Below are 115343 nucleotides of genomic sequence, written 5' to 3' on the forward strand. Positions count from 1 at the left end.
CTCCACCGCCGACATCACGGTCGACATCGCGGCCGGCGCGGCAAATGACGCCGTGGGCAACCTCAGCGTGGCGGCGACCCAGGCGGTGCAGGCGGTGGATACCGCCAACCCCACGGTGTCGATCGCCGACGACCAGCCCGGCACGGCCAGCGACAGCGACCCGGTGGTCGGCTACACCGTGACCTTCAGCGAAGCGGTGACCGGCTTTACCGCCGCCGACCTGGTGGTGGCGGGCGGCACGGTATCGAACTTCTCCGGCAGCGGCACGACCTACACCTTCGATGTGACGGCGACGGACGGCTCCACCGCCGACATCACGGTCGACATCGCGGCCGGCGCGGCAAATGACGCCGTGGGCAACCTCAGCGTGGCGGCGACCCAGGCGGTGCAGGCGGTGGATACCGCCAACCCCACGGTGTCGATCGCCACCGATGACAGTGCCCTGAAGATCGGCGATGTCGCGCACCTGACCTTCACCTTGAGCGAGCCATCGACCACCTTCGCCAGCGGCGATGTCGCCGTCACCGGTGGCACGCTGAGCAACTTTGCCGGCAGCGGCACCAGCTACACCGCCAACTTCACGCCCACCGCTGCCAGCACCACCACCGCCACCATCAATTTGGCCGGCAGCACCTTCACCGACGCGGCGGGCAACAACAACACCGCCGCCACGCAGCTAAGCATGACGGTGGACACCGTCGCCCCCACGGTCTCCATTGGGATCAATGACACCGCGTTAACGACCGGCGATGTCGCGACGGTGACCTTTACCTTCAGTGAGGTACCGTCGAACTTCTCTGCGGCAGACGTTACCTATGACATCACCAGTGCAACCTTGGGCGCGATTACAGCTACGGCCGATACGAAGGTTTTCACCGCCACTTTGACGCCGCTGGCGTCGATCACCGACACTATTAACGTCATTACAGTGGGTGCCGCGTGGCAGGACCCGGCTGGCAACGCCCCAGCGGCTATAACCAACTCGGCCAATTATACCGTCAACACCGCCGACGCGCCGCCGACGGTGGTCATAACATCAGACAACAGCGGCTCTAAACCCACAGTTACATTTACATTTAGCGAAGCGGTTACAGGATTTGATCTCAACGACCTCCAGATTGTCGGAGCAACTGTCAATGGACCGATCGTTCATGTAGGGATCACTGGTGGCCAAGACATTTACACGTTAGCGCTTAAGGACGCGACCAGCGGGTCGGGGCCGCACAACATTCGCGTAGTCGCTAGCGGCACAGGGTCGTCGCTTTGGACAGACCTTACCGGCCATGGTGGCATAGGTAGCCCGATATTCACCTTGCCCGCAGGCATCTCCGGCGAGCCCATCAATCTCGCTCTCACCGATCCATCGCATGAAGGTGCGCTCATCACCGTCACGGTGAAGGACGTACCTTCGGGCTGGACCATCGACGGCGCGACGCATAACGCCGATGGAAGCTGGACGACACAGACCAGCGACCTGCGCGGGCTGACTGTCACCACATCGGCCAGTTTCACCGGGGCAGCCGTGCTCGACGTCCAGATGACCTGGATCAACGCCGACGGCACCTCGGGCAGCGCGTCGATCGCCGACAATGTCGAGGCCTACGCTCCGGGCTCGCCGATCTTCGCCTGGTCGGGCGACGACGTGCTGACCGGGTCCAGCGGCAACGATCTCTTCGTCTTCTCGCAGCCGATCGGTGCCGACACGGTGCATAATTTCGACGCCGCGGCTGACCAGATCGACCTCATCGGCTACAACGGACTGGCAAACTTTGCCGATCTCCAGACGCATATCGCCGACGATGCCAATGGAAACGCGGTGATCGCGCTCGGCGATGGGCAGTCGATCACGCTGGATGGCGTGCACTCGGGGGCGCTGACGGCAAGCAATTTCGTCTTCGACCAGACACCGGTGGTCAACAATCCAGGGACCATGACGATCGGCGACGGCGCCTTGCTGCCGCTGAGCGGTACGATCAACAATAGCGGCCTTATCTCGCTGGAATCGACCGGCGGCGATACGCTGCTGCAAATCATCCAGCATGGTGTGACCCTGCAGGGTGGCGGGCAGATCCTGCTGTCCGACAGCGCCGCCAACATGATCTCCGGCACGGGGCCGGACGTCACTCTGGTCAATGTCGACAACACGATATCGGGCGCTGGCCAGCTGGGCGGCGGGATGCTGAGCCTCGACAATCAGGGCACCATTATCGCCTCTGGCGCGAATGCGCTTGTCATCGATACGGGGGGCAGCGTCGTCACCAACTCCGGAACATTGGAGGCGACCGGTTCAGGTGGACTGACGATCACCGGCGGGCTGGCGAATTCCGGCATGCTGTTGGCCAATGGCGGCGACATCGTCATCCATGGCCAGGTCACCGGCGACGGCGATGCCACGATCGGCAACCTGTCGAAGCTTGAGTTCGGCAGCGCCTCGTCGACGGATGTCACCTTCGCGCACGATGCGGCCGGCACGCTGCAGCTCGACGATTCCTTCGATTTCAGCGGGCGGATCGGCGGCATCACCAATGACGACAGGCTGGAGCTAGAGGACATCCTGTTCGGCGCGGGAACGACGGCCGTCTACCAGGCAAACCAGGATGGCAGCGGCGGAACGCTGACCGTTTCGGACGGCACCCACGGTACCGCGCTGCATCTGGTCGGCAGCTACGATGCGAACGGCTTCAAGCTTGCCGATGACGGCCAAGGCCATACCGCCGTTTCGTACAATCCGGCGGAATTCACGCTGACGGGCGTTGGCAATGGAGCAATTTCAAGCGACTTCGTGGTGTGAACCAAAAGGCCGCCGCCAGCGGCGGCCCACCTGGCCTGATGCGTATCGAGTGGGGTTCTGGACGTGGATAGCAAATCTCGAATTGTGAAGGATGCGCTTCGGGCCTGCCGCCGCTATTTCCTGGTAGCGGCGGCGTTCAGCCTGGCCATCAATCTGCTCTATCTCGCGTCCCCACTCTACATGCTGCAGATCTATGACAGGGTCGTCACCAGCGGCAGCGAAACCACGCTGGTGATGCTGACCCTGGTGTTGCTGGCGGCCTTTCTTTCGCTGGCCGGCCTCGACCTGGTGCGCGCCTCCATCCTGACGCGTGCCAGTGCGCGGCTCGACCGGCTGCTGTCGGCAAAAGTCCTGGCCGCGTCGGTCGAGACCCCATCGCCCGGCTCGTCGCCGAGCCAGCCCATCCGAGACTTCGACACGTTCAGGCAGGTCATCACCGGCAGCGGCATCCACGCTTTGTTCGACCTGCCATGGTCGCCCATCTACATCGGCATCATCTTCCTGCTGCACCCCTGGCTCGGCTTCTTCGCGCTGGGCTGCTCGCTGCTTCTGGTCGCCATGGCGGTGCTAAACGAATATATCGTGCGTTCGCCGCTGAAGCAGGCCAACGACCTGGCGACGACCAACTATAATTTCACCGAGATGAGCCTCAGAAACGCCGAAGTCGTTCGCGCCATGGGGATGATCGACGGCCTCATCCGCCGCTGGGGACGCGACCGCAATTTGGCGCTGCGGCGCCAGGCGGAGGCAAGCGATCGCGCCGCACTGATGTCGGGCCTGATCCGTTTCCTGCGGCTCACCATGCAGTCGCTCATCCTCGGCCTCGGCGCCTATCTGGTGATCGAGCGGCAGATCACCGGCGGCACCATGTTCGCCGCGAGCCTCTTGCTGGGCCGGGGGCTGCAGCCGGTCGAGCAGATCGTCGGCCTTTGGCGCAGCCTGATCCTGGGGCGGGCGGCGTTGGCAAGGGTCGAGAAGCTGGTCGACGGGGGCGCGCAGAGCGAAAGATCGTTCAACCTGCCCAAGCCCACCGGCAAGATTTCGGTCGAGCAGGTCAGCTTTGCAATCGCCAGCCAGCAGAAAGTGCTTCTCCGAGACGTATCGTTCCGGCTGGAAGCAGGCGAGACGCTGGGAATCGTCGGCCCTTCCGGCGCCGGCAAGTCGACGCTGGCGCGTCATCTCGCGGGCGTCATGCAACCCAGCCGCGGTACCGTCAGGCTGGACGGGGCCGACCTGTCGCAATGGGGACACGACGCGCTCGGCGACCACATCGGCTACCTGCCGCAGGATATCGAACTCTTCTCCGATACGGTCGCCGCCAACATCGGCCGCTTCAAGACCAATGTCGACCAGGAGGTCATCGAGGCCGCGCGGCTCGCCGGCGTGCATGAGATGATCATCCGCCTGCCGCAAGGCTATGAGACGCAGATCGGCGAAGGCGGCGCAGTGCTGTCAGGAGGATATCGCCAACGGATTGCTCTTGCCCGCGCAGTGTTCGGAACGCCGAACCTGATCATTCTCGACGAGCCCAGCTCCAATCTCGATGCCGATGGCGACCGCGCGCTGAGCGACTGCGCGATCGAACTCAAGCGCCGCGGCAGTACGGTGATCATCGTCTCTCACCGGCCCTCGACCCTGGCGAATGTCGACAAGATCCTCCTGTTGCGCGATGGCGCCGTCGAGGCCTTTGGCATGAGAAACGAGATCGTGGCGCTCCTCAACCAGCGCGCGGCTCCAATGGCGGTGGCAACGCAATGAACCGTGTTTGGAGAGAGCGATGAGCGACGGCGCGCTTACCTACCGGAGCCTGCCTGGCGACGCCGGTATTCTGGCCCCGGATTCGATCCGGGTGCCGGCCTATATCGGTCTGCTGATCATCGTTGCTTTCTTTGGCATCTTTGGCGGCTGGGCGGCCTTTGCCCCGCTGAACGGCGCCGTGCTTGCCGACGCCATCGTCAAGGTGGATGGCAATCGCAAAAGCGTACAGCACTTCGACGGCGGTACGGTGAAGGAGATCCGCGTCAAGGATGGCGACGTCGTCAGGAAGGGCGACATCATGCTGAAGCTGGACGACACCAGGATTCGGTCCGAGTTCAATCTTTATGCCCAGCAATATGCGCTGTTGCGCGCAACCGATGCCAGGATCCGAGCCGAACTGGACGGCAGCGAGGTTGTTGCCTTTCCCAAGGACATTCTCAAAGAGCACGAAGACTACCTTCGGGATGCAATGGCAAACCAGATCGCCGATCTGGAAAGCCAACGCGCCTCGATGGCCGGCGCCAGGCAAATCCTCGAGCGGCGCATTGCCGAACTCGAGGAGCAGATCCAGGGCAAGCAGTCTCGGGTCGAATCTTACCATGCCCAGTTGCAATCGACGATCAACGAGAAGGCCAGCCTGTCGAAGCTGCTCAAGGCCGGATTGACGACCCGCCCACGCATCCTGGAGCTGGAAAGATCCGCCTCGGATCTGCAGGGCCTGATCGATGAGAACCTCGGCGCGATCGGCGGCAGCCGACAGAGCAAAGCCGAACTCGAAAGCCAGATCGCACAATTGACAAATGAGCGCCGAGCCAAGCTGTCGGCCATGCTGATCGATACGCAATCGAGCCTTTCCGACCTCGTGCCCAAGATGTTTGCCGCCCAGGCTGCCATGGACCGAGCCGAGGTGCGCGCGCCGTATGACGGCCAGGTGATGGATCTCAGCGTCTTCTCGATAGGCGCGATCGTTTCGCCGGGCCAGACCATCCTCGATATCGTGCCGACCGAAAATTCGCTGATCGTCCAGGCCCAGATTCGCGTCGAGGACATATCGAACCTGCGACCCGATATGGCTGCCGAAGTTCGTTTTACATCCTACAAGCAGCGCTCAATACCCATAATTCATGGCCGCGTCACCCGCATTTCGGCGGATCGCATTACCGACAGCAAGACCGGGTTTCCCTACTATCTTGCCGACGTAGCGGTCGATCCGGTGGAATTGGCAGCAGCCCCACAGATTGCGCTTTATCCGGGCATGCCAGCGTCAGTCATGATCGTCACCGAGGAACGCACCGCGCTCGACTACATTCTGGGCCCGCTGGTTGTGTCGTTCCACTCCGCCTTTCGCCAGAAATGACGGATTAGCCAAGCGACTTCGCTTTTGAGGTGATTCTGACGCAGAGCAGTCGGAGACAAGCCGACAACCAGTCGCTCATGGTCTGCATGTTCCCTGCCGACAGCCCCTCTGTTTCTTTGGTGCTGGATCTGATGATCCTAGATGTTTGATCCCGGGCTTTATGGAGCATCCTTGTCTCCCGAATGAAAGGATGCGCTATGGGCCAAGTTCTGCATGGGAGCGCCAAAACGACAGAGGCGGTCCGTCGAGCGATACAGCATAGTCAAGAGAGCCTGAGGGGGCTGGCCAAGCGCTACGGGATCAACCGGAAGACGGTTGCGAAGTGGAAGAGGCGAGCTTCGGTCGCCGATCTATCGACTGGTCCGAAGGAACCGAGATCGACGGTGCTCTCGATTGAGGACGAGGCGGACATTGTCGCTTTCCGCCGCTACACGCTGCTGCCACTCTTCCGTACGCACGGAACTGCAGGACATCATTTCCGCCCACATCTGGAAGCCGACAATTTTTCCTGAATGAGTGTGCGAAAAGAATGCATGGTTCCAAGTCGGCTGGCGGTTTGCGCGCCAAGGCTGGTTTGATCAGCTGCACACTGATCGTGACGACAACTGCAACCGTCGCGAGCTCCGGTCCTGGGCCAACCGACCACATAAGTTTATTCGTTTTTGACCAATACGCGCCGGTGAATTCCTGTAATCTTCGGAACAACACCGGGACAACCGGGTCAACCAGAAAGGTCGGGGAATGAAATACGTCGTCGATACGATCGGCGGTCCCGCAGGCGGTGATGCCTGGCAAGCCGCTGTTACCGAAGCCTATTTTCCGCTCGACACCGAGTATCGGAACCGTCGCGAATTTTCAGGCACGCTAGAAACCTTCTCGCTTGGGCTCGTCAGCGTGTCTAAAATGCGCTGCGATGCCGTAAGCTATCGTCGCCACCGCCGCCACTTCCTCAACGAGCGTGACGCCAGCCTGCTCATCACGATCCCGGAGATGTCGGAGGTGAATTTCTCGCAAGGGTCGAGAACCGTCAATTGCAGGCCGGGGGGCTTTCTCGTCGAGCGGGGAGATGCGCCTTACGAATTCTGGCACGGCAAGCCAAACGCGCTGTGGGTCCTCAAGGTACCATCATCGAGCGTTCGGGCACGGATCGGATCCGCCGAACGGCTCAGTGCGCTCAGTTTCGACGCGACCCAAGGCATCGCCGCGCTCTTCCTCGACACGGTGCGAACCACGATCGGCCATCTCGATGAGATCACTGAAGTCGCTCGTGAGATGATGGGCAGGCACATCCTGGAAATGCTGTGCCTGTCGATCGTGAGCGACGATCGCGTGCTGGACAGCAGCATCTCGTCGATCCGGGCCGGCCATTTGCATCGTGCCGAGCAGTATATTCGCGACAATCTGAAGAATTCCGACCTCGGCCCGCAGGCGGTGGCTGATGCCTGCGGCATCTCCCTGCGTTACCTGCAGGTCCTTTTTCAGGACAGCAACCAGTCGATCAACGGCTTCATCCGCGACGCCCGGCTTGAACTTTGCGCCGAGGAGCTGATGTCGGTGACCAACATCAGCAGCGTAGCCGAGATTGCTTACCGCTGGGGCTTCGCCGACCAGTCCCAGTTCTGCAAGCACTACCGGACGCGGTTCGGCTGCGCACCGACGGATACCCGTCGCGAAGCAGCGAACCGGGCGGGCGGCTCTTCGGCCTCGCGAGAGCGCCACTAGTCCCGACGAAATCCGGGCCAATTCCACCATTCATGCAACGTCTCCCCGGCAAGGGGCGACGAAGGCGGGGCTTTGCCCGCAAGACCTTGCGAAGGAACTGTCATGAGCCGAATCAGAGTTGCCGTCGACGTCGGAGGGACTTTCACCGACATCTGCATCATGGACGAAGACAGCGGAGCGATCCGCATCGAAAAAACCGCCTCCACGCCTGACGATCCCATGCAGGCCATCATGAATGGCGTGGAGCAGGGGCGCATCGATCTTTCGGAGGTAACGATGTTCTCTCATGGTACGACGGTCGCCACCAATGCGCTGATCACCCGCCGTCTGCCGCGCACCGCAATGGTCTGCAGCGAGGGTTTTCGTGACGTTGTAGAGATCCGTCGCGCCAACAAGGAAGATCTCTGGGACACCTACAAAGATGTCGCCAAGCCCTATATCCCGCGCCGCGACCGGCTGACCGTCCGGGAACGGGTCAGTGCCGAGGGCACGATCCTGGAAGCGTTGGACGAAGAGGCCGCGCGCCGTGTCGCGGAGATTCTCAAGAAGCGGCAGGTCAAGTCCATCGCCGTCTGCTTCATGAACTCCTATGTCAACGGCGCCAACGAGCGCCGCATGCGTGAGATCCTGAAGGAGGCAATGCCGGATCTGCCGGTCTCGATCTCCTCGGAGGTGATGCCGGAAATCTTCGAGCACGAACGTTTTTCCACCACCATGGCGAACGCCGTCTGCGCCCCGGTCGTCGTCGACTACGTGTCGCGTCTCGGAGAAAAGCTTGCCGACGCCGGATACAAGCGAGATCTCCTGTTGCTGCACAGCGGTGGCGGGGTCATGACGCCCGCGAGCGTCAAGGATTTCTCAGCCCGGCTCGCGGGATCCGGCATCGCCGCCGGAGCGATCGCAAGCCGCTTCATCGGAAATCTCTGTGGCTACCCGAACTCGATCGGCTTCGACATGGGCGGCACCAGCACCGACGTCTCGCTGGCCTGGAACGGGGAGTCGCGCATCACAAAGGACTGGTACATCGAATTCGGATATCCGATCCGCTTCCCCTCCATCGAGGTATTGACCATCGGTGCGGGCGGCGGGTCGTTGGCATGGCAGGACGAGGGCGGCAGCTTGCGCAACGGACCGCAGTCCGCTGGCGCCTTTCCAGGTCCGGCCTGCTACAAGAATGGCAACCGCATTGCCACCAACACCGATGCCAATGTGGTGCTCGGCCGTCTCGGCACCAGCCTTGCGGGCGGCAAGATCACGCTCGACCCCGCTCTGGCCGCCGAGGCGGTTCAGGAGACGGTGGCGGAACCCTTCGGCATGGAACTCCACCAGGCGGCCGAGGCGATCATCGCCGTCGCCAACGCCAATATGGGCAATGCCGTCCGGCTTCTCTCCATCAGCCGAGGCTACGACCCGCGCGACTTTGCGCTGGTCGCATTCGGCGGTGCTGGCGCTTTGCACGGAGCGGCTGTGGCCAAGGAGCTTTCGATTCCAACCGTGATCGTACCGCCCAATCCCGGCGTTACCTCCGCGCTCGGTTGCCTTCTCGTCGACGTGCAGCACGATTTCTCCGAAAGCTTCATGGCCGATGCTTCGACTGTCTCGCCCGCCGAGATGCAGGCAGCCTTTGTTCTGATGGAAAAACAGGCGGTTGAGCGTCTGGGCCATGAGGGCGTGGCGCAGGAAGACATGGCGCTGCAGCGCACGGTCGAGATGATGTACCAGGGCCAGTGGCGCTCGCTCGCGGTGTCAGCCCCGGCGCGCATCGAGAGCATCTGCCCGCTGATCGAGGCATTCCACAACGAACACGAACGCGAGTTCAACTACCGCCGCGAAGACGCGCCGGTATCGATCTTCCGCATCGCGGTCAAGGCGATCGGCATCGTCCCGAAAGCCGAGATACCGCGACACGGAGTCTTGCCTCATGTGCCCGAGCCGCTCGGCCGCCGCGGCGTCTGGTTCGACGGCGTATCTCATGATGCGGCTGTCTATGATCGCGATCAACTCAGCGCCGGCGCTGCCTTTGCGGGACCCGCCATCGTCGAACAGTTCGATTCCACCACCGTGGTTCCGCCGGGAATGAGCGCGACCGTCGATGGCTTCCTGAACATTCTCATCGTGACGAAAGGCTGAGACATGACAAAGCTGATTGAAACGAGCCCTGGCCTCGATCCGGTAACGTTCGAGGTGCTGAAGAACTCCTTCATCACCACCGTCGACCAGATGGCCGAACAGATGCTTCGCACCTGCTATTCCTTCGTCATCTACAACCGAGACTTTTCGAATGCCCTGCACGACGCCGATGGCAACTCCGTCGCCCAGGGCAACTACGACATCGCGGTCCATGTCGGCACATTGCACAACACGTGTAAGGAAGTGATCCGGGTCTTCGAAGGCGATATGGCACCCGGCGATGTCTACGCAATCAACGATCCTTATGCCGGCGGTACGCATTTCAGCGACGTTCGGCTCGTCCGGCCGATCTTCGATGAAGACAAACTGATCGGCTTCTCCCAGTCGAACGGACACTGGTCGGATCTCGGCGGCTCGGTGCCGGGCTCCTTCGACGTCACCGCCCGCGACATGTTCCGCGAAGGGCTGCGGATAACGCCGCTGCGCCTTTTCCAGCGCGGCCGCTTCTGCTCCGATGTTGCCAACATGATCGCGGCCAACACGCGCGATCCCGCATCGATCATTGGCGACATCCATTCCCAGGCGCAAGCGACGCAGGCGGCCGAGCGCGAACTGCTGCGGCTGGTCAAGAAGTACGGGCGCGGCCAGGTCATGCGCGGTATGGAGGAGGTTCAGGACTACGTCGAACGTGCCGTGCGAAAGCGTCTGGCGGAGCTGCCCGACGGCACCTGGGAGACGGTCGACTACATCGACCGGGATCTCGGTGCCGGCGAGGGCATGATCCCGATCCGCATCAAGATGACGATCAAGGGCGACACGATCCACTACGATTTTACGGGAAGCCACTCGACCATTGCCTCGATGTATAATTCCGCACCGGGCGCGACCTTCTCGGCCGTGGTCGCCGGCATGAAAACCTTCTTTCCGGACCTCCCGCTCAACAGCGGGTTTTACCGGATGATCGAGGTGACCGCGCCGAAGAACAGCATCGTCAGCGCGGAATGGCCGGTGGCGGTGACCGGGTTCCTGATGCCGTTTGAAAAAATCATGAACGCGATCTTCGAGATGTGGTCGAAGATCATGCCCGAACGCGCTATCGCCTGCGCCTTCAACCTCGAATATCTGCTGGCCGGGGGACGGGATGCGCGCAAACCCGAAAAGCCGATCTTCATGTTCTACGAATGGCTGCCTGGCGGCTGGGGCGGGCGCAACGGCAAGGATGGTGCCGATGTCACCACCGCCTGCTTCGGAACCGGGCTGATGTCGCAGCCGAACGAAGGCAACGAGCGGGTCAATCCCACTCGGACGCTCGAGTTCCAGATCAAGCAGGATTCAGCCGGGCCCGGCAAGTGGCGGGGCGGCGTCGGCGTGCAGAAGACCTCATTGCTGCTTGAGGCTGAAAATGCCGTCATGTCCTATATTTGCGACCGCGAGCGTGCTGTCGTCTGGGGTGTCGAAGGAGGCCTGCCGTCGATGCCCCACGGCTTGACCATGAAGCGCGCCGGAGAAGAGACCGAGATCTGGCTCGGCTCCGTATTCTCCGATTACTCCGTCCACACAGGCGACCAGTTCGCTCGTCCGACGGCCGGCGGCGGTGGTTTCGGCGATCCACTGCAGCGCGAGCCCCGCAAGGTGATGGAGGACGTGATCGACGACTACGTTTCCCTGGAGCGTGCCAGGACTGACTACGGTGTGGTGATCCGCGAAATCGACCGCGACCTGTGCCAGTACGAAATCGACGAGACGGCGACCGAAGCCTGCCGTACCGACATCCGGGCGAAACGGAAGGGCTGGGCACGCATGGATCCCGAGGAGGTCGCGCGCAAATACCGCTCCGGCGAGATCGATACGCTCGATGCGGTTCGGCACTATGCCGTGATCCTCGACTGGGAGACCGGCGAACTACTTCCCAAAACCACCGCCCAGTTCCGGGAGAGTTTTGAGAAACGGACCGTCACCCACTGGGTCTGAGCGCCAGCGAGCGCGCCGCAATCTTGCGGGCGCTCGCGGGATGCCAGAGTTATCTGTTTTTTCGATACCATATTCAAAGAATTACTATTTCACAGGAACCTAAAGCTGGAGCAACAATGTCGCAGCGCCGCGAAGGTTGGCTGCTCCGAGGGGTATGACAGATGGCACCAGGCGTGGGACGATCGTTCACCGCGGCCAGCACACTTGAAGAGGCAATGGCAGCACGCCGGCAGGGCGCGGTGGTGCTTGCAGGCGGCACCTGGATGATGCGTGATCCCCAACGCGGGGTCGACCTTCCCGACGCGGTGGTCGCACTCGACCGAATACCGGCCTTGTCCAAGGTCGAAATCGACTCGGACCATGTCGTGATCGGCGCAGCTGTTACCCACGCAGTCCTTGGCCGCGCATTGCATGGGGCAGCGGGCTTCGAAGGTCTGGTTGACGCGGCGGAGAACGCGGCCAATCCCGGTATCCGAAGGGTCGCCACCGTGGGCGGTAACCTTTGTGCCCTCGACTTTGCCGCCGCCGATCTCGCCCCTGCGCTTCTCGTCTGTGAGGCGACGGTGGAGCTGGAGACGTTCGAAGGCCCAAAACTCATCGGTATTTCGGATTTCCTCAAAGACAGGCATGCGCTGCTGGCAGAGGCGATTGTGACGAGAATTCATCTGCGCCGCGACCTTGTCGCAAGCGCGCATATCCGCCTGCCGCTTCGGAAGGCTGGCGACTATCCGGTCGCCGTCGTCTCGCTTGCGGTGGACAAGGACAAACGATGTCGCATCGCCGTCGGCTCGGTGGAGCCGGTAGCGCGGCGCTGGACGGCGCTCGAACAGGCGATGAGGGCAAGCCAGGCCTCCGCGCTCGATCCGGAGCGCGCTGCCGGGCTTGCACTAGAGCACAATGATTTTCAGGGCCGCGACGGCAGGGAAGCGGAGGGTTGGTACCGGCGCCAGGTTCTTCCGCCGCTGGTCAAGCGCGGTGTTGCCGCACTTCTCAAGACCGAGGGCCTGGCATGGTTGTGACATTCCAGCTGAATGGCGAGGACTGCAGCTTTCACGGCGATCCGATGACGCCGCTCGTCGACATCTTGCGGCGGGAACGATTCCTGACGGGGACCAAAGCCGTGTGCCGCGAAGGCTTCTGCGGCGCCTGCACGGTGCATGTCGACGACGAAGCGGTGCCGTCCTGCCTGAAGCCGATTGGCCTGGTCCAGGGGTGCGCGGTCACGACCATCGAGGGATTGAGCTCCGGAAACCAGGCGCTGCATCCGCTCCAGGCCAATCTAGAGGCCGCCGATGCCGTGCAATGCGGCATGTGTTTTCCAGGAATGGTTATGAGCCTTTCGGCGTTCGTGCGTGACAATCCGCATGCGAGCCGTCCCGACATCAAGGCCGCGATGGTCGGCAACATCTGCCGCTGCACCGGATATGAGCGGATCGTCGACGCCGTGGCCGACTGCCTTGACCAAGCGCGGAAGGCTGGCCAGCCGGTGGGAGGCATCCATGTCTGAGCTGTCCGCCACGGTGATGAATCTTCCCCGCCGCGATGCGCAGGACAAGCTGCGTGGGCGGACGAAATACACCAACGACCGGGTTCGCCCCGACATGTTGCATGCCGTGCTGCTGCGGTCGACCGTTTCCGCGGGGCGTATCCGCAAGCTCGACGTTTCGGCGGCACTTCGCTGTCCTGGCGTGCGCGCGGTGGCGACCGGCGCCGACGCGCCAGGCCTCTACGGCATCGGCATTGCCGACCATCCGCTCCTGGCCATCGACACCATCCGCTATCATGGCGAGCCAATCGCCGTCGTTGCCGCCGAAACGGAGAAGCAGGCGCGGGCGGCGCTTGCCGTCATCGTGCTTGAGATCGAGCCGCTGGCACCGGTGTCCACCATGGCCGAAGCGCTCCAGCCCGCAGCCCGTCTCGTCCACGAGGGCTGGCGCGGCTATGAGGTGATCACCGAGGGCGGCGCACGTGCCGGCAACATCGCATGGGAGGCAAAATCCAGCCGCGGCGACGTCGATGCGGCCTTCGCCCGTCCCGACATACGCATAGTCGAGAGCAGCTTTACCGTCGGCCGGCAGAGCCATGTGCCTTTCGAACCGCGCGTTGCCATCGGCTCCTGGGAGGACGGCCGGGCTCACATCCAGACCTCGACGCAGGTGCCTTGGACAGTTCGCAACGTCACCGGAAGGGTCATGCAGCTTGCGCCCGGGCGTGTGCGGGTCACCGTGCCGCCTGTCGGAGGCGGGTTCGGCCTGAAATTCGATGCGTCCATCGAGCCGATCACGGCACTTCTGGCGCGGATGACCGGGCGCACGGTGGTCCTGGAAAACACCCGGCAGGAAGAGATGGCAACCTGCCTCTGCCGCGAGAATGCGGAAATCCGCATTCGCTCCGCTGTCACCGCCGAAGGATACATCGCCGGACGCGAGGCGGTCGTGCTGATGGACTGCGGCGCGTATGGCGGCGAACAGGTTTTCCTGACAACGATGACGGCGCACACGCTGGGCGGCAATTACAGGGTTGGCGCAACGCGGCTCGTCAGCCGCGCCGTATACACCAACACACCACCCAACGGCGCTTTCCGAGCTTGCAACGGCGTCTACAACACCTTCGCGTTGGAGCGACACACCGACGAAATCTGCGATGCGCTAGGCTTCGACCCAATGGAGTTCCGGAAGAAAAATGTCCTGGGAGATGGCGATCTCGGTGCCACGGGGCAGGTTTTCGAGGCCGACGTGCTGGGTCCGATGCTCGATCGCATGGAGACACTGCGCGCCAGCACCGGTACATCAGAGGCCGAGGCCGACGGCAGGCTCTATGGAATTGCGACCACGGTCGGCACATGGTTCGTTTTCGTCGGGCCTTCGGCGGCGACGGTGAATTTGAACGCCGACGGCAGCGCAACGCTGGTCACCTCGGGTGTGGAGATCGGATCCGGCACGATGGTGCAATCCCTGCCGCAGATCGTGGCTGGGCAGCTCGGGCTTGCTCCCGACCAGGTGATCGTGCGCGAAGCCGATACGGATGCCGCCGGTCTCGATGTCGGCGTTGGCGGTGGGCGCACCACCGTGTCCCTTGGTGCCGCGAGCATCGCCGCCTGCGCGGAAGTGCGGGAGAAGCTGCTTCGGACCGCCGGCGAGATGCTCCAGACCCGACCGGAAGACCTGGTGCTGCGGGACGGTCGTGTCGAGATCACGGGACGTCCCGGTTCCGGCATGTCGATCCCCGCTGTCATCGCCCATGCACAGGCAACCACTGGCCCGATCACCGGAAGCGGGGCCTTTGCCGCCAGGAACACTCCGGCAATGTCCGGCTGCGCGATGGGGCATTTCATCGATGCGCTCGACATTCCCGTCTTCGTCGTTCACGAGGCCGAGGTGGCGGTTGATCCGGACACCGGCCATGTCGAGGTGCTGGCCTATCGCGTAGTTCAAGATGTCGGCCGCGCGCTCAACCCGCGCGCCATCCTGGGCCAGATACAGGGCGGCGTGGTACAGGGGCTCGGCTATGCGTTGCACGAGGAGGTGACGCTCACCGCCGACGGATGCATCGCGCAGGACGATTTCGAGACTTATCGCCTGCCGCTGGCGCAGGATGTGGTTCCGGTCGCCGCCGACCTTTACGAGGGCGCGCCGTCGATGGGGCCTCTAGGCACCAAGGGTGCGGGCGAGGTCCCGATCCTGGCGGTGGGCGCGGCGATCGGCTGCGCTGTGGCACGCGCCATCGGCAAGCCGGTGCGGCAGCTGCCACTGACGCCGCCGCGCGTGCTTCGACTGCTGCATGAGCGCGAACCACCGCCGGAATTCCCGCACATCGCCCCCGGCTGGGCGTTGAACACTCTGGGCTGAGGCAAGTAAACCATGGTCACCCTGAACTGCGACATGGGCGAAAGCTACGGCAACTGGCGCTTCGGTGACGATGCCGGCATCATGCCTCATATCGATTGCGCCAACATCGCCTGCGGCTTTCACGCCTCCGATCCATGGACGATGCTGAAGACCGTGCGGCTCGCCCTTTCGCATGGCAAGCGGGTCGGCGCGCATCCCTCCCTTCCCGATCGTGAGGGGTTCGGCCGGCGCGAAATGAGACTTCAGCCGGAGGAACTGACAGCTGCCTTCCTCTATCAAATCGGTGCTCTGACAGGGATGCTGGCCGCCGAGGGCGGGCAACTCAGCCATGTCAAGCCGCATGGCATCATTTACGGCATGGCCGCGCACGACGTCGACACTGCCCGGGCAATTGCCGCGGCGGTCAAGCCGTTCGGCGTCCCTCTCTTCGGCATGGCGGGAACCTGTCACGAGACGGCGGCAGCCGAACTCGGCGTTGCCTTCGTGGGCGAGTTCTTTCCCGATCTTGCCTACGCTCCCGGCGGCAGCCTGATCATCCCGCGCGTCCAGTCGGCCATCGACCTGACGCTTGCCGAGCACCGCATGATGGGGGCGCTTACTCGAGGCGAACTCGTCACGACAGACGGCACGATCCGCCCGGTCGACTTCGACACCGTCTGCATCCACTCCGATCCGCCGAATGCGCGCGACGTCGCCGCGCTGATGCGGCGGATCATCGACACTCATTCCAACGGCCTGCCATGATTCATTCTCCCGAATCGTGAAAGCTCCACGCAAGGGACTCGAGGACTATCTCGAACTCACTGCCCGAACCATTTCTCCAAGCCGCTGAGGACTTCCATGGATGCGCTTTCCAACTCTCTCGCCGCCGCCGACATCGCCACCACCATGCACCCCTACACCAACCTGCGTCAGCACGAAGAAACCGGGCCGCTGATCATCAGCCGCGGCGACGGCATCCGTGTGTATGACGAACGCGGCAAGGAATACATCGAAGGGCTGGCCGGGCTCTGGTCGGTGGGCGTCGGCTTTTCGGAAAAGCGGTTGGCCGACGCTGCCTATCAGCAAATGCTGAAGCTGCCCTACTACCACACCTTCTCCTCCAAGGCGCATGAGCCATCCATCCGGCTCGCGGAGAAACTCGTGGAGATGACGCCGGAAAACCTGACGCGTGTCTTCTTCACGTCGTCGGGCTCGGAAGCCAACGACACCATCGTCAAGATGATGTGGTTCATGAACAACGCGCTGGGCCGGCCAAAAAAGAAGAAATTCCTGGCACGGACCAAGGGCTATCACGGCATCACCGTCGCCTCCGGCAGCCTGACTGGCTTGCCGGTCAACCATCGCGACTTCGATCTGCCGGCCATTCCCGTTCGCCACCTGACCTGCCCGCACTTCTATCGCTTCGGCATGGCAGGCGAAGACGAAGCCGCCTTCACGGCGCGCCTGCTCGCCGAGCTGGAAGCGGGGATCGCCGAAGAAGGGGCTGACACCATCGCAGCCTTCATAGGAGAGCCGCTCATGGCAGCCGGCGGCGTTCTGCCACCGCCGGTCGGGTACTGGGAAGGCGTGGAGAAAATCTGCCGGGCAAATGATATCATTCTCGTAGCGGACGAGGTGATCTGTGGTTTCGGGCGGCTTGGTACGCCCTTCGGCGCTCAGAAATACGGCTTCACGCCTGATATCATGACGGTCTCCAAGCAAATCACGTCGTCTTATATGCCGCTTGCCGCCGTGATTTTCTCCGATGCGATCTATCAGGCGATCGCCGACAACACCGCCACGATCGGCAATTTCGGCCACGGCTTCACGGCGTCAGGTCATCCGGTCGCGACGGCAGTGGGTCTCGAAAACCTGGCCATCTTCGAGGAGCGGGACCTGATCGGAAACGCGGCCCGCCTCGAGACGTCGTTCCAGGCCGGCATCCGCTCATTTGCCGATCACCCGCTTGTCGGCGAAGCGCGGGGCACCGGTCTTATCGGCGCCGTTGAGCTGGTGGCAGACAAGGCGACGAAACGCCCCTTCGCCAAGGTTGGGCGCGCAGGGGGTATCGCAGCAGGGATCGGCCACGAGGAAGGCCTCATCTTCCGCGCCATCGGCGATCAGCTCGCGCTCTGCCCGCCGATGATCTCGACAGAAGACGATGTGAAAGAAATCATGACGCGCATGGGCCGGACGCTTGAGCGCCTGACCGGTGCGGTTGCCAAGGAGGGACTCGAATGACCCGCATGAAAGCCGAACCGGTCGTCCATATCGACGACGAACGCTTTCGGGTCACCGAATGGCGCTTTGCCACCGGGGCCGAGACCGGCTGGCACATCCACGGCCATGACTACGTCATCGTGCCGCTTACGGACGGCAAGCTCGGTCTCGAAGGTCCGGACGGCGCGCAGGCGCAAGCCGCTCTCACCCAAGGGGTGCCCTATTCGCGGCGGACGGCTGTGGCCCACAACGTCATCAATGCCGGCGATGCGCCGCTGGCCTTCCTGGAGGTCGAGGTCGTTGAGGCCGGCGACCTCGCAGCCAGGCGGCTCGCCGTGCTTGACCGGTTCCTCGCTGCCTGGAACGCTCGCGACGTGGGCGCGCTGATGGACTGCATGGCTGAGAATTGCGCTTTCCACGGCTCGGCTGGACCCGATGCCGAAGGGCGCAAGCATATGGGGCGTGACGCCGTGCGCGCCGCCTATGCAGCGCTGTTCGATGCTTTCCCGAAGGCCGCGTGGACCAGGGGACGGCACGTCGTGACGGGCGACACCGGGCTCTCATCATGGCGCTTCGTCGGCACCACGGCAGCGGGGCAGCAAATCGAAGTCGACGGCTGCGATATCTTCGCTTTCTCGGGGGAGCTCATAGCGCTCAAGGATTCCTACCGCAAAGCGCGAGGGTAGCGAAAATCTGAATTCATCGGGCGACGAGGGCGGTCCAAGCGGGCCGCCCTCGTTTTTTGTCCAAAGGCAAGATCCTACGAAAGGGCCGGACTTACCCGGCCCACCTTCTCACTTGAGCAAGGCTTCCATCGGTACCGGCTCGGAAATCGTCCAGTTGCCTACAACACCCGGCTTGCCGGCCTTGGTCTCGACGATCAGGTACCGCGTCTGGTTCTGGTGATGCAGTTCCGGCGTGAAGGTACGAGGCCCGAACAGCGTCGGCTCGTTCTTCATCTTCTCCAGTTCCGCGACGACGGCGTCGGCATCGGTCGTGCCTGCACGCTCCACCGCCTTGGCCCAGACGTCGACCATGACGTAACCCGGAAAGACATACTGGCTCGAGGGATCGGCGCCTGTCTTCGCCTTGTAGGTGGCATTGAACTTCAGCACTTCCGGATTGGGATCGTCGCCATAGATCGATCCCTGAACGGGGACGTAGAAGTTCGTCAGATCGGGCACAGCGGATAGCCAATAGCTACCGTCGACGCCCGAGCCATTCAGGATCATGGAGTTGATGCCCGCGGCACGAAGCTGCTTGATGGCCGAGACAGCGCCCGGCATCATCGTGCAAAGCATGATCGCATCCGGCTCCTTCGGCAGAGACTTGATGCGGGTGATCTGCGCGGCGATGGAGGCGTCCTCGTTCTTGAAGGTGTCTTCACCGACAAGCTTCGCGCCTTGGGCTTCGAGCTTCGGCATCATCCAGTCGAAGCCGTCGCAGATGCCCTTGTTGTAGGCCGTCCAGGTATCGAGCAGACGGTAGAAGTCCTTTGCGCCTTTTTCCTTGAATGCCCACTCGGCCATGGTCGCGCCCTGCACGGGCGCCAGCACCGACGCGGAGAAGCTGTGCGGGCCGACACCCTGGATACCGGCCTTGACCGATTCCGCGCACAGGAAGAAGGAGATACGGCCCGCGTCCTCGGCCGCGAGCGCAGCCGGCGATCCGAAGTCGTAGTCGCACGAGACGACCACGAGATCCGCGCCCTGGTCGAGCACGGAGAGGCCCGCCTTGGCGCCTTCGGCCCGGTCGGACTTGGTGTCGGCCTTGACGACCTTGATCTGCTTTCCAAGCAGACCGCCAGCCGCATTGATCTCGTCGATGCGGATCAAGGCCGCCTCCTGCGCAGGCTTGTCATAGGCTTCCATGAAGCCCGACTCCGCAGTGGCGAAGCCGATGACGATGGTCTTGTCATCGGCTAGGGCCGGGTATGCGATGGACATCGAGGCCAGAGCGGTTGCGACAATTCTCATTTTGTATGTCATGCACGTCTCCTTTTTGTTTTCCGGTCGGGCTTGTGCCGCCGGTCACTTGTTGCGACTGCTGCGGGGTAAGGTGATCTCGCGGTTGCCCATGAGTCCGGATGGGCGAAGCGCGAGGATCACGATCATGATGACGCCGAGGGCTATTTCCTGAACCCCTTTCGGGAGGGCGAAAGTGGACTCGCCGAGCGATACGCCTGCCTCCAGCCAGCGCAGCGCCTGGATGAGGGCGGACAGCAGGACGACACCCACCACACCCCCCGACAGGCTGCCCATGCCGCCGACGACGAGCATGGAAAGGGTGATGAAGGTGAGACCGAGATAGAATGTGTCGGGTGTGACCACGCCGATGGAATGAGCCATGAGCGCACCGCCCAGCCCCATCACCGCGCCTGATATGACGAATGCCACCAATCTTTCCCTGGGAATGTCGATACCGGAAGCCGCGGCGGCGGTGGGCTCGTCGCGGGCAGCACGAAGGGCCAGGCCGGACCGGGAGATCGCGTGCGCCCAGGCGATGAAGATCGCGACCACGGCGCCGATGAGATACGGCCAGATCACGCGTACGATCGGAATGCCGACGACCGATGAGGTCGCTCCGGTCACGCTCTCCCAGTTGGAATAAATTGTGTTGATCATGGCGAGCATCGCGAAGGTCGCGATCGAAGCCGCGATGCCCGATAATCGCATCAGCACCCGCCCGAAGATGAGAGCGGCGAGGGCGGCGAACAATGCTGCCAGCATAGCCGATTGCCAGTACGGCAATCGGGTCGCCAGCAGCCATTCGGGCAGTCCCGGCAGCGAACCGCGTTTCATCATCGGATTGATGGTGAGCCACGCGGCCGCGTAGGCGCCAAGGCAGGTGAAGCCGATATGCCCGAAGCTGAGAACGCCCGAATTCCCGATAAAGATGTATAGGCCCACGACGAGGATGACACGGACGAACACGTCGATCACCGTCTGGTTGAAGGGCCGCGATCCGGTCATCACCGTGATCAGCGCGATGGCCAGCAGCAGCAGAGAAAGCAGGACCGGTGTCAGGATTGTGCGGCGGGCAAGCGCGAAGCGGGCGGGCTTTCGCTCGGCAGCCGGGGCACCGGCAGCGGTAGAGTTGGTGAGGGAGGCGGCGACACCCATGAAATCAGATCCTTTCCTTGGTGCCGCGCGCGGCAATAAGACCCTGTGGGCGGAAGAGGAGGACGAGGATGACCGCTCCATAGACAAAGGCATCGCGGAATGGCCGGGCGTCGATGGGCAGCATGACTTGCATGATCACCGAGGCGGCACCCAGCAGGAAGCCGGCGAGCACGGCTCCCCCGAGGCTGCCGAGGCCGCCAATGACGGTGGCGATGAAGGCCATCAACATGATCGAGGCGCCCATCTGGATGTCCAGCGTGCCTGTCTGGGCGCCAAAGATCAGTGCAATGGCGGCGGCCAACGCGCCAGAGAGGGCGAACGCGCCCATGATAACCCGGTTCGCACGCACACCCAGCATTCGGGCCATCGAGAAGTTCTCGGCCGCCGCCCGCATCTCCAGGCCGAAGCGGGTTTGACGCAGGAACAGTGTCAGGCCGATCAGGATGACCATCGTGGCCACGATCGTTATGAGCTGGAGGAGGGGAAGCCTGGCACCAAGGATCTCCACCGGCTGGGACAGTTCGGGCAGCAGCGAGATCGATTTCGGCCGACTGGAGAAAAGCATGAGCAGGAAGTAGCGAATGACGAAACCGAGCGCGAAGGAGGCGATCATCATGGTTGCCGGATTTGCCTGACGGAACCGCCTGAAGACGACGATTTCGCACAGCACCGACAGCCCGGCCCCGCAGAGGAGCACGAATGGCAACAGCAGGTACCACGGCAATTGGCCGGCGAAGACGATGGCCATTGCGTCCGTAGACGGCCATAACAGGGCGAAGACGCAGAAGGCGATGACGTCGCCATGCGCGAAGTTCACGAGCCGCATGACGCCGAAGATGAGGGCAATGCCGAGCGCCCCGAGCGCGTAGAGCGAACCAAGCGAGAGTGCGTCGAACAGGATCTGAAGCATCTCAATTGTCCTCGTAGCCGAAATAGGCAGCCTGGATCGCCTCGCCATTGCCGAGCGTCCGCGCGTCGCCATCGAGCACGATCTGTCCGCCACGCATCAGGATCATCCGCCCGCCCACCATCATCGCCCGGGCCGAGCTCTGCTCAACGATCAGGAGCGTGAGCTGGCGCTGCGCACGCAGCGCGATCAGCCGCTCGTAGACTTGGTCGTTGATGTTGGGGGCGAGGCCCAGTGAAGGCTCGTCGATGGCTACAAGCCGCGGATTGGTCATCAGCGCGCGGCCGATGACCAGCATTTGCTGCTGCCCGCCGGACAGCAATCCCGCCTGCCCGTGCCGCCTCTCTTTCAGCATCGGGAAGGTTGCGTAGACGGCTTCGAGTTCGTCGGCCGCTCGGCTGCGCCAGCCGCGTTCGCGGGCATGCATGCCGGTTCCGACCAGAAGGTTCTCTTCGGTCGTCAGCGAGCCGAAGACATCGCGCCCCTCCGGCACCATGGAGAATCCGAGCCGGGCGATGTTCTCCGGCGCCTGGCCGGTGATCTCATGACCAGCAAGGTCGATCCGGCCGCCCGCCACCGGCGTAACACCGGCAATCGCGCGCAGCAGCGAAGACTTCCCGGCTCCGTTCGGGCCGGTGATGAACAGGATTTCTCCCTCGTCCATGGAGAAGGAGACATTGCGGACCGCCGTGAGACGGCTGTAGCGGATGGTGATATCGGAAAGGGCGAGCAGGCTCATTCCATCGCCTCCAGCACAGGCAGGTCGGTGTTCGCGGCCGTGCCCATATAGGCGTGGCGCACCTTCTCGCTGTCGCGGATCGCGGCAGGCGGTCCTTCCTCGATGATCGCTCCGGAATCGAGCACGACGATATGCTGGCAAAGGCCGAGCACCAGCCCGACATTGTGCTCGATGAGCAGGACACCACAGCCGAGATCGCTGGCGATGTGTCTTATCAGGGCGGAAAGCTCCCGCGCCTCCAGTGCGCTCATGCCAGCCGCGGGCTCGTCGAGCAGGATGTATGCGGGCCGTCCCATCAGGGCGCGGCCAATGGCGACGCGGCGCTCGTCCGTGTATGGCAACGTTCCGGCGATGCGGGTACCCAGCGCACCGATGCCTATCCAGTCGAGCATCGCTTCCGCTTCGGCGATGGCAGCGCGCCGGCTCATTCCCAGGCCAACGCCCGTTACCTCCAAATTGTCCAGCACAGGCAGGTCGCGGAAGAGCCGCCCACCCTGAAAGGTGCGGGCAATGCCGCGCCGCCGGACCTGATGCGGCTTGAGACCCGTGAGTGCTTCCCCGTCGAGCTTGATGGTGCCTTCCGTCGGTGCCTGGAAGCCGGTCAGCACGTTGACGAGCGTGGTCTTGCCAGCGCCATTCGGGCCGATGAGGCCACTGATGCGGCCGGGCGTAATTTGGAGGTCTACCGATGACAGGGCCTTCAGCCCCGCAAACGATACCGAGACGTTCTCCGCGCTCAGATGACTCATGACCCTTTCCTTCTTTCTACCGACGGAAAGGCGCGAAGCATCCGGCCTTGCGGCCAGCCACGTTGCAAATGTCTTCCCCTGTCGGTTCCGGCGGTCTCTAGCGGACTGCTCGGGTGCCAAATTCACGCCGTTGCCCGGCGTCGTCTTGTCGTTTCGCGCACCGGATTTTGTCTTCCGCCACGCGCGGTCGGTTTTGGCCGGCCGATCTCCTCGCCTCCGGCTCCTCCGCCGGCATTCCCGGCTGACGTCAGCCGGCCAGATGCCCTTCAGCACGCGCCAGCGCGGCGCGCTGTTCGGTTCGCGCGGCAAGCGCGTCTTCCAGCGTCACCGGAACGAAGCGCGCCGGGGTGTGCGGCTGGAGCTGGGCGATAAGGTCCATGTCGGCCGATATCACCACGCCCAGCATCATATACCCGCCACCCGAAACCGCGTCCCGGTGAAGAACGATCGGCTCCGTGCCACTCGGCACCTGGACGGATCCGTAAGGATAGCAGGCATCGACGATGTTCGAGGGGTCGGAGCCCGCACCGAAAGGCTGCTCGCGCTCGACGAATTCCAGCGGCGTCCCGCCGCGGAAGCGATAGCCGATACGGTCGGCTTCGGGCGCGACCTTCCAGGTTTCCTCAAAGAACCGATTGCCGGCAGCCTCAGTGATCCGATGCCAGTATATGCCGGGAAGCATTCTGAGTTCCGCCGGGCTATTGCGCGCGCGGCGCAGATTTGCAGGCAGTGAAAGACCGGCTTTGCCGGAACCTTCGCCGAGGGGAAGCTCATCGCCCGCCTTCAGCGTGCGGCCCTGATGGCCGCCGAGTGCGCCCAGAATGTAAGTCGAGCGCGAACCGAGAACCACGGGTACGTCGATGCCGCCGGAGACGGCCAGATAAGCGCGCGCGCCGCTCTTGAGGAAGCCGAAGGAAAGCCGGTCACCGGTCTTCACCGGAAAACTTTCCCACGTCGACCGTTCCTCGCCATTGAGTTTGGGTGGGAGCTCTCCACCTGTGACGGCGACGACCGCGGATTGGGTGAATTCGAGTTCGGGACCCATGAAAGTGGCTTCGAGCACCGCGGCACCCGGATCGTTGCCGACAAGCAGGTTTGCGATGCGTGTCGCAAAGCGGTCCATGCCGCCGCCTTCTGGAATGCCGACATGATAGTGGCCGGGTCGGCCAAGGTCCTGCACGGAAGTGGAGAGGCCGGGAGAGATTACCTTAACGGCCATTGATAAGCTCCATCAGCTTTGCATTGGTGCCGTAAATGTCGCTGTTGAAATCCTTCAGGCTGAAGGTGCACTCGCGAACCGTCGGCTGCCACCGATTGGCTTCGATTTCCTCAAGCGTGGCGTCGTAGTCATCGCGGCCAATGGCCTTGAACTTGACGATATCGCCTGGCTTGAACAGGCACATGTCATCGGCGAGGTAGCGCACCTTCCTGGTCGGGTCGTAGATCGGGGCCGGGGTTATGCCATACATCTGGTAGCCGCCAGCGCCGCGTACCGAATAGATCGCTGCAAAGCAGCCGCCATGGCCAATGGTGAGCTTGGGAGTGTCGGTGCGTGGACGCAAGTATTTCGGCGCCTGAATCTGTTTCTTGCGCTCAACCATCTGGTACAGGAAGGGCAGTCCGGCGACGAAGCCGACCATCGATACGAACCAGGGCTGGCCGGAATAGGCCTCGATAAACTCTTCCACCGTGGCGTAGCCGTTGATGCGTGCCGAATATTCAAGATCGGTGGAGGAGGGGTCCTGGTGGCGCTCGCGGAAGCGCAAGCAGGTTTCACGCGTCCATGGATCCTGGAAATAAACCGGCAGTTCGATGATCCGGGTCTTCAGCACCGGGTCCGACTTCGAGGCGGCCTCTTCCATCGACTTCAGTTCGCTGAGCAAATCCTGCGGCTTGACGATGTCGGGGTTGAAGCGAATCTGGAAGCTGGCGTTGGCTGGGCAGATCTCGGTGACGCCTCGGATGCCCGCCGTACGCACCGCGTTGGTCATCGAAAGGCCGGTAAAGAAGGAGGTGAGCGACATTTCTTCGGACACCTCGCCGAAGATATGTTCGTCACCGCCGAAGTTGAATCGTATCGACATCGGTCCTCCTTAACCCGCCAATGCTGCGGCGTTTTCGATGAGCCAGCCTTCCAGCCAGCGGGTATGCACGTCTCCCGCCCGCATCGCCGGATCGGCGGCCAGCGCAAGAAACAGCGGCTTGGTGGTCTTGAGCCCGCCGATCTTCAACTCGTTGAGCGCGCGGATCAGGCGCACTATCGCCGCCTCGCGCGTCTCTGCATGCACGATCAGCTTGGCAAGCAGCGAGTCATAAAAGGGCGGCACCTGATAGCCTTGATAGAGCATCGAATCGAACCGTACGCCCGGACCGCCGGGAATGCGAAGCTCGGCCACCCGCCCGGGGAATGGAGCGAACTCCTTCGCCGGGTCTTCGGCATTGAGCCGGACTTCGATCGCATGCCCTTTGACGGAGACATCGCTTTGCCGGATCCGCAGCTTCTCGCCGCCGGCGATGCGAAGCATCTCCGCAACGAGGTCGATGCCGGTGATCGCTTCGGTGACCGGGTGCTCGACCTGGATACGGGTGTTCATCTCGATGAAGTAAAAGCGGTCTGCTTCATCGTCGTAAAGATACTCTACCGTGCCGGCACCAGAGTATTTGACCGCCTTGGCCAAGGCGACCGCTGAAGCGCAGAGCTCTTCGCGCAGCCTGTCTGAAAGTGCGCGCGACGGCGCCTCCTCCCAAACCTTCTGGCGTCGCCGCTGCAGCGAGCACTCCCGCTCGTAGCAGTGGATGGCATCGCTTCCGTCTGCCAGCACCTGCACCTCGATATGGCGGGCCTTGCCGATCACCTTTTCCATGTAGAGACCACCATCGCCAAAGGCGGCGAGGGCTTCTGCTTCGGCCTGAGGAAAGGCTTGTTCGAACTCGGCGAACGAGTTCGCGATGCGGATGCCCCGCCCGCCGCCGCCTGCCGCCGCCTTGATCATCACCGGAAAACCGGTTGCGGTCAGCACCTCGTGGCCAGCCTCGAGGCCCTCGACCCGGCCAGCCGAGCCTGGCACGACGGGGACACCTGCAGCGGCAGCGGCCGATCGCGCCGAGACCTTGTCTCCCATCATCCGGATCGCATCTCCCGACGGGCCGACGAAGACCAATGCAGCGCCTGTGACTGCGTCGGAAAACGCGGCATTCTCGGCAAGGAACCCATAGCCTGGATGAACACTGTCGCAACCGGTGTCGCGGGCAGCCTTCAGAATTGCTTCGACATTGAGATAGGACTTCTTTGCAGCTGGTGGGCCGATGTTGACCGCTTCGTCCGCAAGCTGGACGTGGAGCGACTCGGCGTCTGCGGCCGAATGCACCGCCACGGTGGCGATCCCCAGATCTTGCGCGGCCCGGATGATCCTGACCGCTATCTCGCCCCGGTTGGCAACCAGAAGCTTTTTCAGCATCAGTCGAGATCCGCAATAGGTGCGCCGGCCATGATGGGATCCTCATTGTCGGCAATGAAGCGGATGTTCGTACCGGCCGTCTCGGCCCTCACTTCGTGGAACGACTTCATCACTTCGATGAGACCGATTACGTCTCCGGCGGACACCGCGTCGCCATCCGCCTTGTATGGCGGCTGGTCTGGCGAAGCGCTGCGATAAAAAGTGCCGGGAAGAGGTGAAAGAATCTGGGCCATAAAAAGCTCCGGAAAACTGCGGACAGACTAATCTGGAACCGCCCGCGCGGGTGGGTTCGGTCGAGTTCAGTGCCAGGGGGCGATTGCGGTGCGCACGGCCCTGGCTATTTCGATGGCGTTCGGCGTATCGGAATGCACGCAGATGGTTTCGCAGCGCACAGGGAAGAAACTGCCGTCCTCTGCCGTGCCCTCGCCCTCCCTGATGGCGCGTACGCACCGCTCGGCCATCTCTGCGGGGTCCTTGGCGTCATGAACGCGTGTCAAGATCAGCTTGCCGGAGGCATCGTAGTCGAGATCGGCATAGAACTCAGCGACAAATGGGATACCGCGCTCTTGATAGATCTTCTCATGCAGGGTGCCCGTCATGCCGAAGAGGGGTACGCCGAAAATCTCTGCCGCGTCGCACACGCCATGGGCTATTGCCTCCTGCTGCATGGCCATGAAGTAGAGGCTGCCATGCGGCTTGATGTGGTGGAGTTCCACACCCTCGGCCTTGAGGAAGCCGGCAAGCGCTCCCACCTGGTAAATGATGGTGTTCCTGACTTCTTCGCGGGTCATCCGCATCTCGCGCCGGCCGAAACCCTGAATGTCGGGCAAGCCTGGATGGGCGCCGATCTTTACGCCACTCGCCTTGGCGCTGCGGACGGCGGCGTGCATGTGATCCGGATCCGAAGCGTGAAAACCACAGGCGACATTGGCAACGTCGATGATGGGCATCATGCCCATATCGTCGCCAACCTTGTAGAGGCCAAAGCTTTCGCCCATGTCGCAGTTTAGCGTCACCGCCATCGCATTGTTACCCCTCGAAGCTGCCGTCTTTGCGGCGTTGCAGCATTTTTTGCGCATGCGAGGGCATTTGTGAAATAGTAGTTTATTGATTGTCATATCAAAAAAACAGATAATGGTTCTGGGCCAGGGCGCACCATGACCATCACCTTGAAACAGCTGGATTATTTTATCGCGACCGCCGAGAGCGGACAGGTCAGTCATGCCGCGGTGGAACTCAACATCTCGCAATCGGCGGTCACTGCGGCGATAAAGACGCTTGAGGCTGACCTGGGCGTACGGCTTTTGGAGCGTAACCACGCTGGCGTAAGACTGACGATGGAGGGCGCGCGGTTTCTTGAACATGCGCGTGTTATCACCGGGGCCGTTGCTGCCGCCGTCCGAAGCCCGTTGCGCGATAGGAAAGGCCTGGCGGGCAAGCTGCGGCTGGGCATGACCTACACGGTCGTCGGCTACTACATGTCGCGCCACTACGCGCGGTTTCGAAAGACCTATCCCGAGATCGAGGTCGAGGTGCTGGAATTGCCCCGAGACGCTCTCGAAAGCGGCTTGATGTGCGGGGACATCGACATGGCCGTGATGCTGGTGTCCAACCTGGAGCACACCAAGGAGTTGGCGCAGGAGGTCTTGATGCGGTCGAACCGCCGGCTCTGGCTTTCGGCTGATCATCACCTCCTCGCGCGGCAGGAGATCAGCCTCGCCGATGTGGCGGCGGAAGATTATGTCATGCTGACGGTTGACGAGGCACGCACGACGGCCGCCCGTTACTGGGATGCCGCGGGCCTTTCGCTCCGCGCCGTCCTTACCACCAGTTCGGTCGAGGCCGTGCGGTCGCTCGTGGCTGCCGGCATGGGGGTCACTGTCCTGTCCGACATGGTTTACCGCCCCTGGTCCTTGGAGGGGCAGCGCATCGAAGTGCGCGGGCTTGTCGAGCCCATCCCCACTATGGACGTTGGCCTTGCCTGGTCGCGTGACAGATCAATCGAACCGGCGGCTGCGGCCTTCCGGGCCTTTATGTCCGTAACCATGGGCGGCGGCGGCTAATCTCCTGCCGCCAGTCAGGCGCTATGGCTCAGGCTCGCTGGTTGAGCAGCGGAGCATGCCGCGCTCAGGATCTGATGCCTCGCATCCTCAAGGGGGATTTCACCTTTGTCGCAAATTACCTCGTCATCGTCGTCCCTCAGGTTGCTCCCGACAAACAGAAGGAATTCTTGGACAGTCTTATTGGTCACCTCGGACCGGAACCGGAGAAGTTTCTCATCGGCGGGCGGTGACTTCACGGTTGCGGGCTACGATCTGCTCGTGGCGGAGGGGAGGCGTCGCCTCCATGAAGCCCTTGATCAGCGCGTCGCGAATTCTGGGTGCGCGCGCCTTTTCCGCCGTGGACAGCGCATCCTGAAGATCAGGCAACGTCAGTTCCGTGCAGTAGGCGGGCGTGCCCGGTTGCTGGCGCCAGGAATTCGCGAGATCGCCGGCATCAAGTGCGTCGAAACCGGTCTCGTTCACCAGTTCGGCGAAGACACCCGCAACGTGCTTCGCGACATTCTGAAGAACGGGTGGATGGAACCGAAAACAGCACCGGGCGGCCGACCTTAGTCTGCCTATCCGACTGCGCAGCCTTTCGAATTTAATCACGCCCGCCGCTAGCGGGTGTGCATCAAACAAGTGCTCTCTGACAGGCGGCCGTTGGGCTTGGGAAGGAGCGGCGTGTGAGGGCGGCAATTGGTCGGCCGCCCGCAGCCGCTTGCACAACCGCGATAGCAAAACCTTGGCATGATGAGGAAGAATATTGGACGAGCGGGGGTTTTCTGTACCTCTTGACCAAGCGTGAGCACTCGTCTTGGCGCTATGCTATCATTTCTGATCCCGCTTCCTGAAAACGGGGGATCCCGCAGAGCCTGAGGCAAGTCACCATTTCGTCCAGGATGATATCCAGTGCCTTGGCCACGCCGGGCTCGCCAGCCACGGCGCCGAACAGGGCGGCCCGGCCGATCGCCGCGACGGTGGCGCCGCGTGCCTTGGCCTTGACGATGTCCGTGCCCGTGCGGATACCGGAATCGATGAGGATCGGGATTTGGGCGCCAAGTGCCTGACGGATAGCGGGCAGGGCATCGATGCTCGATACAGCACCGTCGAGCTGGCGGCCTCCATGGTTGGACACCCAGATGCCATCGGCACCAGCCGCCACCAGTCGCGACGCATCGCCCGGGTGCAGGACGCCCTTGACCAGCAGCCGGCCTTTCCACCAGTCGCGGATCTGGCGGAAATCGTCCCAGTCGAAACCTGCATGGAGGCTGCCGCCAACACGCGCGGCGATCGTCAGGCCGGCGCTGTTGTCACCGAGATAGCCGCGGACGTTCTCGAACTGGGGCAGACCGCCGCGCAGCAGGCGCAGCGACCAGCGAGGATGAAGCATGCCTTCCCAGAGATGCCGGGCCGAAGGCCGCAGTGGGATAGATATGCCGTTCCTAATATCCTTTTCGCGCTTGCCACCGGCTTGCAGATCAACGGTCACCACCAGCGTCGAATAGCCAAATTCTTCCGCTCGCCTCACCAACTGGCGATTGAAGTCGAAATCCTTGAGCACATAAAGCTGGAACCACAGCGGCCCCTGTACGGCTCGCGCCATGCCTTCGATGCTGGCCGTGGCCATGGTGGAGAGCGTGTAGGGGATGCTGCGAGCGGTTGCCGCCCTCGCGATGGCAATGTCGGCTCCGGGCCTGACCAGCGCGCAGGAGCCCATCGGGCTGATCACCAGCGGTGTTGGCAAGGTCTCGGACCAGAGCGTCGTGGAAACGTTCGGATGCGAAACATCGGTAAGCACGCGCGGCAAAATTCTGATCTTTTCGAAATCGCTTCGATTGGCTTTGAGGGTGAGTTCTTGCCCCGCCCCGCCATCGATGAATTCGAAGACGGATTTCGGCAGACGACGACGGGCAAGCGTGCGAAAGTCCTCGACCGAAACATGGCGATCGAGAGCGCCCATCTTAGGTCTGGACCCTGTGCCCGCCGGCGATGAATATCCGGCGCATGAGCGTCTGGCCGACCTTGCCAGGTCCAACAAGATTTATCCTTGGCTTGGTCATATCAGTCGCGCCCGGCCGTGAGCCGGTCGCAGACCGAACGGGTTATCTCGCTGGTCGACGCCCTGCCTTTCAGGTCGGCGCTCAGAAGCCCATTGGCCAGGCAGTCCTCGGTCACGCGACGGATGCGCGCGGCGGCCTGGTTGAGCCTCTCGTCGCCATGCTTGTGGCCGAGCCAGTCGAGCATCGAGGCTGCCGACAGGATCGTCCCATAAGGGTTGGCGATACCCTTGCCGGCAATGTCGGGTGCCGAGCCGTGCGCGGCCTGGAAGAAGCCGTTGGCCACGCCGATCTCGGCTGAAGGCGCCATGCCCATCCCGCCCACCGTCGCGGCGGCGAGGTCGGACAGGATGTCGCCGAACATGTTCTCGCTGACGATGACGTTGAAATGACCCGGTTTCACCACGAGATGCATCGCCATGGCGTCGACCAGCGCGTGCTCGGTCGCGATATCGGGATAGTCCTTCGCCACTTCGTCGAAGACGGAGCGAAAGAAGGCATAGCTGCGCAGCACGTTGGCCTTGTCGCAGCAGGTCACTCGGCGCACGCCGTCACGGGGCGCGCCGCCCGACTGGCGCGCCAGTTCGAAGGCCTTGCGTGCGATGCGCTCGATGCCGGAGCGGGTCTGCACCAGCGTGTCGACCGCCACTTCGCCGCGCAACAGCGCGCCCGATCCCCGCGCGGCGTAAAGCCCTTCGCTGTTCTCGCGCAAGATGATGTAGTCGATATCGCCGGCCTTCACTCCGCTCAACGGGCTCGGCACGCCCTCGAAGAGCCTGACGGGGCGGATATTGGCATAGAGATCGAGTTCGAAGCGCAGCCTCAGCGTGAAATCCAGGCCTGCTTCGGTCCCATCGGGATGGATGACGCCCGGCAAGCCGCCCGCACCATGCAGGATGGCGTCCGCCTCGCGGCAGGCCTGGAAGGTCGGCTCGGGAAAGCTCTGGCCGGTCTTCAGGAAATGCTCGGCTCCGGCCGGGTATTCGCTGAAGTGCAAGGGGCTGCCGGGACCGAGCGCTGCTTTCACCACTTGAACCGCTGCGGCGCAGACTTCCGGGCCGATGCCGTCGCCATGCACCACGGCGATTTCGTAGACAGGCTTCATCGCCAACTCCCAAATGGTCTAACGCTCAGATGCACTTGCCGCCATCGACGTTGAGGTCGACGCCGGTGATCATGCTGGCCTCGTCGGAGCACAGGAATGCCGCGGCGTTGCCCATGTCCGCCGGCGTAGACAGCCTGCCGATCGGAATGGTGGCGACGACGCGGGCGCGGTTCTCTTCGCCGGAGCCGATGAAAGTGGACAGAAGTGGCGTGTCGCCGGCAACCGGATTGATGGCGTTGACGCGGATGCCGAAGGGGGCGAGTTCCACGGCCATGGCCCGGGTGGCGGCAATCGCCCAGCCTTTGGAAGCATTGTACCAGGTCAAATTCGGGCGCGGCGAGACGCCGCCGGTGGAGGCGACGTTGAGGATGGCGCCCGATTTGATGGATTTGAAATGCGCAACGACCGCACGGGCGCCATTGTAGATGGATCGCATGTTGACGTTGGCGATCCGGTCGAACATCTCTTCGTCCATCGTCTCGAGCGCCAAGGGCGGCTGGGCCACGCCGGCATTGTTGACCAGTATGTCGAGACCGCCAAAGGCCGAGCGGGCCAGGTCTGCCGCCGCTTCGAAGCTTCCGAGTGTCGAGACGTCGCCAGTGATTGGCCGCACATTTTCGCCGGCTTCGGCAGCAACGCGGGCCGCGGCGGCCTCATCACGGTCCATCAAAACGACCAGCGCACCTTCGGTGACGAATTTCCTGACGATGCCTTCGCCAAATCCCGAACCGCCGCCCGTGACGATAGCGACCTTGCCAGCAAGTCTCATATCTGTTCCTCCGTTGCCGGCACCATCGGGGAAGTCGCGTGCATTGCACAGTCCGATTATCTGAACGCCCTTTTAGCTTTCCTTGTTTGAGGTCGACCGGCGTGGGAGTCATAGTCGCCACGGAATTGTGAGGAGGAAGAGATGACGCTGAATTTCGACCCGCGGGCGAAGGCCACGGCGCTCTACCATGGCGAATTCCGGCCGATGTTCGTCGGCGGCAAGTGGGTTCCGGCACAATCCGGCCAGGAGATGCAGGCGCTCAACCCGGCGACTGGCGAAGTGTTGGCCACCGTGCCGCGTGGCTCGGCGGCCGACATCGATGCGGCGGTGGCCGCTGCGCGCACGGCCTTCGAAGGGCCGTGGTCAAAATTCTCGCCCTACGAGCGGCAGTGCGTGCTTCTGCGCATCGCCGATCTCTTCGAGACCCATTGGGAAGAACTCAGCGTTTCCGACACTCTCGACATGGGACTGCCGATCACGCGCACGCTCGCCAACCGGCGGCGCGTCATCGGCATGCTGCGCTTCTATGCGGGCATGGCGACCGCGCTGCATGGCGAATCCATAGACAATTCGATCCCCGGCGAGATCGTCTCGTTCACAAGGCGCGAGCCGGTAGGCGTTGTCGGCGCGATCATCCCCTGGAACGCTCCGACTGCGGCGTCGATCTGGAAGATCGCGCCGGCGCTCGCCACCGGCTGCACCATCGTGCTGAAGCCCTCGGAGGATGCTTCGTTGACGCCGCTGCTGATCGCCAGGCTGATGCAGGAGGCCGGCGTTCCCGACGGCGTCGTCAACGTCGTCACCGGCACCGGGACAGAGGCCGGGGTGCGGCTCGCTGAACATCCCGACGTCAACAAGATCGTCTTCACCGGCTCGACGCTGACCGGCCAGGCCATCGCGCGGGCGGGCGTGACCAACCTCAAGCGCGTTTCCCTGGAGCTCGGCGGCAAATCGCCGATCATCGTCTGCCGCGATGCCGACATCGACAAGGCGGTTCCGGTCGCCGCGATGGCTGTGTTCGTGCATTCGGGCCAGATCTGCATCGCCGGTTCGCGGCTTTTCGTGGCCCGCGAAATCCATGACGAATTCGTGCGCCGGGTCGCCGAGTTTGCCGGCAGGCTTCGCATCGGCCACGGCATCGAGGCGGAAACCGAAATCGGCCCGCTCATCAATGCCAGGCAGGCCGGCAAGGTGGTGGGCTATATCAAGGCCGGCCGCGACGAAGGCGCGGAACTGATGGCGGGCGGCTCGCGACTGACCGGCGGGCCCTACGACGGCGGCAATTTCATCGCGCCGACTGTCTTTGGTGCGGTGTCGGACAAGATGACCATCGCGCGTGAAGAGATCTTTGGTCCGGTGATTTCGGCGATGCCGTTCGACACGCTCGACGAAGCCGTGGCGCGGGCCAATGCGACGCCCTATGGCCTGGCGGCCGGCATTTTCACCAGTCATCTTGGCACCGCCCACAAGCTCGCCCGCCGCATCAAGGCCGGCTCGGTATGGGTCAACATGTACCACGCCATCGACCCGGCGGTGCCGTTCGGCGGCATGAAGATGTCCGGCTACGGCCGCGAGGGCGGCATCGAACATCTGCATGAATATCTGGAGACCAAGTCGATCTGGATCCAGACCGACTGAGGGTGCGCTGATATTCAGGTGAGGCCGGGCTGCCAATGGCGGCATTCCCAGCGCACCATTCTCGGCGCTCGTGCAAGATGCCTGTCCGAAGGCGCGACGCTCAGTTTGCCAGTTCGCGCAAATTGGTGCGGATGAGGTTCATCAGCTGTTCGGAGAAGGAGTGGTGCACATAGCCCCGCGCGGTGATGATGCCGACCGAGCGGTGGGCGTCGCGATGGTCGATCGGCACCACCCGCATACGCTCGTCATTGCGCGAAATGGCGATGCCGGGCACCACGCAGACGCCAAGTCCCGAACACACCAGTGCCACCGCCGTCTGTGCGCTTTCGACCTCGTATTGCGGCTTGAACTCGATGCCTTCCGCCGCCGTCAGCCGATCGACAAGGCCGCGCACGGCGGTCTTGCGGTTGAGCAGGATGAGCGGATAGCACAGCAGGTCGGAGAGCAGCAGCTTCTTTTCGCCGCCGTATATTTCCGTGGGGATGCAGGCCATCAGCGGATCGTCGAGGATGGACTCGAACTGGAAGTCCGTCAGGTTTGGCAGTTCCGGGCCGATGTAGAACTCGACCTCCTGCTGTTGCAAAAGGCCAAGCGCGGCCTGCGGCGGGCTCTCGATGACCTCGACGATGCTGCGTGGATAGCGCAACTTGAATGTCGCCAGGATATCGCCCAGCCGGCTTGCCGCGAGCGTCGGGGCGCAGGCGATCTGCACTTTGCCCTTGCGCCGAGCGGCGACCTCCGTCAGGCGGTCGAGGCTGGTCTGCACCTGTGACATCACGTTGGCGATCTCCTCGAACAGGATCTGGCCTTCCGGCGTCAGGCTGGCACGCTGTGCGGTGCGGATGAACAGCGAGATGCCGATCTGCTCCTCAAGGTCGCGAATCTGCATCGAGACCGCCGATGGCGAACGGTTGCTCTCCTCGGCAGCACGTCGGAAGCTGCCGTTTTCGGCGGCAAGCAGGAACGTCTGCAGAAGTTTGAGGTTGACGCTGGGCATATCCGCTCGGGCAGGGTGATCTGACCCCTGACCTATTCAGACGCGGAACCGATTGCAAGGCAATAGGGTAGGCCAGACATTGGTCCTGGCTTGGCCGGCAAAAGTGTCTCTCTTGTCGAGCCGCTCAATGAACCGCGGCGAACATGACGCGTTCCTCGGTGGCCTCCGAAAGCATCATCTCCTCGACCACGCGGCCGCGCTTGACCACCAGAATGCGATCCGAAACGGCGAGAATTTCAGGCAGGTAGGACGAGATGACAACGACGGCCATGCCTTGCTCGGCGAGATCGCTGATGAGCTGGTGGATCTCGACGATGGCGCCGACGTCGACCCCGCGTGTCGGCTCGTCGAAGATCACCAGCCTCGGCTTCTGAATCAGCGATTTGGCGATCACGACCTTTTGCTGGTTACCGCCGGAGAGCTCGATCATCCGGGCTCGGTCGCTGGTCTGCCGCAGGCTCAGACGTTCGCTCCATTCGCGGGCAAGTTGCCTGGCCCGCGCCAGCGACACCATGGAGACGGGATTGGCGCCCTCGGTCAGTTCACCCATTTGCAGGTTCTCGCCCGCGGTCATGGTTTCGAAGAAACCGTCGACCTTGCGATCCTCGGTGACATAGACGATGCCGTCGCGCACCGCAGGCCTGGGCACCCGATAGCGCACCGACTTGCCGAGCAGGCGGATCTCGCCGCCGTGGAAGATGTTGCGCTTCAACAGTCCGGCGACGACCTTGGCCATTTCGGTGCGGCCGGCGCCGACAAGGCCGAACATGCCGGTGACCTGGCCCGAAAACACCGAGAAGGAAGAGTTGCGCACCAGGCCGGCGCAGGACAGATTCTCGACCGAAAGCACCTTGTCGCCGTAGGGGCGCGCCGTGCGCTTGACCTCGCCATGCAGCGTTTCGGTGAGCGTGCGGCCGACCATGGCCTGCACGATCGAGGCGCGGGTGAAGCCCTTGGCCTCGCCGGACGCGACGATCTCGCCATCGCGCATGACCGTGATGCGGTCAGCGACGGCAAGCGCCTCTTCCAGCGCATGGGTGATGAAGATGACGGCGATGCCCTCCTTCACCAGCCGCTGCAAAAGTTTGAAGAAGTGGCTCTTCTCTTCTGGCGTCAGCGTCGCGGTCGGCTCGTCGAAGATGATGACGCGGGCCTTGTGGTGGACGGCGCGCGCGATCTCCACCATCTGCTTGTGCGCCGCGCCCAGCGTGCTGACCTGCGCGGACGGGTCGACCTGGAAGCCCATGCCGGCGAGGAACTGCCGCGCCTGAATGTAGAGGCCGCGCAACCGGTTGAACATCTTCTCTTCGCCGAGATAGAGATTCTGCGCTACCGTCATGGCCGGCACCAGGTTGGTTTCCTGGAACACCATGGCGATGCCGGCGCGCAGCGCTTCGGCGGGCGTGGCGAAGGACACATCCTTGCCGTCGAAGGTCATCTTGCCCTCGGTCAGCTTGAAGACACCGGCCATGACCTTGGTCAGCGTCGACTTGCCGGCGCCGTTTTCCCCGAGCAGCGCGTGGATTTCGCCTTTGCGCAGGTCGAAATTGACATTCTTGAAGGCCGGAATGCGCGCGAATGCCTTGGCGGCATCCCTGAGTTCAATGATGTTGGCGTCCGACATCGCTTAGCCTCGCTTGCCGCTGGCGGCGCTCGCCACGCGCACGATCCTCGATCCGCCGCGCGAGGCGACCAGCAGATCATCGCCCAGCTCGCAGGCGCTCAGCGTCCCGTGCACCTTGCCGTCTGCGCGCGAATGGAAACTCGACAGCGGCTTCATGTTCTGGTCGCAAAGAACCACCAGCCCGTAGGACCTTGTCACCGCGTATGGCTTCAGCACGTTCATCTGCTTCAACTGGCTGCCTTGCATGGGCTCGCGATAGTCGCGCCATGAGCCGAGCGACGGCGCCATCCAGTAGGCCTCCGGGACTTCCGCCAGCATGCGCGTGCGGTAGGTCTCCTCGCGCAGGATGAACTCCACCAGTTGGTTGCGCACGGAATAGAAGGTCAGCCAATAGCCGGCGTTGAAGGCCGGGGCGATGCGGGCGGGGTAGGCCGGCAGATGCTCCAGCATGGGCAGCGTCGCCTTGGTGGCAAGGTCGATCGCCAGCACGCGGTGGCGCCAGGCCTCCGAAACGTAGATGCGGTTGGAGCCGGTGGTGGCGATGCCGGCCGGCCAGGCCAAGCCGTCCCTGATAAGCTCCAGCCGGCCGTTTTTTAGATCGAGCCGCCAGACCGAACCGGACACGCTCTTCTGCATCAGGTCGCGACGCCAACCGCTCGCCGGCACTGAGGCCGAACCGTTGGCCACCAGCAAGGTGTTGCTGTCGAGGAAGGTGAGAGCGGTGATGCAGGAGAGGCGCCGAGCCTCCTCACCCGTCGCCTCGCGCCCGTCATGCAGGCCGCCGTGGACGACGACGCCCTTGCCGTCGATGGCCATCGCGGTCATGCCGCGGGCATGGGCGAGTGCGGTGATCTCGCCCGGAAATTCCTGCAAGGTTTCGGCATGGCCGTCGGCGCTAAAGCGCATCAGCCGGTTGGCGCTGCTTGCCAGAATGCCCTTTTCGGTGCGTACGAGATTGTCGGCCTCGGCGAGGCCGGCGAACGGCTCGGCTTCCTCCAGTCCTTGGTTGGGCAGCAACGGCCCGTCGAGCGTCGGCACGGTCACTGCCCACTCGCCACGGCCGAGAAAGCGGTCAAAAAGCTGGCTCAAACCGCTCATGGCTTTTTGCCCCAGTATGAATCCGAGCTGAACCAGTCGGGATCGACGCCTTTCAAGGGCAAGGTGCCCATGCGGTTGTTGAAGATGCCGCAGAGATAGAGGATGCCCTTGTGCTCGCGCATCGAGGTGATCATCGGATGCTTCTCGCCGGCCTGGTCCCACAGGCTTTCGAGGATCTGGCCGTTCTCGTCGAAGCGCAGCACGCAGCCGGTGTTGAGATTGGGCATCAGCCACGCGTCTTCCGATACGCGCCGCGCCATGCGACGGCGGAAGCTCGGCATTTCAAGCGAGAGATCCAAGGCCGGCGTGCGCATGCCCATCAGGGCCAGCCAGTAGGTACCGTCGGAGGCGCGGTTGATGTTGTCGGGATAGCCGGGCAAGCCCTCGATGACGCGCTCGACTTGGCCCTTCTTCGGGCCATCGAAATAATAGCGGCTGATGCGGCAGGCCCAGCTTTCGGCGAACAGCACCGACTGGCCGTCGAAGGCCGTGCAAATGCCGTTGGGGAAGACGAGGTTCGACAGCAGTGTGCGTGTCGAACCGGATTTGGGATCATGGACGATGATGCGTCCGTTGCCGCGGCTTTCCAGCGCGTCGGCATACCAGTCATGCATTTCGAAGCGCACTGTCGCTTCCGAGAAGACGATACGGCCGTCCGGCAGGATGTCGCAGTCGTCGGCGAGCTTCATGGTCGAGTCGTCGACCACCGAGGTCAGTGAGCGGTTGGTTTCGGCGGTCAGCAGCTTTACGTCGCCGGCCGGCGAGACCTGATAGAGGCCCATGCCGGCGACGCAGATGACGAGGTTGTCGTCGCGGTCGAAAGCCATGCCGAGCGGCGAGCCGCCAATATGTGCGAACACTTCGCTATCGGTGTAATGGGGCGGCTGGAAGCGCAGGATCTCGCCCTGGCGGCTGCCGGTGTAGAGACGGTCCTGCCGGTCGAAGATCACATCCTCCGCGCCATCGAGAACGCCGAGGCCGATGACGCCGACGTCCTTCAACCGGTCATTCACCGCCATTGGCGCGCCGGGCGCGGTCGAGATCGCCTGCGGCATCTTGGCGAAGGTTGGCGAGATGTAGACGCTGCGCAGGATCTTGTGGCGGTTCTTCACCCAGCGAACGTCGAGAAGCACCGACAAAAGCAGCACGATGCCGAGGATCAGGAAATTGACCGGGCCGGGCACGGCCAGCGCAAGCAGACTGTTCGACAGGACAAGCACGAAGACGGTGCCCATCAGCGCCTTGGCGACCGAGCCGCGCCCGCCGCCTAGCGAGATGCCGCCGAGCACGGTCGCGGTCAACACCTGCAGTTCGAGACCGGTGCCGATGTCGGAAGCGGCACTGCCGATGCGGGCCGAGAAGAAGAAGCCGGAGAGCGCCACCAGTACCGAGCACAAGACATAGGCGCTGAACAAGATGAAGCGCACATTGATGCCGGCATTGTAGGCAGAGCGGCGCGCGCCGCCGACCGCGAACAGCCGCCAGCCATAGCGGGCGCGCGACAGCACGAGATGGATGATCAGCGCGATGACGACGAACACCACAAAGGATGTCGGCACGCCCCAGATTGTGCCGAAACCAAGGAAATCATAGGCCGGCGAATCCGGACCGCTGGTGACGATCCGCGTCGAGACCTGCGGGAAGACGATGTCGAAGGTCGAGCGGTAGATGATGAGCGTCACCAGCGTGGTGAGAAACGCCCGCATGCGCAGGAAGCCAACCAGGAAGCCGTTGATGGCGCCGCAGACGACGCCGAGGCCCAGGCACGCCAACAGGCCGGTACCAAAGCTCCACTGCTCGACATTCATCCCATAGAGCGTGACCAGCACGGCGAGCGCGAAGGTCGACCCGACAGACAGATCGATGCCGCCTGACACCATGACGATGGTCATGCCGAGCACCACAAGGCCAAGCTCGGCGGTCTGGCCGCTGAGATTGGTCAGCGTCGCCAGATCGAAGAAGCCCGGCACGATCGAGCCGAAGATCGCGCACAAAATGACCAGCGCCGTGAAGGGGATGACGCTGTCGATCCACTTCTTGGTCAGGATCTCCCCGACCACGTGGTCGGGGAGCAGGCGGTAGCGCCAGCGCACAAGGCTTTCAGCCATGCTCATCAAGGAAGTCCGTTACTTGAGCTCGTCCAGCTTCCAGCAATTCCTGCCGGTCGCATTGGCCTTGTCGACGCGGGTGATCGGGCCGAAGAAGATGGTCTTCTCGCTACCCGCCTGCCGGCCGGGCTGCTGCAGCAGCTCGGAAATCTGTTGTGCTGCGATCTCGGCCTGGATCGGGGCATTAAAGTTGAAGATCACGTCGAGCAGCCCGTTCTTGATGCTCTCGCAGCCCGTGGCGCTGCCCGCGCCATTGGTGACGATCGTCACCTGGTCCTGCTTGCCGGCGGCCACGACGGCGGCACCGGCGCCGACCTCGGCATTATCCCAGATGCCCATGATGCCGCACAGGTCCGGATGCTGCTGGAGGACCGTCTCGGTGATCTGGCGGGCCTTTTCGCTCATGTAATCGGCCGGCTGGTCGGAGACGAGCTGCAGCTCGGGATTGGCCTTCAGCACCTCGTCGATGCCGGTGCGCATGTAGATGTTGGCGGCACCCGTCTGGACGCCGGCGAGCCAGACCACCTTGTGCGAGACGGCATTGGGCCCGGTGCAGTGCTTGGCCAGTTCGCCCATTTCGAGACGGCCCATTTCGATCCAGTCGTTGCCGACATAACTGTCCGTCTGGGTGGCCGACTGCATGTTGACTTGCAGCACCTTGATGCCGGCCGCCTGCGCCTGTTTCAACAGGCGTGCGTAGGTCTGGACGTCGGGGTTCTGCACGATGATCAGGTCCGGCTTCTCGGCGATGGCGCCCTGCATGGCGCGAATGCCGGCATTGGTGTCGCCGGAGGGATCGCGCACTTCGAGGCTGAAGCCGTAGCGTGCCGCGTGACGTTGCCACACCACCACCCATGCCTGGTTGAGGTCCATGCCCTGCGAGATTGGCACGAAGATGACCTTCTTGCCCTTGAGCGCCTCGAGATAGGTAGAGCGGCCGACCTGATCAGTTTCCTGCGCCGTGGCGATTTTCGCCGCGCCCAGCAGCGCCAGCGCTGTCATGCCCGCGAGCAGGCAGTTCTTGAACAACTTCATGGTATCCTCCCAGATTTATGTCTCGGTTCTTGTTCAGATGTCGCCGCTTTGCGAGGTCTGCTCGTCGCGCGGATTGATGATGGCGTCGATCGCCAGCGCGCCCAGCAGGATCACGCTCTTGATCAGGTTCTGGCTGGTGTAGCTGAAGTTCAGGATCGTCATGCCGTTGGTCAGGATGCCGACCAGGATGGTGCCGACGATGACGTTGCGTACGCCGCCCTGGCCACCGGAGAGGCCGATGCCGCCCAGCACGACCACCAGCAGCACGTCATAGATCAGGCTGGAATTGTAGAGGCGCGTGTCGATGCCGGTGACCAGCCCCAGCATGATGATGCCGGCGATATAGGCAATGAGGGCGCTGATGACATATTGCGTCACGATGATCGGGCGCGTCGGCAGCCCGGTCGTGCGGGCCGCGTTCGGGTTGTCGCCAGTAGCATAGACCAGCCGGCCGAAGCGGGTCTTCCTCAGGAAAAAGCCCATGAGCGCGGCCACCGCCGCGAAGATGATCACCGACATCGGGATGCCGAGGATGGTTCCGTTGCCGACGAATTTCAGCCAGCCGATATCGGAGGGGGCATAGAGCACGTCGGACGCAAAGACGATGCGGCCAGAGCCGTAGACCGAGGACGCGATGGCAAGAGTGGCGAAGATCGGCGGAATTTCGGCCACCGCCACCATGACGCCGGTGAACAGGCCGATGGCCGCGACCAGGATGGCGCCGAAGACGACGGCCAGCGTGAAGTCGACGCCCCAGGTGGAGATCCAAATGCTGAAGGCGACGCCGACGACCATCACCGCCACCATGGTCAGGTCGATGCCGCGCCCAACGACGATGAACCCCATGCCGACGGCCAGCGTGCCGAGGATCGAGACATTCTTGAGAATGGCAAGGATGTTGCCCTGGCTCAGGAAATTGTTGAGCGTCGCCGAGAACACCAGGAAGAGGACGGCCGAGATCGCGCCGACGACGAGTTCCTGGGACATCTTGATGCCCAAGCGCGCGGTGTCGGATTTGCCCGAACCAGCCAAGTCTGTTCCTCCCTCGCTGCCGGTTTGAACCAGCGGCGTGCCAAAGCGGCCTTGCCCCAGGGGCTTTGCCGCGACGACGTTCCTCCACAGCCCTAAGCCGGCTGCTTGCGTAAAGACCATCGCGGCTCAGGGCGGCAGGGGCAATTTCGATTTTCTGATGCGCTGTGCAGTTCGTCAGTGTGGAAAAAGAGGATGAGGAATCGTCGGTTGTGTGCTCTGCCGGATTTCACCTGTCGCAAAGCTCAGCCCGATGCCGGCAGCGTGCCGCGATCCCCGTGACGGTACTTTCCTGAGTGACGGGAGTGTCAAGTAAGGCACAAGCGGGCCCTGCTCTCCCTGGGTTTCCGTCCTACAGGCCGTTTCCATCGATCATCGCCATCAGGCAATCGCCAGCTTGTGTGCCGCTGATGCCCAGATCACGCACGCTGTTCATGTGGTTTCGGTCATTCAGGCGGAGGTCGCTGACAGGGTGCCCCTGCGCGCGCAAGCGCTTTCCGAAGTCGGCGGCCTGCTGGTGAAAAGGTGACGTTTCCTGATCTCCGACGAGAATGGTCGCTGCCGTCTCCGGGTCATGCCACCGCGTCATTGGGGTGAAGGCAGCTGCCTCCTCATCGGTGATGCCGATTAACGGCTGGAGGAAGGAGGTCTGAAGGGGCTTGAGGTCGTAAAGGCCGCCTAGCAGCAGCGCCGCACGTATGCGCGACGGCATTGGCGCCTTTTCGAACAGGAATGTGGCCAGGTGCGCACCCGCCGAATGACCACTTACGCTTAGCCGGGCAGGGTCGCCGCCATGGGCGGCTATATTGTCCAGCACCCATTGTTTGGCACGCCGGATCTGGTCGACGATTGCCGCCATCCTGAATTCGGGCATCAGCGCATAGTCGACGATGACCGCGATCGCCCCAGCTTTGGTGACTGTGTTCGCTACATAAGAATAGTCGCTCCTGGAGAACATGCGCCAGTAGCCACCATGGATGAAGATGTGCACGGGAAGATCCCTGCGCACACCGGGCGGAAAGAACAGGTCCAACCTTTCGGCCTCGCCCTCGCCATAGGCGATACCCGCCGATATCGGCAGGGTCGCCCGGGTTTCGGCGCTGCGAGTCACTATGTCGGCCACGATATCGTCAAAATCGGCCACATGGTCGCGCGTGCGGAAAGGGTCCTTTGACATGACTGCCGGTTCAGAAGGTGACGGCAATATATTTAGCCTCCATGAACTCGGCGATGCCGTGGTGCTGGCCGCCTTCGCGGCCAAGGCCGCTCTGCTTGACGCCTCCGAATGGTGCGGCCGGATCCGACATCAGTCCCCGGTTGAGGCCGATCATGCCGGCCTCGATCCCCGACGCCACCCGCATGCCGCGCCCAACATCGCGTGTGTATATATAAGCGGCCAGGCCATATTCCGTGTTGTTAGCATGGGCGATGGCCTGGGCCTCGGTGTCGAAGCGTGTGATAGGTGCCACCGGGCCGAAAATCTCCTCGTGCGCCATCTCCGCATCCGGCGGCACCTCGGACAGCACTGTTGGCGGATAGAAGAATCCTTCTTCCTCCGAAATCGCCCCGCCGCAAAGCACCTTGGCTCCCCGGCCCACCGCGTCCTTGACCAGGCGATCGATCTTGTCGACAGCCTTTCTGGTGATCATCGGCCCGCACTCGGTGTCGGCATTCGGGCCCGCCCCCACCTTAAGTGCCGCCATGCGCTTGCGGAGCCCGTCGGCAAAAGCATCATAGATTCCCGATTGCACATAGAGGCGATTGGCGGCGGTGCAGGCTTCGCCGGCGTTGCGCATCTTGGCGATCATCGCGCCATCGAGGGCGGCGTCGAGATCGGCATCGTCGAAGACGACAAACGGGGCATTGCCGCCGAGTTCCATAGAACACGAAATGACATGCTTTGAAGCCTCGCCGAGCAAGGTTCGGCCGACACCCGTCGACCCCGTGAAGGACAGCTTCCTGACCCGCGGATCGGCAAGCATGGCCGAAGTCAGCGGCCCGGGACTGGTCGTGGTCAGCACGTTGACGACGCCGGCAGGCACGCCGGCTTCGCTGTAGAGTGCCGCCAGCGCATAGGCCGTCAGTGGTGTTTCGCTGGCCGGCTTTAGGACGACAGTGCAGCCTGCCGCCAGCGCCGGCGCGATCTTGCGGGTCGCCATCGCGGCCGGGAAATTCCACGGTGTGATCAGCACGCAAATTCCGATCGGCTCATAATCGACCACGATCCGGTTGGTGCCGGATGGCGCGGTGCCGAATTCACCGGTGATCCGGACCGCCTCTTCGGCATTCCAGCGGAAGAACTCGGCGGCATAAGCCACTTCGCCGCGCGCGTCGCGCAGCGCCTTGCCGTTCTCCAGCGAGATCAGCATGGCGAGCGTTTCGGAGCGTTCGACCATCAGTTCGAAACAGCGCCTGAGGATTTCCGAGCGTTTGCGCGGCGCAGTTTCCCGCCATCTCCTAGCTGCTTTGGCCGCCGCCTCGACGGCGGCGGTGGCGTCCTCGACCGTCGCATCGGGAACCGCCGCGATCACCGCCCCGGAGGAGGGATCGACGACATCGATGAGCCGACCGTCGGAGGACGACCGCCAAGTGCCGTCGATGTAGAGTCCGTGCGAAAAACCGCGCACGTCATAGCCATCCTGGTCGAGTTGCTGAGTGTTCAAATTCATCGCTTTGTTCCGTTTCTCACATAACGCAGGCGGCGAGGTCGCCGTCATGGGCGGCCTGGACGAGACGTCGCATCGTGCCGAGATCGAACGCACGCGGATTGTTCTTGATCAGGCGGTCGATGCCGAGCGCTTGCTCGGCGGTCCAGTCAAGCTTATCGGCAGGGAGGCCTAGATCAGCCAGTGTCGGCGTAATACCGATCGCCGCGAACAATCGCCTGATCTCCTCGATCGTGGCGGCTGCCATCTCGTCGGCGGTTCGCGCCTTGGCCTCCAAGCCAAGTGCCGCGCCGATCTCTGCCATCTCGTGAGCGGCGACGCGGCTGTTATAGGTCATCACGTAAGGCATCATTGTGGCCACGCCCAAACCATGGGCGGTGTGGGTGAGGGCGCCTGCCGGGTATTGCACGGCATGCGCCGCCGCCGTGCCGGCGGTGCCGAACGCGCAGCCCGCCGCCAGAGCGCCCATCATGACATCGGCACGCGCGTCGGCATCCGTGCCGTCGCTGCAGGCTTTCTCCAGACTCCGGCCAAGCAGCTTTATCGCGAGCAACGCGAAATGGTCTGTCAGCGCAGTCTTGCCGATGAAGACATGCTGTTGCGGGAGATTGGGGTCTTCACCGCGCCGCATGGCGGTGAAGGCCTCAATCGCATGGGTCAAAGCGTCGGCGCCGGCGATCGCGGTCAGGCCAGGCGGACAGGTCATTGTCAGCTCGGGATCGCACAGAGCGACCGCGGCCATAAGGTGAGGGCTCGATATGCCGACCTTGAGCGTCCGGTCCGGGTCGGAAATCACCGCGACCGGCGTCACCTCGGAGCCGGTGCCGGCCGTGGTGGGTACGGCGATCAGCGGCAGTGTCTGACCCGGCACCTTGAACTCCCCGTAATAGTCCTGGAGCTTGCCGCCATGGCTGAGCAGCAGGGTGGCGCATTTGGCGAAATCGAGACAGCTGCCGCCGCCGATGCCGATCACCATATCCGGCCCGAACCCCTTCGCTTCCTCGACGCAGACGCCGACCGTATCGCGTGGCACGTCGGGCAGAACACGATCATGCACCAGGACCTCGATCGAGGCTGACTGAAGGGACTTGATGATGTCGGCGAATACCGTTGTGCCCGCGAAACGCTCGTCGGTGCAGACCAGCGCGCGTCGGCCGAACCGGGCGGCGACCGTCGGCAGCACATGGCGTTGCCCCTTCCCGAACAGGATTTCACGCGGCAACCGCAGGGCGGCGAAGAGGGTCATGATTGGTCCTTTGACGGCTGCTGACTGGAAACGGAGGCATTGAACTCGGTCTGGATCGGACGGTTTAAGAGTGTGTCCCTCGCACTTAAAAGATATCCGCTTTAAAATCGTATAGGATATAGGATTGCATCCGCGGAACCATCGTGTTAGCAGTCCTCACTGTCAAGAGGCAAAATATGCAGACCGCAAACTTACCCGACCCAAGCGACGCCAGCATTGGAGCTGGTCGCATCCAGCGCGCCAACAGTCTCGTCGAAGATGTCTATGAAGCCATCTTCGCGCAGTTGATGGCGCTGAAGATCCCCCCCGGCTCGCGCATCACAGTCGACAGCCTGGTCAAGGAATTCAACGTCTCGCACACGCCGATCCGGGAAGCCCTCGGACGGCTCGAAGGCGAAGGCCTGGTGCTCAAGACGCATCTGATCGGTTATCGTGCCGCGCCCCAGATCACCCGGCGCCGTTTCGACGAATTATACGAGATGCGTCTGCTGCTCGAGCCGCATGGCGCCGCAAAGGCCGCCGCAACGATGGACGACGCCAAGCTCGATCTGTTGCTCGAAGCTGCCGGCGTGATGTCACGCCGCGAAGGCAAGGATGATCGCGTGCGCTATTCGAATTTCGCCAGGCAGGATGCGATCTTCCACGACAAGATCATGGAGTTTTCTCAAAACGAACTCATCCGCGAGACGTTGAGCCACCAGCACACGCACTTCCACATCTTCCGCCTGATGTTCCATGCACGCGTGACCGAGGAGGCGCTTGACGAACACGAGGCGATCCTTGCCGCGTTCGGCTCGGCCGATCCCGATGCCGCCGAAAAGGCGATGCGCATCCATATCGAGCACTCGCGCGATCGCCTGCTCCCGGCATTCGATTGAGGTCGGAACGGATGTCCATTGCCGCGAATATCGCCGGGGAGGGCGGGAGCACGTTGTCCAGCGATGCGCCTGGTTCGCTTGAACCGGTGCTGCGCGCCCAGGAATTGTCCAAGCAATACGGCCCAGTGACGGTGTTGTCGGACGTCACCCTGGACGTCCTGCCGGGAGAGATCCACGCCATCATTGGCGAGAACGGTGCCGGCAAGTCGACGTTGATGCGGCTGCTGTCCGGCTATGTCGAGCCAAGCCACGGCACGTTGTCGATGAACGGACACGCGGTGAAATTTGCCAAGCCTGCCCAAGCACAGGATGCCGGTATCGCTTTGGTTCATCAGGAGATACTGCTCGCCGAGGGGCTCACGGTCACCGACAATCTGTTTCTCGGGCGAGAGCTTTCGCGTGGCCATGTCGTGGATGACCGCACCATGCGCCGGCTGGCAACCGAGAAACTGGCGCAGATCGGCTGCGCGGTCTCGCCAAGGGCACTGGTGCGCGACGTTTCGCTGGCAGACCGGCAGATGGTGCAGATCGCTCGCGCCCTGCTTGACGACCACAAGGTGGTTATCTTCGACGAGCCGACCGCCGTTCTGACCGGTGGCGAGGTCGAGCGCCTGCTGGAGATCGTCCTGCAACTGAAGGCTCACGGCACCGCCGTGCTCTATATCAGCCACCGGTTGGATGAGGTGCAGCGGGTCGCAGACAAAGTGACCGTTCTGCGCGACGGCAAGACGGTCGGCACCTATCCCGGCAAGACGCTGAGCCAGATGGATATGGCGCGGCTGATGGTCGGGCGCGAACTGGCAGCGCTCTATCCTGAGAGAACCGCAGCGCCTTCGGATGTACCGATGCTGAGCGTGAGGAACGCCTCTGTTCCCGGCTATGTGGAGGACGTGTCGTTCACGGTCCACAAGGGCGAGATCCTGGGGTTCGCCGGTATGGTTGGCGCAGGCCGAACCGAACTCTTCGAGGGCATTATCGGCTTGCGCCCGGCAGTTGCTAAGATCGAACTTGAGGGCAAGTCGGTCCATTTCCAATCGCCGCGCGCGGCGATCGACGCCGGCGTCGGTTACCTGACCGAGGATCGCAAGGGCAAGGGACTGCTGCTGCAAGAGCACCTGGCGCCTAACCTGACGCTGTCGGCGCTCGATGTGTTTCATCCCGGCCTCTCGATGGGTCGGCGCCGCGAAGCGCAAGCCCTGGAACAGGCCGTGGAGACATATGACATCAGGCTGAAGAGCCTCGGCGCCAAAGCGGCCCAGCTTTCCGGGGGCAATCAGCAGAAGCTGCTGCTGGCGAAGGTGCTGCTGACCGATCCTTCGGTGGTCATTATCGACGAGCCCACGCGTGGCATCGACATCGCCAACAAGGCGCAGATCTATGCCTTCATCCAGGAGCTTGTGGCCAAGGGCAAGGCCTGCATCGTCATCTCTTCGGAGATGCAGGAACTGATCGGCATCTGCGACCGCATCCTGGTGATGCGCGAAGGCCGCATCAGCGGCGAGGTCAGTGGCGCCGAAATGACCGAAAGCAATGTGGCGGTACTGGCGACCAGTGGCCCCAAGCAAGGGCCAAAAGCCAAGGGAGGCACAAAATGGCTGTCATGAGCGAATCCGCACCCAGGCGTCGCCCCCTCGATCTCAACATCAGTTGGACCGATATCGGGCCTTTTCTTGCGCTGGCAGCTCTGCTGGTGGTCGGTTACCTCATCAACCCCGATTTCCTGTCCGCCACCAACCTCGCCAACGTCATCACCCGCAGCGCCTTCATTGCTATTATCGCGGTCGGCGCGACATTTGTGATCTCGTCGGGGGGGCTCGATCTTTCCGTCGGCTCGATGGCCGCCTTCATCACCGGCATCACCATCATGTTCATGAACGCGGTGGCGCCGCATGCCGGCATCTGGGCTATTCCCGCCGGTATGGCGGTTGCGATCCTGGTCGGCCTGCTGTGCGGGCTTGCCAACGGGCTCATCGTCACGGTCGGCAGGATCGAACCGTTTATCGCCACGCTGGGCACGATGGGGATTTTCCGGGCGCTGATAACCTATCTGACCGATGGCGGCACGATACCGATCGACAGGTCGTTGCGCGAGGCCTACCGGCCTGTCTATTTCGGCACGGTCGGCGGGATCCCGGTTCCAATCCTCATATCCGTCGCAGTCGCCGCGGTCGCATCCTTCATCCTTTACAAGATGAAATATGGGCGCAAATGTGCGGCGGTCGGCGCCAATGAGGATGTCGCCCGTTATTCCGGCATCTCGGTGATCAGGACACGGACCGTGGCCTATATCGTCCAGGGTGTCTGTGTGGCGATTGCCGCGATCTGCTACGTGCCGCGCCTGGGCGCCGCAACGCCGACAACCGGACAGCTTTGGGAACTGCAGGTCATCACCGCCGTGGTGATTGGCGGCACCGCATTGCGCGGCGGCAAGGGCCATGTGTGGGGGACAGTCGCCGGCGCCGTCATCCTGGAACTCATCGCCAATCTCATGGTGCTCTCGGACTTCGTCTCCGAATACCTCGTTGCCGCTGTTCAGGGCGTCATCATCATCATCGCCATGCTCATCCAGCGGTTTTCGAATTCGAAATAGCGCCGCGTCCGGACCACGCGGATTAACGTTCTTGTAGGTCCAAGGGAGAAGACAATGTTCAGTAGAAAATGGATTGCGGCAGCGACACTTGGCGCGCTGCTGCTGGCCGGCCAGGCCATGGCGCAAGACAAGAAGGTCATCGCGGTGTCGATACCGGCCGCTGACCACGGTTGGACAGCGGGCATCGTCTACCACGCACAAGCGGCGGCCAAGGAAATCAACGCCGCGTTCCCGAACGTCGAAGTGGTCGTGAAGACGTCGCCGTCCGCGGCGGAGCAGGTCAGCGCGCTTGAGGACCTGTCGGCCAGCCGCAAGCTGGATGCTCTGGTGATCCTGCCTTACAGCTCGGAAGAGCTGACCCAGCCGGTCAAGGCTATCAAGGACATGGGCACGTTCATCACCGTCGTAGATCGCGGTCTGACTGACGCCTCCGTCCAGGATCTCTACCTCGCCGGCGACAATATCGCGGTTGGCACCAACACCGCCAAGTTCATGATCGACAAGCTTGGCGGCAAGGGCGACGTCGTTGTGTTGCGCGGCATTCCGACCGTCATCGACGACGAGCGCATCAAGGGCTTCCAGGACACGATCAAAGGCACTGATCTGAAAGTCCTCGACATCCAGTACGCGCATTGGAACAGCGACGAAGCCTTCAAGCTGATGCAGGACTATCTGGCCAAGTACCCGCATATCGATGCGGTGTGGGCCAACGACGACGACATGCTGCTTGGCGTGCTCGAGGCGGTCAAGCAGTCGGGGCGGACCGACATCAAGCTTGCGCTCGGTGGCAACGGCATGAAGGACATCGTCAAGAAAGTGATCGACGGCGACGCCATGACGCCGGTCGAGACGCCATACCCGCCGTCGATGATCAAGACCGCGATCTACATGACAGTCGCCAACCTGATCGGCCAGGCACCCGTCCGTGGCACCGTCAAGCTCGACGCGCCGTTGATCACCCAGGCCAACGCCAAGGAATATTACTTTCCGGATTCGCCATTCTGACCCTATCCGATTTCACAGAAAGGCAGGCGCAGTCTGCGCCTTGCCTAGCTCAAAACACTGAGAGGAAGAGCCATGCCAGGCAAAAAGATACTGATGCTGACCGGTGAGTTCACCGAAGAATACGAAATCTTTGTCTATCAGCAAGCGATGGAAGCCGTCGGTCACACCATCCACGTGGTATGCCCGGACAAGAACGCCGGAGATCTGATCAAGACCTCGCTGCACGACTTCGAGGGCGACCAGACCTATACCGAAAAGCTCGGCCATTATGCGCTGATCAACAAGACTTTCTCGGAAGCCGAGAGGCAGCTCGATCAGTATCATGCCGTCTACTGCGCGGGCGGCCGCGGCCCGGAATACATCCGCACCGACAAGCGCGTGCAGGCGATCGTGCGCCATTTCCACGAGGCCAAGAAGCCAATCTTCACCATCTGCCACGGCGTGCAGATCCTGATCGCTGTCGACGGCGTGGTGCGCGGCAAGAAGGTCGCGGCACTCGGCGCCTGCGAGCCGGAGGTGACACTGGCGGGTGGCACCTATATCGACCTGTCGCCGACCGAGGCCTATGTGGACGGGACAATGGTTTCGGCCAAAGGTTGGACGGCGCTTGCTGCGTTCATCCGCGAATGTCTGAAGGTGCTGGGAACGGAAATCCGCCACGCATAAACTTCTGGAACCGACGCATTCGCCAAGGGATGCGTCGGTTCCCTTCAACAGCGCTTCCATATCCATCAATTCGGTCGGGATCGCGGCTCCCGAGCTACGATATAGGCGAGACACTTAAGTATTGCCGCCTGTTGCGCCCGCTTTTCTTCCTGCCTGTTCCACTGGTGCTGTTCGACAGGGTTGGCGCGTTGTTTCAGCATCCGGAAAGGCCGTGTCGTCGACCGTGCGGCCCCGTCGTCCCCCCGAGGCCACCTCGCTCCGGGCTTGCTCATTCGGATTGCAAGCTGCTGACATCAGTCAACGCCTGCAACGGCGCTACGCCACCGGAAATCGGGGTGCGCTTGAGTTCAGGCCCGCGTCAGTAAATCTGGCATCGCGGACAATCCAATAATCTCCCGGCGTCCGGGGCTGGTCGTCGGCCTGACGAAAAGAACGGCGTCCAGGAACGATTTCGGCCGGCTGTCGTTGCCTAACATTAGGTATCCCTTATGGACTTTGCGAAATGCCGCTGTGTCAGAATCTATGCCCTCTTGAAATGACGTTCAAATGTCCGCGCTGCGGATTGGCTTTGCTGAGACCCGGGCGCTGGTTCCAGGTTGCATCCAAATATCGCTGCGAGGGCTGTCACAGCGAAATCCGGATTACGTATCCCGACAAGATTGCACTTTTCCAGAAGTATGCGGATTCGCAGGGCGAGGTCCATCTCCCCCAAAGCATAGCTCAGTCCTGACCAGTCGTTCAGCGGCTAGGCCACGGTCCTGCCAGGAGGGCAGGCGATCTGAAGGCTGACTTCCGGCGGTAGGGTTGCCTGTAGCATGGAACGAAATCCGTTCCCTGCGGTTGGAGTTGTCCAGCTACACGCGATTGAACCGGCCTTGCCCCACAGTCAGGAGCAGTGATGCAAACATACCTGGTGGAACAAATGGAGGGGGATGACGTGGTCGCGGCGAGTAACGTCAATGCGTCCAGCCCGTTCACGGCGGCGACTATGTCAGCGGGACGCCAGGTTACCCTGCGGACTTGGGAAAACAATTGGGTTCGTGTAACGGATGAGCTTGGAGGGGAAGTGTTCGCATACTGCTTCGTTTCAAGCACTGGCAAAGCGGATAGCAGCGCGCAGCCCGACACCTCTGTAAGGTAAGGTAGCCCCGCAGCCCGGGCGGGCGCAGGCTGGCCTCTTCATCTTCGAATAATTCAAGCGATTAAGACCGTCTCACGCATCATCCGAATGATTGATGAAAAGATCATGCCGCGGAGCGATAAGCGGCAACAATCCTAGCGTGGGGCCCTTATGTCTCTGGCGCATTTAGAATCTTCGAGGGCGATTCAAACGGTGCAGGCTGACTACCAAACGGTGGTCCCTTGCCGATGGTTAAAAGCTCCCGATCATGCTCTTGACCATGGCGGGCCTGTTCTACGTCTGCATCAACGGATGGGAACTGGCTTCGCCGACGTTCCTGTCTTTGATCACCTGAGGGAGATCGCCGGGCGTTATTCCGAAAAACTAGCCGCCAGCGACGGCACCAATCGACTGACCTATTCCGAGCTTTTTCGGGCGGTCGAGGCATTGGCCGGCTGGATTGAAGCCGTCGTTCCCGACGGAAATGCGGTTGGAATACTTCAGGCCAACTCGGTCTGGTACACCGTTGCGATGCTGGCCAGCATGGCATCCGGTCGGCCGTCAGTGCCGCTTAACGTGCGAGATCCGGACTCGCGCATCAACGAAATCGTCGCCGACGCGAGGCTCTCCGCCATAATTGGCGACAAAGGCCTCCACGGCCTTGATCTGCCCCAGCACGTTGCCTGGATCGATATGGCGCAATCATTGCAGGCAACGCCCCATCCAGCCGCACACCGTGTGGTTTCTGTCGATGCACCGGCAATCGTGCTTTATACCTCCGGCAGCACGGGCCGCCCCAAGGGGATTGTCAACAGCCAGCGGAACTTGCTGTGCCGAGTGCAGCAATATGTCGATGCGTGCCACATCAATGCACAGGATGTATTCCTGCCTCTGACCGGCCCGGCAACCATCGCCGGCTGTCGGGAAATTCTTGCCGCTCTGCTCACGGGTGCCACGTTGCAGCTTGTGGAGGTTGAAGCCGTCGGCCTGCGCGCGGTTCGCGGCCGCATGCAATCCGAAGGCGTGACGATCACCTATCTGGTGCCGGCATTGCTTCGCGCTCTCTTGGCGGATGAACCCGCGGACGCCTTTGGTTCGCTCAGAGTTGCCCGAATTGGAGGCGAGAAGGTGTCTTCGGCCGACATCCGCCTCGTGCGCAAGGCTGTCCCGCCAAATTGCCTGGTGCAGATCGGCTATTCATCGACGGAAACGACGGGATCGCAGTGGTTCTTGCCGCACGATTGGCCGGAATTCGATTCTTCGGCTCCCGTCGGCTGGCTGCTTCCGGGAATCAGCTTCGCAGTGGTCGATGAAGAGGGTTACCCGGTTCAGCCCGGCAAGATCGGAGAACTGTTGATCAGAAGCCCGTATGTCGCGCTTGGACATTGGGAAAACGGGGCCGTTGTTCCGTTTGAAGTAGACCCCGGCGACCAGACGCTTCGCATCTTTGCGACGGGCGATCTTGTGCAAATCGGGAGTGACGGCCTGCTGCGGATCATAGGCCGCAAAGGGCGCCAGATAAAGGTCAATGGGCGGCGCGTTGAGCCGGCCGAACTCGAACGGGTTCTGCGTGGCGCGCCGTCGGTGAAGGATGCCGTGGTTATCGTCACCCCGGCGAATGAACTGGTTGCATTCGCCGTACCGCACAGCGGAGCGGGAGCCAGTTTTTGCGACGAGCTGCGCCAACTTGCCAGGACAAAATTGCCGCCGGCGCTTTGCCCGTTGCGACTCCATGCAAGCGCCGAGATACCGCGACTGCCCAGCGGAAAGATCGACATGACAACGCTGGCTGCAATTGACCTTTCGGTTCGGGAAACCACGCCCCCACCGCAAATACTCCATGCGGGACATGAAGTTCCTGCTCATCAGATCGTACGGCGTGCCTGGACCAAGGTCCTCAAGACGCGGGTCGCCCTGGGCTGTTGGGATGAAGCGGGGGGAGATTCGCTGAAGCTGCTGCACTGCGTCATGGAGATCGAAAGCGCGATCGGGCAGGAGCTCGGATTGGAAGCCTTCACGGTTGGAATGAGCTTCGATGAGATGGTTGCAGCGGTCATTTCTGCTCAAGGAGGCGGCGAGCACGCGCCCGCTTGGAAACACGAGCCTCCGCTGCTTTTCCTTTTCCCCGGGTCGGTCGGCTATGGTCCGAGCCTTGCTTCGTTCGCATCGGCAATAAGCAAGGTCGCCAGGGTGTCTCCCATCAGATATCCGGCCCTGGGCATGATCCTGCAAGGTCAGAACACCGTCGCCGCAATGGTCGAAGCTGCAATCGATCATATCAACCGCGTGCAGCCGACCGGCTGTGTTCGCCTGCTTGGTCACTCGCTCGGAGGAGCGGTTGCTTTTGAGGTTGCCGCGCGTCTGCTTGATCAAGGGCGAGCGGTAGCGTTCACGGGCATTCTGGATACCAGCCTGGTTGGCGAACGCAGCAAGCGTTGGGAGACGATTACCCGGACATTTCACCGGATCCGAACCAATCGTATATCGGCTAGTCGAGTGGCATGCCGCGCGCTTGCCAAGGTCGCGGTCAAAATGCACTGCGAATCCCGGCTTGCCAGCTTCCTCGACCGCTATGCCGAGGGTCAGTTCAACCCGACGAGCTTCAGAACCAAACTGGAACTGCAGGAAGTTCTGCGCGCGCGCGCCTTCTTCCAGTGGCTCACAGAACCCAGGCCGATACTGCCGATCACCGGCACCTTGTTCCGTTGCGCGCGGCCCGGAATGCCGCTTGCACTTGGGTGGGATCGGGCATTCGTCCATCTGGACGTCATTCCGATCGCCGGCACTCACATCGACATGGTCGTGGAGCCTCATCTGACCATCAATCGCCCGCTCATCGAAAACGCTGTGACTGAGACCTACTCTTCAATCGAGTCACAGAAACGGGAGGCAGTGTCATCGACCTGATCGGGGAATTCAGCAGCGATGTGCTGGCGCTCGATGCCCGGCTGGAGATCGATCGCATCGTCGAGACCTTGCGCGAACAGGTTCTCGGCACACAACGGCGCCGCGGAGTGGTTGTCGGGCTCTCCGGAGGCATCGACAGTTCGGTCGTCGCAACGGTCTGCGCACGCGCGTTCGGCAGGGACAAGGTACTGGGCCTGTTCATGCCGGAGCGCGATTCATCCGGCGACTCGTTGAGGCTTGGCCGCAGCGTCGCCGGGCAGCTTGGCATCGACACAATCCTTGAAGATATCCAGCCGGCGCTCGAGGGCATCGGTGCCTACGCCCGACAGATGGAGGCCATCCGAACTGCCGTCCCTGGATATGGCGAAGGCTGGAAATGCAAGCTGGTCATGGCATCGGTGCTGGAGAGCAGCGGCCTTAGTATCACGCGCCTCACCGTCGAGGATCCGGACGGAAAGATCGACACCGTGCGTCTTTCGCCGGCGGCTTACCTGCAGATCGTCGCTGCAACCAACTACAAGCAGCGGGTTCGCAAGATGACTGAATACTATCATGCGGACCGCCTCAACTATGCAGTGGCAGGCACGCCAAACCGGCTCGAATATGACCAAGGCTTCTTCGTCAAGCAGGGCGACGGCGTCGCCGACGTGATGCCGATCGTCCATCTCTACAAGACCCAGGTTTATCAGCTGGCGGAATATCTCGGGATTGACGAGGAGGTCCGAATGAGGCCGCCGACCACGGACACGTTTTCCATGGCGCAAACCCAGGAGGAGTTCTACTTCGCCTTGCCCTATCAGCTGATGGATTTGTGCCTCTACGGCATGAATCACGGAATTTCGGCCGGCGTGGTTGCCGCCGCCGCCGGCCTGACGGCCGAGCAGGTCGAGAAGGTCTATAAGGATATCGTCAGCAAACGCCGCGCCGCCCGCTACCTTCACGCACGGCCGCAGCTGTCCGCTGCGATGGACAGGGATTGACCCATGTGCGGCATCGCCGGAATTGTGGCGCTGAACGCGGCTGCGGAGCCTCCTTCACGAGCCGCGCTTCTACGAATGGCAGCCGCGCTCTCCCATCGAGGCCCGGACGAGAGCGGCGTTTACCGCGACAGGCGGGCGGGGCTGGCGCATACCCGTCTGTCGGTCATCGATCTCTCGACCGGACAGCAGCCCCTCGCGGACACCGGCGATACCACCTGGATCGTGTTCAACGGCGAGATCTTCAACTACGTCGAGCTGCGTGAACAACTCATGGCGCTGGGGCATCGTTTCCGCACCCGCAGCGATACCGAGGTCATCGTGCACGCCTACCGCGCCTGGGGCGTGGCCGCGTTCGAGAGGCTAAACGGGCAGTGGGCACTCGCCATCTGGGATTCGCTGACAGGCCGTCTCGTCCTGTCGCGCGACCGGTTCGGCATCTGCCCGCTGCATTTGTGCGAACATGCTGGCCGCCTTCACTTCGCCAGCGAAGTGAAGGCCATTTTCGCAGCCGACCCGGCGATACCGCGGGCCTTCGATCCGGCGGGGATAGACCAGACTTTCACGCTGTGGACGGTCGTACCGCCGCAAGGCGTATTTCAGGGAGTGAAGGAACTTACCCCCGGCCATGTACGCATCTACGACAATGGCAGCGTTCGTGAGCACGCTTTCTGGAAACCTTGTTATCCCGAGATCGCGGACCAGGCCCACGGCACCTTCACCGGCTCACTGGACGATGCGGTGGACGAAGTGCGTAGCGCCTTGCAGGCCGCGACGGCGCTTAGAATGGTCAAGGCGGATGTGCCGGTTGGCTGCTACCTTTCCGGCGGGCTCGACAGCTCACTTGTCGCCATGCTCGGGAGGCGCTTCGCCGGCGCGCCATTCCAGACCTTCTCGTTGCGTTTTGCTGACGCCGAATATGATGAAACCCGTTACCAGCGGCTGGTTGCAAGTGCGAGCGGCGGCGAGCACCACGAGGTGATGGTTTCGCGCGGTGATATTGCCGAGGTTTTCCCAGATGTGATCCGTCACGCCGAGCGTCCGATTCTCAGGACCGCGCCGGCGCCGTTGTTCCTTCTCTCGAGACTGGTGCGCGAACATGGCATCAAGGTCGTCCTGACCGGCGAGGGCGCCGACGAGATGTTTGCCGGCTACGACCTGTTCCGTGAAGGCAAGGTCCGCCGTTTCTGGGGGCGGCAGCCCGCATCCGCCCGACGCGCGCGACTGCTGGAACGCCTCTACCCCTATCTGAGCCGGTCGCCGGTCAAGCAGCAGGCGATGGCGCGCCAGTTCTTTGGACACGATATCCATGCATTTGGCGCGCCCGGCTTCGCGCATGACACCCGCTGGCGCACCACCAGCGCCATCAAACGGCTGTTCTCGGCCGGCATGCATGCCGAAGCGGCGCGTCACGACGTGGTGGCGGACCTGCTTGGCCGCCTGCCCGAAGAGTTTCCACGATGGGGTCCTCTCGCGCAGGACCAGTACCTTGAGATCAGGACACTGATGTCGGGCTACCTGCTCTCCTCGCAGGGTGACAGGATGCTGATGGCCCATTCTGTCGAGGGGCGCTTCCCGTTCCTGGACGACAGGCTCGTGGCGTTGGCGAATTCGCTCCCGCCCGACTACAAGCTGCGCATTCTGGATGAGAAACACGTGCTGAAGCGTGTGGCGAAATCGATCGTGCCCGTGGAAGTCGTGGCCCGCAAGAAGCAACCCTACCGGGCGCCCAACGCACTTTGCTTCACGGGCGATGGCGCACCCGCCTATGTCCGCGAAGCACTCTCCGAGACTGCTCTGCGCGCGGCGAATGTCTTTGATCCGAACTCGGTCGCGCGCCTGCTGGACAAATGCGCTGCCAAGACCGGCGATGGGGATCTGTCCAACTCGGACAACATGGCATTGGTCGGCGTGCTGTCGACGCAGCTCCTCCATCAGCAGTTTGTCGCAAGCCGCCCATCGAGCGCGCATGCGGTCGACCTCAGGATAGACGTCGATCACCTGCACAGGGAAGAGGTGCTGGTATGATGCATGGCGCCGTACCTCTGCTGGACGATTACCTCAGCCATTCGGCCGAACGGCTCGGCGACAAGATAGCGCTGGTGTGCGGCGAGCACCGGCTCACCTATGACGAGCTTGAGACACGCTCCAGCGCGGTCGCCCGTCATCTCGTCACGTCCGGGGTCGCTCCCGGTGACCGCGTTATGATCTTCGCCGACAACACCGTCGAGACCGTGGTCAGCTTCTGGGCGGTTCTCAAGGCGAGCGCCGTTGTGTGCGTCGTCAATCCGCTCACCAAGAGCGACAAGCTGGGGTATTTGCTCAACGATTGCCTTCCGGCAGCATTGATCACCGACAAACATTTGCAGCCGGTCTTTGCTGAGCCGGCGCGTAACTGTCCGTCGCTGCGGCGGCTCATCGTCTCCGGTCAGGTGGACGACGCCGAGCTCCGGGGATTGCCGCATGCCGTGCGCTGGGATGAGGCGGCTGCCGGCCACGGCAAAGCGCCGGCCCGCCGCCGCATCGATATCGATCTCGCAGCCATCATCTACACGTCGGGCTCGACCGGCGAACCCAAAGGCGTGATGCTGACACACAGGAACATGATGACAGCCTGCACGTCTATCGCCTCGTACCTTGAGCTTGGCGAAGACGACGTGATCCTCAATGTCTTGCCCCTGGCCTTCGACTACGGCCTCTATCAGATGATAATGGCATTCCGTACCGGGGCGCGGTTGGTCCTCGAGCGCTCGTTTGCCTTCCCCGCACAGATACTTGCGATCATCGAAAGGGAGAGAGTTACAGGCTTTCCCGGCGTGCCGACCATCTTTGCCGCGCTGTCGGATCTCAGGACGCTGAAGGCAAATGATTTTGCAAGCATAAGGTATGTCACGAACACGGCGGCAGCCCTGCCGCTTAAGCACATTCGCCTGCTCCAGGAACTGTTTGCCGCCGCCCGCATCTATTCGATGTACGGCCTGACCGAATGCAAACGCTGCACCTATCTTCCGCCGGACGATCTTGCCCGAAAACCGTTGAGCGTGGGGATCGCCATCCCGAACACCGAAATGTGGATTGTCGATGAGGATGACCGAAGGGTTGGTCCCAATGTCGTCGGTCAGTTGGTCATCCGCGGGGCAACGGTCATGAAGGGCTACTGGGGTAAGCCGGAGGCTACCGCGAAGAAGCTCAAACCAGGTCCTTTGCCCGGCGAGCAGGTTCTGTACACCGGCGACTACTGCCGAATGGACGAGGAAGGCTACCTCTATTTTGTCGGCCGCAGCGATGAGATCATAAAGTCGCGGGGAGAAAAGGTGGCGCCTAGGGAAGTCGAAAACGTGCTGATGGAAATCCCGGGAGTACGGGAAGCCGCGGTTGTCGGAGTACCTGACGACCTGCTGGGGCAAGCAGTGAAAGCGTTTGTCGTCATGGAGCAAGGAACGATCATGGGCGAAAAGCAGCTGCGGATGGAATGTCAAAAGCGATTGGAAAACTTCATGATTCCGAAGTCCATCCAAATTGTGTCCAGTCTGCCGATGACGGACACGGGCAAGCTCAAGAAAATGGCGCTGTCATAAAGCAATTTACGGAAATTATTTGGATCGGAGGCCAATTCAATGCTGAGCACGAACAACAGAATTGACACCTACAGCGATCAAATCCGCGCCTTTCTGGCGTCAAACTTCTACGTAGCCGACCCGCGTGCGCTGGAAGTTGAAACGTCGTTGCTCGACCAGGGCATCATAGACTCGACTGGAGTGCTTGAAGTTATCGGCTTCGTCGAGGAGACATTCGGCATCACTGTCGAGGACAGTGAACTTCTGCCGGAGAATTTCGATTCCATCCAGGGAATTGCACGTTACGTGGTCAGCAAGGAAAACTGATCGCCGGGCTACGGCTTGAGGGCGTCGTCCCAACCGAGCGCGCAAACCCATGGCGCGGCTCACGCTGACGCTTTGGCCCGTGCACAAACCACCCTGGCTTCACCGGCTTTGTTCGCAACCGTGCGAATGCTCTCATAGGCTTTGGAACGCTCAACCAAACTCATGACCTGCCGGTCCTGGCCAAGCCCGACCTCGAAAAGCAGCATGCCACCTTGCCGCAGATAGTGCTGCGCCTCCTTGATCACCCGCATATGAATGCTCAGGCCGTAAGGCCCGGCAGCGAACGCCTCACGGGGTTCAAGTTCCATCAGATGCGCGCGGTCGTTTTCGAGCCGCTTCTCCGAGATGTAAGGCGGGTTGCAGACGACCAGATCGATCGTACCTTCGAGCTCCAGACCCGAGAAGGAATTGAAGAGGTCGCCCTGTAGCACCGAAATACGTCCGGCCAGGCCAAGATGGGCAACGTTCCGGCAGGTGGTTTCGACGCAGCTGTCGGTAAGATCGCTCGCCCAGACGCGCGCGGTGGGGACCTTGTATCCAATGGCGCAGGCGAGATTGCCCGCCCCGCAGCACATGTCCACGACACGCGGTACCGGCCTTTTAAGTTCGCGAAGGACATTGAGGGCGGTGCTGCCGAGCAGTTCCGTCTCCGGGCGAGGGACTAGCACGCCGGGCGCGACAACCAACTTCAGCCCCATGAAGTCGGTGCGGCCGGTACTGTAGGCGCTGGCGACATCTATTTCACCAATCACGGCAAACCCGCTTTCTTGATTCCCCATGTTGATTTCTCAGGCGCCCGGTCTTCATGCCGTGGGCGAGCCATCAGCAACGTCGTTCCCGGCTCGGTTCACGTCCGCGCAACTACTGGATCGCCGCGCTCTGCAGTTCGCTGCTGAACCTCACCTCGATGGTGTCTCCAGGCGCAACCTCGGTGTCCTGGTCGACCGGTCGACCTCTCGACGCGTCGCCGGCCCCGCCGGTTATTGTGATCCGCGCCTGAAAGGTTTCGCCGGCGACGGGCAGTGGAAGCGCGGACGCCCCTGATGGCTGAAGCTTCTGGCTGGCTGCGTGGAGCCTTGCAGTGGTCTCGGCGAGGCGAAGGTCGGTGTCCCTCAATTCGTTCAGAAGGCCGATCCTTCTTTGATTTTCATTGCGTTCCTGCTGCCTGACGGAGTCTTCCTGCTGGCGCCGCGTTCTCATCAGTTCGACCGAGGTCTCGAGCGCCCGGCTCGACGACATCAGCACGGCACGTCTGACGTCGGCGAGCCTGCTGTTGGTCAGGTTGCCCGATTCGAACGATTTGGTGACCCGCGCAAGATCGTCTTCATCCTGTTTCACCGCGGCCGCTTCCGTCTGCTCGCGCTTGAGCAGAACCTCGACCTGAGCCTCGGCATCCTTGGCGGTCTTGTCGAGATAGCTTTGCTCCTGCTGAAAATTGTTCAGCGAAATCTTGAGGCCCTCCGCTTCCGCCTGCGCGACCGCCGATATCAATGCATTCGACAGGGGCGAGCCTTGCGGCGGTTGCATGTCAAATTCTGCCTGGTTCTGAAGTTCGGCGCGGATGCGCGCGCCATGAAAGTAGTCTCTGATGTAGTCCCCCCAGATCGACTCGTAGTCGCGTCGCAGATCAACGGGATCAGGTCCGCTTTGGCTTGCCCGAGACCGCAGGAGACTAAAACCGCCGGCGACGGCAATTGCCTGTCGGACAGTCATGAGTGGCCGGTAACTCTGCTGCCCTGGTGTCAGCACATCGCCAGTCACATAGATCGGACGGTACTCCGCGATCACGGCCGTGACGTCGCTCGGCTTGATGACGATCATTTGCTCCCGTCCATCAGGCAGGCGCTGATGGACTATCTTGGTTGGCAGCACCGCCTCCATGCGCGTCTGCAATTCGGCCGGCGTCAGCCCGCCAACCGGGATCATCCCGAACTCGGGCAGCGCGATCGAGCCATCCATCTGGACGATCGCGCGTTGCGTTCGCTCCGCTATGGAGGCTATTCCTATCTCCACCGTATCGCCGGGCGACAGCTTATAGGCCACCGGCGCTTCAGCCGCGGCTGCGATATCCAGGGCCAGGCAGCCGGCAAGGGCTGCAAAGAGAATTCGGCTAACGAAGGCCATCGATGGCAATCTCCCTTTAATTCAGGCCCGGCTGCTGCGGCCAATCGAGATGGGCGACGAATTCGTAGACCGGCCCACCAGGCACCCCCCAATTGCTCGACCAGATCACTTGCGACCCATCAGGGGAGGGTGAGGCATGTGTCTCGCTCCAATAGTCGAACGGAGCGTTTCGCGTCTGCACGATGCGTCGGACCTCCTGACGACCGTCGACACGCAGCGCGATCACTTCGCGCGTGTATGGCGCCCAGTCCGGGTGGCTCCGAACCTCATCGGGATTGCCCCCGTAACTTATAAATGCCCATTCGGGCCTGTCCAAAGCACGCAGCGACGTATGCTCGGCCTCACCGTACTTCGTGAGCGACGTGACCTTTCCATCGGACAGCCGACGCTTGATCACCTGATATTTGTCCGGAGCGGATTTGCTGGTTCCGACGTAAATTTCGCTGCCATCCGCATCGAGAGTCAAATCGCCATGGCCGGGCCGATGATGATCCTTCCACGTTTGGCGCAGGGTGCCGTCGACTGCGAAAATGGCTCGCTGTTCGGTGCCGTCGACCAGATTTTGGAAACACAGGATGTTCTCTCCGAGCGGAGAAATGGTGCAGGAACTGGTCGTTCCGGCAACCTGGGCGAGATCGATGTCCGGGTATTTCAGACGCCGGTCGATGTCGTATGCGAAGACGACAGCAGCTCCATCATTGCGGGTCGCGCGTACGGCAATGCGGTTGCCGTCACGACTAGGATTTCCCTTGGACGGGCCGAATTCGAGATCCCGATATTTCGTTGCGGCATACACTATGTCCTCACGATTGGTGCGGGGCGCCCAGGTCGATATCTTTTGACCATCGACACAGATCATCATCTCCGCGTTTCGAGGGCGCCATTCGCACTCACCCGACTTGTTGCGATGAAACAAAGGGAGGTAGGTTTTCCCGTCGAGGAAACACATGCCGTTGCAGCCGTTCATGAGGACGAGGAGGCTCTGATCCGCATTCCAGGCTTGCGCGCTCGAGTAGCGATGACTGCAATATATTTTGCCGCAGACAATTCCGCTGCCAAGCGCTCCGGGCTGAGTGATCCGAGTAAAGCGGATCCCTGTCGCCGGATCAGTTGCAGGTTTCAGATAAGCGGGCAGATCCATTGCCGGCTCCGTGCCTGCCGCACCGCTCGGCCGGTTTCCGGCTGTGTGCAGCGCCAGCAGAGCGGCCATCAACAGCAAAGCTGGTATGAGCCGCGGAAAGGTCATGTCATGTAGCTCATTTCGCGTCGGACGCGGCCTTCGCTGAGGCGCGAGCGCCACCACTCGATGGTCTTTTCCAGACCATCACGCAAGCTCGTGTGTGCCCGCCATCCGACTTTACTTTCAAGGTTCGAGGAATCGGCGAGCAACGCGCGAACCTCGGAGTTTTGCGGCCGCATCCGGCTTTCATCTCGACGAACTGGTTTCCTGGTGCTACTCAACTCGAGCACCAACTCCAAAACGTCCGAGACACTGACGGCGCGCTGGCTGCCTGCATTGTAGGCATGGCCAAATTCAAGCTCGGCCGCCCCTGCCGCCACAAATGCCGCCGCAGTGTCCTCCACAAAGGTAAGGTCGCGGATTGGGCTGGTGTCGCCGACCATGATCGCCGGACAGTTCTCGTCCAGAGCCTGCCTTATGATGGTCGGCACGATGGCCCGCTCGCTCTGGCGCGGCCCGTATGTATTGAACGGTCGCAGGATGACCACCGGCACATCGAAGGACCTGGCATAGGACGCCGCCATCATGTCTGCGCCGATCTTGGATGCAGAGTAGGGGGACTGTCCCTGCAGCGGGTGGGATTCGTCGATCGGCATGGTCAGAGCGGTGCCATAAACCTCGCTCGTGGACGTATGCACAATGCGTTCGGTTTCCCAGTGGCGTGCCGCTTCGAGGACATTCACGGTGCCCAGCACATTGGTTTCCACATAGGATTGGGCAGCCGCGTAGGAGTAGGGAATCGCAATCAGCGCAGCCAGATGAAACACCGCCGCCTGGCCGCGCACGATCCGGTTGATGAACGCGCTGTCACGAACATCCCCACGAATGCATTGCAACTGGCTTCGAACGTGGTCGGGTAAATCGTCCAGCCAGCCATGGCTGTCGAACGAGTTGTATAGGGCCAGTGCTGTGACATCGGCGCCTTCGTGCACCAGCGCTTCCGTGAGGTGGGATCCGATAAATCCATCCGCACCCGTGACCAGGACCTTCCTGCCGCGATAGCTCACGACTGTGCACTCCTTTGATCGTGTGAGCTGTCAAACTGGCGAACGAACAACAATCCATTCATGCCAAACTCTCCTCACCTTCCAACTCTACCCACTCGCCGCGGGAGGCAGGGACACGCCGAAAACCGCCCTGAAGCCTCGCATTATCCAGACGAGGTCCGATGCAATCGTGCGCCGCGGATAGTAGGCGAGGTCGATCGTTGCCTTGGCCGGGAACAGGACCTCTCGATAAAACAGGAGCGGATCAAGGGAAGGCGGGTAAAAACAGGCTTCGTGACGGAATAGAACCTGGGTCGGGCCGAGCAGGCCGGGCTTCCACTGCAGGACGGCTTCATTGCCGCCGCGGAAACAATCGGCGAAGGCAAGGCTTTCCGGCCGCGGGCCGACAATTGCCATGTCTCCCGTAAAAACGTTCCACAGTTGCGGCAACTCATCAAGTTTCGTTGCCGCGAGAAAACGGCCTAACCGCGTCATCCGGCTGTCATCGTTCATGGTCAGCGCAAGGCCGAAAGGATCGGCTGTTGTCTTGAATTTGCGGAACTTGTACATGCGAAACGGTTTTGCGCCGGCACCCAGGCGCGTCTGTGCGAAAAGCACGGGCCAACCACCCTCGACAAAGAGTGCGACAGCAATCAGTAGCATCAGCGGAGCGAGTGCCATTCCCGCTGCTGCGGCGAGGATGATATCCATCGCGCGCCTGGCAATTCCGTGGCTGGTGCCAGCTACGGCGGGCCGATGCATCGTCACGTCGAGTGCGTTCATGCCGCGGCTCCCGCGCGCCCGCTGCTTTCAATCGCGGTGGCCAACGCAACAACCACCGACTCGATCGCACTTGCCGTAATTTGCGGATGTAGTGGAATCGTCAACTCCCGCTGCGCGAAATCCTCGGTCTTCGGCAGATGGATTTCAGTGAACATTTGGCGATAGAGTGTCATCTGGTGCACGGGCGTATAGTGGATTGTGGTCTGTATTCCCTTCGTTCGCAGATGGTCGATCACCGTTTGCCGGTCGACGTCATGTGGCAGGAGGACAGGCATGATGTGATAGGCCGAGGTCCGTGGTTTGCAGAACGGAACTGTCACAGCCGAGCAATAGTCTGCGATCAGACGTCGATAGAGGACGACCAATATGCGCCGGATTTCATTCCATTCCTGCAGGTTCTGAAGCTGGACCAAGCCAATAGCGGCGCGCAATTCATCCATGCGGTAATTGAAACCGAGCATCGTCACATCGTATTGCGGCGTGCGGCTGTTCAGCCGCTGATGTGTGCCGCTGGTCATGCCATGTCCGCGCGCCTGGCGGATCGCTTCACGGAGCTGTGCATCCCGGGCGATTACGGCCCCACCTTCCGCGGTGGTCATGTTCTTGTTGCCGTAGAAGCTAAAGGCCGCGGCCGCACCGTAAGTCCCCACCTCCTTAAGGCCGGGAGCATGCGCGGCATCCTCGACGATATGCAGTCCTCGCACACGGGCAAATCTCTGCCATTCTTCCCGGTCGGCGAGGTAGCCGGCAAAGTGGACGAGAATGACGGCCTTGGTGCGTCCGGTGCACTTGGCTTCCGCGTCGCTTAGGGACATCAGTGGCACTTCGGCCGACTCTATGTCGACGAATACCGGTGTTGCTCCTACGTAGAGCACTGCATTCGCGGTCGCCACGAAGGTCAGCGAGGGAACCAGAACTTCGTCTCCGGGACCGATCCCAAGTGCATGGAGAATGAGATGCAGGGCGGCGGTGCAAGAGCTGACGGCAACGCAATCGACCGCATCATGCACGGCCGCGAAGGCCTCTTCAAAGGCTCGTACCTGGTCCCCCATCGTCAGCCAGCCACTGTCGACAACTTTGGCCAAGGCCGCCTTTTCCGGAAAGCCAAGAATAGGAGCGCTGACCAAGAGCATTACGACCTCCTCATGTTGGCGTGGTCGAGCGTTCAGCCCTCAAGCGGCCGCTGCCGAGACCTCGATCGATGCGGACTGCTCTTCCCAGGCAATGGTTTGTGCGTTTTGAAAATCTTCAACGCGTCCGATATCCAGCCAAAGCCCGTCATGTTTGTAGACGTGCACATTCGTGCCGTTTTGCATCATCTGCAGCATGAGATCGTCGAATCCGAAGGCGATACCGTCAGGTATAAAACGAAAAACGTCTGGATTCATGCAATATATCCCCATGCTTACCAAATGGGATAGCGTCGGTTTTTCACGAAATACTTGAACGGTATTGTCGACCTCGTCGATGACGCCGAAGTCCATCTTGATGACGCGGGATGCGGTGGCTATGGTGACTGGATCCGTGTGTGTGCGGTGTGATGCCACAAACCGGCTGAGACTGAGATCGGTAAGTACGTCCCCATTGAGAACAATGAACGGCTCGTCCAGTTCCTCCCTGATCAGGGAGAGCGGGCCAATGGTGCCGAGAGGTTCCAGTTCCTGGGTGTAGCGTATCCTTAGATTCCACTGGGATCCGTCCCCGCATACGGTGCGGATCAAGTGCCCCAGATAGCCGGTCGTGACGTAGACTTCCTGAATGCCGTTCCGCCGCAGCCACTTCAAAAGCAATTCAAGAACCGGTCGAGCACCGATCGGCATGAGAGGCTTGGGCAATATGGATGTGAAAGGCCGAAGGCGTGTTCCCATTCCACCGCACTGAATGACCGCTTTCATCTCGTCCTCCTATTGATACGACTGTCGCGGTGTGATGGGTCCAACCCACCCGGCCGGAAGGTACGCCAGTGTTGGTTTTGCCTCTCCGGAGTGCAGCGATGGTAAGTGGCGCTTGAGAAGGCGTCGTCGTGCATTTGAATGGCACTTTCCCGGCCTTTTGATTCAATATTCCAGTTGGCAGCGCATGGGCGCGGCAGGGCGATCAGAGCTGGGAACTGTTCACATGTCCGGCGCCGGCAACGACCTTCTCGGAAGGGCATCGCTACCGTTCGTACGAAAAAAACACTTCAACATCTGGCCCTGAAATGTGTGCGATTGTAAGCTATATTAGAAGGTTGAAATGTGCCGATGGGCGGCGGCGAGCGTCGACATACGGGGGATCAGCGGGCGGCTGATCTGTGTTGGGTCACCGTACAGTCCATCCAAAGGGAGGTTTCGGCAGCTAGGGACACATGCGGGCTGCCAAAAGGTGGGTGGTTCATGTATCGTATTATCATCGCCGATGATCACGGCTTGTATCGTCGTGGGCTGCGACTGGCTTTGATGGCCGGCATTCCAGACTTGGAAATATTCGAAGCGGCGTGTTTTGATACCGTCATAAGCTTGCTTGAAGATCAGGCGCCTGTTGATCTCGCCATCATCGACCTGAACATGCCGGGACTGTCCGGTCAGGACGACCTTCGCGACGTCTTACCGGCTCATCCCGACACACGGTTTGCAATTGTCTCAGGGACCGATTCACGCGCCGAGATTCTAACTGCCCTCTCGATTGGACTTCATGGCTATATCGTAAAGTCCCAAACGGACGAGGAGGTGGTCCTGGCGGTGAACGAAATCCTGGCTGGCCGCATTTACGTTCCGGCACTTCTTTCACAAAGGTCCAAGGAGTCGGTGCGCCTTCCATCCGAGGCTCCCACGCAAATGCCCCACAGGACCATCAGCGTCAACAATCTGGGCAGGCTTACGTCCAGACAGAAGGAAGTCCTCAGGTTGATGGCTGAAGGTTACTCGAACAAAGAGATTGCCCGCTCTCTTGAAATTGCAGAAGCGACGACGAAGATTCATGCGGCTGCCGTCCTGCGCGAACTTGGGGCACGAAATCGGACGGAAGCCGCGGTTTTGCTGAAGACATGGGCCGCCAGGGACATCAACTAGCGCCGATTGCTTTTGGCGGCAGCCGGACCGAATATTTCAGTCCGTGATCCAGCATCTCAAGCTTGGAAGAGTGGCCCACGATAGGCTCACCGTCGGCTCCGATAATCAACGACCCAAAGCCACGCCGAGCCGAGGTGGAGACCCGGCGCTCTCCCGATTCCGACCATTCAAACACTATGTCGGCGCCGGGCTCCTGGGCCACGAATTGCCACACCACCTCGATCCGTCCTGCCGGAGTGCCGAGAGCCCCATGCTTCACGGAATTGGTCGTAAGCTCGTGAACGATCATTGCGAAGCTCTCAGCCGAACCCTCAGCCATTTTTATTTCGGGTCCACTGATCGAAATGTCATGCGTCCCCATATAGGGCTGCAACTCCTGAACGATGAGGTCACGCAGGGAAGCCGACAGGCTGCCATCGCGTGAAAGAAGCAGATGCGTCGCCTGGAGTGCGCCGATCTTTTCGATCAGTGTCTGCTTATAGCTGGCGATATCATTGTCGGGGGCACCAACCATATTCACAAGCGCCGTGATCACCGGAAACAGATTGTTGAGCCTATGGCGCTGTTCAAGCATAGCCCGCTCTCGCTTCTTCGCCGCAGCCCGCAGCAGAATGGTTATGCGCCGATCGGTGAGATCCGCGGCGACTCCTATTCGCTGTGCACGACCGTCGCGCAATTCGTCCCGTCCCCGAAGAGCAATCCAGCGGATATGTCCGCCAGTTCGCCTGATGCGGATCTCAGCGTCATAGTCGGCGCCTGATGCAAGCTCTCCCGGGGCCATCAGATTAGGCAAGTCGGCCGGGTGAACGACCGCAGTCAATTCCTGCAATGGACGGCTCGGCGCGGGTGCCAGCCCCATCATTTCCCAGAACGCGGCTGAGCCCTTCACGGACCCGCTCTCGAAATCTATGCGCCATGTTCCCAACCGGCTTGACGATAGCGCCAGGTCCAACCATTCCTTCTGAGCCCGGAGTGCCTCGCGGGCGGTTCGCTCTCCCGATATGTCGTCCACCACTACAAAAATGCTTTGAGGGAGAGCATCGGCTGGCACGGCCAAAGACAGGGCCAATCTTGTCCACAAAATCGTGCCGTCTCTTCTCAGGAGACGGATCTCCGAGCCGAACGAAGTCGTGTCTTTCAGGCGAGTCAACGCTTCCGCCAAGGTGTGGTTGTCGTCGGGGTGGACGAGTGCGCTGAGCGGCAGACTTGAAAGCTCCTCCTCGACATACCCTGTCATCTCACAAAGACGCTTGTTGGACCGTTGCAACTCTCCGTTCTCATTCATGTTGGCAAAGCCAATGGCGGCACGTTCGAATGCCCAGCGATACCTGTTTTCGGTTGCTTCCAAGGCCGCGAGTCTAGCCTCCGCAACCTGCAAAAGGGTGCGGTAGTCCTGCCTCTGCCGGTGGAAAGTCAGGGCGATCATCCCCCCTGCAACCAGCAGCAGAATGGCTTGAACCCATAGGCCGACATGCATTGGATGGTGCAGGACATCCCGCGTCAACAAGCCGACGGCAACCATCACAAATGTTGCCGCAAGAGCGATCATGCGATCTTCGAGATATGAGATGGCAATAATGGCGGGAACAAACTCAAAAAAGCCGATGTCGTATGCCACAGAGGTCGGCAGCGCTGTCTCGACTGCAAGTGTCGCTATCAGGAGCGACATCGAGGCAAGGCGGGTCAGCAACTTGCCTGAGCTGTTCGGATGCAAACTGAGCGAATGCAAACGCATGTGCCAGACTATAACCTTCTGACTAGTCCGTCGAGATTAGACCGAAAAGCGTACAGACTAGTCCGACCGCAGGATTGTTCCCCGGGATTGTAGCGCGCATTTTGTCCGATGTCGGGGGCGGATCGGACCGCTACTCTCCAAGCGACCTGACTGACATGTTTAAGGCACCTCCTTTTGACTGGGAGGCGTTGCCGTTTTGCGGGAGGTAAGAAAATGGCACTGGTTGGTAGGCAAGATGATGGAATTCTTGGTCGCCAATATGGAAGTTTCGGGGGAAAGCCTGTCTCCGCCTTGAGAACGCAAGGTGACCATGCTTCCGCTTGGCATCAAGCACCACAACGGTTCGACAGCGTTGCTGTCGAGCCACGGCAGAGCAGCCTTGCATCTGTTGTGAGAATGCTTGATCGCATCGGTTGTGGCTACCTGATCCTGAACAGCGACAGGAAGGTCATGGAGTGGAATTCAGCCGCTCAAAACACCTTGGAGCGCGAAGGCGAGGCAGCCGATACGGCCAGCAAGGTATTTGCTGCGCTGAGACGGCTGATCGCAAACGTGCCGGGCAATTTTTCTCCTGGCACGCTTTCATGGGTGGTGATCCGAGGCATGGGCGACAGGCCCCTGATATTGAACGAGAAGGGCATAGCAACGCCTGACGCGACAAGCATCGTGGCGCTGCTGGATCGTGAAAACAGGTCCGGGCCAAATCCCCAGACGCTGCAAAGAATGTTTGGTCTGACGAGTGCCGAAACGCAGCTCGCACTGCGCTTGGCGCAGGGCGATGCCCCTTTGGAAATAGCCCGCAAGCGGCGCTTGAGCCGGACCACGATAAGGTCGCAGCTGGCGTCGCTGTTCGCCAAGACCGAAACACGGCGACAGGCGGAACTGGTAGCTCTTCTTGGGCGCATATGCGTTTTGCCGTGAGGCAAACGCCTTTACCATGCGCGCGCACAACAGGCTTGTGCGCGCAATCTGTCGCTGATGTGCTTGTCGGCCAGCCTCACCTTACCGCCGTCGCGTGCGCACCCGTCCCAATCTTGGGCGGATTGCAAACACGTGATTAAGCACGTGCCAGCCCGCCACCTTCATGACCGAAGGCCGGAAGATCTGTATCCCATCCAGGAATGTGGTCAACCAGGACTGCTGGTGGAACCGCATGGGAATACGAGCAACCCGCAGCGCCCGCAGCAATGTCTCGGGAGGCGGGAGATGGTTGCGGTCTTTGATGAGATTCCAGTTAAGCTGCTTGACGGCGAGGGTCACTTCGTCGACCTCGCGGAAACTCTTTGACGTGGTAATGCTTGGATGGCTCGTTGCATCATAAAAGGTAAGCGGATCGCTTATCGCCACCATGTCCCCATGGCTGGCTAGATCGACGAAGAACAGTTGATCCACTCCGGCCGGAATCTCTTTGTGCGTGCGCATCAAGCAGCCGGCACGAATGACGTCGCTGTTGATCAGCAATGTGGATGGAATGATCCCCAGGCAGCGTGTCGCGCGCACCAGATAGAGGTCCATCAGGCACTGCTGGCTGGAATAAAGGGAGATCGCTTCCTGCTCCTTGGGGACTTGGCGAAATCTCACTCGCTTGTCCTCGATTATGTTTGCGGCAGACGTCATGAAGGCGACCGACGGGTGCTGTTTGGCAACTTCGGCGAATGTCCTGAGTGCACCTGGCGCAAGCCAGTCATCGTCGTGCAGCAACTTGATCCACCGTCCAGAGCAAGCCAGCATAGCGTTGTTGGTGTTCTCCACCTGACCGCGACCTCGGCTGTTCTCGATGATGCGGATGCGAGGTTCGCTTCGTGCATAGTCGGTCACGAGAGCCCAGGTCTCGCCCTGCGCTCCCTCGTCGTCGCTCACGACCAACTCCCAGTCGGAGTAATCCTGGCCCAGGACGCTGTCGATCGCTCTGCGGATCGTATCGGGCCGGCGAAAGGTTGGTATCCCGACAGAGATAAAAGGGCGTGACCATGAGACATTGGCACGATCATGCTGGGTGACCGCAACTGCCGCTTGAAGATTGTCAACCGACGACGAATTCATGGTGTTTTTTCCTCGAGACATTCATGTTGGATGCACGTTGCAGCGCCTGCTGGTTGAGGGTCGTGGGTCAACAAATACAGCGATGCTGCCATTTTCAGAGCGAAACCCGACGCGCCGCCGGCGGCCATGAAATAGATGACGGTGACTGGCTGCCAGCCCGCCTGGGCGCCGGCGAGCAGCGGGCCAAACACGAGAACCGCTCGTGCGAGGTCGATGACCAGTCTTGTTCCTTGCCGACGTAGCAGAGCGGGAACGTCGCTAAGCGGAGTCGACAACGCTTGTGCCGCGCCCATCAGCGCCAGTGCGGTCATGATTTCCGCGGTGGGCATCCAAGGCTCGCCCAGGAGCGGAACGACCACATAGGGCGCGGCGAGTCCAAGCAGCAATATCGGCACCGCGGTAAAGCCGGCAGCCAGCAGGAGAAGCCCGCGTGCCACGCCAAGCAGGTGTCCACGATTGTTGTTCTGGTTTGCTTCGGCGACAAAAACATTGCTGAGCGGTGAAGCGATCAGCGTCACTGGACCGGTAACCAGGCGCGTTGCTACGCCCAAATATCCGGCAAATGCGGTGCCGAACAGCCCACCGACAAGAACTGCCGGAAGATTGTTGATCGCTATGCTCGCGAGTGTTGCGGGGATATCGAACAGAGGAAATTTGTATTCCCGCCGGGCCTTTTCGAACACCGCACGCCAAGGTGCCCGGGCGATGCCGCGCAAATCCTCCCAGCTCGTCACCCGATAACCGATATACCCGATAAAGACGAACTGGCTCAAAATATGGGCATGGATCATCGCTTCGCCGCCAAGGTTGGCAATGCCGAAAACCAATTGCAGTGCAGCCATGCTCGCCGGCAGGATCAGCCGCCCAAGGGCAAAGTCGCGCAAAAGCCCAGCACGCAGGCTCCAGCAGTTCATGGCTTCGACCAGACCTGCGCCTCCCATTCCGATCGGAATGAGCCAGGCAAGCGAGCCGAGGCGGTTGGGAGCAAGGTTCGACAGCATCTGTCCGGCCGAAAAGGCCAGGACGGTGGTCACGAACACAGCCAAAAGGATAAGCTTGACCGTCACATAGGCCTGGGCGCTCCCCTTAACCCCATAGAGTGACGCCTCGAAGCGCAATGCTGCGACCCCGGCGAGTATGTTCACAATCGACAGATAAATCGTAAAGATGCCGAAATCCGCAGGCGAATAGAGCCGCGCCAAGACCGGAATCGCAGCAAGAAGGGTGAGTTGGCCGACAATTGCCATCGCCGACACTTCACCAGCTGCACGAATGATCGAACCGATCGTGCTCGGCCGAACAGCGATGATGGCTGTGTCGGCCGCGGGAACCATCTTGGGTCTCAGAAGGTCGCTCAGTGCCATCGGTTCGCGCTTCCGAGGGAGGCAAATATCGGGGATTGCCGCAGCCTACGATGCACACCGAACCTTGCCATCATTCACCTGAATGACGCGCTCTGCGGACAGGCTGCACCCTGAATCGTCCGGGCCGCTCCCTGGATGAACCGCCCCCGGATGGTCCGCGGCCCAAGGACGAGCCTGTGCTTGGTCATGCTATCTGCTCGCGCAAGAGGTCGGCGCTATCCTCGAGCCGATATCCGGCATGTTTTTTCAAGTTCACTTGCGTGAGGACGCTGCCGACGGGTACCGCAAGAGAACCGTTGCCCTGAAGGAGTTCCAGCACCCCGCGAGCGAGGGTACGTGGCGTTTTCCTCCATCGGACGGCAAAAAGCACCGCATCAGCCCATCCAGCCAGAAATTTGGCTTCCGGCCGCCCGAGCGCCGACGGCAGGTTTATGATGACGATGCGATAGGTCAAGTGCAGATCCGCCATCACTTTGCCCCCATCCTCGCAGGACAACACCGCCAGCAGATCGTCCGACGGAGCAGCGGTCATCACGTCGATGCCGATTTCATGCAGACTGGCCACGGCGTTTTCCAGGTTGCTGCGATTGCAGACATAGTCAGCGAAGGAATGGCGGCTCTTGCGCTCGCTGAACTGATGCAGGAACTCGAGCGTGAGTTGAACGCCCTTGCGTTCAAGATCGATCAAGAGAACACGACCGCCCATCCGCGTGCCGGCCAGCGCCAGACTCCATGCGAGCTCGGTCCCCCCATCCTCCGGGACGCTGGAGGTGACAAGCGCCGTGTACGACGAACGAGCCCTCAGCGCATTGGGCGCCGCAGCAATCAGCAACGACGTCACGGCGCGGCTATAGGCGGAGCTGCGCTCGCCCAGGACAAGGGTTCGCAGTCGTTTGGCATGCACCCTGCCTGCTTCGGGAATCTGCCCCATACATGGAACCTTGAGCACCGCTTCCGCCTCGGTCTCACCGCGGAAAGTCCGATCGAAGTGATTGCGCATCGTGACGAAAATCGCGCCCAGTATAGCGAACACAATCATCCCGGGCGGAACAAGGAAGATGGCGGGCAAGGTCTGCGGGATGGTCGGCGGCCATGCCGCCGATAGGATGGAAATTCCAGCCGAGGGAACTCCGATACGCCGCGTCAAATCCTGTTGCCGGCCAAGAAGTTCGTTGTATCGCTGGGTCAGCAAACTGACCTGCGGCTCGAGAACCCGCAACCCGGAAAGCCGGCTGGCGGTGTCGGCCATGACCGCATCCAAAATGGCCTTCCGGCTCTCAAGAGTGGCGATCTGGGCACGGAAAATGTTTGCGTCCGCAGCAATCTTGTCGATGCCTTGTTCGACCTTGCTTTCGGTCATGTTTCTGAGTTCTTGGTCCGCAGGCGCGCGAGCCTGTCGAGCCGCGAGATCGGCAAGTTCAGGCCCGCCAATGGCTTCGGCCACGGAGACGAAAGAAGCCCCCTGCGCTCGAAGCTCCTGAACATGTCGCAGCCGAGTTTCCACAGCGGCGAGATCTGCGTTTGACATCGACAATTGCTGGCTGAGGTCGGCCCGTTCCCTGGCTGCATTGTCCGCCGAGCCTTGGTCGATGGCTCCGTGGCTCAACCGATATTTCTCAAGGCGGTCGGCCGCTGCCTGCAGATCGTTTTGCAGCCTGGGCAGGCTGGTGGTGATCGCATCGAGTTCTTGCTGGTCGGATGCCTGCCTTCTCCTTATCAGATTGTCGACATAGACCTGAGCGAATGTGTTGGCCACGAGCGCCGCCCGCGCGGGACTGTCATCGGCGAAAGCGACGGAGACTACTCTCGATCGCAGCTCCTGCCCGACCCGCATTCCTTGCCGCAAGGCTCTCAATTCGGAGGCATCCTCGGCCTGTGAATCGCTGATTGTTTTGTCCGCTCCTGGCCACAGTCGGTCCAGTAGACCACCGGCAAGCGAGCGTGTCCTCGGGGGAGGGATGGCAGACGGCTCAAGCCGGGAATTCCCGCTAGCGGAATTGTCCTGTCCGGTTTCAGCCGCACCTGTCTTGCGCAGTGCCGCCATGACGCGGCGCAGATGGTCTTGCGACGATAGCATCGTGATGTGGTCATCTATGCTTGAATCGACGAGGTCCTGCGAAGACGGGGCGCCGACGGGCAGTGAACCGCGCGATGGGGCGTCGATGATAAGCTGAGTAGTTGCTTCGTAGAGAACCGGGCGAAGACTTCCAAGCAACCCCGCCAGCAGCCCGCCCAACACAGCGAAGGCAACAATAGACCATTTTCGCCTTGCCAGAATCACGAAGAGTTGGTGCGACGCGGTGGCCGGCTCGACATATTCGCGCAATGACCGCACGTGCACTCTGCCTTCGAGAACCGGTGCTGGTGGTTGATTGATCCGTGGCAGCTGGATCGGGCTGATTGCGGAACCTACCATTTTATACTCCTGCCAGATCGGGTTCATGAATTGGGCCGGTTTGCTGTGCTTGCCGGTTGGCTCGGCTCCGCCAGGCCTGGAACATCAATGCGGACCACAATTCGCGCGAGCGGTTCTGGCCATCAATGTGATCGCGCCAGCAGGCGTCGATCTTCGCAGCGTCCAATACGTCACTGCTTTCTGCTCGCATGTCGGCGAGAAGATCGCTGGCCCAGTTGCGCAGCGGACCCCGCAGCCATGCTGCGATAGGGACATCGAAGCCCTGTTTCGGACGCTCGATCAGGTGCTGCGGGAGATAGCGGCGTAGCAATTGACGAAGAATCCATTTGCCGGCGCCATCACGAACTTTCATGTTGGATGGCAGCCGCCAGGAGAATTCGACAACGCGGTGGTCAAGCAGAGGACACCGGCCCTCAAGGCTGTTGGCCATAGTGGCACGGTCCAGCTTCACCAAGATATCGCCAGGCAAGTACCCCGCCATGTCATCGTACAGAAGACGGGAGAGCAGGTCGTCAAGCGGCGGACCGCCGTGGCCGTAGATTGGTTCGGTGGGCCGCTGACGTCCCAGGTTTTCAGCCTGTGGCCGCGCCAGCCGCTGAAACAATTCGTCTTCATTCGATGCCGTGAGCAGCCGGGCGAGACGTTCCATCCGGTCGCTCCGGATAAAATGCCTCGCGCTCGCAGAGAGTGGCAGTTTGCCGATGACATCGTCGCGTCCGGCGCGTGCGAAAAAACCTGCCCCTGCCGCCAAGGTTCGGCGCAGTTGTCGGGGCAGGCGCAGGTGTCGTTTCAACCGCTCCGCCATGAAGTGGCGACCGTATCCTGCGAAGCATTCGTCACCGCCGTCGCCCGACAGCGCTACGGTGACGTGCTGACGGGCGAGCCTGGCAACGAGCAAGGTCGGTATCTGCGATTCATCGGCGAAGGGTTCATCCCAGACCTGCGGCAACTCGGGAATGACGTCACGTGCGGCGCTGGGCGAGAGGTGAAGTTCGGAGTGGTCGGTGCCCAGATGACGGGCAACGGCCGCTGCGTATGGAGCTTCATCAAAGCCGCCCTCTGCGAACGAGATCGTGAAGCTGCGAACCGGCTTGCAGGATTGAGCCTGCATCAGGGCGATCACGGCTGAGCTGTCGATCCCGCCCGACAGGAAGCCGCCCAGAGGGACGTCGGCGATCATGCGTTCCCGCACGGCCAGCCGAAGCCGGTTGTCCAGTTCGTCAACCAGATCTTCGTCGGTGCCGGTAGCGGGGTTCCGTCGCCCATCGGCTGCAACGTCAGCCAGTGACCACCAGCGGTGAACGCGTTGGGAAAGACGGTCCGCGCTGCGGTCTTCGGCATAATTCGCCGCGGTGACGGAAAGGACGGAACCAGGCGGCAGTTTGAACACGCCTCGCCAGATACAGAGATGGTCCGGCACCCATCCCGTTGAAAGCATTGCCGCCGCGGCATCAAGATCAAGGTCGGGAGAGAAGCCCGGAAAGGTGTTGATCGCCTTCAGCTCAGAGGCGAAGACCAATGCGTCTCGGGTCGAAGCAACATAGAGGGGCTTTTTGCCCATCCTGTCACGGGCCAGATAAAGGCTTCTTGTCTTCAGATCCCACAATGCGAACACGAACATTCCGGCAAAGCGTTTGAGGGCGGTTTCAAGCCCCCAATGCTCGATTGCGCTGAGCATCACTTCGGTGTCGCTGGCGCCTTGAAAGGTTTGGCCCGCACTCTCGAGTTCGCGACGCAAATCGCGAAAATTGTATATCTCACCGTTGAAGGTGATCACGTACCGGCCGCTGGCAGAATGCATCGGCTGGTGCCCGGCGGCTGACAGGTCGACAATTGCCAATCGCCTGTGGCCCAATGCGATTCCAGCCTCGCGATCGGCCCAGAGCCCTTCGCCATCCGGGCCCCGGTGACGCAGCGATGCGGTCATCCGCCCGATCGCTTGGAGCGGCTTTATGTCTGTGGCATCGGAAGCCAATAGAATTCCGGCGATCCCACACATTTAGGGCACCCTGGGCTCGGCAAGTTGCGGCCGAAGTGCGGTCGGATTTCCGGCAACGAGGCAGAAAGCCAGCGAAAACCACACGATCGGATGGCGGATGATCAGGTGAGGCATGCTGAAGATTATCGTCGACGCACCGAGCACCAGCAGCGCGTCGAAGCCCGCTCGCCAGGCAACCGACATTGCGGCTCCCACGATCCAGACCAATGCCATCACCGCAAGCAATCCGCCCTGCAGGTAAAGGTCAAGAACGGTGTTATGGGCCTCGAAAGGGCGCTGTAGAAATTGACGGTCGGCGACGGGCGGGCGCTCGAGGTGAGGCCCAGGGCCTAATCCCAGGGACCCGGATTTCAACCCCGTTTCCACCGCATCCTGCCACAGATAGAGCCGGAGTTCGAATGTTTCGAGTGTCGCTTCCCCACCCTGGTCCTTGGTAAGGCTCTTGGCAAAATGGGCGACGCTGGCCTCTTCGGTGAGCGCGTACGGCGTCATCGCCAGCGCTAAAGGCAAGGAACCCGCCAACAGCACAATTGCTGCCAAGCGGGGCAGGCTGGCGCGACCGCTTGTTGCGATCCATGCACGAAGCCGCAATCCGAGAAAGACGAGGCAGCTCAGGATACTGGTGTAGAGATAGGTGTCGCTCTTCGTCAGCCGGCCGACATAAAAGGTCAGGATCAGGCTGGAGAATGCGAGCAAACGGCGCCATGGGTTGCGGGTGGTCGTGGCAAGGTGCAAAGCCAGGGGGCCAAAAAGCGCGCAATAGAGCGCAAGTTGGTTCGGGTTCTCGGACCAGCCACGGAATCTGTCCCAGAACCAGGGGTCGACGCCGGGCTGGTGGGCCACCCCAAATGCCAATCCCAGCTGAATTACGAAGCTTCCATTGGCGATGGCGATCACCCACCAGGCACTGCGGCGAAGGTGACGATCGGCGTCGGGCTCCGCGGCCGCCAGGCATGTGAAGCCGGCCAGCAGCATGTAGGCCATCACGTCATGTACCAGCCCGGTCAAGTAAAGGACGGTGGTCAGGTAGCCGACGATCGTGCCGATTCCCAAAGCCAGCGACAAGATCAGCCAGAAGCTCGCCAGTTGGACAAAAGCGGGTGTGACCTGGAGACGACCCCCGGCGAATATTCGTCCAATCGCCAGAGCGATCCAGATCGCGATGAACAATTCGCCATAGCCGAGCGACAATCCCGGAACGGCCAGTTGCGTCGCGTAGGACATCGCAACTCCCAGGGCGAGCAAGGCGTCCCGGATCATTGACGTGCTCCGCCCCGGTGATCTGCGAGGCTGCCCTCAAGTGCGACAGCAGGGAGCGGTCGCGGAAGCCCCGCGCGGAGTGTGTTTTCGTACAGATCGCAGTACTGATCGACCACCAACGGCAGGGCAAATCGCTCCCGCACAAGTTCAGCGGAACGGGCGCCCATTGCCTTTGCCCCAGCGCGGTCGGACAGCAAGTCTATTGTTCGCGAGGCAAGGGCATCGGCGTCATGCGGTGCAACCAGGTAGCCATTCCACCCGTCTTCGACGACGTCTCTGCAGCCTGGCATCCTGGAAGCCACGATTGGCAGTCCCGAAAGCCCCGCTTCCAGCAACACACGCGGTACTCCTTCGCGATACTGGGTGGGAAAGGCGAATACATCGGCCATGCCAAGGAGATCAGCGACATCGCGTCGTGGACCCAAGGCCAGCACATGAGATGCGTGCCGGTCGATCTCGGACTTGTCGATTGCGAATGAGCCTTCGGATTCTCGCGGGCCGACAAGCACAAATCGTGCTGCTGGTCTTTCGGCCACGACGCGAGGAACCGCCTCGAGGAGGGTTCCCACACCCTTCTGACGGGTCAAGCGGCCGACAAAGATCACCACTTCGGCGGACTGGAGGCCGAGTTCCCTACGCATCTTCGTTGCCGAGGACCCGAGGTGGCGCACCGTTGCGAACGCATCGACATCGATTCCGGAACTGCGTATCAGTCGCGAGCTTCCGCGACCGGTCAGCCGAAAGCGCTCGAAGAACAGTTGGTCATCACGATTTTGGAAAACGGTCGCCGCCGTCCACGAAGACGCGAGCCATTGCAGCGCGCAATAGACCGGACGCAGGGCCAAAGCGCGAGGCGCCAGAGATGAGAACGTCCAGCCCAGCCCGTTGATGGTGCGAATAACCGGAACTGTTCCCCGCATGGAAAGGGGCGTCAACAGATTTGGCTTGGTGTCGAAACTCTGGATGATGTCGGGCCGAAGCTCCCGCATCAATCGGCGCATCGTTCCGAGAGCACGCCATTCCCCGCCGCCAGATGCAAACCGGTCGAAGGAGAACCTGTGATGCGAAATGTCATGCCTTAAAAACGGTACGGGAGAACCGCTCGAGACCGCCGTAACGCGAAAGCCTTTCTCTCGCAGCGCGATGAGGAAGGGAACTCTCAAGGCGTGATCCTCGCCTCCCACGCAGACCAGATGTGGGTTCATCTGCCTCTCCCCAGCGCACACGGCGGGCAATCGAGTAACTGACGCTCTCGATGCTGCCACGGCCCGGTTTCATCACCTATGAGCGCATCCCGCCCGAGTGCACGCTATGGGGAGGCCGGGTTCCTGTCCTCGTCCGTTTGAATGACACCATGATGTTTGGAAAGGGGTAGGACCAGTGAGGCGAGATTCCCTCGCGGTGGGGGAGCGCTAATGTCCCTCCTGTCTTGCCGACGCAGTCTCACCGGGACGCCCCCACGGCATTGCCTGAAGTGGGCACGATGAGTGGCTGGAGTAAGGCGTGGCGGACCTGAGCTCCGCGGCTCGCTGATGGGCGCGAAGTTCGGACGCTCGGCCCAAACGACTGTCGGCGAGGCCCCAAGACCTCGCCGACCTTTTAAGGCATTCGTCGCTGGAGCGTCAGGTGACCAGGAAAGACGATGCGGTAATCGACAGATGCGGAGAGAGGCTCGCGAAATGGATCTGGTTTGCGCCTCCGACGCCGTCGCTGTCGAAAGAAAGAGCTCCGGTCGAACTGTTGTAGATAATGTGATCGGAACTGTCATGCGCCGCTTTGCCGGCAAAGAAAGCGTCCGACGAGAGGCCCCCCTGATCGAGACCGGCAAAGATGGAATGGTCGAGGTGGATCTTGTCCTGGGCTTTGTTGAAATCAGTGATCCTGTCGACGTTTCCAGAACCAAGGGCGGTACTGAACACGAAGGCATCTCTGCCCCCGTGCCCGGTCAACGTATCGGCCCCGCCGCCACCGTCGATCTTGTTGTTACCGGCATTGCCGTGAATGGTCTGTCCGAATTCGTTGCCGGTCAGATTGATGGCGGCCTTGCCGGACGTCTTGGTGGTTGCGAGTTGCTCGATGTGCGAGCCAGCCGAAAGAGCGAAGCTCACCGAGGCAAGAACCTTGTCGAGGCCGCTTCCTCTCTGCTCCACCACCTTGTCGTGGGCATTGTCGACGTAATAGGTGTCATTGCCGCCATAGCCGGTCATCTTGTCGGCGCCACCGCCGCCATTGATCTTGTTGGCACCGCCATTTCCATAGATGGCTTGACCGAATTCGTTGCCGGTCAGGTTGATGGACGCCCTGCCACCCGAATTGGCGGTGGAGAGCTGCTCGACATGTGATCCCGCCGTAAGAGCGTAACTCACCGAGGCCGCGACCTTGTCGAAGCCCCCGTTTGGCGCTTCCATGACCTTGTCATGAGCATTGTTGACGAGATATTTGTCATTGCCCCCGGTTGCGTGGAAAACGTCTGCGCCGCGCGTGCCATGGAAGACATGATCGCTGCCCGACGGGGCCGGCGCGGTGGGAGCAGGGGTGCCGACGTGAGTAGGAGGTGTGGTCGGTGTGCCGACCGGATCACTGACCGGGGGCGTGACAGGATCACTAACCGGGGGCGAGACCGGGGCATGGGTGCCCTCGAGATTGTGCTGGAGGAAAAAGGCTTTCAGTTCCGAGGCGCTTTCAAGCGCGGTGTCGCCATTCTGCGTTCCCCATTTATAGGTATAGTCAAAGGCCGGCGACGGAACCAGTGCGGCCCAACGATCAATCATGGCCTGCTCCTGGGCAGCGGTGGGCATGACAAACTTGCCGCCAGCGCTGGTTTCCCAGTTGCCACCACCGAACGCCTGGTAAAGCGGGACGATCTTGTCAATCGGGATGCCCGCTTCACCGGCAGCCGCAACCATCTTGTCGATATGGGTGTAGTCGGGAGCCGAAGTGTTGTTGATGGGGTAATAGCCGATACCGTAGAAATCGATGCCCGTATTCGCCGGATTGTAAGCGGCGTGGGCCGGGTCGTTCGGGTTCATGTAGCTCGGGGAGCCATCCGTGCCCAAGTTCATCATCGTGATGAAGGTCTTGGCGCCGGGAACATGAGAATGAATCCAGTCGGATTCCGCCTTTAGGTTTGCAGCGGTTGCGTAGCTGCCCCACTTGCCTGTCGGATCAGGCTCGTCGCTAAGGTAAAACCCGAACACATTTGGATTACCTATGAAGGGAGTGACTTTATCAATGAAAGACGAAGTTACTCCGTCGTGCTCACCGAGATAAACCAAGCCTTTCATGCCTTCCGGCAAGGCATTGACTTGCGAAACGTACTGAACATCAGCCAGATTGAATCCGGCGGTTGCGATCTCGGCGGCTGATCCACCGGACGCGTAGTGGAGTGTCATCCAAAAATCCTTTGGTTGATTCGGTTATGCCCCACGTCTGCTTAGTTGACGGCGCATATTAGGCCCAAATCAAATACGACACCCGCTGGATAGAATCTTTGATCGCCGACAGGATTGCTGCACAGCAGGAGATGTTCCTCTTCGGTCAACCGAAGTCTTTTAAAACAGTGCCGCAACAACAACATAAGCCCCTCTCATCCGGCTCATTGTTGAGCCGCGTGATTGGGAAATATCCGCCTTTCCCGACCGGGTTATCCCCAACTAGGGGAAAGCCAATTGGGGTGCCTCGGCACATGAACCGAGGCTTGCGCTGACGCCCTCGCGGCTCACCCGCCAACTTGATGGTCGAAAGATCGTGCCGCTTGCGGCGTGAAGCGGCCACCTATCGCTGCTTTAGGAGCACTTTCTGCTTTGATCCTATTTAAAAAATCGATGGCCCAACTCTCGTTTGAAATATGATCCGACCCAGCGCATGGAGAAAAAGTCATCTCTCCAAAATATATGTCACCGTTAATGCTGTACAAATCAACCCTGACAAACTCAACATCCCTAGATATCGTTTCCGCGATCTCGATCATTTTTTCGAGATTTTCCGGCCTTTCTACGTTTTCTGGCAGGTCATAACCATACATGACATCAATCTGCTTAAAATCCGGAAGAGAAAAGACAGCCCTTTTATGATCAACAAATCTACCGACGTCGACCTGAAGATAAATTGCCTTGCCGCGAACGCAAAAGAATTTGTAGTCACTTAATTCACCGCCAGTAGAAATGTTGTCTTCGACAATTAATTTCTTTTCCATTTTATAATATTGTGTCTCTCGTCCAATATTGAAGTACGACCTCTTAGAGAAATTTAAGAATTCCTCTACGGTTTTCCTATTGAGCGGTTTGTCGAGGAATATAATTTTTCCAGAGGAATGGGTCGGCTTCATCACGAAATGACGTCCGAGGAAAGGCTGGATCCAAAGTAAAATGTCATCTGGCGTCGTATTTCTATCTATCTTGAATACAGAGATCGTCTTTGGGATTTTAAGGCCTGCGATTCCACTAGCTATGTACTTAGCATAATGCTTATCAACGAAAATCTTCTCCAGGTATCCCCATCTATTTCGTATCATTCTGTCAAATATAAAATCATTTATCGTAGCCGATTGACTGGAAACCCGTCTTGGGAACCTATTGTTCCCGTTAAAGAATCCCGCTGCTGCTATGGGGTAGTTCAGAACGTAGAAATTCGGGGTTATCAAGCTGACCCTATATATCGTTTCCCAGACAGCTCTTCTTAATTTCCGATACTTCTTTTCCACGCAACACCCCACTACGCGGATAACGCACCGGCTAGCGCGGCGTCCGCTCTGATAACAACGATGGCGAAGGCGCGATCCGCCTCCTTGGGCAGGTTGGCAGCCGTCACAGATGGGGCGGGTCGAACCCGTCGGCCAGCGCCCCGAGGTGAACGAGCCCTCCAGTCGCCATCCCTGCGCATGCGTTAAACCACAATACGTCAGGCTCGATCACCGTCCTCCTCCGTTTGAATGACGATCCGGCGTGCCGGCCTGACGGTCGTCAATTTGCCGCCCCTGAAAGTCTGGGAGACTGATGGTCTGCTCGGGTGATTGGTGTATCGGGACGAGATCAAATACAGAATACAGAACGACAAAAGGTTTGATTGATCTAAGTTGTTGCTCCGCATCAGGTATTTTGTGCGAACGACCGTGGCGTCTTTGAAAGTGTGTGGAAGCAAGGACATAAGCCCCTTTTGCGTGTTCCATTCTGGACTGCGTTACTAGCGTGAATTGCCATTTTTTGGGGGAGTTATCCCCAGCCTGTGCACGCTGTGGGTCGCGTTTCGTTGGTCCTGCGCCACGAATCCGCTGCATTTTCCTCAAAGTCGACGTATGCAAGCAGAGCGTAATAAGGGGGGCGACGGATCGCGGCTGCTATGCGCACCAAGAAAGGTTTGAGCCATCACAATTTACGGAAGTAACGGCGCGGCAGTGTCGCGCGAACGACCGCTGGTCATGAAAACATCGGGGGCCGGTTCTCCCGAGCTGCGTTCCGCCATTCTCGCCTGCATGCCTGGGCTGCTTGGCGTGGCGCTGTTTTCGGCAGTGATAAACATTCTCGCCCTGACCGGTTCGGTTTATATGTTGCAGATCTACGATCGCGTTCTGCCGTCGCAGAGCGTTCCCACCCTGGTGGGGTTCACGATCGGCATGCTGGGCTTGTATGCGGTCTACGGGCTCCTGGATTTCGTGCGGCTTCGCGTGCTGGTCCGCATCGGCAGTCTTCTCTATAGAAATTTGCAGGAAAAGGTGTTCTCCATCTCCCTGTCCTTGCCGCTCAAGGCAGGACGTGATGCGGGCCGTCTGCAGCCTTTGCACGATCTTGACCGACTGCGCGGCTTTCTTTCCGGAACGGGACCGACGGTCATCTTCGACGCTCCGTGGATCCCTTTTTATCTGGTGATCATTTATTTGCTCCATCCTTTGCTCGGCTTGTTGGCAACCGTCGGCGCGATCGCCGTGGTCCTCCTGACGGCGGTTGCGGAAGTCTTTAGCCGTGGTCCGGCCGCGCGCGCCTCCGAAGGCTTGTCGTCGCAACGGGCGCTTGCCGACTCCGCCCGGCGCAACGCCGAGGTTGTTCATGCAATGGGGCTTGCTGGTCGACTGGCTCGACGCTGGAGCGACGTCAGCCGTGCATATCTTGGTCAGCAGGAGCGCCTCTCGGATGTCGTCGGTGGCGCCAGTTCCTTCTCGAAGGCGCTTCGCATGGGTCTGCAATCCGGCGTTCTGGGGCTCGGTGCCTACCTGGTCATCGGCGGTGAAGCTTCTCCTGGGGTGATTATCGCATCTTCCATATTGCTCGGCCGGGCCTTGGCCCCAGTTGACGCGGCGATTGCAAACTGGAGAGGTTTTCTATCGACCCGGCGCAGCTATAGCGAGCTGGCAGCTGTCATGGCTGCATTTGGCAGTCAGGACGATCCGATGGAATTGCCTCGTCCACAGGCACGATTTGCCGTCGAGCAACTGACAGTCGCGCCGCCCGGCCTGACAAGACCGACCGTTGTAAATGTAAGTTTCCACCTGTCGAGGGGGGCTGGAATGGCCGTCGTCGGCCCGAGCGGCTCCGGCAAGACGACGCTGGCCCGTTCGTTGGTCGGGGTGTGGAAGCCGCTCCATGGCTCGGTGAGATTGGACGGCGCCTCTCTCGATCAATGGAACTCGGAACATCTCGGCGCCCATATCGGCTACATGCCGCAGGATGTGGAGTTGTTTGACGGCACGGTAGCAGACAACATTTCGAGGTTCCGAGGCAAGACGGATCCAAAAGGCGTCCTTGCGGCGGCAAGAGCCGCCGGCGTCGAGAAAATGATCATGCAACTCCCTCAGGGATTTCAGACCCGCATCGGGGAGGGGGGAGCAGCCCTGTCGGCAGGGCAGAGGCAACTCGTGGGTCTCGCCCGAGCACTTTATGGCGAGCCGTTCCTTGTCGTGCTCGACGAACCGAACTCGAACCTCGACGTGGATGGGGACGCTGCCCTGGCCGGCGCCATACGGGCAGTGCGTCAGCGCGGGGGCATCGTCATTGTCGTTGCGCATCGTCCCTCGGCACTCGCCAACATCGATCAGGTGCTGGTTATGTCGAACGGGACGGTTCATGCCTTTGGCTCGCGCGAGGAGGTCTTGGCGAACGTGCTCCGACCTTCACCGCCTGTTTCACCTCGGCCATCTTCTTTGGCGCCGATACCGGGGGTTGCCGGGCATGCATGAGGCTCTGCTCGAAACATTCGTCACCTTCTCGTCCTATGCCCGGACCCTTCGTGGCAGCAAAGGGCCTGCCGTGAGCTCGCCAGATCTGCCGGACGGTATTCGGGCCAACCTGATATTCGGCTTGGTGATTACAGGTCTGCTGGTCCTTGGCGGCGGCCTGTGGCTGGGATTGACCAAGATCGCCGGCGCCGTGGTTGCACCGGCCACCGTGGTGGTAGAAAGCAACGTCAAGAAGGTCCAGCATCAAACCGGAGGCACAGTGGGCGGAATCTTCGCGCAGGACGGAGATCATGTACGAGCCGGCGACGTGCTGGTCAGGCTGGATGACACGCTGACACGCGCGAACCTGCAAATCATCAGCGAGGATCTCGATCGCGCGACCGTTCGCCTCGCCCGGCTGGAGGCCGAGCGCACGGGCTTGGCGGAAATGCAGCTGCCGGTCGACCTGAAGGCGCGAATGAACCAACCGGAGCTGGCGGCGCTCGTCAACGGCGAACGCGCTCTCTTTGAAACGCGCGCTTCGGCTTTGGCTGGACAGAAGGCGCAGTTGAGAAGCCAATCCCAGCAACTTGAACGTCAGATCGACGGTCTTAAAGCGCAACAGAGCGCGGTGGATGAATCGGTTGCCCTGCTGAGCAAGGATTTCGCCGACGTTGATTCCCTCTACGCCAAAAAACTCGTCTCCAAGGAGAGGGTAAGCAACATCAAGTTGGATGCCACCCGGGCCAGGGGAGAATCGGGTCGCCTCGCTGCAGCAGTAGCTGAAGCCCAGGCGCGCATCAGCGAAACGGGGTTGCAGATGCTGCAGCTGGATGACCAAAGGCGCACTGACGTGACGACCGAACTCCGCGAGACGGAAGCCAAGCAGACCGAACTCAACGAACGGAGGATTGTGGCGCAGGATGAACTGACCAAGACAACGATCCGCGCGCCACAGTCCGGAACGATACAGGAATCGGCTGTCCATACCGTCGGCGGCGTTATCGCGCCTGGCGAGATGCTTATGACCATCGTACCTGATACCGACGATCTTGTGGTGGACGCGCTGATCCCTCCGTCGCGGGTCGACGATGTCCGGCCTGGGCAGCCGGTATCAATCCGTTTTCCGGCGTTCGACGTGGGAACCACTCCGGTCTGCCAAGGGTCAGTGAAACACATCTCGGCAGATCTGATTAAAGACCCGCAACGTCAGCTTTCCTATTTTTCGGCGCGTATCAAGGTTGAAAGCAAATCAAGCTGCCTGACCGAAGCGAAGGTGCTGAGGCCAGGTATGCCCGCCGAGGTTCATATCCGCACCGACGAACGCAATGTCTGGTCTTATCTGTTGAAACCCTTTGCGGATCAGATGTCCAAAGCGTTTACGCAGTGATGGCGAGGTGGAGGAGGGCGTGACCAATAGGATATCGGGATTTCTGGCGGCCCGACGGCTTTTGGGGGCGGGCGGCCGTCGAGCCTAACCGGCGACGCGGGGATGAAGCGCCTCCGGCTGGAGGAAACATGCGCGTTGTGTGACGCTACCGCATCATTCGAATAGCGAGGCTGGTTTACCGTCCCCAGACAACGGCATTCTCATGCCGTTTGATGATGTGCTTCAGGTTTTCGAAGGCGGTCGTGACGTGGCCGGCGAAGCGCTCTGCCGCCGGTGAGCGTGGTCCGCTGACCCGGCGAAGGATACCGAGTGAGCGGCTGGGCTGCGGGATTTCATAGGGCAGCACCGTAACCCGGCTCTCCTTGCGCTGCGCGAAGACTACGGAGAATGGCAGCACGGCCAACGCATCGGTTTCGGCAAGGAAGTTGATCACGCTCATCAGCGAGCCTCCCGAATAGCGGATGTTCAGGTCCGACATGCCGATGCTCATCAGGATCATCTGCAGGTCCGACATCAGCGGAGAGCCGGGCAGGGGAGCCACCCAGGGAAAGCTGGTCAGGTCATGCGCCCTGAGGCGGCGATTTCGCAGCAGGGGATGATCGGGCCGGCAAGCCACGACATTGCGTCCGGGCAGGATTTCGGTGAATTCGAAGCCGGGACCAAGGTCGAGCACGCCGATCGGCACGATGCCGAGGTCGATCTGGTTGCTGTCCAGCGCCGCGACCATCTCGGGCAGGTTCATATAGCTCTGCTGAACGGTGACCTCGGGTTCGAGCTTCTGGAATTCTCCGATCATCCGGCTGATCATCGCGTCCATGAAGAACGGCACGCCGCCGACACGGACGACACCTTTGGTGCCTTTCATGAAGCCCTGCACCGCATCCGACGCCTTGCGCGACGCGGTGATGATCGTGCGGCCCTGCGCCGCCAGCTGGAAGCCGAGCGGCGTCGCCTGCAGCGGCCGGCGGCCCTTGAGGAACAGCGGCTCACCCACCCGCGCCTCCAGCATGGCCAGTGATCGGCTGACCGCCGGCTGGGTCAAGCCCAGCATGGCGGCTCCTTCCGACACGCCGCCGGCATCCAGCACCGCGGCGAGCTGCATGAGGTGGCGCTCGTTCAGCTTCATAGCAAAACGCTATACAAGGGACGTCACATCTCATCAAGCATCGCGTCGGGCCGTGCTATCCCGCTTGGCAAGGGGAAGGGAGGCCCCGGCGGAATGCACGGCCAGCACGACCCGAAGCGGGATGAGTCCCCCAAGGCGATATCGACGCAGGCCGAGGAATTCTCGCGGCGCCTGACGGCAATGGGCCAGTCCCGCTTGGCGGCGGCGGCGCAGGCAGCCGTGGATGGTTTGCACGCGCTGATCGTGGAGTTGCGGCCCTCCGGCGAGGAATTCCGCCAGGCGATCGATTTTCTGACCGAGGTTGGTCACTACGCCGATGCGCGGCGCCAGGAATGGGTGCTGTTCGCCGACGTCCTGGGCGTGTCTTCGCTGATCGAGGATCAGAACAGCCCGCGCCCCGCCGGAGCGACACCAAACACCCTGGCCGGGCCCTTCTACCGGGCCGACGTGCCGGAGATGCCACCCGGCGCGAACATCTCGCGCGATCACAAGGGCGAGCCGCTGGAGGTCGCGGGCCGCATCGTCGCGCTCGACGGCGCGGGGGTCAGCGATGCGACGGTCGAGATCTGGCAGGCCAATGCCGAGGGTCTCTACGAGAACCAGGAACCCGACCGGCAGCCGGAATTCAATCTGCGCGGACGCTTCCGTACCGATCCGCAGGGACGGTTCCGCTTCACGACGGTGAAGCCGAAGGGCTATACGCTGCCGTCGGACGGACCGGTCGGTCAATTGATGTCAGCGCTCGGCCTTGGCCTCGAGCGGCCGGCCCATATCCATTTTCGCGTCTCGGCGGAGGGCTTCGAGACGCTGACGACCCACATCTTCGACCGGTCGGACCCTGCGATCGGCCGGGATGCCATCTTCGGGGTCAAACCCGAACTCATGGCCGAGTTCCGCGCGCTGCCGCCCAATGGAGGAAAACGCAAGCACGCGCTCGACCTCAACCTCGTGCTCTGCCCGCAGCGGCGGAGCGATACCGAAACCTCTGGGAGGAGATGACCGATGGCACGTATCAGCGGCTACCACCATTTGACGCTCTCGACCGACAGCGCTCAGGAAGATTTTGATTTCTATACCAAGGCGCTCGGCCTGCATTCGGTGAAGCGCACCGTCTTGTTCGACGGCGTCATCCCGGTCTACCACCTCTATTACGGCTCGCCCAATGGCGATGCGTCGACGATCATCACCACCTTCCCGTTCCGCAAGCCGGGCGTCTATGGCCGCCGCGGGTCCAATCAGTCGCGCACCATCATGCAGTCGATCCCCAGGGGCGCCGCGGATTTCTGGGTCGACCGGTTGAATGCGCGCGGCATCGAGGCCATCAAGATCACCCGTTTTGGCGCCGACCGTGCGGCTTTCGCACATCCCTGCGGTATCCCGCATGAGCTGGTGGAAAGCGACAGGGATCCCCGCGCGCCCATCACCAACGAGGCGCAGGGCATCGGCAAGGCCCACGGCATCAAGGGAATCTACGGCGCCGTGGTGGCGGTGATGGACCGCACCGCCATGGACGACTTCCTGACCATCGCATTGCCGATGGAGAAAGAGGCCGACGACCACGAGGGGCTCGTGTTCCGCGTGCCGGATGCGGCCGGCGTCGCACAGCGCGTGGAGGTCATTGTCGACCGCGACAGCCCGCAGGGCACCTGGACTCTGGCGGGAGGCACGATCCACCACCTCGCCCTCAACACCGGCGACGAAGAGAACCAGTTGAAGCTGCGCGCTCATATCGAGGGCCTCGGCTTCACGGACATATCGGAGCAGAAGGACCGCAACTACTTCAAGTCCTGTTATGTCCGCTCGCCCGGCGGCGCGCTGTTCGAAATTGCCTGGACCACGCCGGAAGGCTGGGCCAAGGACGAGCCTCCGGGCCAGATCGGCAAGACGCTGGTCTTCCCGCCTTGGTTCAAGGACCGCGAGAGCGAATTGCAGGCCGGCCTGGAACAGGCGGATTTCGCGTGAGTTCAGGCAGCGGTCCGCTCCGGCTTGGGCCAAGAGGCCCGGAGGCTAAGGCGATTTGCGTCTTCGTCCACGGCCGCGGCCAATCGCCCGAAGAGATGCAGTCCCATGTGCTGTCGCGGCTTTCCGCGTCGGCCGTGGCCTTCATCCTGCCGCGCGCGCCGCACGGCATGTGGTGGGAGGCGCGTGCCGTCGACCCGTTGACGTCGGTCGCCCGCGCGCAGCTCTCTGACGCGCTCGACCACCTTGCGGCCGCAATGGTTGCGGCGCGTGCCGAACTGCCCGGACTGCCGCTGCTTCTCGCGGGCTTCTCGCAAGGGGCGTGTCTCTCGATCGAATATCTCTGTGCGGGGCTGCCGCCGCCGGACGCTTTGGCGGCCTTCACGGGCTGCCGTGTCGGCGTTCCGGCGGACGAAAGATCCGAGGCGGCGCCGGCCGGAATGCCGATTTATCTTTCCGGTGGTGATGCCGATCCGTGGATACCGGTCTCGGCGTTTGCCGATGCCGCGCAATCGCTGGGCCGGATTGGCGCGAGCCTGCGGGCCGATCTGTTCCCGGGCCGCGGCCATGAGGTCTCGGACGCCGAGATTGCCATGCTGGGCACTATCCTCGACGACCTCGCGGCCGGGCGTGGCCCGCGCATGGAGGCGGCGCGATGATGGACAGCTTCACCTTTCCGGGCCTGACGACACGGGTGGTCTTCGGTGCCGGCACCATGGCTCGCGTCGAGGAGGAAGTCCGGCGGCTCGGCCATGAAAAGGTGATGGTGCTTTCGACGCCGCATCAGAAGGGCGATGCGGAAAGGCTGGCCGCAAGCCTTGGTGGCCTCGCCGCCGGGATCTTTGCCGGCGCGGTCATGCATACCCCTGTCGAGGTCACGGAAAAGGCCATCGATACCTTCCGCGGCAGTGGCGCTTCGGCGGTCGTCAGCCTCGGCGGCGGCTCGACCACTGGGCTCGGCAAGGCCATTGCCGTGCGCACGGGCGCCGACCAGGTGGTCATTCCCACCACCTATGCCGGCTCGGAAATGACCGACATACTCGGCGAGACGGCAGCCGGCGAGAAGACCACCCGCCGCTCGCCGGACATTCGCCCAGAGACGGTGATCTACGACGTCGATCTGACACTGAGCTTGCCGGTAAATCTCACCGTAACCTCGGCGATGAACGCGATCGCTCATGCGATGGAAGCCTTGTATGCCCCCGATCGCAATCCGGTCATCGTGCTGATGTGCAGGGATGCCATGGTTGCCTTTCGGGAAGGCATTCCAAGGTTGATCGGCAATCCGCAGGATCGCGCGGCGCGGACGCAGGCGCTCTATGCGGCGTGGTGCTGCTCGACCGCACTCGGCTATGTCTCGATGGCGCTGCATCACAAGCTGGCGCACGTCTTCGGCGGCTCGTTCGACACGCCGCACGCCGAAACCCACGCCATCCTGCTGCCCTACACGACCGCCTTCAACGAAGCGGCGGTGCCCGATCTGCTGCGCCCGATCGCTGAGGCATTCGGTGGTGGTTCGGCGGGCGGCGGGCTCTGGGATTTCGCACAGTCGGTCGGCTCTCCGCTGAGCCTGAAGGCGATCGGCATCGAGGAGGCCGATCTCGACCGCGCGGCGGCAATCGCGGTGAAGAATGCCTATGCGAATCCAAGGCCGATTGATCCGGGATCGATAAGGGAACTCCTTCAGGCGGCGTGGGAGGGACGCCGTCCGGGGGACTGAGAACAAAACAAGAGGGAGGAACCAAACATGATCACAAGACGCAGCCTACTGAAAGCCTCGGCGGCGACAGGCCTGGCGCTCGCCGGTTCGCGCCTGGCGACGCCGGCCATCGCGCAAGGCGCCAAGATCCGCCTGGGCTATGTTTCGCCGCAGACGGGGCCGCTCGCCGGCTTCGCGGAAAGCGACGCCTACAACATCAAGGCCTTCCTCGCTTCCGAGGCGGGCAAGAACTTCGAGGTCATCGTCAAGGACAGCCAGTCGAACCCCAACCGCGCGGCCGAGGTAGCCAAGAGCCTGATCGTCGATGACGAGATCAACCTGATGCTCGTCGGCTCGACGCCCGAGAACACCAATCCGGTGGCCACCACCTGCGAGGCGGAGGGCGTGCCGGTGATCTCGACGATGGCGCCGTGGCAGCCCTGGTTCATCGGCCAGCAGGGCAATCCGGCCGATCCGTCCTCGTGGAAGCCTTTCAACTTCGCCTATCACTATTTCTGGGGTCTCGAGGACATCATCGCCGTCTACACCGGCATGTGGAAGCAGCTTTCCACCAACGGCAAGGTGGGAGGGCTGTTCCCCAACGATGCCGACGGCAATGCCTGGGGTGATCCGAAGAACGGCTTGAAGCCGGGCCTCGATGCCGCCGGTTTCAGCCTTGCCGATCCCGGCCGCTATCAGAACCTGTCGGACGATTTCACCGCGCAGGTCAACGCCTTCAAGGCGGCCAATGCCGAGATCGTCACCGGTGTGGTCATTCCGCCGGACTTCACCACCTTCTGGAACCAGGCCCGCCAGCAGGGCTTCAAGCCCAAGGCGATAACGGTGGCCAAAGCGATCCTCTTTCCGCAATCGGTCGAGACGCTGGGCGATGCTGGCCACAACCTCTCATCCGAGGTCTGGTGGTCGGCCTCGCATCCGTTCAAATCGTCCGTGACGGGCGAGAGCTCGGCGGAAATCGCGGCGGATTTCACCGCCAAGACCGGGCGCCCCTGGACGCAGCCGATCGGTTTTGTCCATTCGCTGTTCGAGGTGGCGGCCAATGTCATGGGGCGCGTTTCGGATCCGACCAATGCCGAGGCGATCGCGGCGGCCATAGCCGCCACCGACATGACGACGGTGGTGGGGAAAGTGGCATGGAGCGGTGCGGGACTGCCGCCTTTCGCCGCGAAGAACGTCTGCAAGACGCCGCTCGTTGGCGGCCAGTGGCGGAAGAAGGCCGGTGGCGGCTTCGATCTGGTGATCGTCGAGAACGCCGGCGCTACCGAGATTCCCACCGCTGGCAAGATGGAAGCCCTGGCCTGACGCTGCCGGGGGCGGCTGCGCCGCCCTCGTTCGGCGCGACCCAAGGATGACTGTGATGATACTCAGGCTGGAAAACGTTTCGAAGTCCTTCGGCGCCCTGAAGGTTGCGGATTCCGTGACCGTCAGCGTGCCGCGCGGCGAAGCGCTGGGCATTATAGGCCCGAACGGCGCGGGAAGATCGACGCTCTTCAACCTGATCACCGGAAACTTGTTTGCAAATGAGGGCCGCATCGAATTCCTCGGCCGCGACGTGACCCGCGCTCCGGCCATGGAGCGGGTGCGCATGGGCGTCGGCCGCAGCTTCCAGATTCCGCAGCCTTTCGAGGGGCTGACCGTGTTCGAGAATCTCTTGACCGCCGCCGCCTTCGGCCGCGGCGGACGCGAGGCCGAGATGGTCGAGGATTGCGCTGGTATCCTCGAGGCGACGGAGCTCCTCAGGAAAGCCAATTTCGTGGCCGGCTCGTTGAGCCTTCTCGACCGCAAGCGCCTGGAACTCGCCCGCGCCTTGGCGACAGGCCCCGAACTTCTGCTTCTGGACGAGATCGCGGGCGGTCTGACGGAGGGCGAATGCAAGGCCCTGGTCGCGACGATCAGAGCCATCCACGCGAGGGGGACCACCATCATCTGGATCGAGCATGTGCTGCATGCCCTGAATTCGGTGGTCGAGCGGCTCCTCGTGCTGGATTTCGGGCGCGTGATCGGGATCGGCGCGCCTGATGAGATCATGGCCTCGAAGGCGGTTCGCGAAATCTATCTGGGGCTCGAGGTCTGATGCTGGAAACGCGCGGCCTCACCGCGAATTACGGCCAGTTCCGGGCACTGTTCGGTGTGGATATCACCGTGGCCGCGGGCGAATGCGTGGCGATCATCGGCGCCAACGGCGCCGGCAAATCCACGCTGATGCGCTCGATCACCGGCGTGATCGGCAACGCGCCCGGCATGGTGCTGCACAGGGGCGAGCCGATCGGCGCGCTGTCTTCGGCCGAGATCATGAAGCGCGGCATCGCCATGGTGCCGGAGGGGCGCCGGCTGTTCCCTTCGCTCACCGTCGAGGAAAATCTGCTGGTCGGCGGGCAGGCGCGTAAGGTGCAGGGGCCGTGGAGCCTCGACGCGGTCTATGACCTTTTCCCGATCCTGGGCGAGCGGCGCAAGAGCCCCGGTACCGCGCTCTCGGGTGGCCAGCAGCAGATGGTGGCGATCGGCCGGGCGCTGATGTCGAACCCCGAATTGCTGCTTTGCGACGAGATCAGCCTCGGCCTCGCGCCCGTCGTCATCCGCGATATCTACGCAGCACTTCCCAGGATCCGCCAAGGCGGCGCCGCGATCGTGCTGGTGGAGCAGGATATCGGCAAGGCGCTGGCAGTGGCCGACCGCGTCTACTGCATGATGGAGGGTCGCGTCACGCTGGCCGCCAGGGCGGCCGAGGTCACGCGCGAAGATATCCACTCTGCCTATTTCGGAGTGGCGGCATGACGCGGGAACCAAGGCTCGGTCGTCTGCTCGCACAGCACCCTTGTGGCCTGATCGAGGTGGCGCGGCGATGATCTGGCTGGACACCCTCGTGCAAGGGATTCTGCTGGGCGGGCTCTATGCCCTGTTTGCAGCAGGGTTGAGCCTCGTCTTCGGCATCATGCGGCTGGTGAACCTAGCCCATGGCGACCTCATCATTCTTGCCGCTTATCTGGTTTTGATGGGCGTCACGCTGCTCGGCTTGTCGCCCTGGATCGCTGCCCTGATTGCCATGCCCGTGATGTTCGGGCTCGGCTGGCTGCTGCAGGCCGCCGTCCTGAACCGCGTGCTGGGCAAGGACATCCTGCCGCCGCTTCTGGTCACGTTCGGCCTGTCGGTCGCCTTGCAGAACGGCCTGCTCGAGGCCTTCTCCGCCGACAGCCGCCGCATTCCGGTGGGCGCGTTGGAAGGGGCATCGCTCGATCTAGGGCTGGTCACGGTTGGGATCATGCCGTTGATGACCTTTGCCTCGGCGATCGTGACGATCATTGCGCTCAACGCGCTCTTTTACCACACCGCCCTCGGCCGTGCCTTCCGCGCCACCTCGGACGACGCCGTGACGGCGGGGCTGATGGGGATAGAGCCGAAGCGGATTTTCGCGATCGCCACCGGGATCGCCATGGTCGTGGTGACGCTGGCGGCGCTCTATCTCGGCATGCGCGCGAACTTCGATCCTTCGATCGGACCGGCGCGGCTGATCTATGCCTTCGAGGCGGTGATCATCGGCGGCCTCGGCAGCCTGTGGGGGACGCTTGCCGGCGGGATCATCATCGGGGTGGCGCAAACGTTTGGCGCCGCGCTCAATCCGGAATGGCAGATCCTGGCCGGCCACATCGCCTTCCTGGCCGTGATGCTGCTCAGGCCGCGCGGGCTTTTTCCGCGCGCAGTGGATTGAGGGCCGGCATGTATCGACTGACAACCCGCACCCGCGCCGGAACCGTGACCGCGATCATCGTGCCGATCTTCCTCGTCGCCGCGCTCGCGCTGCCTGCCGTGGCCTCGCGTGGTGTCATACAGGATCTGTTCTTCATCCTCACCATGCTGACGCTGGCGCAGATCTGGAACCTGCTGGCGGGCTATGGCGGCCTGGTCTCGGTGGGCCAGCAGGCTTTCGTCGGCATCGGCGCCTACGCGATGTTCGCCGGCGTGATCCTGCTCGGCTGGAATCCGGTCCTGGCGATCCCGCTGGGCGCCCTTGCGGCACTGGTGCTGGCGGTTCCGACGGCCTTTTTCGCGTTCCGCTTGCAGGGCGCGTATTTCGCCATCGGCACCTGGGTGATCGCCGAAGTGACGCGCCTGCTGGTTGCGCAGTGGAAGGCACTTGGCGGCGGCACCGGCACGTCGCTGCCGCGCGAGGCGACGAGCAGCATCCTGGGCACCGATGCGGTCCGGGCGCTGTTCGGCGTCCGCGAGGCCGCGGCACGCGATGTCATGGCCTACTGGCTGGCTTTGGCGCTGGTCGTGGCCGTGACGGGCGGCATCTACTGGCTGCTGCGCAGCCGCCTCGGGCTGGCGCTGGCGGCCGTGCGCGACAATGTCGACGCGGCGCAATCGGTGGGCGTCGATACCGCCCGGCTCAGATGGGCGGTCTTTCTGATCGCCGCGGCTGCCACCGGGCTGACCGGCGCGCTGATTTTCCTGCAGACGGCCCGCATCTCGCCGAGCGCGGCCTTTGCCGTCACCGACTGGACCGCCAACGTCATCTTTATTGTCGTCATCGGCGGCATCGGCACCATCGAGGGGCCGATCCTCGGTGTGCTGGTCTTCTTTGCGCTGCGCTCGGCGCTGGCCGACTACGGCAGTTGGTACTTGATGACGCTCGGCCTCATCGCCGTTGTCGTGATGCTTTTTGCGCCAAAGGGGCTCTGGGGCCTGATCGCGTCCCGCAATGGCCTGCACCTGTTTCCGGTCCGCCGCAGGCTGACCGGTCCGAAGATCGAGGGAGGAATTTGATGGCGGATATCGAAACCGACGTGCTGATCGTCGGCACTGGCCCGGCCGGCTCGGCCACCGCCGCGCTGCTGTCGAGCTACGGCGTGGCCAACATGATCGTCAATCGCTATCGCTGGTTGTCGAACACGCCGCGTGCCCACATCACCAACCAGCGCACCATGGAAGTGCTGCGCGACCTCGGTCCGGATGTCGAGGCAGAGGCCATGATGCACGCCTCGCCGCAGGAACTGATGGGCGAGAACGTGTTCTGCGAAAGCCTGGCCGGCGAGGAGATCGGCCGCATGAAGAGCTGGGGTACAGCGCCGCTCTCCAAGGCCGAACATCTGCTGTCGTCTCCCTGTTTCATGAACGATTTGCCCCAGACCTTCATGGAGCCGATCCTGTTCAAGTCGGCCTGCACCCGCGGGACGCAGGCACGCATGAGCACGGAATATGTCAGCCATGTCCAGGATGCGGACGGCGTGACCACGACCTGCCGCGATCGGCTGTCGGGTAAGGATTTCACCGTGCGGTCGAAGTTCCTCGTCGGCGCCGACGGCGGCAACTCGCTGGTGGCCGAGCATCTGGGCCTGCCGCTCGACGGTAAGATGGGCGTCGGCGGCTCGATGAACATCCTGTTCAGGGCCGATCTGTCGAAATACGTCGCGCACCGGCCGAGCGTCCTCTACTGGGTCATGCAGCCCGGCGCCGACGTCGGCGGCATCGGCATGGGTCTGGTTCGCATGGTGCGGCCGTGGGATGAGTGGCTGATCGTCTGGGGCTACGACATCAACCAGCCGCCGCCGGAGGTAACGCCGGAACTGGCCACCGAGGTCGCGCGTCAATTGGTCGGAGATTCCGCGCTCGAGATCGAGCTCCTGGGCGCCAACACCTGGACGGTGAACAACTGCTTCGCCACGCACATGCAGAAGGGGCGGGTGTTCATCATGGGCGACGCCGCGCACCGGCATCCGCCCTCGAACGGGCTCGGCTCGAACACATCGATCCAGGATGGGTTCAATCTCGCCTGGAAGCTTGCCAAGGTCGTCAAGGGGCAGGCGGGCATCGGGCTTCTGGATAGCTACTCTGCCGAGCGCGCACCGATCGCGCGCCAGATCGTGACGCGGGCGAACCAGTCCATTGCCGAATTCGGACCGATCTTCGAGGCGCTCGGCATGGATGGCGGCGTCGATCACGACAAGATCCAGAGGAACATGGAGGCCCGCGCCGACGCGACGCCCGCGGCCGAAGCGCAGCGCGAGGCGCTCCGCAAGGCTATCGCCTTCAAGAAGTACGAGTTCGACGCCCATGGCGTCGAGATGAACCAGCGCTATGCGTCCGGCGCGGTGGTGACCGACGGCCAGCGCGAGCCGGCATTCGAGAAGGATCGCGAGCTGCACTATGCGCCAACGACGTGGCCGGGCGCGCGCTTGCCGCATGTCTGGGTGTTCGAGCGCTCGGGCAGGAAGGTCTCGACGCTCGATCTTTGCGGGCATGGCGAGTTCACGCTTTTGACCGGTATTGGCGGCGAGGCGTGGGTCGCCGCGGCGGAGACGGTGGGCGCGGAGCTCGGTCTGCCGATCCGCAGCCATGTGATCGGCCCGCGCCGCACGATCGAGGATCATGCCGGCGACTGGGCCGGCGCGCGGGAGATCCGCGACACCGGCTGCCTGATCGTCCGTCCCGACCACCACGTCGCCTGGCGTTCCGAAACGCTCGCGGCCGATCCGGCGGCCGAACTGCGCCGGGTCTTCAAATCCGTTCTGGCGCGCTGAGGAGGATCGCATGATTGACGAACACGAATCCGGCTATTTCACCGAGGCGAACTCGGTCGAGGTCGTCGTGGCGCGCAACAGGAACGCCAAAGACGAGCGGCTCAAAGAGGTGATGGAGGTCATCACCCGAAAGCTGCACGAGGCGGTGAAGGAGATCGAGCCGACGCAGGAGGAATGGTTCGGCGCGATCATGTTCCTGACGCAGACGGGCCAGATCTGCAACGAATGGCGGCAGGAGTACATCCTGCTGTCGGATGTTCTCGGCGTCTCGATGCTGGTCGATGCGATCAACAACCGCAAGCCGTCGGGTGCCTCGGAATCCACGGTGCTGGGGCCTTTCCACGTCGCCGACGCGCCCGAATTGCCAATGGGATCGAACATCTGCCTCGACCAGAAGGGCGAGCCGATGTTCGTGCATGGCCGCATCCTCAATACCGAGGGTAACCCGATCGCAGGCGCCAAGATCGACGTCTGGCAGGCCAATGACGAGGGTTTCTACGACGTGCAGCAGAAGGGCATCCAGCCCGACTTCAATCTGCGCGGGGTGTTCCGCACCGGTGCGGACGGACGTTACTGGTTCCGCGGCGTGAAGCCCAAATACTACCCGATCCCGGATGACGGTCCGGTCGGCAGGCTGCTGGGCGCGCTAGGCCGCCACCCCAATCGTCCGGCGCATCTCCACTACATCGTCGAGGCCGAGGGCTTCGACGCGCTGACCACGCACATCTTCGATCCGGACGATCCGTACATCGATTCAGATGCCGTCTTCGGCGTGAAGAAAAGCCTGCTCGCCGAATTCCGCAAGGTCGAGGACGCCGAAGCCGCGGCCAGGGTCGAGGTCGCGGCGCCGTTCTACGACGTGGAGTTCGATTTCGTGCTGTCGCGCAAGGGAGGAAACTGATGGCCGCACTTGAGAAGATGTTCGATGTCAGAGGCAAGTCGGTGATCGTCACCGGCGGCGCCAGCGGCATCGGGCAGGCCTATTCCGAGATCATGGCCGAGCACGGGGCGAAGGTCTGCATCTTCGACCTGAACCCTGCCGGGCTGGAGAAGACCGTGGCGGCGATCAGGGCGGCGGGTGGCGATGTCTGGGGCCAGGTCGTCGATGTCGGCGACCGTGCGGCCATGGCGGCCGCCTTCGACAAGGTGGCCGAGAAGGCCGGCTCGATCGACGTCGTGTTCGCCAATGCCGGGATCGACGCCGGGCCGGGCTTCAACACCCCGACGGGCGAAAGGAACCCCGAGGGCGCCATCGAGAACCTGCCCGACGAGCACTGGGACAAGGTGATCGAGATAAACCTGACCTCGGTCTACACCACGATCAAGCATGCCGTGCGGCACATGAAGCCGAATGGCGGCGGCCAGATCATCGTCACGTCGTCCATCGCCTCGCTGATCAACGAGAGCATCGTGGGTACACCCTACATGCCCGCCAAGGCCGCGGTGAACCATCTCGTTCGCCACATGGCGATGGAGCTCGGCGCCTACAACATCCGCATCAACGCAATCCTGCCCGGGCCGTTCATCACCAACATCGCCGGCGGCCGGCTGCGCAATCCGGCGGACCGCAAGGCCTTCGAGGCCCAGTCGCTCATCGGCCGGATCGGTGACCCTGAAGAGATCAAGGGCCTGGCGCTCTATCTGGCGTCGCCGGCCGCGTCCTACGTGACGGGCTCGCTGATCGTCATCGATGGCGGCTCGCTGCTGAGGATGACCTGAACAAGCTTTGAACTGAGACCGGTCCCGTGGGCCGGAGAAACTTAACCCAGGGAGGAACCGACAATGACCTACTACAACAAACTGGTGAAATCGGGCTTGCGGCCCAGCCGCCGAAGCGTCCTGAAGGGGATTGGAGCCGGCGTTGCCGCCAGCACGCTGGGCATGCCGACCTATCTGCGCGCCGCGACGGCGGGGAAGATCAAGCTCGGCTATCTCAGCCCCACGACCGGGCCGCTCGCCCTGTTTGGTGAAACGGATGGCTACACCTTGCAGAAAATCCGCGCCCTGCTCGGCGGCCAGCTGCAATGTGCCGACGGCAATACTTACGAGATCGAGATCCTCGATCGCGACAGCCAGTCCAATCCGAACAAGGCATCGGAAATCGCCGGCAACCTCATCCTGAACGACGAGGTGCATCTGCTCGTACCGGCCTCGACCACCGACACGATCCTGCCCGCGGCCGAGCAGGCCGAGCTTTATGAGACCCCCTGCATTTCCTCCGGTGCTCCCTGGCAAGCGGTGATCATGCCGCGCGGCGGCGGCAAGCAGACCTTCGGCTGGACCTATCATTTCTTCTGGGGCCTCGACGAGGCGCTGAACACCTTCGTCGGACTCTGGAGCCATCTGGAGACCAACAAGAAGGTCGGCATGCTGTTTCCGCAGAACATCGACGGCGAGACCTGGGGCAACGACGAATATGGCTTGCCAGCGCCGACCCGCAAGGCCGGCTACGAGGTCGTGGTGCCCGGCTATTTCCAGCCCCGCACCAATGATTTTTCCGCACAGATCGCCGAGTTCAAGAAGCAGGGCTGCGAGATCATCGGCGGCATTACCTATCCGGACGATCTGAAGACCTTCGTCACCCAGAGCAACCAGCAGGGCTTCAAGCCGAAGGCGGTCACGGTGGCGGCGGCACTCCTGTTCCCGGGGGGTGTCGAGGCCATGGGTCCTCTAGGCAACGGCATGTCCTTGGAGGTCTGGTGGACACCGGCGTTCCCGTTCAAGTCGTCGCTGACCGGGCAGGTCAGCAGCGACATCGCCAGCCAATGGGAAGTCGATTCGAAGCGGCAGTGGACGCAGCCGCTGGGCTATTCGCATGCCTTGCTCGAGGTCGCGCTCGACATCCTGAAGCGCTCTTCCAATCCGCTCGATCGCACAGCCAACCGAGACGCCCTGGTCGCTACCGATCTGCAGACGCTGGTCGGTCATATCAAGTTCGACGGCTCGCCCCACAAGAACATCTGCAAGACGCCGATCTTCGGCGGCCAGTGGGTGAAGGGCGAGAAATGGCCTTATGACCTGAAGATCGTCGACAACACGGTCAATCAGCTCTTCGCGCCGCAACAGGCTATTCAGCCGATCGCCTGGTGACATGAGCGGGGACGCGGGCAGAGTCATGGGTAGGGAAATCCTGCTGAAAGCGCACGGGGTGTCGAAGTCCTTCGGCGCTGTCCGCGTCCTGCATGACGTGACTTTCGACGTGCATCGGGGCGAGGTGCTGGGCATCCTCGGCCCGAATGGGGCGGGCAAAACGACGCTGTTCAACATGATCAGCGGCGACTTGAAGACGTCCGGCGGCGAGATCCAGCTCGGCGACACCGCACTCCGCGGCGAGCCGCCCTTCCGGCGCTGCCAGATGGGGATCGGGCGGACCTATCAGATCCCGCGTCCCTATTCCGGCATGACCACCTTCGAAAACCTGCTGGTCGCCGCCGCTTTCGGCGGCGGCCGGTCCGAGAAGCAGAGCTATGCTTTCTGCGCCCAGGTCCTGCGCGAGTGCGAACTCTCCGACAAGGCCAATGTCTCGGCCGGCGCTCTCACTCTGCTCGACCGCAAGCGGCTGGAGCTGGCGCGCGCGCTGGCGTCGGATCCGAAGCTGCTGCTGCTGGACGAGATCGCGGGCGGGCTGACCGACGATGAATCGAAGGCGCTGGTGGCGCTGGTGCGCCGCATCCGCGACCGCGGCATCACCATCGTGTGGATCGAGCATGTGCTGCACGCATTGCTGGCGGTAGCCGACCGGCTCTTGGTTCTGAATTTCGGCGAGAAGATCGCGGAAGGCGTGCCCGCCGACGTGATCGCGCTGCCTGAGGTCCAGCGCGTCTACATGGGGATCGAGGGATGACGGCCGTTCTTTCCACCCACGGGCTGTTGGCCCGCTATGGCGACTTCCAGGCGCTCTACGGCGTCGACATCGAGCTGCACCAGGGTGAGGCCGTGGCCTTGATCGGCGCCAACGGGGCCGGAAAATCCACCCTCCTGCGTTCGATCATGGGCCTGCTTCCGGTCGGGCGCGAGATGGTGCTGCTGCACGGTGAGCCGGTCGGCGGCACCGCCACCGACCGCATGGTGCAGAAGGGCGTCGCCATCGTGCCGGAGGGCCGCCGCCTCTTCACCGGCATGTCGGTCGAGGACAATCTGCGCGTCGCCATCGACCAGGCCGCGCGCATGGGCGCCAAGGGCGGATGGACGCTGCCGCGTCTGCACCAGCTGTTCCCGATCCTCAAGGAGAAGGCTCGCACCCAGGTGCAAAGCCTCTCGGGCGGGCAGCAGCAGATGGTGGCGATCGGCCGCGCGCTGCTCTGCCAGCCGCGCGTGCTGCTCTGCGATGAGATCAGCCTTGGTCTCGCGCCCAAGGTGATCCGCGAAATCTATGCCGCCTTGCCCGAAATCCGCGCCACCGGAACGGCGATGATCGTGGTCGAGCAGGATGTCGGCCTCGCCCGGACCGCCACGGACCGCCTCTACTGCATGCTGGAGGGCCGCGTGACCCTGACCGGCAGGTCCGCCGAAATCACGCGCGAGCAGATCGGCAAAGCCTATTTTGGAGCGGGCCATGGAGTGGTTTGACGCCTTGGTGCAGGGGGTCCTGCTGGGCGGCATGTATGCCCAGTATGCACTCGGCATGGCGCTGATGTTCGGCGTCATGCGGATCGTCAACATCAGCCATGGCGATCTGGTGATCCTTTTGTCGCTGATCGGCATCTCGATCGCCACGGCTTGGGGTCTGGGACCGCTGCCGGTGCTGATCGTGCTGGTGCCGCTCGCGGTGCTGATGGGCTGGGTGCTGCAGAAGGCCGTGCTGAACCGCGTGGTGGGCAGCGATCCGCTGCCCTCGCTGATCGCGACCTTCGGACTGTCGATCGCGCTGCAGAACCTGATGCTCCAGATATGGTCCGCGAACAGCCGATCGCTGCCCGGCCATGGGATCGAGAGCCAGTCCATCGAGATCGGCGGCATCTATGTCGGTCTCCTGCCGCTGATCGTGCTGGCCGTTGCCACGGGCCTGACAGGAGGCCTCGACCTGACGCTGAAGCGCACGCGCTTCGGTCGCGCGCTCCGCGCCGCGTCGGCCGATGTCGAGGCGGCGGCGATGACCGGCATCAACCCGCGCGCCGTCTATGCGATGGCGACAGCGGCGGCGGTCGGCATTCTCGGTTTTGCAGCCGTCTTCCAGGCGCTGCGGTCGACTGTTGCTCCGGCCGACGGACCTGCCCAGCTGATCTACGCGTTCGAAGCGGTGATCATCGGCGGCATGGGGACGGTATGGGGCGCCTTCGTCGGCTCGATGGTGCTCGGCATCTCGCAGGCCATCGGCTTCCGCATCGATCCGGGCTTCGGCGTGCTTGCCGGACATATCGTCTTCCTGGTCGTGCTGGCGACCCGCCCACAGGGCCTGTTCGGAAAGGCATTGTCATGAGTGCGATTCCCTATGTGGCAACAACCGAGGTGCCCGAGGTCGTGGTCCAGCGCCAGACCCGGTCCGGTCGCATCGCGATGACGCTGGCGGTGCTGGCCATGATCGCTGTCGCTGTCATGCCGTGGTGGGCTTCGACCGGCACGATCCGGTCGGTTCTGGTGCTGTGCTGCTATATCGCCGTCGCGCAGATGTGGAACCTGCTCGCCGGCTATGCCGGCCTCGTCTCCGTAGGCCAGCACGCCTTCATGGGCGCCGCCGGCTATGCGCTTTTCGTGCTGGCGCAGACCTACGGCATCAATCCGTTTGTGGCGGTCTTCCTGTCGCTCCTGGTGCCGGCCGCGCTGGCCGTGCCGATCTACCTGCTGCTGCATCGCCTGGATGGCCCCTATTTTTCGATCGGCACATGGGTGGTGGCCGAGGTCTTCCGGCTGACCGCCTCGAACCTGCCGCTCGTCAATTCCGGCGCGGGCATGTCGCTTCGCGTGATGAAGGACTATTCGGCCTTCGAGCGGAATGTCGCTATGTCGCTGCTCTGCGCGGGGATGCTGCTCGTCACGCTGGGCGGCAGCTATTGGCTGCTTCGCTCGCGCTTCGGCCTTGCGCTGATCGCCATACGCGACAATCCGGTTGCGGCTGCCAGCCAGGGCGTGAATGTCGTGAAGCTACGCTTCCTGATCTATGTCGCGTCAGCGGTCGGCTGCGGCCTCGCGGGCGCGATCTATTTCATGGCGCAGCTGCGCATCACCCCGGGTTCGGCCTTTGATCCGATGTGGGCGAACGTCGCGATCTTCATCGTCATGGTCGGCGGGATCGGGTCCATCGAGGGCGTTCTGATCGGATCGCTGATCTTCTTCATCGCGGACCGCTGGTTCGGCGAATATGGCGCAACCTATTTCGTCGTCCTCGGCCTGATGACGCTTCTGGTGGCGCTCTACGCCCGGACGGGCATCTGGGGCCTGATCTCGAAGCGGTGGGATGCACCATGGTTCCCGATCCGACGCAAGCTCGTCGACCCCGAACCGCTGACGAGGAGGATTTCATGAAAGCCGCCATCTTCGATAAGGTCGGCGTCCCACTGCGGATCGGCACGGTGCCGGACCCGACGCCAGCCCCGGACGAGGTCGTCTTGCGTGTCGCCGCTTGCGGCATCTGCGGCAGCGATCTGCACATCACCGAGGATCCGGTGCCTTTCGGCATCGAGGCAGGCTTTGTGCTCGGCCATGAATTCTCCGGTGACATCGTCGCGGTCGGATCGGAGGCAAAGGGCCTTCGGATCGGTGACCGGGTCGCTGTCGTGCCGATGCGCGGTTGCGGACACTGCGAGGCCTGCGAGCGCGGCGATCCGGCGCGCTGTCACGAGATGGAGCTGATCGGCGGCGGCTATGCGCAATACGCGACCGTGGCCGCACGCCAATGTCACATCCTGTCCGACGATGTAGCACTCGAGGATGGTGCGTTGGCCGAGCCACTGTCGGTCGCCCTGCATTGCATCGTCCGTTCGGGCATGAAGCCGGGGGATCGGGTCGCCATACTGGGTGCCGGGCCGATCGGACTGCTCGTCGCCTTCTGGGCGCGGCGCATGGGGGCATCGCGTGTCGTGGTGGCCGACATCCACGGCCATCAGCGCGAGCGTGCGCTTGCTCTCGGCGCGACCGGCTTCGCGCTTTCCGGCGAAAAGCTGAGCGAGAACCTCACCGATCTCTGCGGCGGAGCGCCCGACATCGTCTTCGAATGCGTTGGCAAGCGTGGCCTCATCGGCGCGGCGGTCGAGGCGGTCCGGCTGCAGGGCACGGTGGTCGGGGTCGGCCTCTGCATTGGTGGAGACCAGTGGGACCCGTTCGTTGCGCTGACGAAGGAAGTGAACCTGCTGTTTTCGGTCTTCTTCCATCAGCGCAACGAATTCGGCGTCGCCCTCGATGCGCTTCGAGGCGGACCTTTCGCACCGCAAACTCTGGTCACCGACCGGATCGACCTCTCGCCGGTTCCGCAGATATTCGAGAGCCTTCGCCGCCGCACCACGCAATGCAAAGTGCTGATCCAGCCGGACCTTGTTTGAGGAGAGTGAAAAATGGCCGTTCAATTCGAAACGCTCGAATACGATATCGATGGCACGAAAACGGTGGTGATGGCCATCGGTAGAGGCAAGCCCGTGCTGTTCCTGCACGGCGCCTCGACGCTTGAAGGCTTCGACTTTGCCGAGGGCCTCGCGGACCGTTTCCGCGTGCTCTGCCCGAGCCATCCGGGCTTCGGCTTTTCTGGCCCGGCGCCGCATGTCGCTACGATGTCCGACATGGTTTTACACTATCTGAATCTGCTCGATGTTCTCCGTCTGCCGGAGAAGCCTCATCTCATCGGCTTTTCCATGGGCGGCTGGATGGCGACCGAACTCGCTGGCCTTGCGCGCGAGCGTTTCGACAAGGTGGTGCTGATCGCGCCGGCAGGGCTCAACGACCCCGCATATCCGGCCACTGATCTCGGCGCGGTCGCGCCGCAGGAGTTGCCGGCCTATCTGGCGCAAGACGTCTCGGTGGCGCTGCGCTACTTCCCGGATGGTTCCGACGCCGCCTTTGCCGAGGCCTTCGGCGCCGATCGCGCCCGCGAAGGCGAGACGCTCGGCCGGCTGCTGGCGCCGTTCGGCATGGGTCATCCGAACCTGCGGCGCTTTCTGGCGCGCATCGCCAATCCGACACTGGTCGTCTGGGGCACCAGGGACCGTATGCTGCCGGCGGGACAGGCTCCGCTCTTCGTCGAGGCGCTGCCCGACGCACGCCTGATCCTCGTCGAGGACGCCGGCCATTTCGTCATGCAGGAGAAACCCGAAACGCTCAGGAAGATCGGCGATTTCTTCGCCGGCTGATCGCATTTGAAAAGGAGGAGGAGAACACGATGAACAAACCCATCAAGCACAGCTCGTGGGGGACGACCACCGACTATCGCGACTTGCTCAGGAAGATCGCGGAGATCGGACCGGCCCTGGAAGCCAACGCCACCGCCGATGAGGAGAATGGCGAACTGACTGCGGCCACGTTCGAGCTGCTGAAGCCGCTGCGCATGTCGCATATCTTTGCCGCGGAGATCCTCGGCGGTGCGCAGTTGCGACCCACCGAGGGTCTCGAACTGCTGGCGGCGATCACCTGGCATTCCGGGGCGGCCGGCTGGGTTTCCATGGTGCATTGCTGCATCGGCGCGATGTCGGCTGCCTTTCTGCCGGACAGCGCGGTCGAGCGGCTGTTCGCGCCGGGCTCCGACAACCGTTTCTCGGGACAGGGGGCGCCGCTCGGCATGCTGAAGAAGGTCGACGGTGGCTACCGGCTGAACGGCAAGTGGAGCTATGGCAGCGGCTTCAGCCACGCCACCTATAGCCACAGTGCCGCCTTCGTCGACGACGGCACCGGCAAGCCCGCCAAGGACGATAGGGGCAATGTGATCATCATGTGCGCCCATGCGCCGATCTCCCAGCACAAGCAGCTCGGCAATTGGGACGTTCTGGGCCTCGGAGGCACCGGCAGCATCGACTATGCGGCCGAGGACGTCTTCATCGCCGACGATCTCGTCTTCCCGATCCTGACCGCACCGCCGCTGCGCCAGAAGGAGTTCTTCAGTCTCGGTGTCGTCGGCCTCGCCGCCATCGGTCATACCGGCTGGGCACTCGGCACCGGGCGGCGGATGCTGGACGAGATCGCCAAGTTCGCCCGCAGCAAGTCAGGCCGCGCCGGGTTGATCGGCGAGAGCGAGAAATTCTGGCACGACTATGGCCGCGCCGAAGCCCGCTATCGCGCTGCCCGCGCCTTCATCTTCGAAGTCTGGCGCGACATCGAGATGACGGTCGAAGCCGGCAACAGCATGTCGACGCGTCAGATCAGCCTTGTCCATCTGGCCAAATCCGAGATTCACGAGGTTGGCGTCGACATCTGCAACTTCGCCTACCGCGCGGGCGGCGGTGCGTCGCTGCGCGCCGGTGTGATCCAGCGCACCTTCCGCGAGATGATGGTGGCGGCCAACCATTTCACGATCGCGCCATCGATCGTCACCTCGGCCGGCCGCGACATCGGCGGGGTGTGGAGCGATCGCACCTGGCAGTTCTACGATCTGATCGAGAAGAAGTAGTCGCAAGGGCCGGACGGCGGACCCATCCGGCCCCATTTCATGCTGCAGAAGAGAGACGTCGATGAGCTTCCCGCATCCGATGACCAACGCCTTCCGCGAAGCCTTTCGCCACCATCCGGCCGGTGTTGCCGTGATCACGGCCGATCCCGGCGACAGACCGGTGGCGATGACCGTGTCCTCGCTGATCTCTGTAAGTGCTGCGCCACCGGTCGTCGCCTTCTCGCTGTCGATGAAATCGACCTCGTCCGAACCCTTGCTGCGGGCGCAGACCATGGTGATCCACCTGCTGCGCTACACCGATATCGACCTGGCGCAGCTCTGCGCGTCGAGCGGCGCGGAACGCTTCCCGCCGGGAGGCGCCTGGGCTCGGCTGCCCACGGGCGAACCGCGCTATACCGGCGTCTCGACCTGGTTCCGCGCCCGCCGGCTCGGCGTCCTGCCGATCGAGGGCGCGACACTGGTGGCGGCCGAACTCCTTGACGGCGAGGTGCAGCCGGACGAGATCCCCCCTGAGGCGCATTCGCTGGTCTACCTCGACCGTCGCTGGCATCGCCTGCACAAGGAACTGGACGGCGTGGCTGAACTTCTTGAGTCGTCGCGTTTTCTTTGAACGGTGCCGGCTGTCCGGCCGCTGCGCACGGAATTCGCTAAGCCAGTCAAACGCGTTCGAGCGTCAGTCGCACCGTCCCCCTGGCCCGCCGTGCAGGGTTGAGGGCCATCCAGCCAGTTGGGCACTGGTCGGAGCTTCGTCCCGCATCGGATGCATGTCTCAGCTTACGTTAGACATTTCTACAAAATATATCACATGTTGACGTTAATTTAACAGGCTACTATGGTCTGTTTACCGCATCGGATGCGGCGCTTTGGTATCACCGTTGCTCGTTGATTGTCGTCATGTCCGTCATCCTTATCCCAACCTGCAGGATTGCCTTGCAGCGCCCTTCACCAGTTGCTGAAAACGGCGGCGCCCATGCCCAGTTTGCTCGGAATCGATAACGGTCTCACGGTCACCAAGGCGGTGATCTTCGATGCCGATGGCACGCAGTTGTCGGTGGCGCGTCGGCGGGTTCCGCAATCGATGCCCCATGCGCGCTGGGTGGAGCGCGACATGGCCGGCCTCTGGCAAGCGACCGCCGACGCAATCAAGGAGGCGATCGCGCTATGTGGCCGCCCGGCGGACGACATCAGGGCGGTGGCGGCAACCGCGCATGGCGACGGTCTCTATTTGCTCGACAAGGATCGTCGGCCGCTGGGGCCTGGAATCCTGTCGCTCGATAGCCGCGCCGGCAAGATTGTCGAGCGATGGTCGGCGGACCGGGTCTTCGAAGAGGCGCTAGCGCGAACAGGCCAGGCGCCCCACGTCTCGGCGCCGTCGGCGCTGCTCGCCTGGATCAGGGAGCACGAACCGGCCCGCTATGGGCGTATCGGGCATATACTGGCCTGCAAGGACTGGCTGCGCTTTTGCCTGACCGGCAAGATCGGCACCGACCGTACCGAGGCCAGCACCTCATTCACGGATTTCCGCACGCAAGCCTTCGCGCCGGAAGCGTTGCGAATCTTCGGATTGGACGATGTTTTCGACGCGCTGCCGCCGATGGCGCACTCCGCCGCGATCGTCGGCCATGTCACCGCCGAGGCAGCCGAAATGACCGGCCTTGCCAAGGGAACACCGGTCGCGTGCGGACTGCATGACGTGACTGCCTCCGCACTTGGCATGGGCGGCCATGAGGAGGGCGTGCTCGCCATCGTCGCCGGAACCTATTCCATCAACGAAGTCGTCTCTTCGCAACCACGCGTCGACCCGCGTTGGCTCTGTCGCAACGCCATCGACGCAGGCCGCTGGAACAACATGGCGATCTCGCCGGCCTCGACCGCGAACTACGACTGGTTTCTCGACACGTTCTGCCGCTCGGAGCAGGAAAAGGCATCGATCGATGGCGACTCGATCCACGAGCTTCTGGCAGCAGAGATCGACGCGGCGCTGAAGAAGCCCTCGACCATCCTGTTTCATCCCTATCTGTTCGGCTCTCCTTATGGCGATGTTGCCAGCGGCGGCTTTGTCGGCCTGCACGGCTGGCACAATCGCGGCGATATGCTGAAGGCGGTTCTGGAGGGCATTGCCTTCAATCACCGCACCCATGTCGAAGCCTTGCGCGACGGCTTTGCCATCAGCGAGATCCGCCTGACCGGCGGCGGTTCGCGCAATCCGGCCTTCGTTCAGATGTTTGCCGACGTGCTGAACGCCCCGGTCATCGTCACCTCGACCGACGAGGCCGCGGCCTTTGGCGCTGCCCTTTGCGCGGGGGCGGCGGTTGGCATCTTCGCGACGCCGCAACAGGGCGCCAGGCAGGTCGGGATGACGGCGCGCCAATACGAGCCTGACCAAGCCTCGAGTGCTGTGTTCAACGAGCGCTTTTCCCTCTATGGCCGCATAGCCGGTGCGCTCGAACCGCATTGGCCCGACATCGAGAAGCTGGGCCGGCCAGACACTGGGGGAACCGCATGATCAAGGCCGACGAACGACGCGAAGAGATCGCCGACTATGTGATCAAGCTCGGCCAGGTGCGCATCGACGATCTGGTCGAGCATTTCGGCGTGTCGCGCATGACCGTCCACCGGCATATCGACCGGCTGGCGCAGCAGGGCGTGCTGCGCAAGCTGCACGGTGCGGTGACGGTTCAGCCTTCCGGCCTCTACGAAAGCGCCTTCCGCTACCGTGTGACGGTCAACCGGGCCGAGAAGGATGCGCTGGCGCGGGCAGCACTCGATTATGTCGAAGCCGGCCAGGTGGTGATGCTGGACGATTCCTCGACGGCAAACGCCGTCGCGGCACTGCTGCTCGACGTCAAGCCGCTGACCGTCATCACCAACTCCGTAGCGACGGCATCACTGCTGATCAATGTCGACGAACTCGACTTCATCTGTCTCGGCGGCCAGTACCACGGCACCTACAACGCCTATATCGGTATCGTCTGCGAGAACGCCGTGGCGCAGCTGCGCGCCAATGTGCTGATCTGTTCGGCTTCGGCCATCACCGGAACCACGGCCTTCATCCAGGATCCCAATGTCGTGCGGGTCAAGCAGGCGATGATGGCCGCATCGGCCAAGCGTATCCTTCTGATCGACCATGCCAAGTTCGACAGGATCGCGCTGCATGTCTTCGACGATCTGACCAGCTTCGATGTCGTGCTGGCGACCGAAGGCCTGGGCGATGCGCGGGCGCAAGCTCTCGAACGGGCCGGCGTGAAGCTGCGCATCGTCAAGACGAGAGCGTCATGAGCTCAAGCGAAGCAACATTTACGGAAAATCCCGCCGGGCGTTTGGCCGCCATGGCCGGAACCGGCGAGGTCGACGTCGTCATTCTTGGCGCCGGCATTAACGGGGCAGGGCTGTTTCGCGACCTGTGCGCGCAAGGCGTCAGCTGTCTGATCGTCGACAAGGCGGATTTCGGCTCGGGCACCAGTGCCGCGCCGTCGCGGCTCATTCACGGTGGCCTGAAATATCTCGAAACCGGCGAGTTCGGGCTGGTCGCACAGTCGACACTTGAACGCAATCTGCTTTTGAAGAACGCGCCGCACTATGTCAGCCCGCTGCCGACCGTCATCCCGATCTTTTCCTGGAGCAAGGGCATGTTGGCGGCCTTGCGGACGCTGTTCGGCTCGACCAGCGCACCGCGCAGCCGCGGCGCCATCCTGATCAAGATCGGCCTGATGATCTATGATTTCTACGGCTCGCGAAACCAGGTCATGCCGCGCCACCGCATGGTCGGGCGGCGCCAGGCGCTCAGCGGGATGCCGGCGCTCAATCCTTCGATCGTCGCCACCGGCACCTACTACGACGCCAAGATAAGCCACCCCGAAAGGCTCGTGCTTGAACTGATCCTCGATGGGCGGCAGGCAAACGCGGCCTCGGCCAGCGCGAACTATACGGCGCTGGTCAAGTCCGCCGATGGGGTACTGACCTTCCAGCCGGAAAACGGCGCGGCCTTTTCGGTGCGGCCGAAGCTGGTGGTCAACGCCGCCGGTCCGTGGATCGACGATGTCAACGAATTGCTTGGCGCGCCGTCGAAGATGATCGGCGGCACCAAGGGCTCGCACGTCCTGCTCAAGCATGACGAACTGGTCAAAAGCCTGGCCGGGCGCATGCTCTATTTCGAAGCCGATGACGGCCGCATCTGCCTCATCTACGATTATCTCGGCCTGGCGCTGGTCGGCTCCACCGACATCAAGGCCGACAATCCCGACGCGGTGCGCTGCGAGCCCGACGAAGTCGAGTACCTGCTCGACAGCGTGCGGACTCTGCTGCCGGGAATGGCGTTCGAGCGCGACCAGATCGTCTACGCCTATAGCGGCATCAGGCCGCTGCCGGCCTCCGATGCATCGCTGCCCGGGCTGATCAGCCGTGACCACTCCGCGCCGGTCGCCGAGCCGGATCGGAACAGACCTTTCGCGGTCATCTCGCTGGTCGGCGGCAAGTGGACGACCTTTCGCGGCTTTGCCGAGGAAGTCGCCGACACCGTGCTCGGCCGCCTGCAGCACAGCCGCAAGGTGACGACGCAAGCCATGCCGATCGGCGGCGGCAGGGATTTCCCGACCAATGCCGCAGCGCGAGCAAGTTGGCTGGCTCTGGCTCGCTCGAAGACGGGCGCTGAGGAACGGCGTCTCGATGCGCTGCTGTCGCGATACGGCACCAGAGCCACGCAGATCGCCACGCATGGGTCGGGCGATGAGGGTCGGCTGCCGGATTCAGAAAGCTACAGCAAATCGGAAATCGACTACATCGTCCGCAACGAGTTCGTCGAACATCTGGCCGACATCGTCATGCGCCGCAGCACCTTGGCGATATCAGGCTCCCTGACAGGCCGCGACCTGCAGGCGATTGCGGCGATTGCCGGACAGGCGCTGGGCTGGAGCGCCGGGCGCCTTGCAAGGGAAGTCGAGGCCGCAATTGTGGAACTCGAGGACCGGAACCTGATGCGGCTGGGTTGATCAGTCCGTCACCGATGCTCTTCACAAGGCAATCCGGTTGGTTTGCCCATGGATGCGCCGCATCCGCAAATCGCCCAACTCACAGGCGGATTGGGATTTTGCCGATATTAGATATTATCCCTGAAAAACAGCTAGTTAGAAGAAAATCTGGATAGCCGATGGCCATGCAATTCTGCTGGCTTAGGCGTGAGGTAACATAGATTGACGTTAAATTAACACAACTGTATGATCGAGTAACATGCTCACCTCCTAATAGGTCGATGTTGCCCGCCGAATGCCGGCAGACCGGCGTTTCGGGAAGGGCGAGACCTGTGAATTGCCCGCATGTGCATGCGCCCAACCCGGCGGGGGATTGACAGCGATGCAGGGATGTGAAAATTTTTGCACACAAAGATAATAATATCATCTCAGGGAGGAGATGGCTTGAAATCCGGCGGAACCGCTAACCGCGATCATGAGTCCAGCCTCGCCACCCGCGCGGCCTGGCTTCACTATGCCGGGGGTCTGACGCAGGCCCAGGTGGCCAAGCGGCTCGGCCTGACCAGCCTCAAGGCGCATCGGCTCATCACGCGGGCCACCCAGGATGGCCTGGTCAGGGTGATCATCGACGGCGACGTCGGCGAATGCATCGACCTCGAGCAGCAGCTGATCAATGCTTACGGGCTCGATTACTGCGAGGTCGTTCCGGATCTCGATCAGGACGAGCTGCCGCTGAAGGCGCTTGGCATCGCCGGCGCTCAGTTTCTGAAGCGGGAGATCGATCGCGGCGAGGACATGCTGATCGGCGTCGGCCACGGCCGTACCCTTGCCGCAAGCGTCGAGTATCTGACGCGCACCGCCGCCGCCCATATCCGTTTCGTCTCGCTGCTTGGCGGTGTGACGCGCAAGTTCGCGGCCAACCCGCACGACGTCATGCATCGGCTGGCCGAGCGGACCGGCGCGCAGGCCTATGTGATGCCGGTGCCTTTTGTCGCCAACACCGCGGAGGACCGTGAGGTGCTGCTTGGGCAGCGCGGCATCAGCGATGTCTTCGACCTCGCAAGCCGGTCCGACCTGATGTTCGTCGGCATAGGGACCGCCGAGCGGGAAGCTTCGCTGGTCGCCACCGGCATGATCGAACATTCCGAAATCGATGAGGTCAAACGCGATGGCGGCGTCGGCGAGCTGCTCGCCCACTTCTTCGACGACCAGGGACGCCCAGTGGAAACGGCGCTGTCGGAAAGAATCCTGGCACTCCCGCGGGACCAGTTGAAGGGCCGCCGGATCGTCGCCGTCGCCGGCGGCAAAGTGAAAATACGCGCTATCAAAGCGGTGCTCGAAAGCCGCTATCTGAGCGGCCTGATCACCGACGAATCCACCGCTCGTGCCCTTGTCGAACAGAACAAACCCAATGGCGCGAAGCGCCATATGAACGGAGGATCGCCAAATGCGTGACAAGCGCGGATCAGCCTTGCTGGCGGTTGCGTCATGAGCGCGAAAGCCGCCACTGCATCGACCAGGCCTGCCTCGCCCGCCCTGCGTCGGGCACTTGCCAGCGCCGCGGTTGTCGTCCTGCTCGGCGCCATGGCGCTCGATACCAACGTGGTCAGGATAGGGTCGGCAGGCGACGTTCGCAGCGCCGTGTTTTCCGCCGCTGACTACGGCAAGTCGGAATTTCCCAAGGTGCAGGCCGATGTCGAGGCACGCGCCGCCGACGCGGTGACGGTGGCGACGGCGATTGCCAAGGACAGGGCAACGGCGGAAAAGGAATACGGTGTGCCTGCGGGCGTCG

93 protein-coding genes and 2 pseudogenes (1 of these 95 running past the window's edge) are annotated in these 115343 nt (G+C 62.1%); 55 read left to right on the forward strand and 40 right to left on the reverse strand.

All coding sequences use genetic code 11. The annotated features are described in order from the left end of the window. From P3C39_RS13555 to P3C39_RS13615, 13 genes and pseudogenes are all read left to right on the forward strand, one after another. Positions 1-2791 (forward strand): Ig-like domain-containing protein (locus tag P3C39_RS13555; protein WP_275953897.1); only part of this gene is annotated, 2791 nt, incomplete at its 5' end. A 63-nt stretch (positions 2792-2854) separates the two neighbouring features. Further along, positions 2855-4549 (forward strand): type I secretion system permease/ATPase, encoded by a 1695-nt coding sequence (locus tag P3C39_RS13560; protein ID WP_013533172.1) that lies wholly within the window; start codon positions 2855-2857, stop codon positions 4547-4549. 19 nt (positions 4550-4568) lie between these two features. After that, positions 4569-5906 (forward strand): HlyD family type I secretion periplasmic adaptor subunit, encoded by a 1338-nt coding sequence (locus tag P3C39_RS13565; protein ID WP_127371337.1) that lies wholly within the window; start codon positions 4569-4571, stop codon positions 5904-5906. Positions 5907-6103: 197 nt separating this feature from the next. Then, positions 6104-6349: pseudogene (locus tag P3C39_RS13570) on the forward strand (IS481 family transposase); the annotation flags it as partial. Between the two features lie 298 nt (positions 6350-6647). Then, positions 6648-7628, forward strand: coding sequence for a helix-turn-helix domain-containing protein (locus P3C39_RS13575; RefSeq protein WP_013533169.1), 981 nt, complete (start codon positions 6648-6650; stop codon positions 7626-7628). Between the two features lie 102 nt (positions 7629-7730). Next, positions 7731-9758 (forward strand): hydantoinase/oxoprolinase family protein, encoded by a 2028-nt coding sequence (locus P3C39_RS13580; RefSeq protein WP_275953896.1) that lies wholly within the window; start codon positions 7731-7733, stop codon positions 9756-9758. 3 nt (positions 9759-9761) lie between these two features. Then, positions 9762-11729, forward strand: a complete 1968-nt coding sequence (locus P3C39_RS13585) for a hydantoinase B/oxoprolinase family protein (RefSeq protein ID WP_127366645.1) — start codon at positions 9762-9764, stop codon at positions 11727-11729. Positions 11730-11890: 161 nt separating this feature from the next. Next, positions 11891-12748, forward strand: a complete 858-nt coding sequence (locus P3C39_RS13590; RefSeq protein ID WP_063167464.1) for an FAD binding domain-containing protein — start codon at positions 11891-11893, stop codon at positions 12746-12748. After that, positions 12739-13236: a (2Fe-2S)-binding protein gene (locus P3C39_RS13595; RefSeq protein ID WP_275953895.1), complete on the forward strand. Its 498-nt coding sequence runs from the start codon at positions 12739-12741 to the stop codon at positions 13234-13236. The genes P3C39_RS13590 and P3C39_RS13595 overlap by 10 nt, the downstream gene beginning before the upstream one ends. After that, positions 13229-15577, forward strand: coding sequence for a xanthine dehydrogenase family protein molybdopterin-binding subunit (locus tag P3C39_RS13600; protein ID WP_275953894.1), 2349 nt, complete (start codon positions 13229-13231; stop codon positions 15575-15577). Before P3C39_RS13595 ends, P3C39_RS13600 begins: the two co-directional genes overlap by 8 nt. A gap of 12 nt (positions 15578-15589) precedes the next feature. After that, positions 15590-16321, forward strand: coding sequence for a LamB/YcsF family protein (locus P3C39_RS13605; protein ID WP_063167467.1), 732 nt, complete (start codon positions 15590-15592; stop codon positions 16319-16321). Positions 16322-16417: 96 nt separating this feature from the next. Then, complete coding sequence (locus P3C39_RS13610; RefSeq protein ID WP_275953893.1) at positions 16418-17800, forward strand: aspartate aminotransferase family protein; 1383 nt, start codon at positions 16418-16420, stop codon at positions 17798-17800. Continuing rightward, complete coding sequence (locus P3C39_RS13615) at positions 17797-18465, forward strand: nuclear transport factor 2 family protein (RefSeq protein WP_275953892.1); 669 nt, start codon at positions 17797-17799, stop codon at positions 18463-18465. Before P3C39_RS13610 ends, P3C39_RS13615 begins: the two co-directional genes overlap by 4 nt. Before the next feature lie 108 nt (positions 18466-18573). Here P3C39_RS13615 and P3C39_RS13620 read toward each other — a convergent pair whose 3' ends face one another. The 10 genes from P3C39_RS13620 to P3C39_RS13665 all read right to left on the reverse strand — a co-directional run bounded on the left by P3C39_RS13620 (position 18574) and on the right by P3C39_RS13665 (position 27776). Further along, entirely contained in the window at positions 18574-19767 is a 1194-nt protein-coding gene (locus P3C39_RS13620) for an ABC transporter substrate-binding protein (protein WP_013533160.1), read from the reverse strand. A 42-nt stretch (positions 19768-19809) separates the two neighbouring features. Continuing rightward, positions 19810-20901, reverse strand: coding sequence for a branched-chain amino acid ABC transporter permease (locus P3C39_RS13625; RefSeq protein ID WP_024502402.1), 1092 nt, complete (start codon positions 20899-20901; stop codon positions 19810-19812). 4 nt (positions 20902-20905) lie between these two features. Continuing rightward, positions 20906-21811, reverse strand: coding sequence for a branched-chain amino acid ABC transporter permease (locus P3C39_RS13630; RefSeq protein WP_013533158.1), 906 nt, complete (start codon positions 21809-21811; stop codon positions 20906-20908). A 1-nt stretch (position 21812) separates the two neighbouring features. Continuing rightward, complete coding sequence (locus tag P3C39_RS13635; protein WP_013533157.1) at positions 21813-22547, reverse strand: ABC transporter ATP-binding protein; 735 nt, start codon at positions 22545-22547, stop codon at positions 21813-21815. After that, the gene (locus P3C39_RS13640; protein WP_013533156.1) at positions 22544-23296 is read right to left on the reverse strand and encodes an ABC transporter ATP-binding protein; all 753 of its coding nucleotides are present in this window, start codon (positions 23294-23296) and stop codon (positions 22544-22546) included. The genes P3C39_RS13635 and P3C39_RS13640 overlap by 4 nt, the downstream gene beginning before the upstream one ends. A gap of 247 nt (positions 23297-23543) precedes the next feature. Continuing rightward, positions 23544-24515 (reverse strand): biotin-dependent carboxyltransferase family protein, encoded by a 972-nt coding sequence (locus tag P3C39_RS13645; protein WP_275953891.1) that lies wholly within the window; start codon positions 24513-24515, stop codon positions 23544-23546. Then, positions 24505-25380 carry a carboxyltransferase domain-containing protein gene (locus P3C39_RS13650; RefSeq protein ID WP_013533154.1) on the reverse strand — a complete coding sequence of 292 codons (876 nt, stop codon included), beginning with the start codon at positions 25378-25380 and terminating at the stop codon, positions 24505-24507. Before P3C39_RS13650 ends, P3C39_RS13645 begins: the two co-directional genes overlap by 11 nt. A 9-nt stretch (positions 25381-25389) precedes the next feature. Further along, positions 25390-26754: an acetyl-CoA carboxylase biotin carboxylase subunit gene (locus P3C39_RS13655; RefSeq protein WP_275953890.1), complete on the reverse strand. Its 1365-nt coding sequence runs from the start codon at positions 26752-26754 to the stop codon at positions 25390-25392. Then, positions 26754-26987 (reverse strand): acetyl-CoA carboxylase, encoded by a 234-nt coding sequence (locus tag P3C39_RS13660; protein WP_013533152.1) that lies wholly within the window; start codon positions 26985-26987, stop codon positions 26754-26756. The genes P3C39_RS13655 and P3C39_RS13660 overlap by 1 nt, the downstream gene beginning before the upstream one ends. Before the next feature lie 66 nt (positions 26988-27053). Then, positions 27054-27776, reverse strand: coding sequence for a LamB/YcsF family protein (locus P3C39_RS13665; RefSeq protein WP_013533151.1), 723 nt, complete (start codon positions 27774-27776; stop codon positions 27054-27056). A gap of 135 nt (positions 27777-27911) precedes the next feature. On the opposite strand from P3C39_RS13665, the gene P3C39_RS13670 reads away from it, so the two are divergent. After that, positions 27912-28817, forward strand: coding sequence for a LysR family transcriptional regulator (locus P3C39_RS13670; RefSeq protein ID WP_013533150.1), 906 nt, complete (start codon positions 27912-27914; stop codon positions 28815-28817). 213 nt (positions 28818-29030) lie between these two features. Here the strand turns inward: P3C39_RS13670 and P3C39_RS13675 are convergent. From P3C39_RS13675 to P3C39_RS13690, 4 genes and pseudogenes are all read right to left on the reverse strand, one after another. Then, positions 29031-29285, reverse strand: a pseudogene (locus P3C39_RS13675) (3-hydroxyisobutyrate dehydrogenase); the annotation flags it as partial. Positions 29286-29619: 334 nt separating this feature from the next. After that, a complete protein-coding gene (locus tag P3C39_RS13680) occupies positions 29620-30759 on the reverse strand; it encodes an alpha-hydroxy acid oxidase (RefSeq protein WP_275953889.1) in 1140 nt (379 codons plus the stop codon). Positions 30760-30860: 101 nt separating this feature from the next. Further along, positions 30861-31961, reverse strand: a complete 1101-nt coding sequence (locus P3C39_RS13685; protein ID WP_275953888.1) for an isocitrate/isopropylmalate dehydrogenase family protein — start codon at positions 31959-31961, stop codon at positions 30861-30863. A 25-nt stretch (positions 31962-31986) separates the two neighbouring features. Next, the gene (locus P3C39_RS13690; RefSeq protein WP_013533144.1) at positions 31987-32730 is read right to left on the reverse strand and encodes a glucose 1-dehydrogenase; all 744 of its coding nucleotides are present in this window, start codon (positions 32728-32730) and stop codon (positions 31987-31989) included. Positions 32731-32871: 141 nt separating this feature from the next. On the opposite strand from P3C39_RS13690, the gene P3C39_RS13695 reads away from it, so the two are divergent. Beyond that, complete coding sequence (locus tag P3C39_RS13695) at positions 32872-34368, forward strand: aldehyde dehydrogenase family protein (protein ID WP_275953887.1); 1497 nt, start codon at positions 32872-32874, stop codon at positions 34366-34368. Positions 34369-34468: 100 nt separating this feature from the next. Here the strand turns inward: P3C39_RS13695 and P3C39_RS13700 are convergent, their stop codons facing one another. The 9 genes from P3C39_RS13700 to P3C39_RS13740 all read right to left on the reverse strand — a co-directional run bounded on the left by P3C39_RS13700 (position 34469) and on the right by P3C39_RS13740 (position 46171). Next, entirely contained in the window at positions 34469-35365 is an 897-nt protein-coding gene (locus P3C39_RS13700) for a LysR family transcriptional regulator (protein WP_275953886.1), read from the reverse strand. A 124-nt stretch (positions 35366-35489) separates the two neighbouring features. Then, on the reverse strand, positions 35490-36989 hold the full coding sequence (locus P3C39_RS13705) for a sugar ABC transporter ATP-binding protein (RefSeq protein ID WP_275953885.1): 1500 nt from the start codon (positions 36987-36989) through the stop codon (positions 35490-35492). Positions 36990-36992: 3 nt separating this feature from the next. Beyond that, positions 36993-38087, reverse strand: coding sequence for a strictosidine synthase (locus P3C39_RS13710; RefSeq protein WP_275953884.1), 1095 nt, complete (start codon positions 38085-38087; stop codon positions 36993-36995). Then, positions 38084-40201 carry an SMP-30/gluconolactonase/LRE family protein gene (locus P3C39_RS13715; protein WP_063167479.1) on the reverse strand — a complete coding sequence of 706 codons (2118 nt, stop codon included), beginning with the start codon at positions 40199-40201 and terminating at the stop codon, positions 38084-38086. The genes P3C39_RS13710 and P3C39_RS13715 overlap by 4 nt, the downstream gene beginning before the upstream one ends. A 12-nt stretch (positions 40202-40213) precedes the next feature. Then, a complete protein-coding gene (locus P3C39_RS13720) occupies positions 40214-41230 on the reverse strand; it encodes a sugar ABC transporter substrate-binding protein (protein ID WP_064994996.1) in 1017 nt (338 codons plus the stop codon). Between the two features lie 33 nt (positions 41231-41263). Then, positions 41264-42262 (reverse strand): ABC transporter permease, encoded by a 999-nt coding sequence (locus tag P3C39_RS13725; protein ID WP_224620012.1) that lies wholly within the window; start codon positions 42260-42262, stop codon positions 41264-41266. A gap of 349 nt (positions 42263-42611) precedes the next feature. Further along, positions 42612-43436, reverse strand: a complete 825-nt coding sequence (locus P3C39_RS13730) for an alpha/beta hydrolase (RefSeq protein WP_024502416.1) — start codon at positions 43434-43436, stop codon at positions 42612-42614. 10 nt (positions 43437-43446) lie between these two features. Continuing rightward, positions 43447-44928: an NAD-dependent succinate-semialdehyde dehydrogenase gene (locus tag P3C39_RS13735; protein WP_063167481.1), complete on the reverse strand. Its 1482-nt coding sequence runs from the start codon at positions 44926-44928 to the stop codon at positions 43447-43449. A 16-nt stretch (positions 44929-44944) separates the two neighbouring features. After that, positions 44945-46171, reverse strand: a complete 1227-nt coding sequence (locus P3C39_RS13740; RefSeq protein ID WP_275953883.1) for an iron-containing alcohol dehydrogenase — start codon at positions 46169-46171, stop codon at positions 44945-44947. A 176-nt stretch (positions 46172-46347) separates the two neighbouring features. Here P3C39_RS13740 and P3C39_RS13745 point away from each other — a divergent pair, with 176 nt between their 5' ends. The 10 genes from P3C39_RS13745 to P3C39_RS13790 all read left to right on the forward strand — a co-directional run bounded on the left by P3C39_RS13745 (position 46348) and on the right by P3C39_RS13790 (position 60198). Further along, positions 46348-47049 carry a GntR family transcriptional regulator gene (locus P3C39_RS13745; protein WP_013533133.1) on the forward strand — a complete coding sequence of 234 codons (702 nt, stop codon included), beginning with the start codon at positions 46348-46350 and terminating at the stop codon, positions 47047-47049. Positions 47050-47060: 11 nt separating this feature from the next. Further along, a complete protein-coding gene (locus tag P3C39_RS13750) occupies positions 47061-48653 on the forward strand; it encodes a sugar ABC transporter ATP-binding protein (RefSeq protein WP_275953882.1) in 1593 nt (530 codons plus the stop codon). Next, complete coding sequence (locus P3C39_RS13755) at positions 48641-49639, forward strand: ABC transporter permease (protein ID WP_275953881.1); 999 nt, start codon at positions 48641-48643, stop codon at positions 49637-49639. The genes P3C39_RS13750 and P3C39_RS13755 overlap by 13 nt, the downstream gene beginning before the upstream one ends. 54 nt (positions 49640-49693) lie before the next feature. Beyond that, positions 49694-50644 (forward strand): substrate-binding domain-containing protein, encoded by a 951-nt coding sequence (locus P3C39_RS13760; protein ID WP_013533130.1) that lies wholly within the window; start codon positions 49694-49696, stop codon positions 50642-50644. A 72-nt stretch (positions 50645-50716) separates the two neighbouring features. After that, complete coding sequence (locus P3C39_RS13765; protein ID WP_013533129.1) at positions 50717-51310, forward strand: DJ-1/PfpI family protein; 594 nt, start codon at positions 50717-50719, stop codon at positions 51308-51310. A gap of 1432 nt (positions 51311-52742) precedes the next feature. Continuing rightward, positions 52743-55337 (forward strand): AMP-binding protein, encoded by a 2595-nt coding sequence (locus P3C39_RS13770; RefSeq protein WP_275953880.1) that lies wholly within the window; start codon positions 52743-52745, stop codon positions 55335-55337. Next, entirely contained in the window at positions 55334-56317 is a 984-nt protein-coding gene (nadE, locus tag P3C39_RS13775) for an NAD(+) synthase (RefSeq protein ID WP_275953904.1), read from the forward strand. Before P3C39_RS13770 ends, nadE begins: the two co-directional genes overlap by 4 nt. A gap of 3 nt (positions 56318-56320) precedes the next feature. After that, positions 56321-58342: an asparagine synthase (glutamine-hydrolyzing) gene (asnB, locus tag P3C39_RS13780; protein WP_224620001.1), complete on the forward strand. Its 2022-nt coding sequence runs from the start codon at positions 56321-56323 to the stop codon at positions 58340-58342. Then, positions 58339-59892 (forward strand): class I adenylate-forming enzyme family protein, encoded by a 1554-nt coding sequence (locus P3C39_RS13785; RefSeq protein ID WP_164767669.1) that lies wholly within the window; start codon positions 58339-58341, stop codon positions 59890-59892. Before asnB (P3C39_RS13780) ends, P3C39_RS13785 begins: the two co-directional genes overlap by 4 nt. Positions 59893-59931: 39 nt before the next feature. Beyond that, positions 59932-60198, forward strand: a complete 267-nt coding sequence (locus tag P3C39_RS13790) for an acyl carrier protein (RefSeq protein WP_013533122.1) — start codon at positions 59932-59934, stop codon at positions 60196-60198. Positions 60199-60257: 59 nt separating this feature from the next. On the opposite strand, the gene P3C39_RS13795 is transcribed toward P3C39_RS13790, so the two are convergent. The 7 genes from P3C39_RS13795 to P3C39_RS13825 all read right to left on the reverse strand — a co-directional run bounded on the left by P3C39_RS13795 (position 60258) and on the right by P3C39_RS13825 (position 67226). Continuing rightward, positions 60258-60950, reverse strand: a complete 693-nt coding sequence (locus tag P3C39_RS13795) for a class I SAM-dependent methyltransferase (protein ID WP_032898951.1) — start codon at positions 60948-60950, stop codon at positions 60258-60260. Positions 60951-61059: 109 nt separating this feature from the next. Continuing rightward, a complete protein-coding gene (locus P3C39_RS13800) occupies positions 61060-62322 on the reverse strand; it encodes a polysaccharide biosynthesis/export family protein (protein ID WP_275953879.1) in 1263 nt (420 codons plus the stop codon). A 16-nt stretch (positions 62323-62338) separates the two neighbouring features. Then, complete coding sequence (locus P3C39_RS13805; RefSeq protein WP_027163967.1) at positions 62339-63568, reverse strand: hypothetical protein; 1230 nt, start codon at positions 63566-63568, stop codon at positions 62339-62341. Beyond that, the gene (locus tag P3C39_RS13810) at positions 63565-64569 is read right to left on the reverse strand and encodes an SDR family NAD(P)-dependent oxidoreductase (protein ID WP_275953878.1); all 1005 of its coding nucleotides are present in this window, start codon (positions 64567-64569) and stop codon (positions 63565-63567) included. Before P3C39_RS13810 ends, P3C39_RS13805 begins: the two co-directional genes overlap by 4 nt. A gap of 87 nt (positions 64570-64656) precedes the next feature. Continuing rightward, entirely contained in the window at positions 64657-65331 is a 675-nt protein-coding gene (locus P3C39_RS13815; protein WP_027163966.1) for a sugar transferase, read from the reverse strand. Beyond that, a complete protein-coding gene (locus P3C39_RS13820; RefSeq protein ID WP_013533116.1) occupies positions 65328-66464 on the reverse strand; it encodes a DegT/DnrJ/EryC1/StrS aminotransferase family protein in 1137 nt (378 codons plus the stop codon). The genes P3C39_RS13815 and P3C39_RS13820 overlap by 4 nt, the downstream gene beginning before the upstream one ends. A gap of 39 nt (positions 66465-66503) precedes the next feature. Beyond that, the gene (locus P3C39_RS13825; RefSeq protein WP_013533115.1) at positions 66504-67226 is read right to left on the reverse strand and encodes a sugar phosphate nucleotidyltransferase; all 723 of its coding nucleotides are present in this window, start codon (positions 67224-67226) and stop codon (positions 66504-66506) included. Between the two features lie 480 nt (positions 67227-67706). Between P3C39_RS13825 and P3C39_RS13830 the strand changes: the two genes are divergently transcribed. After that, the gene (locus P3C39_RS13830; protein WP_013533114.1) at positions 67707-68381 is read left to right on the forward strand and encodes a response regulator transcription factor; all 675 of its coding nucleotides are present in this window, start codon (positions 67707-67709) and stop codon (positions 68379-68381) included. Here the strand turns inward: P3C39_RS13830 and P3C39_RS13835 are convergent. Next, complete coding sequence (locus P3C39_RS13835) at positions 68374-70116, reverse strand: PAS domain-containing protein (RefSeq protein ID WP_275953877.1); 1743 nt, start codon at positions 70114-70116, stop codon at positions 68374-68376. The two genes, P3C39_RS13830 and P3C39_RS13835, sit on opposite strands and share 8 nt — an antisense overlap. Positions 70117-70329: 213 nt before the next feature. Between P3C39_RS13835 and P3C39_RS13840 the strand changes: the two genes are divergently transcribed. Then, a complete protein-coding gene (locus P3C39_RS13840) occupies positions 70330-71037 on the forward strand; it encodes a helix-turn-helix transcriptional regulator (RefSeq protein ID WP_024502429.1) in 708 nt (235 codons plus the stop codon). A gap of 81 nt (positions 71038-71118) precedes the next feature. On the opposite strand, the gene P3C39_RS13845 is transcribed toward P3C39_RS13840, so the two are convergent. The 8 genes from P3C39_RS13845 to P3C39_RS13880 all read right to left on the reverse strand — a co-directional run bounded on the left by P3C39_RS13845 (position 71119) and on the right by P3C39_RS13880 (position 83900). After that, positions 71119-72159, reverse strand: coding sequence for a glycosyltransferase family 2 protein (locus tag P3C39_RS13845; RefSeq protein ID WP_275953876.1), 1041 nt, complete (start codon positions 72157-72159; stop codon positions 71119-71121). Then, positions 72156-73523 (reverse strand): lipopolysaccharide biosynthesis protein, encoded by a 1368-nt coding sequence (locus P3C39_RS13850; RefSeq protein ID WP_013533110.1) that lies wholly within the window; start codon positions 73521-73523, stop codon positions 72156-72158. Before P3C39_RS13850 ends, P3C39_RS13845 begins: the two co-directional genes overlap by 4 nt. A 184-nt stretch (positions 73524-73707) precedes the next feature. After that, complete coding sequence (locus tag P3C39_RS13855; protein ID WP_024502432.1) at positions 73708-75939, reverse strand: exopolysaccharide transport family protein; 2232 nt, start codon at positions 75937-75939, stop codon at positions 73708-73710. A gap of 1 nt (position 75940) precedes the next feature. Beyond that, complete coding sequence (gene asnB, locus P3C39_RS13860; protein ID WP_275953875.1) at positions 75941-77938, reverse strand: asparagine synthase (glutamine-hydrolyzing); 1998 nt, start codon at positions 77936-77938, stop codon at positions 75941-75943. Further along, positions 77939-79198: an O-antigen ligase family protein gene (locus P3C39_RS13865; RefSeq protein ID WP_024502434.1), complete on the reverse strand. Its 1260-nt coding sequence runs from the start codon at positions 79196-79198 to the stop codon at positions 77939-77941. Beyond that, positions 79195-80403 (reverse strand): glycosyltransferase family 4 protein, encoded by a 1209-nt coding sequence (locus tag P3C39_RS13870; RefSeq protein WP_024502435.1) that lies wholly within the window; start codon positions 80401-80403, stop codon positions 79195-79197. Before P3C39_RS13870 ends, P3C39_RS13865 begins: the two co-directional genes overlap by 4 nt. A gap of 417 nt (positions 80404-80820) precedes the next feature. Then, on the reverse strand, positions 80821-82590 hold the full coding sequence (locus P3C39_RS13875; RefSeq protein ID WP_275953874.1) for a calcium-binding protein: 1770 nt from the start codon (positions 82588-82590) through the stop codon (positions 80821-80823). 326 nt (positions 82591-82916) lie between these two features. Then, a complete protein-coding gene (locus P3C39_RS13880; RefSeq protein WP_275953873.1) occupies positions 82917-83900 on the reverse strand; it encodes an ATP-grasp fold amidoligase family protein in 984 nt (327 codons plus the stop codon). A gap of 714 nt (positions 83901-84614) precedes the next feature. Here P3C39_RS13880 and P3C39_RS13885 point away from each other — a divergent pair. After that, positions 84615-86366: a type I secretion system permease/ATPase gene (locus P3C39_RS13885; protein ID WP_275953872.1), complete on the forward strand. Its 1752-nt coding sequence runs from the start codon at positions 84615-84617 to the stop codon at positions 86364-86366. Next, positions 86359-87735 carry an HlyD family type I secretion periplasmic adaptor subunit gene (locus P3C39_RS13890; protein ID WP_127367990.1) on the forward strand — a complete coding sequence of 459 codons (1377 nt, stop codon included), beginning with the start codon at positions 86359-86361 and terminating at the stop codon, positions 87733-87735. The genes P3C39_RS13885 and P3C39_RS13890 overlap by 8 nt, the downstream gene beginning before the upstream one ends. A 175-nt stretch (positions 87736-87910) precedes the next feature. On the opposite strand, the gene P3C39_RS13895 is transcribed toward P3C39_RS13890, so the two are convergent. Further along, positions 87911-88861, reverse strand: a complete 951-nt coding sequence (locus P3C39_RS13895; protein WP_013533101.1) for a LysR family transcriptional regulator — start codon at positions 88859-88861, stop codon at positions 87911-87913. A gap of 93 nt (positions 88862-88954) precedes the next feature. Between P3C39_RS13895 and P3C39_RS13900 the strand changes: the two genes are divergently transcribed. The 26 genes from P3C39_RS13900 to P3C39_RS14025 form a co-directional block, all read left to right on the forward strand. Next, a complete protein-coding gene (locus P3C39_RS13900; protein ID WP_275953871.1) occupies positions 88955-89860 on the forward strand; it encodes a dioxygenase in 906 nt (301 codons plus the stop codon). 3 nt (positions 89861-89863) lie between these two features. Beyond that, positions 89864-90823: a VOC family protein gene (locus P3C39_RS13905; protein ID WP_013533099.1), complete on the forward strand. Its 960-nt coding sequence runs from the start codon at positions 89864-89866 to the stop codon at positions 90821-90823. After that, a complete protein-coding gene (locus tag P3C39_RS13910) occupies positions 90820-91479 on the forward strand; it encodes a dienelactone hydrolase family protein (protein ID WP_013533098.1) in 660 nt (219 codons plus the stop codon). Before P3C39_RS13905 ends, P3C39_RS13910 begins: the two co-directional genes overlap by 4 nt. Then, positions 91479-92540: a maleylacetate reductase gene (locus P3C39_RS13915; RefSeq protein WP_063170176.1), complete on the forward strand. Its 1062-nt coding sequence runs from the start codon at positions 91479-91481 to the stop codon at positions 92538-92540. Before P3C39_RS13910 ends, P3C39_RS13915 begins: the two co-directional genes overlap by 1 nt. 27 nt (positions 92541-92567) lie before the next feature. Next, positions 92568-93842, forward strand: a complete 1275-nt coding sequence (locus tag P3C39_RS13920) for an ABC transporter substrate-binding protein (protein ID WP_063171517.1) — start codon at positions 92568-92570, stop codon at positions 93840-93842. Between the two features lie 55 nt (positions 93843-93897). Next, on the forward strand, positions 93898-94614 hold the full coding sequence (locus P3C39_RS13925) for an ABC transporter ATP-binding protein (RefSeq protein WP_275953870.1): 717 nt from the start codon (positions 93898-93900) through the stop codon (positions 94612-94614). Further along, entirely contained in the window at positions 94614-95315 is a 702-nt protein-coding gene (locus P3C39_RS13930) for an ABC transporter ATP-binding protein (protein ID WP_063171519.1), read from the forward strand. Before P3C39_RS13925 ends, P3C39_RS13930 begins: the two co-directional genes overlap by 1 nt. 67 nt (positions 95316-95382) lie before the next feature. Beyond that, positions 95383-96246 carry a branched-chain amino acid ABC transporter permease gene (locus P3C39_RS13935; protein ID WP_013533093.1) on the forward strand — a complete coding sequence of 288 codons (864 nt, stop codon included), beginning with the start codon at positions 95383-95385 and terminating at the stop codon, positions 96244-96246. Positions 96247-96254: 8 nt separating this feature from the next. Next, a complete protein-coding gene (locus P3C39_RS13940) occupies positions 96255-97304 on the forward strand; it encodes a branched-chain amino acid ABC transporter permease (RefSeq protein ID WP_063167501.1) in 1050 nt (349 codons plus the stop codon). Beyond that, positions 97304-99058 (forward strand): FAD-dependent monooxygenase, encoded by a 1755-nt coding sequence (locus P3C39_RS13945; protein WP_063167502.1) that lies wholly within the window; start codon positions 97304-97306, stop codon positions 99056-99058. The genes P3C39_RS13940 and P3C39_RS13945 overlap by 1 nt, the downstream gene beginning before the upstream one ends. A 10-nt stretch (positions 99059-99068) precedes the next feature. Then, positions 99069-99959, forward strand: a complete 891-nt coding sequence (locus tag P3C39_RS13950; RefSeq protein ID WP_275953869.1) for an intradiol ring-cleavage dioxygenase — start codon at positions 99069-99071, stop codon at positions 99957-99959. Beyond that, on the forward strand, positions 99959-100777 hold the full coding sequence (locus P3C39_RS13955) for an SDR family NAD(P)-dependent oxidoreductase (RefSeq protein WP_013533089.1): 819 nt from the start codon (positions 99959-99961) through the stop codon (positions 100775-100777). The genes P3C39_RS13950 and P3C39_RS13955 overlap by 1 nt, the downstream gene beginning before the upstream one ends. Positions 100778-100840: 63 nt before the next feature. Next, positions 100841-102148, forward strand: coding sequence for an ABC transporter substrate-binding protein (locus P3C39_RS13960; RefSeq protein WP_275953868.1), 1308 nt, complete (start codon positions 100841-100843; stop codon positions 102146-102148). Positions 102149-102173: 25 nt separating this feature from the next. Beyond that, positions 102174-102902, forward strand: coding sequence for an ABC transporter ATP-binding protein (locus P3C39_RS13965; protein WP_063167505.1), 729 nt, complete (start codon positions 102174-102176; stop codon positions 102900-102902). Continuing rightward, a complete protein-coding gene (locus tag P3C39_RS13970) occupies positions 102899-103627 on the forward strand; it encodes an ABC transporter ATP-binding protein (RefSeq protein WP_013533086.1) in 729 nt (242 codons plus the stop codon). Before P3C39_RS13965 ends, P3C39_RS13970 begins: the two co-directional genes overlap by 4 nt. Further along, entirely contained in the window at positions 103614-104477 is an 864-nt protein-coding gene (locus P3C39_RS13975) for a branched-chain amino acid ABC transporter permease (RefSeq protein ID WP_013533085.1), read from the forward strand. The genes P3C39_RS13970 and P3C39_RS13975 overlap by 14 nt, the downstream gene beginning before the upstream one ends. Then, on the forward strand, positions 104474-105520 hold the full coding sequence (locus P3C39_RS13980) for a branched-chain amino acid ABC transporter permease (protein WP_063167506.1): 1047 nt from the start codon (positions 104474-104476) through the stop codon (positions 105518-105520). The genes P3C39_RS13975 and P3C39_RS13980 overlap by 4 nt, the downstream gene beginning before the upstream one ends. Next, positions 105517-106533 (forward strand): alcohol dehydrogenase catalytic domain-containing protein, encoded by a 1017-nt coding sequence (locus tag P3C39_RS13985; RefSeq protein ID WP_063167507.1) that lies wholly within the window; start codon positions 105517-105519, stop codon positions 106531-106533. The genes P3C39_RS13980 and P3C39_RS13985 overlap by 4 nt, the downstream gene beginning before the upstream one ends. A 12-nt stretch (positions 106534-106545) precedes the next feature. Beyond that, on the forward strand, positions 106546-107334 hold the full coding sequence (locus tag P3C39_RS13990) for an alpha/beta hydrolase (protein ID WP_063167508.1): 789 nt from the start codon (positions 106546-106548) through the stop codon (positions 107332-107334). 29 nt (positions 107335-107363) lie between these two features. Beyond that, positions 107364-108584 (forward strand): acyl-CoA dehydrogenase, encoded by a 1221-nt coding sequence (locus tag P3C39_RS13995; protein WP_275953867.1) that lies wholly within the window; start codon positions 107364-107366, stop codon positions 108582-108584. 61 nt (positions 108585-108645) lie between these two features. Continuing rightward, positions 108646-109194, forward strand: a complete 549-nt coding sequence (locus tag P3C39_RS14000) for a flavin reductase family protein (RefSeq protein WP_013533080.1) — start codon at positions 108646-108648, stop codon at positions 109192-109194. A gap of 360 nt (positions 109195-109554) precedes the next feature. Then, the gene (locus P3C39_RS14005; RefSeq protein WP_063167510.1) at positions 109555-111090 is read left to right on the forward strand and encodes an FGGY-family carbohydrate kinase; all 1536 of its coding nucleotides are present in this window, start codon (positions 109555-109557) and stop codon (positions 111088-111090) included. Beyond that, positions 111087-111863, forward strand: coding sequence for a DeoR/GlpR family DNA-binding transcription regulator (locus P3C39_RS14010; RefSeq protein WP_063167511.1), 777 nt, complete (start codon positions 111087-111089; stop codon positions 111861-111863). The genes P3C39_RS14005 and P3C39_RS14010 overlap by 4 nt, the downstream gene beginning before the upstream one ends. Positions 111864-111913: 50 nt before the next feature. Beyond that, positions 111914-113572: a glycerol-3-phosphate dehydrogenase/oxidase gene (locus P3C39_RS14015; RefSeq protein ID WP_164747145.1), complete on the forward strand. Its 1659-nt coding sequence runs from the start codon at positions 111914-111916 to the stop codon at positions 113570-113572. A 423-nt stretch (positions 113573-113995) separates the two neighbouring features. Then, positions 113996-115006 (forward strand): sugar-binding transcriptional regulator, encoded by a 1011-nt coding sequence (locus P3C39_RS14020; protein ID WP_027163951.1) that lies wholly within the window; start codon positions 113996-113998, stop codon positions 115004-115006. Between the two features lie 33 nt (positions 115007-115039). Next, positions 115040-115343 carry the beginning of a DUF2291 domain-containing protein gene (locus P3C39_RS14025; RefSeq protein ID WP_063167513.1) on the forward strand. It continues 353 nt past the right edge of the window, so 304 of the gene's 657 nt are visible here — the first part of the coding sequence; it begins with the start codon at positions 115040-115042; the stop codon falls past the right edge of the window.

It is taken from the genome of Mesorhizobium sp. XAP4 (assembly GCF_029269325.1).
In the GTDB taxonomy this organism is placed as follows: Bacteria; Pseudomonadota; Alphaproteobacteria; order Rhizobiales; family Rhizobiaceae; genus Mesorhizobium; species Mesorhizobium ciceri.

Coding starts and splice junctions, on each gene's coding strand:
- P3C39_RS13565 (WP_127371337.1), top strand. CDS start 4,569: ATGAGCGACGGCGCGCTTACCTACCGGAGCCTGCCTGGCGACGCCGGT.
- P3C39_RS13575 (WP_013533169.1), top strand. CDS start 6,648: ATGAAATACGTCGTCGATACGATCGGCGGTCCCGCAGGCGGTGATGCC.
- P3C39_RS13580 (WP_275953896.1), top strand. CDS start 7,731: ATGAGCCGAATCAGAGTTGCCGTCGACGTCGGAGGGACTTTCACCGAC.
- P3C39_RS13585 (WP_127366645.1), top strand. CDS start 9,762: ATGACAAAGCTGATTGAAACGAGCCCTGGCCTCGATCCGGTAACGTTC.
- P3C39_RS13590 (WP_063167464.1), top strand. CDS start 11,891: ATGGCACCAGGCGTGGGACGATCGTTCACCGCGGCCAGCACACTTGAA.
- P3C39_RS13595 (WP_275953895.1), top strand. CDS start 12,739: ATGGTTGTGACATTCCAGCTGAATGGCGAGGACTGCAGCTTTCACGGC.
- P3C39_RS13600 (WP_275953894.1), top strand. CDS start 13,229: ATGTCTGAGCTGTCCGCCACGGTGATGAATCTTCCCCGCCGCGATGCG.
- P3C39_RS13605 (WP_063167467.1), top strand. CDS start 15,590: ATGGTCACCCTGAACTGCGACATGGGCGAAAGCTACGGCAACTGGCGC.
- P3C39_RS13610 (WP_275953893.1), top strand. CDS start 16,418: ATGGATGCGCTTTCCAACTCTCTCGCCGCCGCCGACATCGCCACCACC.
- P3C39_RS13615 (WP_275953892.1), top strand. CDS start 17,797: ATGACCCGCATGAAAGCCGAACCGGTCGTCCATATCGACGACGAACGC.
- P3C39_RS13620 (WP_013533160.1), bottom strand. CDS start 19,767: ATGACATACAAAATGAGAATTGTCGCAACCGCTCTGGCCTCGATGTCC.
- P3C39_RS13625 (WP_024502402.1), bottom strand. CDS start 20,901: ATGGGTGTCGCCGCCTCCCTCACCAACTCTACCGCTGCCGGTGCCCCG.
- P3C39_RS13630 (WP_013533158.1), bottom strand. CDS start 21,811: ATGCTTCAGATCCTGTTCGACGCACTCTCGCTTGGTTCGCTCTACGCG.
- P3C39_RS13635 (WP_013533157.1), bottom strand. CDS start 22,547: ATGAGCCTGCTCGCCCTTTCCGATATCACCATCCGCTACAGCCGTCTC.
- P3C39_RS13640 (WP_013533156.1), bottom strand. CDS start 23,296: ATGAGTCATCTGAGCGCGGAGAACGTCTCGGTATCGTTTGCGGGGCTG.
- P3C39_RS13645 (WP_275953891.1), bottom strand. CDS start 24,515: ATGGCCGTTAAGGTAATCTCTCCCGGCCTCTCCACTTCCGTGCAGGAC.
- P3C39_RS13650 (WP_013533154.1), bottom strand. CDS start 25,380: ATGTCGATACGATTCAACTTCGGCGGTGACGAACATATCTTCGGCGAG.
- P3C39_RS13655 (WP_275953890.1), bottom strand. CDS start 26,754: ATGCTGAAAAAGCTTCTGGTTGCCAACCGGGGCGAGATAGCGGTCAGG.
- P3C39_RS13660 (WP_013533152.1), bottom strand. CDS start 26,987: ATGGCCCAGATTCTTTCACCTCTTCCCGGCACTTTTTATCGCAGCGCT.
- P3C39_RS13665 (WP_013533151.1), bottom strand. CDS start 27,776: ATGGCGGTGACGCTAAACTGCGACATGGGCGAAAGCTTTGGCCTCTAC.
- P3C39_RS13670 (WP_013533150.1), top strand. CDS start 27,912: ATGACCATCACCTTGAAACAGCTGGATTATTTTATCGCGACCGCCGAG.
- P3C39_RS13680 (WP_275953889.1), bottom strand. CDS start 30,759: ATGGGCGCTCTCGATCGCCATGTTTCGGTCGAGGACTTTCGCACGCTT.
- P3C39_RS13685 (WP_275953888.1), bottom strand. CDS start 31,961: ATGAAGCCTGTCTACGAAATCGCCGTGGTGCATGGCGACGGCATCGGC.
- P3C39_RS13690 (WP_013533144.1), bottom strand. CDS start 32,730: ATGAGACTTGCTGGCAAGGTCGCTATCGTCACGGGCGGCGGTTCGGGA.
- P3C39_RS13695 (WP_275953887.1), top strand. CDS start 32,872: ATGACGCTGAATTTCGACCCGCGGGCGAAGGCCACGGCGCTCTACCAT.
- P3C39_RS13700 (WP_275953886.1), bottom strand. CDS start 35,365: ATGCCCAGCGTCAACCTCAAACTTCTGCAGACGTTCCTGCTTGCCGCC.
- P3C39_RS13705 (WP_275953885.1), bottom strand. CDS start 36,989: ATGTCGGACGCCAACATCATTGAACTCAGGGATGCCGCCAAGGCATTC.
- P3C39_RS13710 (WP_275953884.1), bottom strand. CDS start 38,087: ATGAGCGGTTTGAGCCAGCTTTTTGACCGCTTTCTCGGCCGTGGCGAG.
- P3C39_RS13715 (WP_063167479.1), bottom strand. CDS start 40,201: ATGAGCATGGCTGAAAGCCTTGTGCGCTGGCGCTACCGCCTGCTCCCC.
- P3C39_RS13720 (WP_064994996.1), bottom strand. CDS start 41,230: ATGAAGTTGTTCAAGAACTGCCTGCTCGCGGGCATGACAGCGCTGGCG.
- P3C39_RS13730 (WP_024502416.1), bottom strand. CDS start 43,436: ATGTCAAAGGACCCTTTCCGCACGCGCGACCATGTGGCCGATTTTGAC.
- P3C39_RS13735 (WP_063167481.1), bottom strand. CDS start 44,928: ATGAATTTGAACACTCAGCAACTCGACCAGGATGGCTATGACGTGCGC.
- P3C39_RS13740 (WP_275953883.1), bottom strand. CDS start 46,171: ATGACCCTCTTCGCCGCCCTGCGGTTGCCGCGTGAAATCCTGTTCGGG.
- P3C39_RS13745 (WP_013533133.1), top strand. CDS start 46,348: ATGCAGACCGCAAACTTACCCGACCCAAGCGACGCCAGCATTGGAGCT.
- P3C39_RS13750 (WP_275953882.1), top strand. CDS start 47,061: ATGTCCATTGCCGCGAATATCGCCGGGGAGGGCGGGAGCACGTTGTCC.
- P3C39_RS13755 (WP_275953881.1), top strand. CDS start 48,641: ATGGCTGTCATGAGCGAATCCGCACCCAGGCGTCGCCCCCTCGATCTC.
- P3C39_RS13760 (WP_013533130.1), top strand. CDS start 49,694: ATGTTCAGTAGAAAATGGATTGCGGCAGCGACACTTGGCGCGCTGCTG.
- P3C39_RS13765 (WP_013533129.1), top strand. CDS start 50,717: ATGCCAGGCAAAAAGATACTGATGCTGACCGGTGAGTTCACCGAAGAA.
- P3C39_RS13770 (WP_275953880.1), top strand. CDS start 52,743: ATGGGAACTGGCTTCGCCGACGTTCCTGTCTTTGATCACCTGAGGGAG.
- asnB (WP_224620001.1), top strand. CDS start 56,321: ATGTGCGGCATCGCCGGAATTGTGGCGCTGAACGCGGCTGCGGAGCCT.
- P3C39_RS13785 (WP_164767669.1), top strand. CDS start 58,339: ATGATGCATGGCGCCGTACCTCTGCTGGACGATTACCTCAGCCATTCG.
- P3C39_RS13790 (WP_013533122.1), top strand. CDS start 59,932: ATGCTGAGCACGAACAACAGAATTGACACCTACAGCGATCAAATCCGC.
- P3C39_RS13800 (WP_275953879.1), bottom strand. CDS start 62,322: ATGGCCTTCGTTAGCCGAATTCTCTTTGCAGCCCTTGCCGGCTGCCTG.
- P3C39_RS13805 (WP_027163967.1), bottom strand. CDS start 63,568: ATGACCTTTCCGCGGCTCATACCAGCTTTGCTGTTGATGGCCGCTCTG.
- P3C39_RS13815 (WP_027163966.1), bottom strand. CDS start 65,331: ATGAACGCACTCGACGTGACGATGCATCGGCCCGCCGTAGCTGGCACC.
- P3C39_RS13820 (WP_013533116.1), bottom strand. CDS start 66,464: ATGCTCTTGGTCAGCGCTCCTATTCTTGGCTTTCCGGAAAAGGCGGCC.
- P3C39_RS13825 (WP_013533115.1), bottom strand. CDS start 67,226: ATGAAAGCGGTCATTCAGTGCGGTGGAATGGGAACACGCCTTCGGCCT.
- P3C39_RS13830 (WP_013533114.1), top strand. CDS start 67,707: ATGTATCGTATTATCATCGCCGATGATCACGGCTTGTATCGTCGTGGG.
- P3C39_RS13835 (WP_275953877.1), bottom strand. CDS start 70,116: ATGCGTTTGCATTCGCTCAGTTTGCATCCGAACAGCTCAGGCAAGTTG.
- P3C39_RS13840 (WP_024502429.1), top strand. CDS start 70,330: ATGGCACTGGTTGGTAGGCAAGATGATGGAATTCTTGGTCGCCAATAT.
- P3C39_RS13845 (WP_275953876.1), bottom strand. CDS start 72,159: ATGAATTCGTCGTCGGTTGACAATCTTCAAGCGGCAGTTGCGGTCACC.
- P3C39_RS13850 (WP_013533110.1), bottom strand. CDS start 73,523: ATGGCACTGAGCGACCTTCTGAGACCCAAGATGGTTCCCGCGGCCGAC.
- P3C39_RS13855 (WP_024502432.1), bottom strand. CDS start 75,939: ATGGTAGGTTCCGCAATCAGCCCGATCCAGCTGCCACGGATCAATCAA.
- asnB (WP_275953875.1), bottom strand. CDS start 77,938: ATGTGTGGGATCGCCGGAATTCTATTGGCTTCCGATGCCACAGACATA.
- P3C39_RS13865 (WP_024502434.1), bottom strand. CDS start 79,198: ATGATCCGGGACGCCTTGCTCGCCCTGGGAGTTGCGATGTCCTACGCG.
- P3C39_RS13870 (WP_024502435.1), bottom strand. CDS start 80,403: ATGAACCCACATCTGGTCTGCGTGGGAGGCGAGGATCACGCCTTGAGA.
- P3C39_RS13875 (WP_275953874.1), bottom strand. CDS start 82,590: ATGACACTCCACTACGCGTCCGGTGGATCAGCCGCCGAGATCGCAACC.
- P3C39_RS13885 (WP_275953872.1), top strand. CDS start 84,615: ATGAAAACATCGGGGGCCGGTTCTCCCGAGCTGCGTTCCGCCATTCTC.
- P3C39_RS13890 (WP_127367990.1), top strand. CDS start 86,359: ATGCATGAGGCTCTGCTCGAAACATTCGTCACCTTCTCGTCCTATGCC.
- P3C39_RS13895 (WP_013533101.1), bottom strand. CDS start 88,861: ATGAAGCTGAACGAGCGCCACCTCATGCAGCTCGCCGCGGTGCTGGAT.
- P3C39_RS13900 (WP_275953871.1), top strand. CDS start 88,955: ATGCACGGCCAGCACGACCCGAAGCGGGATGAGTCCCCCAAGGCGATA.
- P3C39_RS13905 (WP_013533099.1), top strand. CDS start 89,864: ATGGCACGTATCAGCGGCTACCACCATTTGACGCTCTCGACCGACAGC.
- P3C39_RS13915 (WP_063170176.1), top strand. CDS start 91,479: ATGGACAGCTTCACCTTTCCGGGCCTGACGACACGGGTGGTCTTCGGT.
- P3C39_RS13920 (WP_063171517.1), top strand. CDS start 92,568: ATGATCACAAGACGCAGCCTACTGAAAGCCTCGGCGGCGACAGGCCTG.
- P3C39_RS13925 (WP_275953870.1), top strand. CDS start 93,898: ATGATACTCAGGCTGGAAAACGTTTCGAAGTCCTTCGGCGCCCTGAAG.
- P3C39_RS13930 (WP_063171519.1), top strand. CDS start 94,614: ATGCTGGAAACGCGCGGCCTCACCGCGAATTACGGCCAGTTCCGGGCA.
- P3C39_RS13935 (WP_013533093.1), top strand. CDS start 95,383: ATGATCTGGCTGGACACCCTCGTGCAAGGGATTCTGCTGGGCGGGCTC.
- P3C39_RS13940 (WP_063167501.1), top strand. CDS start 96,255: ATGTATCGACTGACAACCCGCACCCGCGCCGGAACCGTGACCGCGATC.
- P3C39_RS13945 (WP_063167502.1), top strand. CDS start 97,304: ATGGCGGATATCGAAACCGACGTGCTGATCGTCGGCACTGGCCCGGCC.
- P3C39_RS13950 (WP_275953869.1), top strand. CDS start 99,069: ATGATTGACGAACACGAATCCGGCTATTTCACCGAGGCGAACTCGGTC.
- P3C39_RS13955 (WP_013533089.1), top strand. CDS start 99,959: ATGGCCGCACTTGAGAAGATGTTCGATGTCAGAGGCAAGTCGGTGATC.
- P3C39_RS13960 (WP_275953868.1), top strand. CDS start 100,841: ATGACCTACTACAACAAACTGGTGAAATCGGGCTTGCGGCCCAGCCGC.
- P3C39_RS13965 (WP_063167505.1), top strand. CDS start 102,174: ATGGGTAGGGAAATCCTGCTGAAAGCGCACGGGGTGTCGAAGTCCTTC.
- P3C39_RS13970 (WP_013533086.1), top strand. CDS start 102,899: ATGACGGCCGTTCTTTCCACCCACGGGCTGTTGGCCCGCTATGGCGAC.
- P3C39_RS13975 (WP_013533085.1), top strand. CDS start 103,614: ATGGAGTGGTTTGACGCCTTGGTGCAGGGGGTCCTGCTGGGCGGCATG.
- P3C39_RS13980 (WP_063167506.1), top strand. CDS start 104,474: ATGAGTGCGATTCCCTATGTGGCAACAACCGAGGTGCCCGAGGTCGTG.
- P3C39_RS13985 (WP_063167507.1), top strand. CDS start 105,517: ATGAAAGCCGCCATCTTCGATAAGGTCGGCGTCCCACTGCGGATCGGC.
- P3C39_RS13990 (WP_063167508.1), top strand. CDS start 106,546: ATGGCCGTTCAATTCGAAACGCTCGAATACGATATCGATGGCACGAAA.
- P3C39_RS13995 (WP_275953867.1), top strand. CDS start 107,364: ATGAACAAACCCATCAAGCACAGCTCGTGGGGGACGACCACCGACTAT.
- P3C39_RS14000 (WP_013533080.1), top strand. CDS start 108,646: ATGAGCTTCCCGCATCCGATGACCAACGCCTTCCGCGAAGCCTTTCGC.
- P3C39_RS14005 (WP_063167510.1), top strand. CDS start 109,555: ATGCCCAGTTTGCTCGGAATCGATAACGGTCTCACGGTCACCAAGGCG.
- P3C39_RS14010 (WP_063167511.1), top strand. CDS start 111,087: ATGATCAAGGCCGACGAACGACGCGAAGAGATCGCCGACTATGTGATC.
- P3C39_RS14015 (WP_164747145.1), top strand. CDS start 111,914: ATGGCCGGAACCGGCGAGGTCGACGTCGTCATTCTTGGCGCCGGCATT.